This window comes from Desulfovibrio mangrovi (assembly GCF_026230175.1).
In the GTDB taxonomy this organism is placed as follows: domain Bacteria; phylum Desulfobacterota; class Desulfovibrionia; order Desulfovibrionales; family Desulfovibrionaceae; genus Halodesulfovibrio; species Halodesulfovibrio mangrovi.
Genome location: NZ_CP104208.1, coordinates 2239469 through 2354811 on the forward strand (window position 1 = coordinate 2239469; position 115343 = coordinate 2354811).

Annotated in this window: 91 protein-coding genes and 2 tRNA genes (2 of these 93 running past the window's edge); 63 read left to right on the top strand and 30 right to left on the bottom strand. The window is 56.7% G+C overall.

Annotation, left to right across the window (positions count from 1 at the left end; all coding sequences use genetic code 11):
* Nucleotides 1-947: the 3' portion of a menaquinone reductase integral membrane subunit QrcD gene (gene qrcD, locus N1030_RS10310; protein ID WP_265825397.1), read on the top strand. The gene continues 316 nt to the left of window position 1, outside the view; only the last 947 of its 1263 coding nucleotides appear in the window; its start codon lies beyond the left edge, outside the window; it ends in the stop codon at nt 945-947.
* Between the two features lie 317 nt (nt 948-1264).
* Here the strand turns inward: qrcD and N1030_RS10315 are convergent, their stop codons facing one another.
* The 7 genes from N1030_RS10315 to N1030_RS10345 all read right to left on the bottom strand — a co-directional run bounded on the left by N1030_RS10315 (nt 1265) and on the right by N1030_RS10345 (nt 8053).
* Entirely contained in the window at nt 1265-2248 is a 984-nt protein-coding gene (locus tag N1030_RS10315; protein ID WP_265825398.1) for a hypothetical protein, read from the bottom strand.
* 158 nt (nt 2249-2406) lie between these two features.
* On the bottom strand, nt 2407-3066 hold the full coding sequence (locus N1030_RS10320) for a flagellar brake protein (RefSeq protein WP_265825399.1): 660 nt from the start codon (nt 3064-3066) through the stop codon (nt 2407-2409).
* A gap of 223 nt (nt 3067-3289) precedes the next feature.
* A complete protein-coding gene (gene rnhA, locus N1030_RS10325; RefSeq protein WP_265825400.1) occupies nt 3290-3754 on the bottom strand; it encodes a ribonuclease HI in 465 nt (154 codons plus the stop codon).
* A 147-nt stretch (nt 3755-3901) separates the two neighbouring features.
* Complete coding sequence (locus N1030_RS10330) at nt 3902-4396, bottom strand: TPM domain-containing protein (protein ID WP_265825401.1); 495 nt, start codon at nt 4394-4396, stop codon at nt 3902-3904.
* Nucleotides 4396-6174 (bottom strand): aldehyde ferredoxin oxidoreductase N-terminal domain-containing protein, encoded by a 1779-nt coding sequence (locus N1030_RS10335; protein ID WP_265825402.1) that lies wholly within the window; start codon nt 6172-6174, stop codon nt 4396-4398. The genes N1030_RS10330 and N1030_RS10335 overlap by 1 nt, the downstream gene beginning before the upstream one ends.
* Nucleotides 6164-6643, bottom strand: coding sequence for a 4Fe-4S dicluster domain-containing protein (locus N1030_RS10340; RefSeq protein WP_265825403.1), 480 nt, complete (start codon nt 6641-6643; stop codon nt 6164-6166). The genes N1030_RS10335 and N1030_RS10340 overlap by 11 nt, the downstream gene beginning before the upstream one ends.
* 36 nt (nt 6644-6679) lie before the next feature.
* A complete protein-coding gene (locus N1030_RS10345) occupies nt 6680-8053 on the bottom strand; it encodes a phosphomannomutase/phosphoglucomutase (RefSeq protein WP_265825404.1) in 1374 nt (457 codons plus the stop codon).
* A 99-nt stretch (nt 8054-8152) separates the two neighbouring features.
* On the opposite strand from N1030_RS10345, the gene hflK reads away from it, so the two are divergent.
* The 3 genes from hflK to N1030_RS10360 all read left to right on the top strand — a co-directional run bounded on the left by hflK (nt 8153) and on the right by N1030_RS10360 (nt 11357).
* Nucleotides 8153-9238: an FtsH protease activity modulator HflK gene (hflK, locus tag N1030_RS10350; protein ID WP_265825405.1), complete on the top strand. Its 1086-nt coding sequence runs from the start codon at nt 8153-8155 to the stop codon at nt 9236-9238.
* A 2-nt stretch (nt 9239-9240) separates the two neighbouring features.
* Nucleotides 9241-10089 carry a protease modulator HflC gene (gene hflC / locus N1030_RS10355; protein WP_265825406.1) on the top strand — a complete coding sequence of 283 codons (849 nt, stop codon included), beginning with the start codon at nt 9241-9243 and terminating at the stop codon, nt 10087-10089.
* 572 nt (nt 10090-10661) lie between these two features.
* On the top strand, nt 10662-11357 hold the full coding sequence (locus N1030_RS10360; protein WP_265825407.1) for a LexA family transcriptional regulator: 696 nt from the start codon (nt 10662-10664) through the stop codon (nt 11355-11357).
* Nucleotides 11358-11443: 86 nt separating this feature from the next.
* Here the strand turns inward: N1030_RS10360 and N1030_RS10365 are convergent, their stop codons facing one another.
* From N1030_RS10365 to N1030_RS10375, 3 genes are read right to left on the bottom strand one after another with little or no spacing between them, the layout of a single operon-like run.
* The gene (locus tag N1030_RS10365) at nt 11444-14611 is read right to left on the bottom strand and encodes an efflux RND transporter permease subunit (protein WP_265825408.1); all 3168 of its coding nucleotides are present in this window, start codon (nt 14609-14611) and stop codon (nt 11444-11446) included.
* Complete coding sequence (locus N1030_RS10370; RefSeq protein WP_265825409.1) at nt 14608-15744, bottom strand: efflux RND transporter periplasmic adaptor subunit; 1137 nt, start codon at nt 15742-15744, stop codon at nt 14608-14610. Before N1030_RS10370 ends, N1030_RS10365 begins: the two co-directional genes overlap by 4 nt.
* Nucleotides 15735-16493 (bottom strand): TetR/AcrR family transcriptional regulator, encoded by a 759-nt coding sequence (locus tag N1030_RS10375; RefSeq protein ID WP_265825410.1) that lies wholly within the window; start codon nt 16491-16493, stop codon nt 15735-15737. Before N1030_RS10375 ends, N1030_RS10370 begins: the two co-directional genes overlap by 10 nt.
* 262 nt (nt 16494-16755) lie before the next feature.
* Here N1030_RS10375 and N1030_RS10380 point away from each other — a divergent pair, with 262 nt between their 5' ends.
* Nucleotides 16756-18408: a DUF342 domain-containing protein gene (locus N1030_RS10380; protein ID WP_265825411.1), complete on the top strand. Its 1653-nt coding sequence runs from the start codon at nt 16756-16758 to the stop codon at nt 18406-18408.
* 11 nt (nt 18409-18419) lie between these two features.
* Entirely contained in the window at nt 18420-19574 is a 1155-nt protein-coding gene (locus tag N1030_RS10385; protein WP_265825412.1) for an HD domain-containing phosphohydrolase, read from the top strand.
* Between the two features lie 47 nt (nt 19575-19621).
* Here N1030_RS10385 and N1030_RS10390 read toward each other — a convergent pair whose 3' ends face one another.
* The gene (locus N1030_RS10390) at nt 19622-20548 is read right to left on the bottom strand and encodes a DUF362 domain-containing protein (protein ID WP_265825413.1); all 927 of its coding nucleotides are present in this window, start codon (nt 20546-20548) and stop codon (nt 19622-19624) included.
* Entirely contained in the window at nt 20545-21420 is an 876-nt protein-coding gene (locus N1030_RS10395) for a rhodanese-like domain-containing protein (protein ID WP_265825414.1), read from the bottom strand. Before N1030_RS10395 ends, N1030_RS10390 begins: the two co-directional genes overlap by 4 nt.
* Nucleotides 21421-21585: 165 nt before the next feature.
* Between N1030_RS10395 and N1030_RS10400 the strand changes: the two genes are divergently transcribed.
* The 4 genes from N1030_RS10400 (at nt 21586) to N1030_RS10415 (ending at nt 24216) form a co-directional block, all read left to right on the top strand.
* Nucleotides 21586-21662: transfer RNA gene (locus tag N1030_RS10400), tRNA-Pro, on the top strand.
* Between the two features lie 133 nt (nt 21663-21795).
* A tRNA-Thr gene (locus N1030_RS10405) sits at nt 21796-21871 on the top strand.
* Between the two features lie 369 nt (nt 21872-22240).
* The gene (locus N1030_RS10410; RefSeq protein WP_265825415.1) at nt 22241-22648 is read left to right on the top strand and encodes an ATP-binding protein; all 408 of its coding nucleotides are present in this window, start codon (nt 22241-22243) and stop codon (nt 22646-22648) included.
* A gap of 185 nt (nt 22649-22833) precedes the next feature.
* The gene (locus N1030_RS10415; protein WP_265825416.1) at nt 22834-24216 is read left to right on the top strand and encodes a hypothetical protein; all 1383 of its coding nucleotides are present in this window, start codon (nt 22834-22836) and stop codon (nt 24214-24216) included.
* A gap of 254 nt (nt 24217-24470) precedes the next feature.
* On the opposite strand, the gene N1030_RS10420 is transcribed toward N1030_RS10415, so the two are convergent.
* Nucleotides 24471-25262, bottom strand: coding sequence for an RNA methyltransferase (locus N1030_RS10420; RefSeq protein ID WP_265825417.1), 792 nt, complete (start codon nt 25260-25262; stop codon nt 24471-24473).
* 1059 nt (nt 25263-26321) lie between these two features.
* Between N1030_RS10420 and N1030_RS10425 the strand changes: the two genes are divergently transcribed.
* From N1030_RS10425 to N1030_RS10435, 3 genes are all read left to right on the top strand, one after another.
* Nucleotides 26322-27878 carry a class I SAM-dependent methyltransferase gene (locus tag N1030_RS10425; RefSeq protein ID WP_265825418.1) on the top strand — a complete coding sequence of 519 codons (1557 nt, stop codon included), beginning with the start codon at nt 26322-26324 and terminating at the stop codon, nt 27876-27878.
* A 558-nt stretch (nt 27879-28436) separates the two neighbouring features.
* Nucleotides 28437-28808: an FMN-binding protein gene (locus N1030_RS10430; RefSeq protein WP_265825419.1), complete on the top strand. Its 372-nt coding sequence runs from the start codon at nt 28437-28439 to the stop codon at nt 28806-28808.
* A gap of 189 nt (nt 28809-28997) precedes the next feature.
* Entirely contained in the window at nt 28998-29486 is a 489-nt protein-coding gene (locus tag N1030_RS10435; RefSeq protein ID WP_265825420.1) for an RrF2 family transcriptional regulator, read from the top strand.
* 146 nt (nt 29487-29632) lie between these two features.
* Here N1030_RS10435 and N1030_RS10440 read toward each other — a convergent pair whose 3' ends face one another.
* Nucleotides 29633-30034, bottom strand: coding sequence for a DUF1294 domain-containing protein (locus N1030_RS10440; RefSeq protein WP_265825421.1), 402 nt, complete (start codon nt 30032-30034; stop codon nt 29633-29635).
* A gap of 543 nt (nt 30035-30577) precedes the next feature.
* Here N1030_RS10440 and N1030_RS10445 point away from each other — a divergent pair.
* Complete coding sequence (locus tag N1030_RS10445; RefSeq protein WP_265825422.1) at nt 30578-31192, top strand: DedA family protein; 615 nt, start codon at nt 30578-30580, stop codon at nt 31190-31192.
* Nucleotides 31193-31402: 210 nt separating this feature from the next.
* Here the strand turns inward: N1030_RS10445 and N1030_RS10450 are convergent, their stop codons facing one another.
* Nucleotides 31403-32086, bottom strand: coding sequence for a DUF6946 family protein (locus tag N1030_RS10450; RefSeq protein ID WP_265825423.1), 684 nt, complete (start codon nt 32084-32086; stop codon nt 31403-31405).
* 88 nt (nt 32087-32174) lie between these two features.
* Between N1030_RS10450 and N1030_RS10455 the strand changes: the two genes are divergently transcribed.
* A complete protein-coding gene (locus N1030_RS10455; protein ID WP_265825424.1) occupies nt 32175-33569 on the top strand; it encodes a GGDEF domain-containing protein in 1395 nt (464 codons plus the stop codon).
* Nucleotides 33570-33763: 194 nt separating this feature from the next.
* Complete coding sequence (locus tag N1030_RS10460; RefSeq protein WP_265825425.1) at nt 33764-34180, top strand: PaaI family thioesterase; 417 nt, start codon at nt 33764-33766, stop codon at nt 34178-34180.
* A gap of 319 nt (nt 34181-34499) precedes the next feature.
* Here N1030_RS10460 and N1030_RS10465 read toward each other — a convergent pair whose 3' ends face one another.
* The 3 genes from N1030_RS10465 to N1030_RS10475 are packed head-to-tail and all read right to left on the bottom strand — an operon-like array spanning nt 34500 to nt 38625.
* Complete coding sequence (locus N1030_RS10465) at nt 34500-35762, bottom strand: peptidoglycan-binding domain-containing protein (protein WP_265825426.1); 1263 nt, start codon at nt 35760-35762, stop codon at nt 34500-34502.
* A 19-nt stretch (nt 35763-35781) separates the two neighbouring features.
* The gene (locus tag N1030_RS10470) at nt 35782-36870 is read right to left on the bottom strand and encodes a hypothetical protein (RefSeq protein WP_265825427.1); all 1089 of its coding nucleotides are present in this window, start codon (nt 36868-36870) and stop codon (nt 35782-35784) included.
* 48 nt (nt 36871-36918) lie between these two features.
* A complete protein-coding gene (locus N1030_RS10475; protein WP_265825428.1) occupies nt 36919-38625 on the bottom strand; it encodes a TolB family protein in 1707 nt (568 codons plus the stop codon).
* Between the two features lie 648 nt (nt 38626-39273).
* On the opposite strand from N1030_RS10475, the gene N1030_RS10480 reads away from it, so the two are divergent.
* Together N1030_RS10480 and N1030_RS10485 are read left to right on the top strand one after the other, a co-directional pair.
* Entirely contained in the window at nt 39274-40866 is a 1593-nt protein-coding gene (locus tag N1030_RS10480; RefSeq protein WP_265825429.1) for an alkaline phosphatase, read from the top strand.
* Nucleotides 40867-40919: 53 nt separating this feature from the next.
* A complete protein-coding gene (locus tag N1030_RS10485) occupies nt 40920-42095 on the top strand; it encodes a YibE/F family protein (protein WP_265825430.1) in 1176 nt (391 codons plus the stop codon).
* A gap of 98 nt (nt 42096-42193) precedes the next feature.
* Here the strand turns inward: N1030_RS10485 and N1030_RS10490 are convergent, their stop codons facing one another.
* Together N1030_RS10490 and N1030_RS10495 are read right to left on the bottom strand one after the other, a co-directional pair.
* Complete coding sequence (locus N1030_RS10490) at nt 42194-42781, bottom strand: GNAT family N-acetyltransferase (RefSeq protein WP_265825431.1); 588 nt, start codon at nt 42779-42781, stop codon at nt 42194-42196.
* Nucleotides 42782-42979: 198 nt separating this feature from the next.
* A complete protein-coding gene (locus N1030_RS10495) occupies nt 42980-44410 on the bottom strand; it encodes a response regulator (RefSeq protein WP_265825432.1) in 1431 nt (476 codons plus the stop codon).
* 501 nt (nt 44411-44911) lie between these two features.
* On the opposite strand from N1030_RS10495, the gene N1030_RS10500 reads away from it, so the two are divergent.
* Both N1030_RS10500 and N1030_RS10505 read left to right on the top strand, forming a co-directional pair.
* Nucleotides 44912-46027, top strand: coding sequence for an ABC transporter substrate-binding protein (locus N1030_RS10500; RefSeq protein WP_265825433.1), 1116 nt, complete (start codon nt 44912-44914; stop codon nt 46025-46027).
* Nucleotides 46028-46078: 51 nt separating this feature from the next.
* Nucleotides 46079-48415 carry a PAS domain S-box protein gene (locus N1030_RS10505; RefSeq protein WP_265825434.1) on the top strand — a complete coding sequence of 779 codons (2337 nt, stop codon included), beginning with the start codon at nt 46079-46081 and terminating at the stop codon, nt 48413-48415.
* A 78-nt stretch (nt 48416-48493) separates the two neighbouring features.
* On the opposite strand, the gene N1030_RS10510 is transcribed toward N1030_RS10505, so the two are convergent.
* Nucleotides 48494-49081 (bottom strand): NAD(P)H-dependent oxidoreductase, encoded by a 588-nt coding sequence (locus N1030_RS10510; protein WP_265825435.1) that lies wholly within the window; start codon nt 49079-49081, stop codon nt 48494-48496.
* A gap of 311 nt (nt 49082-49392) precedes the next feature.
* Between N1030_RS10510 and N1030_RS10515 the strand changes: the two genes are divergently transcribed.
* The 28 genes from N1030_RS10515 to N1030_RS10650 all read left to right on the top strand — a co-directional run bounded on the left by N1030_RS10515 (nt 49393) and on the right by N1030_RS10650 (nt 81543).
* Nucleotides 49393-49803, top strand: a complete 411-nt coding sequence (locus tag N1030_RS10515; RefSeq protein ID WP_265825436.1) for a DNA-binding transcriptional response regulator — start codon at nt 49393-49395, stop codon at nt 49801-49803.
* A 374-nt stretch (nt 49804-50177) separates the two neighbouring features.
* Nucleotides 50178-50831, top strand: coding sequence for a CBS domain-containing protein (locus N1030_RS10520; RefSeq protein WP_265825437.1), 654 nt, complete (start codon nt 50178-50180; stop codon nt 50829-50831).
* Complete coding sequence (locus N1030_RS10525) at nt 50818-51615, top strand: ABC transporter ATP-binding protein (RefSeq protein ID WP_265825438.1); 798 nt, start codon at nt 50818-50820, stop codon at nt 51613-51615. The genes N1030_RS10520 and N1030_RS10525 overlap by 14 nt, the downstream gene beginning before the upstream one ends.
* 3 nt (nt 51616-51618) lie before the next feature.
* A complete protein-coding gene (locus N1030_RS10530) occupies nt 51619-53529 on the top strand; it encodes an AMP-binding protein (RefSeq protein WP_265825439.1) in 1911 nt (636 codons plus the stop codon).
* Nucleotides 53529-54416 (top strand): branched-chain amino acid ABC transporter permease, encoded by an 888-nt coding sequence (locus tag N1030_RS10535; protein ID WP_265825440.1) that lies wholly within the window; start codon nt 53529-53531, stop codon nt 54414-54416. Before N1030_RS10530 ends, N1030_RS10535 begins: the two co-directional genes overlap by 1 nt.
* A 1-nt stretch (nt 54417) precedes the next feature.
* Nucleotides 54418-55461 (top strand): branched-chain amino acid ABC transporter permease, encoded by a 1044-nt coding sequence (locus N1030_RS10540; RefSeq protein ID WP_265825441.1) that lies wholly within the window; start codon nt 54418-54420, stop codon nt 55459-55461.
* Between the two features lie 86 nt (nt 55462-55547).
* A complete protein-coding gene (locus N1030_RS10545; protein WP_265825442.1) occupies nt 55548-56714 on the top strand; it encodes an ABC transporter substrate-binding protein in 1167 nt (388 codons plus the stop codon).
* 98 nt (nt 56715-56812) lie between these two features.
* Complete coding sequence (locus N1030_RS10550) at nt 56813-57688, top strand: ABC transporter ATP-binding protein (protein WP_265825443.1); 876 nt, start codon at nt 56813-56815, stop codon at nt 57686-57688.
* A gap of 65 nt (nt 57689-57753) precedes the next feature.
* Nucleotides 57754-59022, top strand: a complete 1269-nt coding sequence (locus N1030_RS10555) for a phenylacetate--CoA ligase family protein (RefSeq protein WP_265825444.1) — start codon at nt 57754-57756, stop codon at nt 59020-59022.
* A gap of 225 nt (nt 59023-59247) precedes the next feature.
* Nucleotides 59248-60705 carry a sigma-54-dependent transcriptional regulator gene (locus tag N1030_RS10560; protein ID WP_265825445.1) on the top strand — a complete coding sequence of 486 codons (1458 nt, stop codon included), beginning with the start codon at nt 59248-59250 and terminating at the stop codon, nt 60703-60705.
* A 35-nt stretch (nt 60706-60740) separates the two neighbouring features.
* Nucleotides 60741-62375, top strand: coding sequence for a PAS domain-containing sensor histidine kinase (locus N1030_RS10565; protein ID WP_265825446.1), 1635 nt, complete (start codon nt 60741-60743; stop codon nt 62373-62375).
* A gap of 110 nt (nt 62376-62485) precedes the next feature.
* Nucleotides 62486-63271: a substrate-binding periplasmic protein gene (locus tag N1030_RS10570; protein ID WP_265825447.1), complete on the top strand. Its 786-nt coding sequence runs from the start codon at nt 62486-62488 to the stop codon at nt 63269-63271.
* A 141-nt stretch (nt 63272-63412) separates the two neighbouring features.
* Nucleotides 63413-63877, top strand: coding sequence for an outer membrane lipoprotein (locus N1030_RS10575; RefSeq protein ID WP_265825448.1), 465 nt, complete (start codon nt 63413-63415; stop codon nt 63875-63877).
* Between the two features lie 429 nt (nt 63878-64306).
* On the top strand, nt 64307-65704 hold the full coding sequence (locus N1030_RS10580) for an SLC13 family permease (RefSeq protein WP_265825449.1): 1398 nt from the start codon (nt 64307-64309) through the stop codon (nt 65702-65704).
* A gap of 204 nt (nt 65705-65908) precedes the next feature.
* Nucleotides 65909-67501 (top strand): sigma-54 interaction domain-containing protein, encoded by a 1593-nt coding sequence (locus N1030_RS10585; protein WP_265825450.1) that lies wholly within the window; start codon nt 65909-65911, stop codon nt 67499-67501.
* Nucleotides 67502-67550: 49 nt separating this feature from the next.
* Nucleotides 67551-67922, top strand: a complete 372-nt coding sequence (locus N1030_RS10590; protein ID WP_265825451.1) for a NifB/NifX family molybdenum-iron cluster-binding protein — start codon at nt 67551-67553, stop codon at nt 67920-67922.
* A complete protein-coding gene (locus N1030_RS10595; protein ID WP_265825452.1) occupies nt 67889-69673 on the top strand; it encodes a sensor histidine kinase in 1785 nt (594 codons plus the stop codon). Before N1030_RS10590 ends, N1030_RS10595 begins: the two co-directional genes overlap by 34 nt.
* Nucleotides 69670-70104 (top strand): response regulator, encoded by a 435-nt coding sequence (locus tag N1030_RS10600; protein WP_265825453.1) that lies wholly within the window; start codon nt 69670-69672, stop codon nt 70102-70104. Before N1030_RS10595 ends, N1030_RS10600 begins: the two co-directional genes overlap by 4 nt.
* A gap of 242 nt (nt 70105-70346) precedes the next feature.
* Nucleotides 70347-70979 (top strand): hypothetical protein, encoded by a 633-nt coding sequence (locus tag N1030_RS10605; protein WP_265825454.1) that lies wholly within the window; start codon nt 70347-70349, stop codon nt 70977-70979.
* 30 nt (nt 70980-71009) lie between these two features.
* Nucleotides 71010-71417, top strand: a complete 408-nt coding sequence (locus N1030_RS10610) for a response regulator (RefSeq protein ID WP_265825455.1) — start codon at nt 71010-71012, stop codon at nt 71415-71417.
* An 89-nt stretch (nt 71418-71506) separates the two neighbouring features.
* Complete coding sequence (locus tag N1030_RS10615; protein ID WP_265825456.1) at nt 71507-73003, top strand: ATP-binding protein; 1497 nt, start codon at nt 71507-71509, stop codon at nt 73001-73003.
* Nucleotides 72988-74397: a sigma-54-dependent transcriptional regulator gene (locus N1030_RS10620; RefSeq protein ID WP_265825457.1), complete on the top strand. Its 1410-nt coding sequence runs from the start codon at nt 72988-72990 to the stop codon at nt 74395-74397. The genes N1030_RS10615 and N1030_RS10620 overlap by 16 nt, the downstream gene beginning before the upstream one ends.
* Nucleotides 74398-74609: 212 nt before the next feature.
* Nucleotides 74610-75005 (top strand): DNA-binding transcriptional response regulator, encoded by a 396-nt coding sequence (locus tag N1030_RS10625; RefSeq protein WP_265825458.1) that lies wholly within the window; start codon nt 74610-74612, stop codon nt 75003-75005.
* On the top strand, nt 75002-76429 hold the full coding sequence (locus tag N1030_RS10630) for a sensor histidine kinase (protein WP_265825459.1): 1428 nt from the start codon (nt 75002-75004) through the stop codon (nt 76427-76429). The genes N1030_RS10625 and N1030_RS10630 overlap by 4 nt, the downstream gene beginning before the upstream one ends.
* Nucleotides 76426-76809: a sigma-54-dependent transcriptional regulator gene (locus N1030_RS10635; protein ID WP_265825460.1), complete on the top strand. Its 384-nt coding sequence runs from the start codon at nt 76426-76428 to the stop codon at nt 76807-76809. The genes N1030_RS10630 and N1030_RS10635 overlap by 4 nt, the downstream gene beginning before the upstream one ends.
* A 130-nt stretch (nt 76810-76939) precedes the next feature.
* Nucleotides 76940-78175, top strand: a complete 1236-nt coding sequence (locus N1030_RS10640; protein ID WP_265825461.1) for a sulfite exporter TauE/SafE family protein — start codon at nt 76940-76942, stop codon at nt 78173-78175.
* A 3-nt stretch (nt 78176-78178) separates the two neighbouring features.
* A complete protein-coding gene (locus N1030_RS10645; RefSeq protein ID WP_265825462.1) occupies nt 78179-78883 on the top strand; it encodes a hypothetical protein in 705 nt (234 codons plus the stop codon).
* A gap of 17 nt (nt 78884-78900) precedes the next feature.
* Nucleotides 78901-81543: a PEP/pyruvate-binding domain-containing protein gene (locus tag N1030_RS10650; protein WP_265825463.1), complete on the top strand. Its 2643-nt coding sequence runs from the start codon at nt 78901-78903 to the stop codon at nt 81541-81543.
* Nucleotides 81544-81573: 30 nt separating this feature from the next.
* Here the strand turns inward: N1030_RS10650 and N1030_RS10655 are convergent, their stop codons facing one another.
* Both N1030_RS10655 and N1030_RS10660 read right to left on the bottom strand, forming a co-directional pair.
* A complete protein-coding gene (locus tag N1030_RS10655; RefSeq protein WP_265825464.1) occupies nt 81574-82398 on the bottom strand; it encodes a substrate-binding periplasmic protein in 825 nt (274 codons plus the stop codon).
* 74 nt (nt 82399-82472) lie between these two features.
* On the bottom strand, nt 82473-83180 hold the full coding sequence (locus tag N1030_RS10660; RefSeq protein WP_265825465.1) for a substrate-binding periplasmic protein: 708 nt from the start codon (nt 83178-83180) through the stop codon (nt 82473-82475).
* A gap of 294 nt (nt 83181-83474) precedes the next feature.
* Between N1030_RS10660 and N1030_RS10665 the strand changes: the two genes are divergently transcribed.
* Nucleotides 83475-83951: a phosphatidylglycerophosphatase A family protein gene (locus N1030_RS10665; RefSeq protein WP_265825466.1), complete on the top strand. Its 477-nt coding sequence runs from the start codon at nt 83475-83477 to the stop codon at nt 83949-83951.
* A gap of 378 nt (nt 83952-84329) precedes the next feature.
* Here the strand turns inward: N1030_RS10665 and N1030_RS10670 are convergent, their stop codons facing one another.
* From N1030_RS10670 to N1030_RS10685, 4 genes are read right to left on the bottom strand one after another with little or no spacing between them, the layout of a single operon-like run.
* On the bottom strand, nt 84330-85652 hold the full coding sequence (locus N1030_RS10670; protein WP_265825467.1) for an NAD(P)/FAD-dependent oxidoreductase: 1323 nt from the start codon (nt 85650-85652) through the stop codon (nt 84330-84332).
* A complete protein-coding gene (locus N1030_RS10675; protein WP_265825468.1) occupies nt 85649-87388 on the bottom strand; it encodes a chemotaxis protein CheA in 1740 nt (579 codons plus the stop codon). The genes N1030_RS10670 and N1030_RS10675 overlap by 4 nt, the downstream gene beginning before the upstream one ends.
* Entirely contained in the window at nt 87385-88134 is a 750-nt protein-coding gene (locus N1030_RS10680) for a histidine kinase (protein WP_265825469.1), read from the bottom strand. Before N1030_RS10680 ends, N1030_RS10675 begins: the two co-directional genes overlap by 4 nt.
* 34 nt (nt 88135-88168) lie before the next feature.
* Nucleotides 88169-88561 (bottom strand): response regulator, encoded by a 393-nt coding sequence (locus N1030_RS10685; RefSeq protein ID WP_265825470.1) that lies wholly within the window; start codon nt 88559-88561, stop codon nt 88169-88171.
* Nucleotides 88562-88744: 183 nt separating this feature from the next.
* Here N1030_RS10685 and N1030_RS10690 point away from each other — a divergent pair, with 183 nt between their 5' ends.
* The 3 genes from N1030_RS10690 to N1030_RS10700 all read left to right on the top strand — a co-directional run bounded on the left by N1030_RS10690 (nt 88745) and on the right by N1030_RS10700 (nt 92711).
* Entirely contained in the window at nt 88745-90001 is a 1257-nt protein-coding gene (locus N1030_RS10690) for an HDOD domain-containing protein (protein WP_265825471.1), read from the top strand.
* A 1-nt stretch (nt 90002) separates the two neighbouring features.
* Complete coding sequence (locus N1030_RS10695; protein ID WP_265825472.1) at nt 90003-92114, top strand: sigma-54 interaction domain-containing protein; 2112 nt, start codon at nt 90003-90005, stop codon at nt 92112-92114.
* A gap of 180 nt (nt 92115-92294) precedes the next feature.
* Nucleotides 92295-92711, top strand: coding sequence for a YbbN family protein (locus N1030_RS10700; protein WP_265825473.1), 417 nt, complete (start codon nt 92295-92297; stop codon nt 92709-92711).
* A 409-nt stretch (nt 92712-93120) separates the two neighbouring features.
* On the opposite strand, the gene N1030_RS10705 is transcribed toward N1030_RS10700, so the two are convergent.
* Both N1030_RS10705 and acs read right to left on the bottom strand, forming a co-directional pair.
* A complete protein-coding gene (locus N1030_RS10705) occupies nt 93121-95256 on the bottom strand; it encodes a methyl-accepting chemotaxis protein (protein WP_265825474.1) in 2136 nt (711 codons plus the stop codon).
* Nucleotides 95257-95500: 244 nt separating this feature from the next.
* Entirely contained in the window at nt 95501-97492 is a 1992-nt protein-coding gene (gene acs, locus N1030_RS10710) for an acetate--CoA ligase (RefSeq protein ID WP_265825475.1), read from the bottom strand.
* A 534-nt stretch (nt 97493-98026) separates the two neighbouring features.
* Between acs and N1030_RS10715 the strand changes: the two genes are divergently transcribed.
* The 4 genes from N1030_RS10715 (at nt 98027) to N1030_RS10730 (ending at nt 102902) form a co-directional block, all read left to right on the top strand.
* Complete coding sequence (locus N1030_RS10715) at nt 98027-100720, top strand: bifunctional acetate--CoA ligase family protein/GNAT family N-acetyltransferase (protein WP_265825476.1); 2694 nt, start codon at nt 98027-98029, stop codon at nt 100718-100720.
* Nucleotides 100717-101085, top strand: a complete 369-nt coding sequence (locus N1030_RS10720) for a DsrE family protein (RefSeq protein ID WP_265825477.1) — start codon at nt 100717-100719, stop codon at nt 101083-101085. The genes N1030_RS10715 and N1030_RS10720 overlap by 4 nt, the downstream gene beginning before the upstream one ends.
* A 75-nt stretch (nt 101086-101160) precedes the next feature.
* Nucleotides 101161-101967 carry a ZIP family metal transporter gene (locus N1030_RS10725; RefSeq protein WP_265825478.1) on the top strand — a complete coding sequence of 269 codons (807 nt, stop codon included), beginning with the start codon at nt 101161-101163 and terminating at the stop codon, nt 101965-101967.
* Nucleotides 101968-102113: 146 nt separating this feature from the next.
* Entirely contained in the window at nt 102114-102902 is a 789-nt protein-coding gene (locus tag N1030_RS10730) for a substrate-binding periplasmic protein (protein ID WP_265825479.1), read from the top strand.
* A gap of 112 nt (nt 102903-103014) precedes the next feature.
* Here the strand turns inward: N1030_RS10730 and N1030_RS10735 are convergent, their stop codons facing one another.
* Nucleotides 103015-106377: an ATP-binding protein gene (locus N1030_RS10735; protein ID WP_265825480.1), complete on the bottom strand. Its 3363-nt coding sequence runs from the start codon at nt 106375-106377 to the stop codon at nt 103015-103017.
* A 572-nt stretch (nt 106378-106949) separates the two neighbouring features.
* Between N1030_RS10735 and N1030_RS10740 the strand changes: the two genes are divergently transcribed.
* From N1030_RS10740 to N1030_RS10770, 7 genes are all read left to right on the top strand, one after another.
* Nucleotides 106950-108101, top strand: coding sequence for a sulfite exporter TauE/SafE family protein (locus tag N1030_RS10740; protein WP_265825481.1), 1152 nt, complete (start codon nt 106950-106952; stop codon nt 108099-108101).
* Between the two features lie 196 nt (nt 108102-108297).
* Nucleotides 108298-108972, top strand: a complete 675-nt coding sequence (locus N1030_RS10745) for a hypothetical protein (protein WP_265825482.1) — start codon at nt 108298-108300, stop codon at nt 108970-108972.
* Between the two features lie 39 nt (nt 108973-109011).
* Nucleotides 109012-109983 (top strand): phosphate/phosphite/phosphonate ABC transporter substrate-binding protein, encoded by a 972-nt coding sequence (locus N1030_RS10750; RefSeq protein ID WP_265825483.1) that lies wholly within the window; start codon nt 109012-109014, stop codon nt 109981-109983.
* Nucleotides 109983-112100 carry an ATP-binding protein gene (locus N1030_RS10755; protein WP_265825484.1) on the top strand — a complete coding sequence of 706 codons (2118 nt, stop codon included), beginning with the start codon at nt 109983-109985 and terminating at the stop codon, nt 112098-112100. The genes N1030_RS10750 and N1030_RS10755 overlap by 1 nt, the downstream gene beginning before the upstream one ends.
* Nucleotides 112101-112103: 3 nt before the next feature.
* Nucleotides 112104-112463, top strand: a complete 360-nt coding sequence (locus tag N1030_RS10760) for a response regulator (protein ID WP_265825485.1) — start codon at nt 112104-112106, stop codon at nt 112461-112463.
* 83 nt (nt 112464-112546) lie between these two features.
* A complete protein-coding gene (locus N1030_RS10765; protein WP_265825486.1) occupies nt 112547-115021 on the top strand; it encodes a PEP/pyruvate-binding domain-containing protein in 2475 nt (824 codons plus the stop codon).
* Nucleotides 115022-115023: 2 nt separating this feature from the next.
* A protein-coding gene (locus N1030_RS10770) for a protein-tyrosine phosphatase family protein (RefSeq protein WP_265825487.1) crosses the window boundary here: on the top strand, nt 115024-115343 show its 5' portion. It continues 922 nt past the right edge of the window; only the first 320 of its 1242 coding nucleotides appear in the window; its start codon is at nt 115024-115026; its stop codon lies off the right edge, out of view.

Below are 115343 nucleotides of genomic sequence, written 5' to 3' on the forward strand. Positions count from 1 at the left end.
GCTTTATCTGCTACTCGGGCGCCATGCTCATTCTGGTACTCGACGTAGGTCAGCCGGTCCGCGCATGGTTCGGTTACTGGCACGCAAACGTACACTCCATGCTTACAGAAGTTATTTTCTGTATCACGTGTTACCTTATCGTGCTGATCATCGAATACGTACCGCTCATCCTTGAACAGAAGCAGCTGAACCGCATTCCCCTGCTGCATCATATCGCGCACAACCTGCACGTTATGATGCCCCTGTTCGCCGGTGTGGGCGCGTTCCTCTCCACCTTCCACCAGGGTTCTCTCGGCGGCATGTACGGCGTGCTCTTCGCCCGCCCCTATGTCTTCCGTGACGGCTTCTTCGTATGGCCCTGGACCTTCTTCCTGTTCGTTATTTCCGCTGTTGGCTCCGGCCCGGTATTCACCGTGCTGATTGCCACCCTGATGGAAAAGATGACCGGCAAGAAACTGGTAAGCTGGGATATCAAGTCCCTGATGGGTAAGATTGCCGGTTCCATGCTGTTTGTGTACCTGATCTTCAAGTTCATGGACACCTACGGCTGGATCGCACACATCCTTCCCAATGCAGGTCTGACTTACGACCAGAACTTCTATGGCAATATCTACGGCCAGTGGCTGCTGTGGGCTGAACTGGGTGTATGCGGCGTTCTGCCCTGCATCATCCTGCTCGTACCCAGCCTGCGCAACAACCCTGCGCTGTTCTACTCTGCCGCCATTCTGGACTGCATCGGTGTAACCATCAACCGCTACGTCTTCACGGTTCAGGCTCTGGCTATGCCGGTTATGCCTTTCGACACCTGGGAAACGTATGCACCGAACTGGGCGGAATGGGGCTCCAGTGCTCTGGTTGTCGCTTACGGCGCCATCGTACTCTCGCTCTCCTACCGCTACCTGCCGGTATTCCCGCAGGAGAAAAAGCTGAATGCGACCAAGGCATAACGCCTGAGTCACATATACGGTTAAAGCTCAAAGTAGTTGAACCCCGGCACGGCCCCCACCCGTCCCGGGGTTCTTCTGTTGGTATAGGTAAAAAGAGGCCGGTCGCCTGTGGCGACCGGCCTTTCTCTTCATGACGCTAACAACCAATGGTGCCCTTAATTTATATTGGGGAAACGAAACACACATCACATCATACGGACTGACAATCTATGCGTGGGCGGAATGTCAATGCCTCCCACGATACCAATGCCATCCTCCAAAGATCATGAACAGCATACCTGAACAGCCGACGGCACTGGATCGAGCGCTTCGCGCTCTTACATCGTCCACCAGAAGTAGAGACATGCCATAAGGGCGATGGAGAGCGCTCTGAGCACCTGATTGAACCCGATAAGGAAAAGCGCCAGTCTGGGCTTGAAAATGCCCGCATAAGATGGAAACTGGTGTCTGAATGCCCGCATGGGAGAGGAAAGAATATTGCCTACCAGCAAAGTCAACACGACATCGCGTGGAGTAAGGGTTCCTGCATGTAAAAGCTGGCCTGCTGCAGCGAGAGCCGCCGCAAACTCAGCAGCAAGGTGCAAAAGCACCACGCTGAGCCCTGCCGGATTGAGAAAGCTCAAGGCCCCCACGTTGTCCTCCATTACCCTCTGTACCGTAGTAAAGCCTCCCGTCCTGTTCAGCGCGTAGATCAGCACGTAAACCGGAATGGTGATGTACAGAATACGCGGCAAGCGCTGCAGCAATCGCTGCCAGCTCTTGCGCAGTGCCTCCCTCCAACCGCTGCTGCGCTCTTCTTCAAGTCGGCAGGTTATGCAGCCTTCCGGTAACGGGGGCAACATGATGCGCCCTGCAGCAACCGTCCCCAACGTACGGAGAATTGCCGCAGCAAGTACGAGTCCCACATAAGTGAAGGCTGCATCGCCGATGAAGGGAACCGCCATGAAGAACATGGTGGGCAGATGCAGAAAGAACGCCGGAGTACTGTTGAAAAGATTGGCGAACACCAATTCACGACGCGAAATTTCGCCCTTTTCATAGCTGCCGGCCAGCATTGTATTTGCCGTGATGGTTGAGAAGAAAGCCATGGAAAATGAGGCTCCCGAAATATCGCGCAAATGCCCTATACGCACCAAGGGAGTGGCAATGCGTGCCACCCCGTGCGTCCAGTTAAAAGCTTCGATGATATTTCCGAGCATGAGACCGGTCGCAATGAAGGAGACAAGCCTGAGAAGAGGCTTTAACAGACCTGGCCACACCACAGCCCAATCTGAAAGCCCCAACTGATGCACGAGTGTCATGAATTGTTCCATCCTCACAGAATACGCCCCTGCGGCAGGCATGTAAACAACCGACCGGACGGAACTTTCGCGTCAATTAACAAACTATTATCCCACAAAAAAAGGCCATGCGGCGCACAATACGCGGCATGGCCTATACGAAACAAAATGGAAAAGCCCTACAGGAAGGTGGAAACCGTCTCGATATATTCCTGCAGGCGTTTTGCAACGCCATCTTCAAGGCCCGAGAAAGCTGCTCCCACTGTCATAGTGGACTTGTCTATCTCCACATTGCGGCAGATGCAGGACAAAGTGGAATCCTCTCCGGCAAACAGGTTGGCCTTGATGACCAGCATCTCCTCCGTGGCGAGCTTGCGAATGCTATCAGAGCTCTTCACCTCGAAGCAGAGCTTGCAACCTCCCGCGGAAAGATCGACGATGGCGGCCTTCTGCACTCCGTGAGAGGAATGAATCTCGGCAGGAATAAGACACTTCAAGCGCTTGTATGAACGCAGTTCATACTGCTCAAGCGTATCGGGGTATTCAACGAACACCAGAGCCGACGGCTTGGTAATCTGCGTGATGACGTGGGTCTTGAACCCGATGATGGTGCCCTGCAGCATGTAGCGTATGGTTAGCGCTTCACCGGGCATCATGCGATTCCGGATACCGGGAACCATGGGCATCTTCAGAATCAGGTATTCATAAGGATTCAGCCCGATAAGCTCCGTACCGTGCTTGCCGTCCGAGCCGTTCAGGCTCATCAGCATTCTGGTGCCGAGCTTGATGTCGAGCTTCATCCCGATATTTCTTATACGCGCGGGCAGCGGCTGCTGCATGTTCACATCACTCCTCAGGACTGGCATATCGCCTCGATTCCCATTTCATAGCCACCCCAACCGGATGCATGCAACAAGAATCGCACCATTTATAATTTTACCTCCGGCACCCACGGCTCGTCTGAACGCACCATGCCGGATAGGCAATACTGCCATCCCTGTGCGACCCCACAGAATGCCTTTCTGCCAGCATATCTGATGATCGCCTCACTCACGAAAACAATCAGGCAACGTGTCCGGGATCTTCCGGCTGGCCCTTGCGCTCCGCCTCGGTACGGGCAAGCACATCGCATCGCTCATTCTCGGGATGCCCGCTGTGCCCACGCACCCAATGGAACTGCACGGCATGCAGTTTGAGGAGCGGCACGAGGCGTTCCCACAAATCCTTGTTCTTCACCGGCTGTTTTCCGGCAGTCTTCCAACCATTCTTCTGCCAGTTTACCAGCCATTTCTTCTCAACCGCGTTACGGACGTACTGGGAATCCGTGTACAGATCAACCTTGCAGGATTCTTTCAGAGCGCCAAGTCCTTCAAGGACAGCAAGAATCTCCATGCGGTTGTTGGTCGTGAGCGAAAACCCTCCGGACAACTCCTTCTCCACGCCATTGCAGCGCAAAATGGAGCCCCAGCCACCGGGACCAGGGTTGCCGAGGCAGGAACCATCCGTATAAATCTGAACTTGTTTCATACTGTCATGCACACCTTTATCCTGCCCGCATTCATCCCAAATGAAGACGACAGGCACTATCAGGGGGCAGAACTGACACCGCCCCGCCCCCTGGAAAATACATCAAACGAACGGCCATACCGGCCGGCATTCCACATGCGGCACGGTCTAGCCGCCCATATCCAGCCACAACTGCGTCAGCGCCTCGGCCAGGCCCTGCTGCCATTGATCCTTTTCGAAATACGGGCCGAAGTGCTCATTCTGCAACCGGTACATATACTCATCGCCCAGCGCCTTGCGCAATAAGGTGGGGAATTCGATCAGCACCTGCCGCGTCTCGGGATTGATTCCTATGAACAGCGTCTTGTTGTCCAGATCCGGCAACACCACGGGAGATTTGCGGATCTGAAGACGCAGCTTGATGCCATAGGTTTCCTTGAGCTCAGCGGCAAAGTCACGCAAGGCCTCTCGCTGATCTCTGGAAAGAACATTGGCCTCGTCCCACACGGCACCACGCGAGTTTACCTCGCGGAGGTTGGCCCCAATCTGATACCAGAAGGCCACCCCGACCAACGCCACCACCGAGAGCAGCAGCACGGAACGGAGGAATAGCTCCGATCCACTCTCCGCCTTGATGAGCGGTCCGCCTGAGCGAAACAGCATCAGCCCTCCTCTCCGCCGGAGACAACGGGCGCAGCAGCGGCCATATCCAGAATGGCCTGTGCATATCTGGTGCGGACGTCATCCATATAGCCAACGTCAATGCCACCCTTCCATGTGACCACTTCCGTATAGCGCTTGGGGATGCGGACTGCATGCACATCAAATCCGGTGCGGCACTTCAGGTTCCAGCGCAGGGCCTGCATGGCCTTGCCTGCGCTGCCGAGATTGGCCGCCACGTCCGGCAGCCCCACCGATTCAAGGCACTCCCCGATGCGCTCCGGACCATACGATGCCCGCGCGAACATGCAGGAGACCATGCTGTTGATGAGGATGCGCTTGTACTCGTCATCCACGAGGAAGTCCACCGCCTTGCCCGCGTCCTTCTCCTTGGCGCTCTGATCCCATGAATAGCCGCCCGAATCGAGATGCGAGTGCCGGAATCCGTAGGCCTGCGACACAAAGAAGACTTCACCGGTGGCGTAGCCTGCCATTTCCTGTCCCAGAACGCAGGCGTAATCGGAGCCGCCATAGACGTCCGCCGCCTTGAGCGTACCCGTTCCGAGCACACGATAGAATTCGTTGCTGCCCAATGCAAGATGACGCAGGGCATCCAGAAAGCCCTGCACCTCGCCGAAGCGGACGGGCACGATGGTCTCCGCCTCAGTCAGCACGCCCTTGTCCACGGCCTCTGCCACCCATGCCAGCGCCACACCGGAGCTCATGCAATCCAGCCCCAGCTTTTCGGTCTCGTCAAGCAGGGCCAGCACATCGGAGGCATTGGTCAGCCCCAGCATGGTGCCCTGCGAGAAGATGGACTCGTAATCGTAGGAAACCTGCTTATAGAGGAATTCATGGTCGCTGGCGAACTGCTGCCGTAACAGGCCGATATGAATGCAACCCACGGGACAGCCTGCGCAAGCCGTCTGGCGCAGCAAGAACTTGTCGGCAAAAGTCTCGCCCGAAACACCGTCAATGCGCTCGTCATACGTCTTCTGCAGGTTGTTCCACGGCAGGGCCTTCAGCTCGTTCAGGGCCAGCAGGTTGGCCGGAGTCCCAAGGTCGTGATACTTGCGCATCTTGTCCGTGGCGGTGATGTCCTTGTAGACCTCGCGCATGAGCTTGGCATAGGCGTTTCCATCCGGCAGGGGGAACGCGCCGTCCCCCTGCACCACAATGCCCTTGAGATTCTTGGCACCCATGACGGAGCCTGCTCCGAGCCTGCCGAAATGACGGAAGGAATCCACGTTGATGCAGGCGTAATGCACGCCGCGCTCGCCTGCAGGACCGATGCGGATGCAGGACCGGTGTCCGGAACTGCTTTTGCCGAATCGGCGCAGGTACTTGCCCGCGGAGAATACATCCGCCCCGCGCAGATAGTTCACATCGTGCACATCCACGGTACGCGCGCCCACAACCAGAGCAGAAAGACCACGGGCCGCGCCGGTAACCATCAACGCGTCATAGCCTGCAAACCGCAGGGACAGGGCCAGCCTGCCGCCCGCATGGCTCTCTGCCCACTCGCCCGTGTACGGGGAACGGAAGCCGCAGACCACCTTGCTCATAAGTGGAAAAAAGCCCGTAAGCGGCCCCACGGCAAAGATCAGGGGCTGACGCGGGTCAAGCGCGGGGGCTTCATGAAGGCCGTAGGTGGCATACAGAGCTGCGGCAAGACCGCTGCCCCCCAGATGCTCGGCCCTGCTGCCAAAGCGCAGAACGCGGGAGCGTCCCGTTTCCAGATCCACATGCAGCACGCGGGAATAGGAATGATCAGTACGCATCGTTCACCCCCTTGCCATCAGCCGGGGAATCGGAAGCCTTGCCGGAGCCTGTCGCATGCACCGACTCCGGAGCATCTGCCAGATCAAGACAGCCATGCGGACAGAAGGCCACACACCTGCCGCAATGAATGCACAGGTACGGAGAATTCGTTTCGGGATCCATATAGATGGCGTCCACCGGACAGGCATCGGCACATTTGCCGCAGCGTATGCACAGTTCGCGCTCCTGCTTGACGCCGCCGCCCTTGCGCTGAGTCAGCGAACCGGTCGGGCAGGCCTGCGCACAGGGAGCGGGATCACAGCCCACGCACAAGTGCGCTTCAAAGCCGGTGGAAAGCCCACCCGCTGAAGCAATACGAATACCTGCGGTATTCCAGGATAATTTCTTGTGAACAAGCCGGGCGCACGCCAGTGAACAGGAATGGCATCCTATGCAGCGCTCCATCTTGTTGGCACGCAATAACTTCATGCTAGCCGCCTTTTAACCCGCGCCACGCGCGGCAGGTTATATGTGTTCAGACGCTTCGGCTATCCAAGCCTTGAGCGGCGTTTCAATCATCAAACGTATCTCTTCCAGCCGTTCCGCCGTCTGCGCCTCAAAGCGCAGCACCAGCACAGGCTGTGTATTGGAGGCCCGAACCAATCCCCACCCGTCGGGGAAATTCAGCCGGACACCGTCTATCACTATAACATCATCGCAACGTGCACGGAAATATTCCTGCGCACGATCTATCACGGCAAATTTCACGGCATCGGGACAGGCAACATGCAGTTCCGGCGTGCTGAAGGCCCGGGGCCACCCCGGCAGCTCGGTCAACGGCTTCTGCTGCGCGGAAAGGATGGCCACGATGCGCGCTGCCGCGTACACGGCATCATCAAACCCGAACCAGCCCTCATTGAAAAACATGTGGCCCGACAGTTCGCCAGCCATGGGGGCATCCTCTTCCAGCATCTTGGCCTTCATGACGGAATGCCCTGTTATCCACATCATGGGCCTGCCGCCGCAATCGCGAATATCATCAAACAGGCGGTGCGAGCATTTCACGTCGCCTATGAGCAGGCTACCCGGCAAACGGGACAGCACATCCCGGGCGAACAGGCAGTACAACTCGTCGCCGAGCAGCAACCGCCCCTCCGCATCCACCAGCCCGAGCCTGTCGGCATCGCCGTCAAGTCCGATGCCCGCATCCGCCCCGCTCTCGCGCATGCGCCCGATAAGGTCCTGCATGTAGGCCTCTATGGTCGGATCGGGGTGGTGGTTGGGAAAATCACCGTCCGGCGCACAGTACATCTCCTCCACCTCGCATCCCATGCGACGCAGGATCTCGGCACATACCTCACCACCGGCACCATTGCCGCCGTCAACCACAACCTTGAACGGGCGGGCGAGCCTGTTGCGCTCCAGCACCGCATCCATATAGGCCGGAAGAATGTCGTGTTCACAGCCGATGCCCTGACCAACGGCAAAGTCGCCGGAAGCCATGATCTCGTATATCTCGCGGATGGCCGTGGTATGCACGGTGCCGCGTCCGGACCAGACCTTGAATCCGTTATACTCCGGCGGATTATGGCTTGCCGTGATCATGACTCCGGCCAGCCGGTTCAGATGCACGATACCGAAATAAAGCAGGGGGGTGGCCACCATGCCCAGCACGGTCACGTCCACACCGGTGGCGAGCAGTCCGCGGATCAAGGCCCGCTGGTAGGCAGGCGACGAATGCCGGCAATCGTATCCCACCACGGCATCCCTGTGTCCGCGCCGCAGAAAAAACGTACCGATGGCCATGCCAAGGCATTCCACCCATTCCTCATCAAAATCCATCCCCACGACACCACGAATGTCATAGGCACGGAACACGCTATCACGCACTGGTTTCATATTTCGGGGAGGCATCCTGAATAAAGTTTTGACAGTTGGCGTCTATTTGCTGTGATGCGTCTTGACCTATCACAGCAACTGCCATATTTTTCATGCATTATGAACTGGGATTGGGAAAAACTGCAAGAAAAACGGCAAAGGCAGTCCGGTGGCGGACAGGGCCCCGGCCCCGGTTGGGGTCCCGGAGGTCCTAACATCGACCCCATCGGCGACAGCCTGAAGAAGCTTCGGGGCTTCAAGTTCCCCGCGGGCAAACTTATAGTTGGCCTGGTCTTTCTTCTTTGGCTGGCTTCAGGCGTATTCATCGTGGAGCCGGATGAAGTGGGTATCGTGCTGCGATTCGGTCAATATGACCGCACCGTGGAAGCCGGCCCCCATTACCATCTCCCCTTCCCGATAGAAAACGTCTACAAACCCAAAATCACGGAAATCCGCCGTGTGGAAGTGGGCTTCCGGTCCATTGAACGCGGCTCCTCCTTCCAGCAGGGCTCGTTGCGCTCGGTCAAGGAAGAATCCCTGATGCTCACCGGTGACGAGAACATCGTGGATGTTCAGTTCATCGTGCAATATCAGATCAAGGATCCCGTGGAGTACCTCTTCAACGTCACCCAGCAGGGCTGGACCGTGAAGAGCGCTGCAGAAGCGGCCATGCGTGAAATCATAGGCCACAACGTCATCGACAACGCGCTGACCAAGGGCAAGACGCAGATTCAGAGCGACTGCCGCGATCTGCTGCAGGTCATTCTGGACCGTTACGGCGCGGGGGTCCGCGTTGTGGCCGTGCAGATGCAGGACGTGCATCCGCCCAAGGAAGTCATCGATGCGTTCAAGGACGTTGCCAGCGCCCGTGAAGACCGCAGCCGAATCATCAACGAGGCGGAAGCCTACAGAAACGAGCTGCTCCCCAAGGCCCGCGGTAATGCCGCACAGATCGTGAACCAGGCGCAGGCCTACAAGGAAACCGTGGTCAAGAATGCAGAAGGTGAAGCCAACCGCTTCCTTGCCGTTCTGCAGGAATACAACAAGGCCAAGGACATCACCAAGAAACGCCTGTACCTTGAGGCCATGGAAGAAATCCTCGGCAACTCCGAGGTGGAAAAGCTCATCATGCCTGAAAAGGGACTCTCGCAGGTGGTACCCTACCTGCCCCTCGACAAGCTGAAGACGAAGAAGGGAGGCGAGTAATCATGTCCAACAAATCGCTCACCCTTATCATCAGCCTGTTCATCGGCCTGGTGGTCGTGTTCCAGTCCGCATTTACCGTGCACCAGACCCAAAAGGCTCTGGTTCTGCAACTGGGTAAGCCTGTGGGCGGGGTGCGTGAACCCGGCCTGCATTTCAAGCTGCCCTTCGTGCAGAACGTCATCTACTTCGACGCCCGCGTGCTCGACTATGATGCACAGCCTGCCGAAGCCCTGACCAAGGACAAGAAGGCGTTGGTGCTGGACAACTATGCCCGCTGGCGCATTACCGACCCGCTGCGCTTCTACCAGACGGTGCGCACCATTCCCGGCGCACAGGCCCGACTGGATGACATCGTCTACTCGCAGTTGCGCGTATTCCTGGGCCGGTACACCCTGACCGAAGTTGTCTCATCCGAACGTAGCGCCATCATGGAGATGGTGACCAAGCGCTCGTCCGAGCTCATTGCCGACTACGGCATCGAGATCATCGACGTACGCATCAAGCGCACCGACCTGCCGCCGGAAAACCAGCGCGCCATCTTCGGTCGCATGCGTGCGGAACGTGAACGTCAGGCCAAGCAGTACCGTTCAGAGGGTCAGGAAGAATCCACGACCATCAAGTCCACTGCAGACAAGGAGCAGGCTGTTATCCTCGCCGAGGCCAGACGGCAGGCTTCCATCATCCGCGGTGAAGGTGAAGCGCTCTCTACCAGAATCTTCGCGGAGGCACTAAGCAAGTCTCCCGAGTTCTACGAGTTCCAGCGTTCGCTGGAAGCGTACAAGAAAAGCCTTACAGGCAACACCCGCATCCTCCTTTCACCGGATGATCCGTTCCTGAAGTTCCTTAAGTAAGCATTAGCTTACAAATTCAATAGATACGCGGCAGAGAGCTTATAGCATTCTGCCGCGTTTTTTTATTTCGGAGACGTAGAGAAACGATATGTGTAACATACGCAAAGCACAGTAAATTCTGAAAGAAATAGAGCCATACACATTGGCATTTGATAACATCATAGTTTTTGTATATGGTAATGTGCGTTTGTGTGTGCACTAACAACACACTACAACGGTCGAAAAAAGAATTAGGATTCCGTCAACGGAATCCCTGACCATGAAGTCAGGTTGTTTTTACGAGGATGTTTCGTGCCCTGTTTGCATGCCTTCGAATGCAAGACGATCACAGGGACTGGCGGAGATACCACTTCGAGGAAGGACGAAACGGAGTACAGGGTGCACCAGAATTGTTGGTGCATACGACTCACCGTCATGAGGCGTCCCCGTACTGAATCGAGCCGGTACTGTTGCATTTCGCGGGCGCAAGAACAGCACAACTTCATAGCACATCTTATATAAGAAAAAACATTCTGTCAACAGGTCACTGCCTTTCCTTCCGTGGCATTGCCGTGACAGGCGGGAGAAATCACGTGTCTACCTTTGATGAAGTCTTTGAGCGCATCAAGCTCTCCACCCACACCAGAACTCAGGTTGAGTTGGCAGAGGTACTGGACATCCGTCAGTCCAGCATTTCCGATGCCAAGCGCCGTAATTCCGTACCCTCCGACTGGTACATGAAGCTTTTCGAAAAGTTCGGTCTGAACCCCGACTGGTTGAAGAAGGGCGTCGGCCCCATGTACCTGCGCACAGAACAGGGCTATGAGCCTCTGGAAGGTCCCGCCGCAGGCCGCGTGTTCGAAGATTCCGCCAAATTCGGCGATCCTGACGCCCGCAACGCCGTAGTCACAATCCACTCCATGCAGTGCGATACCGACGAAAACGGTCAGCGTGTACTGAAGGGCATCGGCAAGCTTTGCATTCCCCAGTCCTTTGCAGGCACCAATATTCAGGTGCTGCGTATGGAAACTTCCGGCATGGAGCCCCTTATCCACAAGGGTGCATACGTAGGTCTGGACTCAAGCCAGAAGAACGTACTTTCCGGTGAAATTTACGGCGTATTCGTCCCCTACGAAGGCATTTCCCTGAAGCGCCTCTTCCTGGACGCCGCCAACAACCGCTTCATCATGCGCAGCGAGAATCAGTCCCACCCCGAACAGTACCTGCCCGTGGAAAAGCGCTCCGAAGCCATTCTCGGCCGAGTGGCTTGGGTTTTACAAACTTTGTAAGCAATAAATACTTACAATTACGCAACGCAACGAAAAAGGGACGTTCCATGGAACGTCCCTTTTTCGTATGCATTTCAGCCTGACAATTATGCAGGCTGCTCTTCCGTTTTTGCAGAACCATCCCCCACAGCCGCCTTTCCGGGCTTGCGCTGTTCGCGCCTGCGCTGACGCCGCACCCGCAGGCTGTCCTGCAGCGAGCAGAGAACTGGCACAACCAGCAACGTCAGCAGGGTTGCCACCAGCAGGCCAAAGATAACGGCCACTGCCATGGGCCCCCACCACTGCGCGGATTCAGACTCCGTGATTAGTTCCATCTTGAAGAAGTCAAAGCTCACACCGATGGCCATGGGCAACAGCCCCAGAATGGTGGTTATGGCCGTAAGCATGACAGGACGGAAACGGGTTGTGCCCGCCCGCAGCAGAGCCTCTCTGGTTTCCATACCTGCCTTTTTGAGCTGCTCAAAGTAGTCAATGAGCACGATGGCGTTGTTCACCACCACCCCGGCAAGGGATATGACGCCCACACCGGTCATGATGATGCCGAACGCCGTTCCCGTTATAAGCAGGCCAAGGAACACCCCGATGAAGGACAGCACAACCGACGTCAGGATGATGAAGGGGGTAAGCATGGAATTGAACTGGGCCACAAGCACCATGAAGATGAGGAAGATGGCACCGATGAATGCCTCGGTGAGAAACTCCTCAGCCTTGCGCTGTTCTTCCTGCTCGCCGCCGAAGCTATATGAGTAGCCCCGGGGCCAGCTCAGGGTCTTGAGCTTGCTGTCCAGCTCGCGGATGATATCGTTGGCCAACCTGCCGTTCACGTCGGAGGAAACGGTAATCACCCGCTTCTGGTCCTTGTGGTTGATGGCGCCAAGACCGCTTGCCAGATGGATGTCCGCCAGCGTGGTCAGGGGCACGGGCTCGCCGTTGGGGCCGGAAACCGTGATGCGTCGCAACGCCTCGATGGACTGACGGTCTTTCTCGGGCAGCTTGGCGATGATATCATACTCGTCCTTGCCTTCGCGGTACACGCCGACCTTGGCCCCGTTGATGGCAGCCTTGACGGTATATGCCACATCATAGGTATCAAGTCCGAGCAGGGCGGTCTTTTCCTTGTCCACGCGAATCTGAATCTCCGGCTTGCCGTCCACGAAGTTATCCTTCAGGTCCACAATGCCAGGGATGTCGCGCATGATGGTACGCACCTGCTCGACAATCGATCCCAGCACCTGCATGTCGGCACCATAGATTTCAAGGCTGACCGGGTCACCGGTAGGCGGACCTTCCTTCTCTTTTTCCACGCGCAGCTCAGCACCGGTAATCATGGCGGCAAGACGCTCACGCACCTCCGCCACCACGCTTGAAGAATCCCTGCTGCGTTCGGCAATAGGCTTGAAGTCAAGCGTCACTGAGCCGAGGTGGGTACCGGTTCCGCCGCCGCCAAAATCGCCGCCCGTGCCTGCGCCGCTGCTGCCGATGACAAATCGCACATCGTCATATTCGGACGAAATGCGCTCAATGACCCGCACCTGACGGTCCGTGGCATCAAGGTTGGTCCCCACGGGCAGCTTGATGTTCGCATAGGCGCGCTTGGGCTCCGTATCAGGGAAGAACTCCACCCCTTTGCCGAACATGCCGAAGGCCATGGTGGAACCTATGAACATGGCAAAGGAAAGAGCTATGACCAACCAGCGATGGTCCAGCGACCATTCCAGCAGCTTGAGGTACACCCTGCGGGAACGGGACGTGGCCTCCGAACCGTCATCCGCAAAACGAGGCGGCTTGGCCGTCTGGTACCGGGCAGAAAGCACGGGGTTGACCACCAGTGCCACGAACAGTGAGCCCATAAGCGCCAGAATGACCGTTTTGGGCAGAAAGGACATGAAACCGCCCATGATGCCCGGCCAGAACACCATGGGGAAGAAGGCCCCCACCGTGGTCAGCGTGGAGGTGATGACAGGCCATGCCACTTCACTGGTGCCGTCCATCGCCGCCTGAAAACGGGATTTGCCTTCCTGCATGTGGCGGTAGATGTTTTCGACGATAACGATGCCGTTATCCACCAACATACCCAGCGCAAGGATAAGCGAAAAGAGCACAACCATGTTCAACGTGATGTCCAACACCCTGAGCATGGCAAAAGTGATGAGCATGGACAGGGGAATGGCCACGGAAACAAACAGTGCCGAACGACCGCCGATAAAAATGAGCACCACGCCCAGAACCAGCAGCAGACCGGAAAGGATGTTGTTTTCAAGGTCGGCCACCATGTTGCGGATATCTTCCGCCATGTCGGCGGTAAGACTGATCTTCAACGTGGGCGGCAGAAAGTCGCGCATTTCCTCCACAACGGCAGTGACCTGATCGTTGATGAAGATGATGTTCTCACCGCTACGCTTGACGATCTGCAGCGTCACCGCATTCTCGCCATCCAGACGGCTCAACGTCTCGGGGTCCTTGTAGTGATCCCGAATGGAGGCCACATCGCGCAGATACACGGGCCTTCCGTCACGGACAAAGGCAACGATATTATTGATCTCGGAAGGATTCTGAAAATCCTCCGGCACACGTACCTGATAACGCGCGTCGCCGATATTCATGGAACCGCCGGGCATGTTCACGTTGCCCCGCTCCACGGCCTTCAGCATCGTGGTGAACGGAACATTGTAAGCGCCCACCCGGTCCAGATCGAACTCGACGTGAATCTCACGCTCAAGCCCGCCGATGATGCGGGCATCCAGCACCCCGGGAATGGCCTCGAATCGATCCTCCAGCTCTTCAGCAAAGACCTTGAGCCGCTTGAGGCTGAACGGACCGGAAAGCACAACCTGCAGGATGGGCTGGTCCGAGAAGTTCATTTCACTGATGATCGGATCATCCTCAAGATCCGACGGCAGGTCGCCCTTGGCCTGATCCACCTTGTCGCGCACCTTCTGCAGTGCATCATCAATATCCACGCTGGGCAGAAACTTGATGGCAATGGTGGATCTGCCGTCATCGGACTGGGATGTCAGCTCTTCAACGCCTTCCAGCCCCTTGAGCTTGCGCTCCAGCGGAATGGTGATGAGCTTTTCCATATCCTCCGGCGCCACACCTTCATAATCAGTACTCACGAAGATGTAGGGAATCTGGATATCGGGCGCTGCTTCGCGGGGCAACTTCACATAGCTGTAAAGACCGGCCACCACGATGAGGACAAGCAGCACCATGACCAGAGACTGGTTCTTCAATGCCCCTTCGTTCAGAATCATCGCACGTTCACCTTTGTACCGTCTTCAACCTCGGTATGGCCGACAATGATAAGCCTGTCACCAGGGACAAGGCCCTTCAGCACCTGCACCCTGTCGTCTTCAATGACCCCCAGTTCAACAGTGCGCGCCTGCGCCACGCCATCCTTTTCAACGAACACTATGCGCTCGCCGCCCTTGTCCTGCACGCAAAACAGGGGAGCAGTGACGGCATCGGCAAGCGCGCGGCGGACAAACGAAGCGCGGGCGATCATGCCGGGCCTGATCTTGCCTTCCCTGTTGTCCACGACCAGACGCACCTGAAAGGTTCTGGTGGCGGTATCCGCCTTCCATGCCACAAAGTCTATGGTTCCGATCCACGCTTTGCCAGGATAGGTGTCCACACGCACTTCAGCCTTCTGGCCTTCGGCAAGGAAACGTACGTCCGCTTCAGGCACATTGAAATTGACGCGCAGGGTGCTCACGTTCACGATATCCGCCACGGTAGCGCCTTCGCCCACATATTCGCCGGGATCCACGTAGACCTTGTTCACCACGCCGGAAACAGGCGACGAGGTAATGCCGTAGTTGAGGTTCACTTCAGCCTCGCGAAGGTTCGCCTGAGCCACGGTCTGCTCGTTCTCTGCCTGCTCCAGTTCCTCGCGGGAAAGCACCTTTCGGGCATACAGGTCACGTCTGCGGCGCAATTGCTCTTCAGCTAGCTTGAGATTCGCCCGGGCACGGTCCAGCGCCGCCTGCAGTGCGGAAAGGTTGATCCGCACGACCTGCTGACCTTCCTTCACCATCTGCCCTTCGGTCACCCCTACCCATTCAACAACACCCGCCCGCTCTGCAGCCAGCTTGATGTCATCAAGCGCCTCGGTCTCGCCGGGCAGAATCAGCATATCCTGCATGCGAACCGGCACCACGGTTTCCACCTTCACGTTCACCACATATTCGGGCTTGGGAGGCAGATCCGGCGTATCCGCCATGGCTGAACTATTGCCAACCTGCGGAGCAGCCGTTGCCGTCCGTGCAGAAGTTTCCTCCCCGGATGCCGCAGAACTGTCATCACAGCCGGTCAGCAGGCCCGTCAGTCCCAGAAACGCGGCTAACAGCACCCCAGCCGCAAGAGGTTTAATTCGCATTACTCGCATAACAACTGCTCCGAGATATGTTTGACCCCACCCAGAGAAAACAGGGTGATATGTTGTGCCACAACCGCCAATTCGTCAGGGGTGAAGCCCCTGCCGCCCCGCTCCGCGAGAATCTTGGCCCTGTTGGCGTTGTACATCAGTATCTGCGCTACGATGGAGCGCACCATAAGCACGAGGGTTTCTCTCTCCACCTTCGCACCGGCAGGTGCCGACCGGCTGACAAGCACTTGCAGAATCGGAATCACGAACTCGCCAACGGCCTTGCGATGCGCATCCGCATACTGTTCAAACGGCGGCATGGGATGCATGAAGGCATCGGAAAGCATCTCGCCTAACCCCTTTTCCTCATCCCGGCCAGTCGCCAGCAAGATTCGACACAAAAAAGCGAAGACGAAGCCGAACAACTTGTCCTCTGCATCCGCATCCTCAGGCACACCGCCATCCATCGGATACATCTGCAGCAAATCCTCCAGCACCGAAGAAAGCACCGCAGCCAACAGCCCGTCCTTGCTGCCGAAATGGTAATTCACGGCAGACACGTTGGCCCTTGCGGCATGGCAGATGTCCCTCACCGTAGCCCCTGCGCCCTTTTCGGCAAAAACTCCCCGGGCAACCTGCAGCAGTCTGCGCCGGGTCAAGGCTTCTTCAGCTTCCGCTCTGGAGGAAGGCATGCCGCAACACGCACGGTGGCGTTCAAACACCTCGCGCGCCGTCTTCAGCAACCGATCACACAAACACTGTTTTTCCATGGCACCACCTATTTCAAACAGTGTTTGAAACAAAGAATACACCATGTCAAGCTGCAAGGTTCCGTACACCTGTAAAAGTTTGTAAAACATTATTACAAGATAGCGCGCACCAACATCAATTTCTTGACCGATCTTGCTATGTTGCCTCCCGCCGCAATACGGTTTTTCGTCCTCGCAGGCTGAGAGAAAGGTTGATCAAAAACCCCAAAGTGCCTTAAGATACACTATAATCACGTTCGCAATCCGGAGGCCTCGCGAGAACATGACAGACGAAGTCGAAAACGATCAGCACAGCTGCAGCCCCGAACCCTTCTGCCAGTTCATCGACTTAGCCGGAGACCCGGACTATCCCGCAATGGCCGGAACCCTGCTGGGCGTCGCAACCAATCTTGCCCCCTTTGCGGCCGGCAAGGCCGCCAATGGCGAGGCGCCCGGACCTCCCTTCTACTCTGTGGACATGACAACCCGAGAAGTGCGGGCAACCGCTCCCGGTCTCATGTCCATGCTGGGCGGTCAGCTTCAGATCTCTCCCCTCGTGCATATTTCCAAGGACGCGCTCTCGGTTCAGGCTACGGTCTACGCCACCGGCTTTCAGGGGCACCCCATCCTTCCCATCGTCTATCAGCAGGCCACAAAAGACCTGAAGGTTACCCTGCCCATAGACATGCACCGGCTGGATGAGGCCCTGCACCGGGCGCAGGAGACGGGCGTTCCGCAAAAACTGGTACTGTGCGAAGGCACTGCCCCCAAGCACGGTGTAAACGGACGGCTGGAGCGCCTGCTGACCGAACGGGAGAACGTGGGAAAGGAATCGGAAGACGGCTCCATCAATTTCCGTGACCGCGGCGCACACCCTCATGTTACTGAAGGAACGCCCATTGCCCGCTACCATCCGCCAACCAAGGGAGTGCGCGGACTGGACGTGTTCGGCAACGAACTTCCCGCCCGGGATGGAACAGACAGGCCGGTCCGGACAGGCGACAACATCCGTGAAGTCGAGCAGGAAGACGGCACCATTCTTTACGAAGCCACAACAACGGGTCTGGTGGACGTAAGCACGGGCAGCATCGGAGTCTCCACTGTCCTGCAGATTGCCGGGGACGTGGACATGACCACCGGCAACATCCTCGTGGAGACAGGTTCCGTACATATCAAGGGAACCATCCGCTCAGGTTTTTCCGTCACCGCCGCCAGCCACATCATCGTTGACGGCGTAGTGGAAAGCGCCATGGTCACCTGCGGCGGAGACCTTGAAGTACGGGGCGGCATAACCATGGAAGGTCGCAACCTCATCCGCACCGGCGGCACCATTCAGGCTGCCTATGCACATGACGCCGTACTGGAGGCAGAAGGCGACGTATCCATCAACGGTGGCATCATCAACTCCTTCATCACCACCAAAGGAGCCATTTTCGCCACCAAGGGAAAAGGGATTGTCATGGGCGGCTCCCTCATTGCAGCCCGCGGCATAGATATCCTTGAATCCGGATCGGACATGGGCACGCAGACGGCCCTGACCATAGCACTGGACATTCCTGAACTGGACACCCTTACACGGGAGCAGGATGCCATCCGGCGGCAGCAGCAACGCCTGGACCAGTGGCTCGGCAGCGGCACGCCGCGCGCCATACTCCTCAAAACCCCGGAAGGAGACCGGCGCATTGTGGCCGAAATGCTCAGAGTTCGCGCACGGCTTGAGGAGCGGCTCAAGGAGATCCACACGGAACTGGGCAGGCTCAAGGCGCTGAATAACCACTCCCTTGCCCGCTCCCCGATCACAATCCGCAAGGATGCCCATCAGGGCACGCGTATCAAGATCGGGGACAGGGCCATCAGGCTCGACAAGCCCAACTTTGCCGTCAAATACCAGTGGACTCCGCAGGAACGGCAGGTACAGGAAATATCACTCATCTGACGGAGGCTCCCTTGCTGGCGCACGAAAAGATCCTGTTCGTGGACGACGAACCCAACATTCTGGCAACCTTCCAGCGCAACCTGCACAAGAAGTATGTCATTGAGGTAGCTCCGGGGCCTATGGAAGCTCTGGAGATGGTCCGCACCAAAGGCCCTTTCGCCATGGTGGTTTCCGACCTCAAGATGCCGGTCATGGACGGCATTACCCTGCTGGAACGCGTTCGCGAACTTGCTCCCGAGACGGTACGCATCATACTCAGCGGACAAGGAGACTTTGACGCCGCCATAGACGCCGTGAACCGCGGAGCCATTTTCCGTTTTCTCACCAAGCCATGCCCGCCGGACATCCTTCTCGCCGTATTGCGCGACGCCATTAAACAGTACCGGCTCATCACGGCGGAAAAAGAACTGCTTCGGGGCACCCTGCTCGGCAGCGTAAAGGTTCTGGTGGATGTGCTTGGCCTTGTCAGCCCGGAGGCGTTCGGCCGCTCAGAGCGCATTCGCACCCTTGTGGGCGAACTGGGCAAACGAATGAAAGACCCCAATCTATGGCAGCTTGATGTAGCCGCCATGCTCTGCCAGTTGGGCTGCGTGGGCCTGCCGGAGGAATTGCTGGAAAAAGTGATGCGTGACGAGCAGCTTGGCGCAGAGGAACAGCAGATATTCCGCATGCATCCCGACATCGGTGCAAACCTGCTTTCCAATATACCACGTATGGCTCCGGTGTCAGAGCTTATCGCCCACCAGCTTGACGACTTCTCGGAGACTACGCCGCTCGGTGCACGCATTCTGCGGGTTGCCCTTGCCTTTGACCGGCTGGAACAGCAGGGGATTTCCGCACGCGAAGCCGTGGACCAGCTCATAGCAGGCAACACCGCCGGCAGCTACGACCCCGCAGTGCTTGCCGCACTCAAGGCGCATATCACCGAGCAACTCGGCGGCGAAATCAAACCAACCCGTCTGGAGCATGTAGAGGCCGGCATGGTGCTGGCCGAAGATCTGGTGAATGCCGAAGGAACTGTGCTGCTTCTCAAGGGGCAAAGCATTTCAGACAGCGCGCTCAAGCGCCTCAAGGCCCTGCCGGATCTGCTCAAGATCAGCGGACCGATCCCCATCCTTGTCGCCCTCAAGCCCGACGAAGCACCTGCCGCCAGACCGGGAAGCTGATCGTTCCGCCCCACGCCCGGCCAGACGGGACGGCGGGACGGACGGCTTCAGCGTCGGGCCATCCACCAGCGTTTTACCGCACTGCGCAGCAACCGGAGAGGATGAAAGGTTTCCGGCGTCAATGAACCGGGAAAACGAAACGTCGTGGCATCAATATCCGCAGGAGAGAGTAGCGGAAAGCTCAGGTTCTCCGCAAATGCCCCCACTGTGCCGCGACTCTGCAGCTCTCCCCATAGCGGTATCATCGCAGGCTTTGCCCCCAGCATCGTATATACGGCCGAATCAAGAGCCACGGCTTCACGGGACGCGCCCACCACTCCCAGTGTGCAGGCATCACCGCCGGACGGCCCTATCCTGTCCATGGCCACAATGCCGTCCACCAAAGCAGCTGTCTGCGGAAGCGCCGCCGCCACCTCCACCAGCATGGCCCGGAAGGCATTGCCCTTGTCACCGTGCACAGTGTGCGCCAAAGCCTTGCGCACGCCTGCCACGCAGCCGAACATGTTCTTCACGGCGCACGTGACGCGCATCTGGGTATGCGCCTTAATTCTGGGAACGGAGAGCAACGCATCCGTTTCCAGCGCATGCCGTGAAATGCCCACCGTCATACCGAAGGGCAATTGTACGTTAACAGGAACATCAAGCGTGATAATGGGAACGCCCAGAGGCGCCAACGCCTCTGCAAGACCTATGGCCTGCGCAACTTTGGCCGCGGATCCGAAGGCAGGCGAATCCCCCACCGTTACACGGCAGCCGCAGTCCATCAGATAGGTGCATGCGGCGCGCACCACCTGCGGGTGGGTGCAGCACAATCCGCCGGGCTCAGCCTTGAGCAGGTTGGGCTTGACCAGCACACGGCTTCCGGCCGCAGGACGGTAGCCGCAGGCATCCAGTACCATGTGCACCGCCTGCTCCACAGCTTCCGGCAGGTAGTCGTGACAGCGTGCAAGTGCAACTGAAAGACAGTCACTCACGCCTTGGGCTCCTCAAACGCCGCCATTCTGCTCATGATAAGACGGGCGTGATGCTTTTCCTGCGAGGCGAGATCAAGAAAGATGAGTTCCGCATCAGCACCCAGCCCGAAAGCGCCGTTGGATGCCGCAGCCTGACGGGCAAGCGTGCGGTACAGATCGTAGGCGTTCAGCTCCACCTCAAGGGCCAGATCGGCAAGCTCTACACATTCGCCCTGAATGGCGCCACGAATCCACGGCTCCAGTTCATCCACAGTCAGGCCGCCTTCGAGTACGCGCCCCTGCAACGTGTCGAAAAGCACTTCAAACGGCGGCAGTTCGCCCGAATCATCGGTCCAGTAGCGGCTCAGGTACCTGTAGACCATGCGGGCATGCGCCTCTTCCACACCGATGAGCTTATCCATGAGATTGCAAAGAGCGGTTCGCTGCGAGGAGGCACGAACCATGGTGTACATGGTATGGGCCGCCTTCTCCAGCTCCAGCGCTTTCATCAGCAACTCGCTGGCAGATCGGACACCGGCGAAGACCTCCACCCGCGGCAAGCTGCCAATGGAGCCACCTTCCCACGCCAGAATCCCGCCATGCAGATGCATGATGCTACCGCGAATCACGCCGCTGTCCTGCGCTATGAGCGCAGCAGCGGCAGAGCGTGCCCCGCTCTTGCAGTAGAACACCAGATCCTGCTCTGCCGGAAGCTCACCCAGCCGTGTTTCCAGCTCGGAAACCGGAATCAGCTGGGCTCCGGGCAGGTGCTCCTGCCGATACTCCTGCGGCTGGCGCACATCTACAAGGGTATATGCGCCCTCTTCGTGTTCCGCCATGAACTTGCGCAACTCTTCGGGCGATATTGCCCGCACTGCACGTGGAATTTCCATATTACCTCACAAGCGTCAGGATTTCAGAGAGTTATCTAAAAACACAGTACACAAAGCAGCGAAAAAAGTAACCACCCTCCAGCCCGAATTAAAAAAATAGTGCCTAATTTGAAATTTTTTGTTGACGACACCGGCCACAGCATATAAACACCCTCTTCGCAACGTCGGGATGTAGCGCAGCCTGGTAGCGCACTTGAATGGGGTTCAAGGGGTCGAAGGTTCGAATCCTTTCATCCCGACCATTACCGCGAACCCTCAGCCCCTCGAACGAAAGTTCGAGGGGCTGGTTCTTAGAAGGCCACCCCACACGGGATGGAATTCGCAATGCGAGTCTCCGGCACGATCATAGTGACCGTTGAGACTGATCATATATAGGCTCTTGTAGCTCAGTCGGCAGAGCGCGTCCTTGGTAAGGACGAGGTCAGCAGTTCAATCCTGCTCAAGAGCTCCATAAAATCTAAGCCCCTGCTTATGAAAATAAGCAGGGGCTTTTTCATATGCAGCAACCGCCCTGATTTCGAATGAAGTCAGGGCGGTGTTTTTGTTTCCGGATCACGACATTCAGACTTGTCCCGAACAAATCGGATTTGCAGAGCCACGATTCAAAATCGATCAACCTACTATGCTAATCTTTATGACAACAAGCCTCAGATCACAGCAATCAGAATTTTACATCATCCAAAATACTCCGAGGAATCCAGATTATCTTACTAAACTTTGACACCATAAACACCATGCGCTAAAAACTATCGGAAAGCACTTACCGAGCCCCCCCGCTCCATACCACCTTACAATGACGCCTTCAGAGGATTCGATAGCCATGCCATCAACAGATCACCCTTTTTTTGACTTCAGAAATGCTGTCGAACAAATAGCCACCCCTGAAGTTGAAAGAAAGCCACTCCTCCCAATATTTGAAGCAATACATAATTCTATTCAATCTATACAAGAAGCCAACAGAGACCATGGTAATATCACAATTGATATAGTTAGAAACCAAAACGATCTCGACCCAAAAGCTATTACAACCATATCAATAAGTGACAATGGACTTGGATTTACGACTCAAAACAAGAATTCTTTCGGACGCCTGTTCACAACACATAAAAAAAATAACTTCAACTGCAAAGGAATTGGCCGCTTATCATTTTTTCTGCATTCTATGAAGTCAACATCGACAGTATCTTCGAAGAAAATGATACTTTTTTTGAACTCAAAACAACATTAACTGATAAGAACTTCAGCAACATCACCAAAATTACTCCGAAGCAAACAACTCAGAAAGCCTACAACACGAGGATAACACTCAAAAACCCCACACCAAAGTTCAATGAATTTTATAAAATCACAACCGAAGCAATACATAATGAAGTATTAAATCACTTCCTTCCTTCACTGCTTTCAATAAAAAACGTGAACATTGTTATAAATGACAATGGAACTTTTCACGTTGGAACAAACTCCCAAGATGTCAATTCTGGAACAAGTTTCATCATAGAGAACAATAAATTTGACATATACCACATCAAAAACAGAACCCCTCACAGATCAACCCACAAGATAATTTTATCAGCAGACGGAAGAACTGTAAAAGAAAGAAAGATTGACTTTTTGCCAAGTAGCAAAATTGGAGACAACGACGATAAACACTATATAAACTCAGTTGTTATATCTGAGTATCTCAACAAAAAACTCAATCACCAGAGATCAGATTTTAACATAGCGCAATCAAACTCAATTGAACCTAGCTCTGTAACATTGGATAAAATATATGAAAAAGCTTTCGAGCAAGCAAGGTCATTCGCCAAAAGCAGCATATCTACACTTGAAGACACCCTCGATAAGTTCATAGACAAAACTTTTGAAGATTTACCACACCTTTCTTTTTTAAAGGACGACACATCGATACGAAACAGCTTTAAACTTGGCGAAGACGAAAAAGCTATTAAAGAAAGATATGTTCGAGAATTTGCAGCAAAACAAGTTGAAAGCTTCAATTATGTAAAAACCATCTCAAAGAAGTATGAAGACAAAGACATCCCAAACTTCGACACATTTAAAAAAGAATCATTAGAAAAATTAAACAATGGAATGAAGCTTAACCATGCCCCCCTTGTTTCATACATCAAATACAGAGACTTCGTATTAAATCTATACGAAAAACTTCTTGAAAAGAAAGAAGACGACAAGTTTCAACCAGAAGAAATACTTCACAACCTCCTATTTCCAACAAAGACAGATAGCACAAACTGTGATGCAGATTATTTTAGACACAACCTATGGATAATTGACGACAGATATGCGCTATATGACTTTTTAACATCAGACCTTTACGAAAAATCAACATTGGGAAAACCACACGAACGCGGTGACAAACGTTATGATATTTGTGCTGCATACTCTGACCCTCTCGGAGAAGATCACAACGTTTTTATAATTGAGTTAAAAAAGACAAGCCTCGAGTTAAGCGAGACTAACGATCCCATAGCTCAAATCAAAAACTATGTTCAGCGAATGATTCACCATAAAAAAACAAAGCACAACGGAAAGCGAATAACAATTACCGACTCGACTCAATTTTACGGAATAGTTCTTTGCGATATTTACTGCGAATATTTTACAGATTACATGGAATCAGGACATAGCCTAAAAAAACGCCCTGACGGTAAATCCTATTACGGAGTCTTCCTTAAAGACAAATTCTTCTTAGAAATTACTAATTATGAAAATTTACTATCAATCGCTCATGCAAGAAATAGGGTCTTCATTGACAAACTAAACCACAACGACGCCTGACACAAAGCCAGCCCCGACTCCAAAACGGAAATTTTGGCTGTTCAATTTCAAATCGATATCTGCACAAAAGCTATCTCATTAGGGTAGCAAAAATCTGGTTCAACGCCTGCCCGTTGTCGAAGAGGACGAAATGATCACCTTCGGCAGAGCGCGTCCTTGGTAAGGACGAGGTCAGCAGTTCAATCCTGCTCAAGAGCTCCATAAAATCAAAGCCCCTACTTACAAGCGTAAGCAGGGGCTTTGAGCGCGGCGTGTTAATCTCGTGGGGCAGAATCGGAATCAGTGCCGCCCCTATCCTGACACTTAGGCAGTCCGGCTTTATCCGCCACCCAGCCTATCTGATTACAGATACCCATGAGCATGGAAAATTCGTGGCGGCGCAGGGCAATCTTCTGCAGGAAGCGGCGCACGGGGAGCATGAAGTAGTCTGGATTATTCTTACGCAAAAAGTCGATACGTAAAAGCGTGTCGCGCAGGGTGCGAATGACCATCTCCTGTTCGGCGTGCGTACACAGAGGCGACTGCGCGTCACTGGCGACGGACATAAGCGGGGCACGCGCCCCCACCTTGAAGCATTCATAGAGAACTATAAGCACGGCCTGCGCAAGATTCAAAGAGCTGGCCTGCGGGTTTACAGGGATGGTGAGCAGATGGTTGCAGATTTCCGTCTCTTCATTGGTCAGCCCCTTATCCTCCGGGCCAAAGAGCAGAGCAACCTTACCACCTCCGGCAAGCTGCCCGGAGATCAGAGGGGCAGCCTTTTCCGGTGAAAGAATCTCACTGCGCCAGCCGCCCGTGCGGGCTGTAGTGCCGTACACCTGCGTATATCCTGCAAGCGCTTTGGCAAGATCATCCTCCACACGGATGGAACGAACCAGATCGGCCCCCTTAATCGTGGCAAGAGAATGGATACGATCCATGTCCCAACGCTCTGGCTGCACCACGACAAGCTCATTCACGCCCATGTTGACGCAGGCGCGAGCGGCCATGCCAATATTTTCCGGGAAACGGGGCTTCACGAGGACGACGGCAAGATTGTCGAGCATGACACAACTCTTTTAATACAGCTTTGGGTGACGGGAACTGGGCTCTGCCTGCCCCGTCCTTACAAGCCGCTGGGCTGCGTGTCTAGCAGCAATAAAAGCTCTGCCTGCGAAACACTCCCCCCATGAAAGCCCCCGACACCAGCATAGTGCAAACTCACGAGAATCGCAGTTCATCCCTCCAAATAGCCGCCGGAAACAACAGCCAAGAGATACGTTTCAAACGCGGAATACTCCAGCTGCCCCATCCCTCTCGGAATGGAATTCGCAATGCAGGTCTCCGTACGATTACAGCGACTGTTAAGACCGATCATATATAGGCTCTTGCAGTTTAATCCTGCTCAAGAGCTCCACACAAATAAAACCGCCCTGATTTCGAAAGAAGTCAGGGCGGTTTTTTGTTTTCCATCTTTCACCCACTCCACCACACCTCTTCAAACAACATCTCCCTTGCCTTCAGACGAGACAGAACAAAGATCGCCCCTACATACGCTGCCAATATTAGTCGACACATGTATCCAAAGCAGGGCTACTCCACACATGCCAAAAGCGCTCCCTACTTTTTATTGAATAACAGTCATTTTTTACGCTTCTCGGAGTTCTTGTAGACCCCCCTAGATGAACGCAAGCCCCCACAAATAAAAAATGTAACAAGGGAATGCGATTAGCACAGGAGAAGCTTGAAGCCTGCCCCCTGCTGGTGTGTATGAAAAGGGGGTGAAGGAGGGGGCGAAGCCACGAGAGGCGACCTTGCACTATCCGCATGTCATTCTTTTGAATGATATAGGCCAGAGAATATATTGCGCCACACCACCCCATCTAACATCCTAATTTTATACAGTTTTAAATATTGGGTTCGACTTTTGCTTATGTGCCTACGCACGGACGATAGCATGGCCGATGTGTTCATTATCACACTTAAAAATGGGATGGATGTTTAACCACCCGCTCCTGCTGATTTTATCGTCACGGATTTCTGAAACACCTAATTGGGGAATATAGCACTTACATACGTTTCATCAATAAACACATAACTTCCACAACAAACAATCAGGATATTTGATGGTGAATGCAATGCTTATGAAGACAAACAATCAGTTTATCGACATTGAAGAAGTTAATTGGCTCACACTCACATCTGTTTCAAGTATTGATGTTGTAGGGAAAGTATTTTCATACAGAGGCAAAGTATTTCGAGCCATAAATGAAGAAATGACCGATTATGTTCACGAACTTTTTGATAAAAATATTGTTCGTAAACTTGTGGAACGAGGGCTTCTTATCGACACAAGACGAACAGAATTGCAGTTAAAGGATTATCCTCTGATTCTGTGGCATGAAAAGATCCCACACATAACAAAGCCTGCTTTTTGGCCTTGGGAATTCTATAGAAAGGCAGGAATGAAATTTATTGAGTTGAATGAAGTATTGATGAATTGGGGACTCGCAACTTGCGATGGGCATCAGGAAAACATCATGATGCACAACAACTGTTCACCAGTTTTTATCGATTTCGGATCTATCCTTCCTCTCAACATGTCCAATAATGGCCTAACATCCCTTAAACAATTCAAGGGATGTTTTTTTAACATGATGCTTTTGCGCGCCCAAAAACCAGAGCTAGAGAATATACTAAGATATATCTGCTACCATAAAGGATCTATCTTAGACAATGAATATCAGGCTATTACCGGAGATCTGATTGAAGCACCATATCATGATAGAGAAATGTGCCTGCGCTTTTATAAAGCGCTACTACCAAAGCTTCGGTTCGAAAATACAAAAACTGTTTGGACTGGGTATCATAAAGAAAATGATTTCGACTTTGAAAAACTTCAAGAATCTGAAGACACACGTGCTTATACGGTCCTCAGATTGTTAAAGGCGAAGCAACCCAAAACGCTTGTAGACATAGCCGCTAATGCAGGCAAATTCTCACTCATGGCTGCTTGGCTTGGGGCTAAGGTTTATGCCTTCGATATTCACGGTGCAGCAATTGAGAAATTGTATTCGAGAGTTGCTGGGGAAGAGTCTTCTCTAGATGTCTCTGTGGGAGTTCACGGAATATACCGCGGAGATCGGTATAACTTCTGGCAATTGCCTCTTGCCGCAAAAGGGGAGGTGGCGCTGTCCTTGGCAATCTCTCACCACTTATCAATTACTCAGAAAAAGCCTATGAACTTTATAGCTCAAACACTGGCTGCGTATTGCGATAAAACCTTGATTAGCGAGTTTATGCCGTATGGACTTGGAAATACAAAGTACTATCCAGATCCGTTCCCTGAAGACTATAGCTTGAGCAATTACCTCACCGCCTTTGACAGTTTGTTCGAGAGAGTTAAGGTTATTTTCTATCCAACACGGAAACATTGGTCTTTCAGGATTATGCTTGTCTTCGAAGGAAAGTTGACCTCTGGCGATTCCGCTCGGGAAATCGAAAAGTCATATTTCGTATGTCACACTGACAAACTTGATCATGACGACTATATTTTGCGTGTGCTTTGCCCTGAATGCAATTCCATATTTCACGTTGAAGACAAAAGCCACATCTCTTGCCCCATGTGCAATGGCAACACTGCATACAACCAAGATGAAGAACTGCTATTTTCATCTATGTAAAACTCCTACTGTTTCTTCATCCACTTGGCTAGTAGCACAGTCACTACAGTAGCACTTTCTTGGAATAAACCCGTCATTTGGGACAGGAGCGCCAGTGCAAACTTCCCATAATATTTAACCAGCAAAGGACAGAGCGCATCCTTGGTAAGAACGAAGTCAGCAGTTCAATCCTGCTCAAGAGCTCCATACAAATGAAATCGCCCTGATTTCGAAAGAAGTCAGGGCGGTTCTTCTATTTCCAGACCACGACATTCAGACTTGTCCCGAGCAAATCGGATTTGCAGTGCAGTGTTAAACGAATCAAGCAGGCCTGATTCTGCTTTGCCCCCCCCTTTCCAACTCCATGGAACACTCCGGAACTCCATCGCAGAGCAGTAGATATTTCTCCAGCTAGCGCAACCCCCTGCTTTCATATCACTTCATACACAGATGTTCTCCACCGAAAGACTCCGTGCCAGACTTCGCTCTTGACAATATAGCAAGCCCACCCTAATTCATCTCTATTGCGGATAACGAATATCCAGATTAGACACAATTAGCCTAGTAAGGAGATCTTACATGTTCAATGAAAACTTCATGACCGTGGTCGGCAAAGAAGGAGTCGTTTCCATCGTAACCTGTGACGACGAAGGAGCGCATGTTGTAAATACTTGGAATTCCTACCTTGCCTTCCCCGGTGAAAACCGGATTCTTATACCGGCATTCGGAATGAGAAAGACGCAAAGGAAGATGGAAAAAAACAACAACGTGCTCCTCACCTTGGGCTCCAAAGAGGTCGAAGGTAAAATGGGGCCGGGAACTGGCTATCTTATCAAGGCCACTGGCATCTTCAAAAACAGCGGGCCGGAGTTTGACCTTGTAAAAAGCAACTTCTCGTGGGCCAACCGAGTCCTTGAAATCACTGTCTCTGAAGTGAAGCAAACCATTTAGTCCGAACGCCTGTCATCAGCACGAGAGGCTCCCGAACCGTTCTCTGACCAGCAGCCGCTTTTCATGAAACGGAGGGAGCCATTCTCTCTAAAGGGTTCCCAAGCACTACATGCGCCTTAAATCCTTGCAGACCCTGCAAGCCTAGTGGTAGATGCCTAAAAAACATTCCACTTGATATCGGGGTATCACATGCAGTTCAGCGTCGGGGTGGAGTACGCATTCCACTCATTATTTTATATGACGGACCTCCCGGAAGGGAAAACCATCGGCATAAAGCAGATAGCTGAATTGAATGCGATACCAGAAACATATCTTTCCAAGGTCTTCGCCAAACTGAGGAAAAGCGGGATCGTCAGGTCAGTACCCGGAGTCAATGGCGGTTACGAACTGGCCAGATCTGCAAGCGACATTTCGTTCTGGGATATTATCGAAGCAATTGAAGGCCCTTCCTATTTCTTTCAATGCGCTGAAATACGAAAGAAAAACATCTTTACGGAACCTTCTGCCGAGTTTTCTTCCAAATGCCCCTGCCTGATCAAGGTGGTCATTCAGGAAGCGGAGGAACTGCTTAGAGAACAGTTACGCTCAAAATCTCTGCGCTGGCTCCGCGAAAAGGTATATAGCGACTTCTCAGACAACAAAAAGCTCGCAATCGAGCATTGGATCAAATCCGTATAATCCCGCACAGCCGCCTGCTGGTCACACGTCAGCAGCACATGGCATTGAAAATGGCATCAGCCCATAAAACAGACAGCCCTGATTTCGAAAGAAGTCAGGGCTTTTCAACAGCCAGCTGGCTGGTGCTCCACAAATTGAAGACAGAATCAGTTTGCCATTATTATCACGTTAGCTATCAACGTATGCAGGATTCCCCTCCCCTTTGGGATACATAGATATATAAATGCACAACAATTCATTACAACTGTTATCCAAAACGTTGTGCGGAAAGGTTGTTTTTTTGTTTTATGACGAAGCGTTTGTTGTGCAAAGAGCGCGCCCGGCCACCCACCAACTAAAGACAATAAATGCAATGTACTCTCAGGAACACGCCAATCACCTCTTTGGGCTGTTGATTTATCTACGGCGTAGACAAAGAAACTTACCAAGCTAGTCAAAATATAACCTGCCAGTATTTCTGGCATTAATTTTCCAGCAAACGCAAAGGCACCTATGATACCAAAAAACACAGCAATGACACCCAAATACAACTTATCCTTCGCTAGCATAATATTTCATACCCCTTACACGGACCTAGTACCATCCGAATGCCCCTGTATTTCCGTGAATCGAGACTTCCGCATCGCTTCTGTCTTCTTTGTGGATATACATTAACGACAATTGCTACTTTTAACAGATCCTATCATACGAGGTGATTACCCATAAGGCCATGATTAACCGGCGAATCAAATGCAGAAACAGAACGTTGCTTTGCTTTATGTCAGCTAATTGACTTGACCATTTTTCTGTAATCCGTCTCATACAACCTACATGCATTCAGGTATGGTTAAAAAGCGAAAGTATTTAACTAGAACATGGATAGCAGTTCAATAATGCCCATGAGCTCCATATAATTGAAGCCGCCCTGACTTCTAGAGAAGTCAGGGCGTTTTTCTCTTCGACCTCCAACTCTACCCTCAGACGAAGTCAGCTTATTATTTATCCAATAGCTGGATTTACACATCCCGAGAAAGTATACTTCTATCTCATTCAGCCTGCAGTCGAGCCGGGACACAGGCAGCACGAGCCTCACGCATCCAAGAGGAGCATACATGACGCTGGAAGCAGCCATATCCACTTATGGCTATCTCGCCTTATGGTTAGGAACCTTCCTCGAAGGCGAAACCATCCTCATTTTCGGCGGCCTTGCCGCTCATCAGGGTTACCTCAGTTTCCCCAAAGTGGTGCTGGTGGCCTTTGCGGGTAGCCTGATGGGCGACCAGTTGTACTTCTATCTCGGACGACGCCACAACGACTTCTTTCTGTCACGCTTTCCACGCTTGTTCGCCAGCATTACATACGCACGAAAAAGAACAGAGCACTATGAAACCCTGATGATTCTTTTATTCAGGTTCATCTATGGTATACGGACAGCAACACCGTTCATGTATGGAATGAGCAACGTCAACGCTTCAAAATTTGCCATACTCAACGCAGCAGGCGCGATGCTATGGGCGATAGCCATTACAGCAGGCGGCTATTATTTCGGGCATGCCATTGAATCGTACATTGGCCAAATCAAGAAATACGAATTGGAATTAGGAGCTGCAATCATTGCAGCAAGCGTCTCAATATCCATCTATCGACACATTGTAAGGCGCAAGAAACATACGCACAGCAATGAGACAAACGACGATTCAACGGCCAAAACCAGAAAAGAAAAATAATAAACGACCAATCAGGTATCCATATCCACCTCCGGATAATCACCGCAGAAAGACAAGCTGCACTACCAGAGTTTTTCAATCCAGCCCCCAGAGCGCGTCCTTACCTATAACAAGGTCAGCAGTTCAATCCCGCTCAAGAGCCCCAGCAAATGAAACCGCCCTGATTTCGAAAGAATTCAGGGCGGTTTTTTGTTTTCATACCCAACATCGCTAGCGCCCCCCGGAGACTCCTTTCACCCAACCACAAAACAAATTCGGCACTGACTCGTCCAAAACATTATGAAGAACACCAGTCTTGGCAGTCACACCGTATAACTCCAGAAAAGCTGCATAATCATCAAACCACGCGCTTTCAGCAGAAAAAGAATGCACCAGCATCACAGCGTTCTTTGCACAAAACCGCTCTGCTACAATCAAGGCAGAAGCCGTCCGGTGCAACAATTGATACCGCATCTTTTCTGAAATCTCCCCACGTATACGCAAGACGCTACGCAGGTAGGACAAGCGCTTCACCTTACCGGAAGTCGTCTCGGCAAGCCAATCGCCAAGAGTTGGACCAAATGGCTCCGATACTTTTCCTTCAACCATAATCACAACGAGCCCACCGCTATTCCTTGCCAGCACAAAAATATCATTCTGAGACGGCCTGGCTCCACCCGGCAAGAAAACTTTATATTCAGGAACTGCAAAAAGGATTTCCAGAGAAGCAAACTCAGGCTGCGAACGCAACACCGCTTCAACTTCAGCAGGAAAACCTTCCGCCATCTCCCAACAATACGCCAACTCTTTTGCCGAGCATCCCGTTTTCCATTGCTTATCCGGTTCCGCGAGCAACTGCCGCCAGTCATCCGGGCCAGTTGTCGGAACAAAAATTGACTTGTATTTGCCTACCATTGCGTCCCCTTTCCCTTATGAAAATCCGGCTTCAATTCTGGAATATACCACACCATAAAACAGGCATACAACCTCGCTCCCTCGCACCATGCAAAACAGCCCCGACATCCAAAACGGACATCGGGGCTGTTCAACTTCAACGCGTCGTTTATCCATTCCAATCTTGAAGGTACTCAATTCAATACTTGATGAAAGCCGAGACGATTTATACCTTGTTCACACACACTCACCGGTTACGCTCAGGAGAAATAGATTGCCAGCCTTCGACATGAGGACAGTCCTCGTCATATTTGTGCTCGTCAACTACATATGCGCCTTCCTGATGGTGCTTACCGTCAGGGTCAGCCAAAAGCGTTTTGACGGTGTAAAATACTTTCTGGCCAACTTCATCTTCCAGTCCGCAGGTATGACACTCGCCCTGCTGCGCCCCCACATCTCCCCGCTGTTTTCCGTCGTCCTTGCAAACGCGCTCATGTTCTCCGGCGTCATTGCGTTCTCGCTCGGAGCAGGCAAATTCACACATCGCCATATTTCGCGTGCGCCTCACCTCATATACACGGCAGTCTTTCTAAGCGCGTATTGCTATTTCACCTATGTCATGCCTGACATACGAATACGAACCATGCTGTTCTCCGGCATGCTCATACCGGTATTTGCCTTTATAGCGCATACGCTCCTCGCTCCCTCTGACAAAAAATTCGCCCCGCACTGCATATTCCCGGGCATATCATTCATTCTCTTCACGGCATTATACATATTCAGATTCTATTACGCGTTCAGCGGAAACGATATCAGCAACTATTTCAGCACGCACTCTCCGGATGCCGTTATCAACATACTCACAATGCTTTTGAGCATATTGCTCATGTACTCCATACAGCACATGATAAGCAGCAGACTGTTTGCGGAATTCGAACAACTCGCCGCCGACCAATCGAAATTACTGGTTCAGATGGAGGAGATGGCAACAAAAGACCACTTAACCGGCCTATACAACCGAAGAAAAATTGAAGAAATTATCAAATATGAAATAGGACAATACAACAGATACGAAATACCGCTCTGCCTGATCCTGTGTGACATTGACCACTTCAAGGACATCAACGACTCCTACGGCCATGATGTCGGGGACACGGTGATAACCCACACCACCAGGCTCCTTTGCGATAACAAACGCGACACGGACAACGCAGGACGCTGGGGAGGCGAAGAATTCATCATCGTCACCCCCCACACCTCACTTGAACAGACCATGGTTCTTGCGGAACGGTTCCGCCGGACCATCGAATCAAGCCAGCCAGCCACTGCAGCAGGACACACGGTAACCCTCAGCTTCGGCATTGCCCAGTATAGCCGCGGCATGTCTGTAGAGGCGTTTATCAAACAGGCTGACAAGGCACTGTACCGCGCAAAGCAACATGGCCGGAACAGGGTTGAGGCGACATGTGCTCCCCCTGTTTGTACCGACCCGCTCCCTGCCTGATACCCCCACCTACCCACTGAATGAGCGTACGAGAGGCTGGGGGGCAACAGACAGGTGCCATCACCCTGCCGCATCTTTCACCGCGAACGCCCAGTAACGTTTTCCGCTTGCAATCAGCGCAGACATGGCTAGGCTCAATTACTGTTACAGAACACAGCCATATTACAGCCCCCTCTTCAGCACAGGATTCCGCCATGCATGACGCTTCGCTCCACAATTTTATCGAAAACGAGTTTCCCTTTCATCTTCTTCTCGGAGTACGGGTGGACCATTTGGGAGAAGATGCTGTCCGCCTGTACATTCCCTACAAGGATCAGCTCATCGGCCACGCCAACCGTTCCATGATCCATGGGGGAGTCATCTCCAGCCTTGTGGACATCTGTGGCGGTTTTGCCGTGTGGACGCATTGCAAACCGGAGGATCACATCGCCACTATTACGCTGAGCGTTGACTACCTGCGCCCCGCCAAACCTCTTGATCTGTATGCGGAGGCCAGAATACGGCTGCTGGGGAACAAGGTAGGCAACGCACATGTTGTGGTCTGGTCAGCGGGAAACCGGAACACGCACGTTGCCGAGGGACGCGGCGTATACAACATCAAACGGGGCTAGACGGATCTCTTCCATTGTGCCGATTCCAATACGGCATCCGTCCCGTATTCCGAGGCTCAGTCGGCAAAACGCCCCCGTGCCAAGCACAAAGCCGGAAGCACCACTCCGCTCGCGAGTTTGACACAAACAAAGGGCCTGTTCACACATCGTGAACAGGCCCTTTGTCATATCGCGAATGTCCCGTAGCGGGACAAAGAAAGGATGCACGCCGGACAAGGTCAGCGCAACACCACTACCGGTCAGCCTGCGGCACCGCCACATACTCCCGCATCATACGTAACGCATCATCACAGGAGTAATGGCCCAGCCACCTTCGGGACTATTTGAACAAAGCGGTTTGCACTTCCATATCCCACTGGGAGGAATCCTTTCCCATGGCGGCCTTACGGTAGTTGCGCAGGGCTTTCTGCGATCCCTTGCCGAAAAGACCGTCTATGGCCCCCTTGTAGAACCCCTTGGCAGCCAGAGCCTGCTGAATCAGCTTTGCATCCTCGATATCTCGAGGGTTCAGCAACCGAACAACCTCAGGCTTGCGCTGCTCCAGCTTTTCTGAAACCCACTCGCTGTCCGGGGGTACCGACAGAGGTTGCATGTCCGCTGAAAGCTTCTGGTTGGAGAACATGCCCACCCGGGTCTGAGAGCCGACACCTTCATATTCCTTTGCATACATGGCGTGAATGTAGAAGGGACGCAACGCATCGAAGAGCTTGCCTTTCCCCTGCACGATACCGACAACATGCCCTTCTTCAAAGAACTTGTAATGAGGTTCAATATCCGAGTTGCCCTGACTATTGGTCGAGCGGTTGACGAGCAACGAAAAGAAGGAGTGCGGAGACACTCTGTCCATGGTGAATGCAAGAAACGCGTACTCGTCCTCCATTGACTTGGGCAGCAGTTCGGAGCCGCCCATCTTATCAAAGAAAGACAGGGCGTTATACTTTTCAAGATTTCTGGTCTCTTCCTCGGTCGCCATCATCGATATGCTGTTACCCATGGCAAACAGATAGAAATCCCTGAACGTATTCAACGTCGGGGCAGCTTCGGCAAGCGCCTTCCGCTTCACGAAAAACCCCGTAACGCTGGGATACTCCGTGAACACGGGAGAGGTGACGCAGTCCTGAATCACGATGGGCTTACCCTTTGCAAACACATAGTCCACAAAAAAGCTGTCCGAACGGGTTTGTCCTATATCGTTCACAAACGTGAAGACACCCTGAAGGGCCACACTCACCTTCTTGCCCAGCGGAGGAGCAGAGGCAACCAGATCAATCTCGGTCAGCGCAACGCTGTATCCCTTGAGGTCCGCATAGGCATCGCGAACGTCATGTGTTCCTTCAGGACTAAACACAACGGCTGGCTTGGCGGGGGCCGGTTCTCCCCTCATGGCCCCCAGCAAGGCGGCAAGAACAACCTTCACATGGCCGGGAAGGTTCTCTGCTTTCATCACTTCCACATCTTTCAAGTAGGCTTCATTATCAGCCGACTGAACCGGAACCGGGGCTGCGGGCTGCTTGGAAGAGACGCAGGCAGAAAGCGCGACCGACATAACCAGAACAAGACTAATTGCAGTAATACGAATCATGGCATTGCTCCCTGCTTGCTTACAAATGATACCCTGGCTTCATCGAGGAGGGACTGTAGTTGGGTGCGGAAGAAGGCGGCCCGGAATGAGTAGGAGCTTCCGCATCCGAAATTGCGCTCTGCAGCGCATCCATTCCATAGGCCTTGGAGAACTCCACCAGAGAATCCGCTATCCCTGAGGTCGTGCTGGGAATCTTGCCCAACACCCTGCCGGCAATTGCCTGCAAGGTTGTTGCAGAAAGCGATCTTATAATGACTTCCTTCCAGGACTTGTTCTTGGAGTAGGCATCGGCCCCCGCACCAACCCCGGCGCCTGTCGCATCCAACACACCGCCTATGGCTATGAGCTTTGCGGCTTCCGCAGTGGTGAGTGTCGCAACACCGGCTCCCCCGATGGCAGAAGTTCCCACTATCGAAACCCATTTGACCAGTTCCATGCGCTTTCGATTTTTCTCGTGTTCGTCAGCCTCGTCCATAGCCGCCTGGCCCCGCTCAAGCAGCTTATCAATCATGCGTCGCTGATTTCTTTTTATATTCGCATCAGCCTGCTTTTTCACGGAATCGCGAATCTGCTTTTCACGGGAATCAGACAGAGAACCGTTCCCCGCTTCCGCACGTTCTGCATTTCGATCAGCAATAGCTATCTCACCCTGATTCTTATCAATTTCGTGCTGTTTCTTAATAACTCTCTTCCACATGTTGAAGTAGTCATTTTCCTTCTCGACGGAAGAGTCGCCATCCTGAATCTCCTTTTCAATCTGAGACATATGCTTCCGCATCAAATCCAGCTGCTTGCGCAGTTGCTCCCCACGGCGCCTGGTCGCTTCTGCCCGCCTCTTAGCCTCTTCGATCCGTCTCTCCAGATCTTCCTTCTGCAAAGGCGTGCCATAGGCCCTGACCAGATCAGCTTGTGAAAGCGCACCAAAGCCTTCCGACTTCTTCCCGCCGCTTCCGCCGCCATCGCCTCCACCTCCGGCACCACCACCGGCACCGCCACCTCCACCACCGCCGCCTCCGTCGCCATAGGCAAACGCGTGGCCGCTGTGCGCCAGAACCATCAAGACCACCAACAAGCAACTCAACCCACGTAAAACACCTTGCTTCAGCATACTCCCTCCTCAACTGAAAACGGAATGTTTTGGGGCTCCCCCCCGAATTTACCTTGTATTACCTGACTTGACCTGTCTGCTCCCATCAAGGGGGAAACCGAATCGAACAGTCTGCAAGCCCGAACATGACTCCGGTACGAACTCCGGCACCATGACGGCCTGCCCCCCAGCGCTGTATCTGAACAACCGTATCGCCGGACTTGCGACGCCCTCCTCACTGACATGCGTAAGGAACAGCTCAGTCTCCGGCGAACGGGATTTCCCGGAAAACACCAGCCAGCGCCCGTTTGGCGACCAGCTGTGCCATGAATTCATTCCGTCGACATTACCTGCCAGAGGGCGGGCTTCACCTCCCCCGGCAGGTACAATCATCAGGCGGCTGCGTGGTTGCAACACAAGGCCCGTCGGACTCTGCGTAAAGACGATCCATTTGCCGTCGGGCGAATAGCGGGCGAAATAATTGCTCTTGCCATTGCCCGAAGCCCCCTTCAACGGCTCAGGAACCCCACCCTTCCCTTGATTGAACGGCACCGTCCATATATCGAATTGAATCGGATACTTTTTATTCAAGGCATGTATGCTGGAAGAAGAAGGCTCCCCCTTGACCTGTCCACTCAATACGGCCTGAAGCAGGGCATCATCGACGGGCGCACGCGAAAAGGCGAGGGTCCGGCCATCCGGACTGAATGCCGGAGCTGTCTGCACGACGCGGTCGTCGTTTGCCCCGCTAAGATCGAAGTGCTTCTTTGCGGCAGTATCGTAAACGCCTATGCGACCGGTCACCGGAAAAAACAGCTGAGAAAACGCCTTGTCTTCAAGGCTCACAAAAAGCGAGCTCTCTCCGATGGTCGAAGCGGCGAACCTGCCGTCGTATGATAGTGCGGTGAACAATCCGAAACTATATTGCGCGGGAGGAGGCGTGGGACGGTTGTTCCATGAAATGACGTCCCCCTTGCCCACCACCACATCCTTGGACGTTTTCACAAGGAGATAGCCCCCCTTGTCCCCGTCCACATCCACGTCCATCCCAAGTAACTGTCCCCCCGGTGAAAAGGCATGGCAATTTCCGCAGATAGGAAGACCATCCATCACCTTGGCCGCACTTCCTGCGCTGGCAACATCCGCAAGCAACCATTGCGTATTTTCAGGATGTGCCTGACCTACGGCAAAAGGAACGGGTTTGCGCAAAAAAAAGACACTCGCCCCTACAGGATCTTCGCTGAACGAAAAACGGGCAGAGACCTCTTGTTCAATGGTCCTTCCGTCCCACCCGCCGACAGCTGACAATGCCACACTGAAAGAACCTCCGGAAACTGCCTGCGCCTGTTCCCTGATCATACTCCAATGATGGGACTCCGGTATCCACCGTTCATTCGAAGTCACCAGACTCAGAACAGGGGAGTCCCCCACAGAAACCGTAAGCAGCCATGCGTTGGGCTTATCACTGGCCACACTCCACCAGAACAGAGGCGACGCAAGATCCTTCGGAAATACTGTCCCCTGCAAAGGTTCAAGCAGTCTGATTCGCCCTCCGGCATTGTTTTCAGCACCGGAAGCTTGTTCCGGCACTTCTTCCGGTTCCTCTGAGCGATGAATGGATTCTGCAAAAGACTTTGCTTCTGATGCAGAAAACTCAGAGTAGGCTCCCTGATAGGCCCAAATCCCGCCTGTTTCCGCGCAAACTGGAGAAACTGCAGACAACAAAATTACAACACCCGACAACATAACAAGAATCAAGAACGTTGAAATACGCACCAACCCCTCCCATTCTGTCCAACTAGACGTAAGGAGACCCCCTCCTGAAAGCGCAAGACACACTACGACGTACAAACATCAACCATCTGGATGCATAACCCCATACAGGAGTACAACCACTCAGCATAATAGTAAAGCACTCACCCTGCAGCAACGTAGCTGTTTTCAGCCAACCATATCTTGTTCAAGCAAGGCTTCCTTTCTTTTGCCTGCTCCAGCCCCCCCACGAACAGTATAATCAGCTGATTATACACACAAACAACACCCTCAACATTCCCCTTTAGGGAAATGAGAAAAAGCCTCTTGTGTAATACCCCGAATACACGTTGCTACGACGGACCATCATACAATCACCTCCTCTTGTCTGGGAGTTTTCCTGTAAGCAAGCCCGCTCCAGCCCCTTTCATCCACGCTGTCCACCCGATTGCATCCTGCTGAAAGAACTTCACGATCTCCCCCTTGACCTTGCCCTTAAGGGAAACGCCACACTCAGCCTTGGTGTAAGCAACAACAGACACAAGCGTCATGCGCGCACATTTTAGAGCAACACATCACAAAACACTGCGCCAACCATGCTTGCAGCCCTTGCAACAGGGACCAGCCGAATTCAATGGCATTGTGCCAAACTCATACAACAAAGGACGATACATGAAAGTCACCAAACGCAGTCTCAACAGAATCGGCACCCTGCTGCTGTCAGCATCCTTGTTGCTGATGGCCACCGCAGCCTTTGCGGCAGCTCCCAAGTATGTGTTCTACTTCATCGGCGACGGCATGGGTCCCGTGCAGCGACAGGCTGCGCAGTATTTCCACAAGATCGAAACCGGCAATCCTGAAGCCCGTCTGATCATGAACAGCTTTCCCATCTCGGCACTGGTAACCACCCATTCCGCCAACACCCTGATCACGGACTCTGCAGCAGGCGGCACCGCTCTCGCCACCGGTTTCAAGACCACCAACGACATGGTTTCCAAGCTGCCTGACGGCACCGATGTGAAGACCATTGCCGAAGCCGCCCGCGATGCCGGTTACGCAGTCGGCATTGCCACCACCACCCGCATCACCCACGCCACTCCTGCAGCTTTCTCCGCACACAACGTGCATCGCAGCAATGAAAATGAAATCGCCATCGACCAGTTGAACTCCGGCTTCGACTATCTGGCAGGCGGCGGCTACCGCAACTTTGTGGCCAAGAACAACGCTGAAGGCCTCAAGTCCAAGCGTAAGGACGACCGCGATCTGGTAGCCGAGTTCAAGGCCAAGGGATACACCACCTTCATCGGCGACAAGAACCGCGACGCCTTCCGCGCCTACAAGCCCAAGAAGGGCGACAAGGTACTGGCTCCCGTTTCCTCCAGCGCCATGGACATGGAAATCGACCGCCGCAACAGCGGTGAAGCCGAAAACGCCATGCCCTCCCTCGCCGAACTGACCGCCAAGGGCATTGAAGTGCTTGCCGCACAGGAAAAGCCCTTCTTCATGATGGTGGAAGGCGGCCGCATCGACTACGCCGCTCACTGTAACGACGCAGCAGGCACCATCTGGGACACGCTTGCCTTTGATAACGCCATCGCCAAGGCCTACGAATTCTACAAGAAGCACCCCAAGGAAACCCTGATCGTGGTTGCCGCCGACCACGAAACCGGCGGCATGGCCATGGGTATCAGCCTTGATTCCAAGGGTTACTTCCTCAAGCTTAACGAACTGTTCAAGGTCAAGGTATCTGCCGAAGACGTGCTGATGTACGTCTACCCCCAGATGGTCAAGGACATCCCCGATGTCGCCGCACGCCAGAAGGCCTACTACGATTACATTGCAGAAAACTTCGGTCTGAACGACCTGAATGCCCGCGAGCAGAAGATCATCGAATCCGCCATGGCTGTGGAAGACAAGAACCAGGGGCTGCCTGAAGAACAGCAGACCACCTACGGTTATGCCTACACCCCCACTATGATCGCCGTAGCCCACGTGGTTTCCGAGCGCGCCCGCATCAGCTGGACTTCCTACGTGCACACGGCCTCTGTGATCACCCTGTCCGCAGAGGGCTTTGGCGCCGAGCAGTTTGCAGGTTTCAAGGACAACACCGACGTGCCCAGAATCATGGCCAAGATCATGGGTGCCAAGCTGTCCCCGATGGAACGTACTCCTTCCGCAGCCCTGCTGGGCGAGACCACCGGTCCGGCCAAGAAGTACTCTGAGATCCCCTTCGGAGAAACCCAGAACGTTCTCGGCAAGAACTAGCCACAACCTTGGGGAGGGCGGGTCACCGCTCTCCCCCATTATCCGGAATGCCCATGCCCGACCTGAAGAAACTGCTCGTTGAGCTTACGCTTGCTGTGGCCCTGATTGCCGGCCTTTTTTGGGTCGGACAATCATCCCTGTCCGATTCGGATGGAGAGAACGTGCAGGAGGTGACCGCAACGGTCCTCGCCGCAGACAACAGCGAAGTGCTGCAAGCCGGAGCGGGAGCCGTGGGCCCGCAGCACCTGCGCGTCATCATTGACGGCGGCATGTGGAAGGGAACCGAGACGAAAGCGCTCAACCACCTCAACGGGCAGCTGGACATGGACGAGATCTATGCACCGGGCGACCGCATTCTGCTTGCCGTGCACATTCAGGACGACAGCATTACAGACGCCCGCGCCATAAACTCCTTCCGACAGAACTGGGAACTGGCGCTCTTTGCCGTGTTTGCGCTGGCCCTGATCGTTTACGCCCGTCTGATCGGCCTCAAGGCCCTTGTCTCGTTCGTCGCCTCACTGGGAGTGCTCTGGTATTTCTACATCCCCAACCTGCTCAAGGGCGCAGATCCGCTCCCTCTCAGCCTTGCGGTACTGGTGCTGCTCTCACTGGTAATCATCATTACCGTTGCAGGGGTGACACGGCAGGGAATAGCCGCTTTTCTGGGCACGGTATGCGGCATGGCCGTGACCCTGCTGCTGACGCTCTTCTTCGGCGACAAGTTCAATCTGCTGGGCATGACCACCCCCTTTTCCACCACCCTGCTTGTGCAAGGGGCATACGGGCTCAATTTCCAGCACATCTTTTATGCGGCTGTCCTGCTGGGTGCCTCGGGTGCGGCAATGGATATCGCCATGGACGTCAGCGCCTCCATGCACGAGATAAAAATGAAACGGCCGGATATCGGCATGAAGGAATTGGTGGAGTCCGGCTTCAATATCGGGCGCATGGTCATCGGAACCATGTCCACCACGCTGTTGCTGGCCTATTCCGGCGGCTATCTGACCATGCTGATGGTCTTTGTGGCGCAGGAAACCAGCATAGCCCGCATTCTGAACATGAAGCTGGTTGCGGCTGAAATCTTCAGGGTGCTCATCGGCAGCATCGGACTTCTCATCGTCGCCCCTGCCACCGCAATCATTGCAGGCGCCCTGCTGACGTACGAATTCGGCAAAGCCAGACAGCCTGCCGCCACAGCCGACGCTGTGTACCAGACGGAAAATCGTTAGACGCCGCAAGACGGCAAGAACCGCCCCACGGACAGAAACGGCGGGCAGGAAAAAAGGACGGAAAAGTTCGTCACCGTCCGCCCCCCCTGTCGTTATGGTTAAAGCGCCTTGATCCAGAATTGCATCACATGGTCGACGCTTACTCCGTCCAGCTCCGGCCACGCCAGATTGGCGGTCACTCCTTCCATGCGCAAAAAGGCATTACGGAGCAGAAAGCGATCTATGGGAACATAGCCTTCCGGCTGCAAGGGGTGGTCAGGAGGACGAACAACGGTGGCGCAGGTGAGATACCTGAACTGCGGCATGGTGCGCACATGCTGCTCCGCCAGTTCCAACAGGGCTGTTCCGTGCCCGCCGCTGCGGAATTCAGGATGAAACAGCAGCTCACCGACATAGTACACTTCGTTCAGAGAGTATTCAGTGCCGGCAAAACAGGCCCTGAAATCCTCCATCTCATCCTGCAACGGGATACCGGTCACAGCACCGGCAACATGTTCCCCATGCCAGGCCAATATGGCAAAGGCGTTTGCCGACTCGGCATACACCTTCAGGTATTCAAGCTCGTACCGTTCTTCCCCGCTGTACAGATAGGGATACTCTCTGAATATGCGTATTCTCAGATTAGCGATGGAATCCAGATGAGGCAGTAATTCAGCCCCTTTCAAGAATTGCGTTCTGGTAATCATAACGTTCGACTTTCCTGTAGCATCTCTATGAAATCCTCAGTACTGCGATGCACATGCACCGCCGGATTGAAGCCGATAGACCGCTACAGCGTCACCTGTCAACAGGCCGGACAACATGCTGCGGCATACAAAAGAACGCCTCCGGCCGAGACCGGAGGCGATACATTTTCTCTCTGGCGATGCAGGGAGCAACTTTCCCTACTGCGCATTCTGGACCTGACGCTTGCCGTTGCGCTGGCGCTTCTGGCCATTGGAGCCGCCCACATCGGAATCCTTCATCATAGTCATGAAGGCATCGACACAGTCCGGACAAAGATGCCCGCCCCGCATCTCCTTGATAACAACGGATGCCTCTTCGTAACTCATGGCCCTTCGGTACGGGCGGTTGCTGGTCAGGGCATCATACACATCTGCCACTGCAACAATGCGTGCATCCAGGGGAATGGATGATCCTTTGAGCCCCAACGGATACCCGCTGCCGTCCATACGCTCATGATGGTACATGACGGCGTCCAGAATGGACTGCATGGAAGGAATGGGCTTCAGTATCTGCGCCCCCTTGAGGGGATGCGACCTGATGTTGTCATACTCCTCGTCAGAGAGCTTGCCCTCCTTGAGGAGCACCGAATCTGCTATGCCGATCTTGCCAATATCATGCAGCCGTGCCGCCAGCACGATTCTCTCCACATTGTCGGGAGGAAGCCCCATATGCTCTGCCAGACTTTTAGAGATGGAAGCCACTGATTCGGAATGGCCCCGGGTATAGGCATCCCTCGCTTCAAGAGCCTGAATAAGACTGGCAATGGCGGAGAGAAGCATGGTCCGCTCCCGGGTAAGCCGACTCCGCTCCTGCAACAGCATCATGCCGTGGTCCGAAAGGAGTTTTTCAGCCAGCAGCACCACCTCTTCCACATTGAAGGGCTTGACGAGGTAGGCATCTGCACCTTTTTCCGACATCTGGCGAAGCATTCTGCGGTCCGAACTGCTGCTCATGGCCACAAAAGGGATGCTCTGGTACAGTTCCATGGCCCGCACGGCCTTGCAGAAAGTCTGTCCATCCATGACCGGCATGGCTATGTCCGAGAGAATAAGGTCCGGCTGAAACGAAGAGAGACGGGACAACGCTTCCCGTCCGTTTTCCGCCTCGACCACACGAAAACCGGCCTGCGCCAGACTTCTACACACAACGGAACGAATGCTGTTCGAGTCATCCACGACAAGCACCCCCTTGCCACGAAGCAGCGCCGCCCTCTCAAGGGTGCGTTCAACCCGCTGGAGCAACTCGCTCTTGCATTCCGACTTAGCCAGATAGCAAACGGCCCCTACATCAAACCCCTTTGTAATATCCTGATCAGACTCCAGGTTACTGAGAATGATGATGGGAACCCCCTGGGTGGTCGGGTCATCCTTCAACTTCCGGCAAAGAGATAGTCCGTCCATTCCGGGCATCTGGACATCGGTTATGATCAGGTCAAGATACTTGGAACAGGCGATCTCCAAAGCGTCAACACCATTCTCCGCTTCATATATCCGGGGACGCAATGCAGTCAGCTGGCTTTTCAAAAAATCCCGCGCCGACAAACTATCGTCCGCAATCAGGATACGAGGCTCGGCTTGCTCGGCAGGCATATCCACACCTCACTTTTTTTACAGCTCACATTCCACAGCATAGCCTAATGCATTACGACAGCCATGTAATTATATCTTGCATCCTACGAAGGAGTTCTTTCTTCCCAATACATAACTATCCGAAGTACGGAACAATATTCGGACAACCCGCAATGCGTTCTCAGTTTCACCACAGGGCATGGCTATGGCAATCTGCCATCTCCCACCAGCAAAACGATTTTACATTCCCTGACACCATCCAAAAGCCGCCAACAGAGGCAAAAGGTGCATCAAGAACTACCAAACTATATCAACTTCCCGTCGCCGCAGGCCACTTTACAGGGCTTGCCGTCTTACGTTATGAAAAAATAGGTATAATCTCCATTTTGCCCGCAATTCACTCCGTACATTAACAGACGGCAGGAGAAATCGATGGAACGGCACAGCCATATGAAACGCCCGACCAGGTGCAACCTTAGCGTCAATGGGATTGCCTTGTTACGGCTGTCTGCCCTTCTCCTCATGTCATTACTTCTGTTTACCGCCCTTCCTGCCCGGTCATCAGCACCCGCCCCAATCCTCATAGGCGCCTGCTTTGCAAAAACCGGAACCGGCGCCATGGAGAACTCGCCCAATTTCCGCATTACCCAGCTTGCAGCAAAGGCCATCAACGCCGCTGGCGGAGTATTGGGAAGACCTCTCAAAATAATCGAGTTCGATACCATGAGCACACCTCTCGGAGCCAGACAGGCCGCTCTTGGTGCCATTGATGCCGAGGTCGTGGCAGTTGTAGGCCCGTCGTGGAGTTCTCAGGGCATTCCCATGGCAAAAGAGCTCCAGAAGGCCGGAATCCCCATGATCGGAACGACTACAACCGCAGCCGAGGTAACGCAGGTGGGCGATTTCATCTTCCGGACCTGCTACACGGACAAGCAGCAGGCAAAAGCGCTTGCCACCTTTGCCCGTCAGGACCTGAACGCCACCCGGGCTGCGGTTATGACCATAGCCGGCGACGTATACAGCGAAGGGTTCAGTGCAGCCTTCATCAGCAAATTCACTGAACTGGGCGGCACCCTGACCGTGCAGTCCCGCTATCTGCAGGATGCCATGGACTTCACCCCGCAGGTTAACGCCATTCTTGCAAACAAGCCGGACATCGTTTTCGCGGCAGGCTTCACCAGAGACTCCGGCCTGCTGCTGAAGCAGTCACGCAAATCAGGAATTGCCGTGCCCTTTCTCGGCGGTGACGGCTGGTCGCCGCTGGAGCGTTACCCCTATCTCAATCCCGCAGACGGCGATAACTACTATTCATCCCACTGGCACAGGGACATGGATACGCCGAGCAACCGTCATTTCATCGCGTTGCTGAAACAGGAACTGGGAGAAGAAGCCCCTGCCACCATAGATGCAGGCATACCCAACACTTTTGACGCGGTGGGCCTGATCGCCGAAGCCATCCGCAGGGCGAAAAGCACTGAACCAGCAAAAATCAGGGACGCGCTGGAGACCATTGAAAACTATGAGGGAGTTACCGGAACCATTTCGTTCAGGACCTCCAGAGACCCTTTGAAATCCGTCATAATTCTCCAGATCACCAACAGAGGCGCAGAATTTGTCAAAGCAGTCACCTCCCCCTAGCTGCAGCGGTATCATTCCTTTCCCGAGTTGTCTGACCGCGGAGTATCCAGCGTGAGCAAGAGCATTACCAATCACCTGCATAGAGATGTGCTGACCACATTCATGGTCATCGCTTTGCTTTTCATCGCGCTTGGCGGTTTCATGCAGGTACAATGGAAAGACGACAACATTGATACCGTATGCCGTCATCTGGACACGATAATCGCCCGCGAGCAGAATGCCCTTGCCAATGAGCTGTTCGAGAGAAGGACACCGGCCTTAACCCTGCGCATAGGTGAAATCAGCATGGTGCAGGACGTGCTGGAGGTCACTCTGTATGATGCGCAGGGAACCCCCCTTGTCCACGCGACAAACGGCTCAACGACCATGACGCCGGGCCATCTCGAAAAACTTGATGTTTCCCTGCTCGACACCTCTCTGCCCTATACCTTCACCCACAACTTCAACACGCTGCAATTCCGCCGCCCCATAACAGCCATCGGCGAAACCCTTGGCTGGATCACACTATCCTTCGACCTCAGCCAGTTAAAGCGTCAGGCCATCGGCTTTTTCGCCTTTTTCTTCTGCCTGCTGCTCATCACGCTGGCCTGCATGCAGCTTCTGCTGATCAGAAGATTACGCCATTCCGTAGTCACTCCCCTGAAGCAACTTGATGCCGCCATGCGGGAAATGGATGCCTCAACACTCTCCGTCTCCATTCCCAGCTTGGGGGCAAGCCGCGAAATCGACGTGCTGGCAGCCTCGTTTCAGGATCTCATTGCACGCCTGAACAACTCATATCTGGAACTCGACCGGAGCAAGGAGGCCCTCGCCCGGAGTGAAGAACGACTTTCCAGAGTGTTTTCAGCCACCTCGGATGCCATATGGGAATGGTCCTTCAAAACGGGCGAGACCTATTTCAGTCCCCGCTACTATGAAATGCTGGGATATGAAGACCAGGAACTGCCCATGACCTACGAAACATTCAAGGATCTGTGTCATCCGGATGATTTCCCCATGACAGAACAACGCATGGCGAGCTCCTTGCAGACACATAACGCAAAATCCTACCATGCAGAGTTCCGCATGAGGGCCAAGGACGGAAACTGGCGCTGGATACTTTCCCGCGGCAGCGTCATAGAACGCGATGAAGAGGGCAATGCGGTCATGGTCTGCGGCACCCATACCGACATCACCCGCCGACGATACAACGAAGAAAAACACCGGCTTCTCTTTGAGGCCTCGCCGGAAGCCATTTTCATAATCAAGGATACGCTGATAACAGACTGCAACCCCAAGGCGCTGGAGTTCTTCCGCTGCACTCGGGACATGTTGCTCAACAGGCCCCCCGAGGACATCTCGCCTGCACATCAACCGGATGGGACGCCCACCCCGCAGAAGGTGCTAACCATTCTGGAACAACTACAGCGAAACGGACCACAGACGTTTGAATGGCTGCACCGCCGATTCGACGGCACCCTGTTCTACGCGGAGGTCTCTTTGGCCGCCATGAACCTGCTTAACGAAATACATGCGATTGCCTTCATACGCGACATTTCCGAACGCAAACAGGTGCAGGACATAATGATCCAAAACGAAAAGATGATCTCCGTCGGCGGACTTGCCGCGGGCATGGCGCATGAGATCAACAATCCGCTTGGCGGTATTCTGCAGGGCGTGCAGAATATAAAACGACGCTTCCAGCCCAGCTTGCCCGCCAACCGCAAAGCAGCAGAAGCTACAGGCTGTGACCTTGAGGCCGTACAGAATTACATGCGGGAACGACGAATCGACATGCTCATGGCCGGCATTCAGGAATCCGGCCAGCGTGCAGCGGACATCGTTGCCAGCCTGCTTACCTTCAGCCGCAAGAGCGAGGGGGTGTATGCAACATGCAATATGATAGAACTGGTGGAACGAGCCATCGGCCTTACGGAATCCGATTATGACCTGAGGCGCAACTACGACTTCAGGAATATTGCAATCGTTCGCAACTATCCTCCGGAAGAATTCCCCAAGGTGGAATGTGCGGCAACGGAAGTGGTGCAGGTGCTGTTCAACATTATCCGCAACGCGGCGCAGGCCATTGCCCGCCAGCCGGACAGGCCGGAAAAGGGAATCATCACGGTATCGCTGTGCCATGACGATATTCAGTGCGCCATAGACATCACCGACAACGGTCCGGGGATGGATGCAGAGACCGCACGCCGCGTGTTCGACCCCTTCTTCACCACCAAGCAGCCCGGAGAGGGAACGGGACTCGGCCTTTCCGTCTCCTTCCAGATCGTGACCATCAACCATGGCGGTACGCTGAGTGTGGACTCCACCCCCGGACAGGGCACCACCTTCCATGTCCGCCTACCCCTCAGGCATCAACTCCAGCGCACCCTGAATGACTTGATGGTGTGATGCTGCCGAGCCGGAAACACAATACGCCGCCTGTCAGAAACGACTGGCGGCGTCTGTATTTCGCGGAAGACCACCGTCCTAGCCGAAGAGCCGCTCCAGATGCGCCGTGTAGCGTCTGAAGTCCTCGTCCACTTTCGCATTCTTCAACACGTCATAGCAGACAAAGGTCTCCAACGGCGTCATGCCGAAGAACCGGTAGTTCATGTGCATAGGCCAAAACAGGTCGTCCACGTCCTTGCCCTGAAACAGGTACTGCGTGGCGTCGCCAAAGGCTTCACGCGGTGCGTTGAAGGTGAGGGAGAACATGTACCTCTTCCCCTGCATGGTGCCACCCGTACCATACTGCTGCAATACATCCGAACGGGTTCTGCCATCCCCTGTGCACAGCCTGCCGTCCATGCCCGCGGAGAACACCTGATCCATATACTTCTTGCAGCTCCACGGAAATCCCATCCAGTTGACGGGAGACTGCACGATAACGACATCCGCCCACACATGCTTGTCCACTTCGGCACCCGGATCATAGTCATCCCGCATGGTGGTCACCTTCACCGCGTGCCCCAATGCGGAAAGAGTCTTCTGCGCAATATCCACCAGCGAAGCATTCAGCCTGCCTTCTGAAAAGGGGTAGTATTCATGACCATTGATGATGAACACGTTCGACATATCTCATCCTCCGGTTTTGTATCGTCGGCAAGCGGCAGGTCGAAATTCCGTGCCGCAAGAAACGGTTCCCATGTTCCATCATGCACGGGACGGAAGGAAGGTCAAGACGGCAGCTGGAACTAATCCGCTGTCGATAGGCAAACGGACCTTTACAGCCCGTAAAGCACAGTGACATCAAAGCCGCAAACAGCCCGGCTCAGAAAACAAGTTTTTACTGATATATCAGTAAATTGTAGAACATTCAGATTTGGCACATTCCTTGTTATCCAACGCCTGCGGAATTTGCGGGGCTCAGACGACAGGGAGAGATAATGGCCTTTCTACATGTGTTGCTTGCGGGAGAATGCGGCAACAAACTCGATCAACTGGCAGCGGCACTTGCCGATCTGGGATATGATACGACCATGGTCACAGGCAGGATTGCGACCATGCAGTGCCTGTTTTCGAACATCTATGATGTGGTGGTGCTGGACGAAAGCATAGCGGATGCGCACTGCCCGCACTGGCTACATCAAATCAAGGTGCTCTCCCCGCAAAGCCAGATCATCCGCCTGACGGCTACGGACGGCAAAACGGACGCGGTAACCCTTCAGAGCCCGCAGTCCATGGAAATATTCGAGCAGCTCCCCTGCCCCGTTACCGCGCAGCAGCTTTCCCGCTCCATTCTGAACGCCTGCACCTGCGGGCACCATGCACAGCCGGGCCTGCACCCCACGGGCTAACCCCGGGTATTTCCCTCTCCCCCCGGGCCCAAAGGCTTTACGAAGACTGCAATAAAAGTTGCAATGACAACTTTTATTGCAGACGTAACCGCTGCAACTTATGACGCTCCCTCCCCCTGTGCGCCATGACAATCACGTCAACAAAAGTTGCGACACTCCCCCTCCTCCCCTCTTGCCTCCGCTCATCAAAGGGCCTGCGAGGCATACCCAACCCCGTTTTGAGAATAACCATATTCACCTGATATAACGTATATTTTCACGAAGAGTGCAACTTTCGTTTCCCATTTCCAAGCTCCTGCGCACCATACAGCACATCTTGGCACAGTCCTTCCATTACGACCCGACACACCACTTGCTTCAGGAGGAACCCAAGCATGTATGTCGGGTTGAAGATGCTGAAGAGCTTCATGCCGCAATCGCCGGATACGCTGGCGGAAAAAGCGGCGGAACTCATGGAAACGAACATGCTGTGGATGCTGCTTATCGTTCAGGATGACAAGGTGATAGGCTATGTCCGCAAAGAAGATATAAGCGCCGCCATGCCGTCCAAGATGACCGGCCTGGATAAACACGAAATCAACTACCTGCTCTCAAAGCTGACCCTGCGCAAGATAATGCGCACCGACATAACCACGGTCCGGCCGGAAACGGAGATCGAAACCGCCGCCGTGATCATGCGTGAAAAGAATGTTGCGGGCCTTGCAGTGGTGGATGCCAACGACAAGGTCATCGGCTTCATCAACCGCACGGTGCTCCTCGACGTGCTGGCCGAGGAAATGGGCTACGGCACAACCGGATCACGCATCGTCTTCGAAGTGGAAGACCGCCCCGGCGTTCTGAAGCACGTTTCCACCCTCATCGACGAGATGGGCTACTCCATCATCGCGGCGGGCACCTTCAACCACGGTCCGCGCCGCATGGTGGTCATCCGTATAGACGCGGAAAACCCCTCATCCGTAGCCGCAGCGCTGCAGAAAAACGGCTACGACGTGGTCGGCCCCGAGGACTTCAGGCATGAGTGGGAATAACGGCACCCTGCTTGAGGTGAAGGACGTCACCCTCACCTTCAAGGGACTCGCCGCCCTCTCCGGCGTCTCCTGTTCCGTGCAAAAGGGCAGCATCACCTCGCTCATCGGCCCCAACGGCGCGGGCAAGACCAGCATGCTCAACTGCATTTCCGGCCGGTACAGCCCCGATTGCGGGTCCATTGCCATGGACGGACGCGAAATGCTCGGTACCAACGCCAGCAAGCGGGCAGGCTTCGGCCTTGCCCGAACCTTCCAGAACATCGCGCTCTTCAAGGGACTATCAGTGCTGGACAACCTGATGGTGGGCCGCCATTCGCGCATCGGCTACGGACTCTTGGCCTCGGTCTGCTACTTCGGCAAGGCCCGCAGGGAAGAGGCGCGGCATCGCGCCCGCGTGGAAGAGATCATCGACTTTCTGGGCCTCTCGCCCTACCGCCACCAGACTGCCGGGCACCTGCCGTACGGCATCCAGAAGAAGGTGGAGCTTGGCCGCGCCCTTGCTGCCGAGCCGGAGCTGCTGCTTCTGGACGAGCCCATGGCGGGCATGAACCTTGAGGAAACAGAGGACATGGCCCGCTACATTCTGGACATCAACGAGGAGTGGGGCATCACCGTATTCCTCGTGGAACACGACATGGGCGTGGTCATGGACCTCTCCAACCACGTGGTCGTGCTGGACTTCGGCCGGATTCTGGCCTGCGGCACCCCGCACGAGGTGCAGAACAACCCCAAGGTCATCAGCGCCTACCTCGGCGATGAGGACGCACTCTATCAGGGACGCTGAACCATGGCGAACGCATATCAAACCACCCTGCCCGCCCTGCTGCTGAAGAACGCCCGGGAACGCGGCACGCGCACGGCCATGCGCGAAAAGTATCTGGGCATCTGGCAGGCTTTTTCCTATCAGGAATATCTGCAGGTCACCTCCGAATTCGCCGCAGGCCTGAAGCAGTTCGGGCTCGGCAAGGGTGACGCCATTGTCATCATCGGCGACAACCGGCCCGAATGGCTGTGGGCCCAGTTGGCCATACAGGGCATCGGCGGTTACTCGGTGGGCCTGTATCAGGACTCCCCCGCCGAGGAGATCGGCTACATCTTCAACCTTTCCGAAGCCAAGCTCGTGGTGGCCGAAGATCAGGAGCAGGTGGACAAGGTGCTTTCCATCCGGCACGAGCTGCCGCACCTGCGCCACATCGTCTACCACGACCCCAAGGGACTTGCCGCATACGATGCCGAGGGACTTGTCTCCTTCGATCAGGTGCGCGAAGCCGGACGCGCCGACGCCGCCCGCTACCCGGAATGGGCAGAAGCCATCCGGCCCGACGACCTTGCGCTGGTTGCCACTACTTCCGGTTCCACGGGCAGGCCCAAGCTGGCCATGCTCTCACACGCCAACCTGCTTTCCATGGCCTGGAACCTCGGCCAGTCCGATCCCAAGAAAGAGTCGGACGAGTTTGTCTCCTTCCTGCCGCTGGCATGGATGGGCGAACAGATGATGGCGGTCGCCTCCGCCCTGCTCTTCGGCTTCTGCGTGAATTTTCCCGAAGAGCCGGACACCGTGCAGGAAAACATCCGCGAGATCGGCCCCCACCTCATTTTCTCACCGCCCCGCGTATGGGAGAACATGGCGGCCAAGGTGCGCGTGCGCATCATGGAGACCACTCCCATCAAGCGCCGGCTCTTCAACCTGCTCATGCCGCTGGGCCTGCGCCATGCGGAAGCCGTGCTGAACAAGAGGAAACCGGGCATGCTGCTCTCCCTCGCCAACCGGATTGCGGACCTCTGTCTGTTCAGCGCCCTGCGCGACCGCATGGGCTTTTCGCGCATCCGCTCGGCATCCACAGGGGGCGCACCGCTGGGACCGGATACCTTCACCTTCTTCCACGCGCTGGGCATCAATCTCAAGCAGATCTACGGTCAGACGGAAATCGCGGGCATATCCTGCATCCACAAGGACGGTGACGTCAGCTTCGACACCGTGGGCGAGCCCATTCCCGAAACCGAAATCATGATATCCGGCGCTGGCGAAGTGCTTTCGCGCAGCCCCGCCGTTTTCATGGGCTACCTGAAAAACGAGGAAGCCACGGCGGAAACCCTTGAGGACGGCTGGCTCAAGTCCGGCGATGCCGGGTACTTCAAGGAAAATGGCCAGCTCGTCATCGTGGACCGCCTGAAGGACGTGATGACACTGAAGGACGGCACGCGCTTCTCGCCGCAGTTCATCGAGAACAAGATCAAGTTCTCCACCTACGTGCAGGAAGCCGTGGTCATAGGCCGCGACCGCGACTACATCACGGGCATCATCTGTCTGGACGGCGACATTGCCGGACGCTGGGCCGAACAGCAGCAGATTTCCTACACCACCTATCAGGACCTTGCATCCAATCCGCACCTCTACGACCTGATCGCGGACGAGTTGCAGTCCATCAACGACACCCTGCAGCAGGGCACAGCCATCCGCCGCTTCGCCCTGCTCTTCAAGGAACTGGACGCGGACGACGGCGAACTGACCAGAACACGCAAGATACGCCGCAAGGTCATAGAAGATCGCTACGGCGACCTCATCGCCTCGCTCTACAACGGCGCGGGCACCATGAACCTGACGGCACGCATCCGCTACCAGAACGGCACGGAGCGCACCATGTCCGGCCCCATAGCCATACGCGAACTCGGCACAGCCCGTACGGAGGCACGCTAATGGAATATTATCTTCAGCTTGCCATCAACGGACTGGTGGTCGGCTCCATCTACAGCCTTGTGGCGCTGGGCTTCGTCATCATCTTCAAGGCGACCAAAGTGGTGAACTTTGCGCAGGGCGAAATGGTCATGGCAGGAGCCTACGTCTGCTTCGCACTCACCGTGCAGTATCAGCTGCCCTTCCTGCTCTCCTTTCTGCTCACGCTGGGCTTTTCGCTGGTGCTGGGCATGGCCGTGGAACGCATGGTGCTCAGGCCGCTCATCGGCGAACCCATCATCTCGGTCATCATGGTCACCATCGGCCTTTCCTCCATTCTCAAATCGCTGGTGCAGGTCTTCTGGGGCACACAGATCCGCGTGTTTCCCCCCATCCTGCCGCAGGAGCCGTTCATGGTCTTCGGGCTGCCCGTAGCGCCGGTCTACATAGCCGCCTTCGTCCTGTGCCTGCTGCTCTTTGCAGTGTTCTCGCTGTTCTTCAAATATTCCTCCGTGGGCATCGCCATGCGCGCCACGGCGTATGACCAGCAGGCCGCGCAGTCCATGGGCATCGGCATCAAGAACATCTTTGCGCTGTCGTGGTGCATCGCCGCCGTGGTCTCGTCCATCGGGGGCATCATTCTGGGCAACATCAACGGCATCAACTCCCAGCTCGGGCATCTCGGACTCAAGGTGTTCCCTGCGGTGATCCTCGGCGGGCTGGACAGCCTGCTCGGCGCGGCACTGGGCGGCCTGATCATCGGCGTACTGGAAAACCTGTGCGAAGGGGTTGCCCGCGAGCTGCTGAACCTCGGCGGCGTGAAGGAAGTGGCCTCATTTGTGGTGCTGGTCGTCATCCTCATGATCAAGCCGCACGGCCTGTTCGGAACCGAAGAAATCGAGAGAGTGTAACATGCAGAACTGCGGTCTCTTCTTCACCTCATACAACGGCGAAAAGCAGCTCTTTGCTTCCGGCTTCCAGAAGGTCTGCCTCGGCCTCTTCATGGTTGCCATGCTTGCCGCACCGCAGGTGCTCAACCTGTACCATGTCTCGGTGCTCAACCTGATGATGATCTCCGTCATCGCCGCCGTGTCGCTGAACCTGCTCACCGGCGTGTGCGGACAGATGTCGCTGGGCCACGGCGCGTTCGTGGGCGTGGGAGCCTATGTCTGCGCGGCGCTGGCCGCCAAGGGGCTGCCCTTTGTGTTCTGCCTGCTGGGCGGCGGCTGCGTGGCAGCCGTGGTGGGCATGTTCTTCGGCATCCCCTCGCTGCGGCTCAAGGGCATCTACCTTGCCATTTCCACGCTGGCTGCGCAGCTCATACTGGAATACCTGTTCCTGCACATGGACTTTCTCACCGGCGGGGCCAACGGCATGGCCGTGGATTCGCCCTCGCTGTTCGGCTTCGCCTTCAATTCAGACACGCGCATGTTCTACCTCATCTTCGCCGTCACCACTCTGTGCGTGCTGGCCGTGAGCAACATCGTGCGCACCCGTTCCGGCCGTGCCTTCGTTGCCATACGCGACTTCTACCAGTCTGCGGAGAACGTGGGCGTGGACCTCTTCCGGTTCAAACTGCAGGCCTTTGCCACCAGTTCGTTCCTTGCGGGCGTGGCTGGCGGTCTGTGGGCCTACTACACCATGTACATCACGCCAGAGCAGTTCTCCATCGCCCTGTCCATCAGCTATCTGGCCATGATCATCATCGGCGGCATGGGTTCCGTGCTCGGCTCCATCCTCGGCGCGGTGTTCCTCACCCTGCTGCCCGAGGCCCTGAACATGCTGACCTCGTTCATAGGCAGCTACGCGCCGGATATCAGTTCCATGACAGCCCCGCTGAAGGAAGGCGTATTCGGCTTGACACTCATCCTGTTCCTCATCTTCGAGCCGGAGGGACTGGTGCGCAAATGGCGGCTCATCAAGGCGTATTGGAAGCTGTATCCCTTTGCCTACTAGCAGGACCCGGGAACGGCACAGACTACAAGGAAACAATGTGCACCCGTGCACATCACATTAATCAGCATGGAGAGGAGTAAACGACCATGAAAAGAATCATGATGACGATGGCGCTGGCCACCGCCATGTTTCTGGCAACCACGATGGTGGCAACAGCGGCGCTGAAGGTCGGTGTGCTCTCCGACCTTACCGGTCCCACGTCCAGCGTGGGCGTGCCCTACGCGCAGGGCGTGAAGGACTGCATTGCGCACGTGAACGCCAACGGCGGCGTGAACGGCGAGCAGATCGAGATCATTCAGGTGGACTATGCCTACAACGTGCAGCAGGCCCTTTCCGCCTACAAGCGTTTCATGTCCGAAGGTATCGTGGCCCTGCAGGGCTGGGGTACCGGCGACACCGAAGCGCTGGTAAAGTTCGTCTCCCGCGACAGGATTCCGGTCTTTTCGGCCTCCTACTCGTCGCACCTGATGGACCCCTCCGCAGCCCCGTACAACTTCACCGTTGCGCCCGATTATTCCACGCAGGGCCGCGCCGGACTCAAGTACATCAAGGACTCCTGGAAGGAAGCCCGCCCCCCGCGCATCGCCTTCGTGTATCCCGACAAGCCCTACGGCCACGTGCCGCTGCCCGCCATGAAGGAATACGCCGTCGAACTGGGCTTCGAAGTCACCGGTGACGAAATCCTCGACCTGAAGGCCATGGACGCCACCCCGCAGGTACTGGCCCTGAAGCAGCAGAAGCCCGACTTCGTCTGGGTGGGCGGCACCACCCCCAGCACAGCCGTATTGATGAAAGACGCCAGCAAGCAGAACTTTGGCGGCACGTTCCTCGTGAACATCTGGGGCAACGATGAAAACCTGCACCAGATGGCTGGAGCCGCCTGCGAAGGCAACCTCGGCATGCAGGCCGCTGCAGTCTACGGGCAGGATGTCCCCGGCATGGCACTCATCAGGGAACTGACCAAGGACCAGCCCCAGATGACCCACTACATCCGCGGATTCGTCTCCACGCTGGTCATGGTGGAAGGCATGAAGATGGCCGCAGCCAACGGTGGCGTGAACGGCGAAAGCATCAAGAACGCCCTTGAATCGATGCGCGACTTCGACCCCATGGGTCTTGCCCCCGCCATCAGCTTCTTCTCCGACGACCATCGCCCGAACATGGCGGTGAACGTCTGTACCGTGAAGGAGGGCAAGATGACCTTCCTGCAGACCGTTTCCCTGCCCCGCGAAGCCAAGTGGCTGGGCAAGTAGCACCCACAATTGATCCGGGCCGGAGGAACGGCGTTCCTCCGGCCTGCAAAAAGCATCTGAACTGTACATCCAGACCGATCAGCAAGGCAGCTTGATTCATGAACACGACCGCAACATCCTCAGGCCACACCGCCCCCGCTGCCGCGCCCTTCCCTGCCGCAGATGCAGGACCGGCCGGCAACATCCTTGAAGTGCAGAACCTTGAAGTCGTTTACAACGACGTGGTTCTGGTGCTCAAAGGCCTTTCCCTGAGCGTGGCCAAGGGCAGCATCACCACCCTGCTCGGCGCCAACGGCGCAGGCAAGTCCACCACGCTCAAAGCCATTTCCGGCCTGCTTGCGGGCGAGAACGGCAAGGCCACTTCCGGCACGGTGCGGTACGAAGGTGAAGCCGTGCACCTGCAAAGTCCCGAACGCATGGTGCGGCGCGGCATCTTTCAGGTCATGGAAGGCCGCCGCATCTTTCAGGACCTGACCGTGGAAGAAAACCTGCGCTGCGGGGCCTACACTCAGCCTGCTGCCAGCTACGCGGACAATCTGGAGAAGGTGTATGAGTATTTTCCGCGGCTCAGGGAACGCAGGAGCCAGCTTGCGGGCTACATGTCCGGCGGCGAACAGCAGATGCTGGCCATAGGCCGCGCTGTCATGGCCTGCCCGCGACTTCTCTTGCTTGACGAACCATCGCTCGGCCTTGCCCCGCTGCTGGTGGAAGAAATTTTCGACATCGTGCGCAGAATCAACCGGCAGGAGGGCGTCACCGTACTGCTGGTAGAGCAGAACGCACGCATGGCCCTCTCCATGGCCGATTACGGCTACATTATGGAAAACGGCCGCATCGTCATGGACGGCAAGGGCAGCGACCTGCTGCATAACCCCGATGTGCAGGAGTTCTATCTTGGACTCACCCATGGCGGGGAAAAACGCAGCTACCGCGACGTGAAGCACTACCGGCGCAGGAAACGCTGGCTCGGCTAGTTTCCGGCATCTCGTTACCCGACCCGCATCCGTCATCACAGCCTATTGCCAGACAGGACAGCAACATGGACAGCAGCATGGACAGCAACAACAGCTTTCATTCTCCGGTAGAAAACGCATCCCCGGAAGCGCGGGCTGCGTGGCAATTCGAAAAAATCATGCACGTGGCAGGCAAGGCGGCGGAAGCCTCCGGGGAATTCCGTTCCCGCCTTGCCGCTGCGGCTATTGATCTGCGCGACATACGCACGCTGGACGATTTTGCGCGCATTCCCGTGCTGCGCAAGAAGAATCTGCTCGGTCTGCAGCAGGAAAAAGGGCTGGACTGGCTGCTCACAGCCGCCCCCGGCAACCTGAGCCGCATCTACCAGTCCCCCGGCCCCCTATACGACCCTGAAGGCAGGGAGCAGGATTACTGGGGCTGGACAGAGGGCTTTCGCGCCGCAGGTTTCCGCACCGGCGATCTGGTACAGATGACCTTCAGCTACCATCTCACCCCTGCGGGGCTGATGCTGGAAGAGCCGCTGCGCGAAATCGGCTGCGCGGTCATCCCCGCAGGTCCCGGCAACACGCCCGCGCAGGCGCAGCTCATGACCTCATTGCCGGTAACCGGCTTCGTCGGCATGACCAGCTACCTGAAGGTCATTGCCGAACACGCCCGCAACGCGGGGCTGGACCTCAGAAAGGACTTCAATCTCAGGGTGGCTTTCGTGGCAGCGGAGCGCCTGCCAGAAAGCCTGCGCAGCGAGGTGGAGGAAGCCTTTGGCATGCGCGTCCGTCAGGGCTACGGCACGGCGGACGTGGGCTGCATAGCCTATGAATGCGCCGAACTTGGCGGCATGCATCTTTCCAGCCGCTGCCATGTGGAAATCTGCGACCCGCATACGGGGCAGCCCCTGCCCATGGGCGAAACCGGCGAAGTGGTGGTTACTCCCCACACCCTGTCCTACCCTCTGGTCCGCTTTGCCACGGGCGACCTCTCCCGCATGGTGGACACTCCCTGTACCTGCGGACGCACCGCCCCCAAACTTGCGGGCATTCTGGGCCGCGTGGACGATACGGCCAAGGTAAAGGGCCAGTTCATCTACCCCGCGCAGGTTGCGGAAGTGGTCAGGACCTTCCCGCAGATTGCGCGGCATCAGGTTGTCATCACCAACGACAAGGGCAGCGACTGGCTGCAACTTTTCTTGCAGCTTGACGGCCCGCTTGATCATGCCGAATTCATTGCCGCTTTCACGGGCAAGATCAAACTGCGCCCCGCCCTGCATGTCCTTTCCGGCGGTGAAGCGCTGCCGGAGGACTGCCCCCCGCTTGTGGATAAACGGACTTACGAGTAGACTTCAGAAACTTTTGTTGCACACCGGAGGCAAAACGCCCTCCGGTCAGTGCAGCGCAACGGGCGTCTTCCCCGCCGTACAGGGAGGCGAACACGCCCGCCGTGTTGTTTTCAGGTGCTTTTTCAATCGGGCGCAGAGGATTTCCCTCTGCCCGCTGAAGGCCATACGCCGTTGTCATCAGCCTGCGCAGGCAGTGCCCGCTGCCTGACCGCTGCGAGGACCCCCATGATCAAGAGCACCTTTCCGAGCAACCCCGTCCTGCTCGTTGATGATGAAGAAACGTGGTTGCGCTCGTTTTCGCTGGCGCTCAAGTCCGCCGGCATAGACAACATTCTCTGCTGCAACGACAGCCGCGAGGTGGCGTCCATTCTGGAAACCACGCCCGTGGAGGTCATTGCCGCAGACCTTGCCATGCCCAACGTCACGGGTGAGGATCTCATCCGGCTGGTCACGGCGCAGCACCCCGACATTCCCATTCTGGTCATCACCGGCATGAGTCAGGTGGAAAAGGCCGTGCAATGCGTCAAACTCGGGGCCTTCGACTTCTTCGTCAAAACCTACGACAAGAGCAGCCTCGTTTCCGGCATCCGCCACGCCATCCAGATTCGCGAACTGAAGCGCGAAAACACCTCGCTGCGCACCCGCTTTCTGGACGACAGACTGGAAACGCCGGAAGCCTTTGCCCACATCGTCACGGCCAATGCGGCCATGCGCTCCATTTTCAAATACATCGAGGCCATTGCGGAATCCTCCCAGCCCCTGCTCATCACGGGCGAAAGCGGCGTAGGCAAGGAGCTCATCGCAGGCGCAGTCCACAGCCTGAGCGGCCGCAAGGGCGAATTCGTCACCGTGAACGTTGCCGGTCTGGACGACAACATCTTTGCGGACACCCTGTTCGGGCACAAGAAAGGGGCCTTTACCGGCGCCGATCAGGCCCGCTCCGGCCTTGTGGTGAACGCGCAGGGCGGTACGTTGTTTCTGGACGAGATAGGCGATCTTTCGCAGGCATCGCAGCTCAAGCTGCTGCGGCTCGTGCAGGAACGCGAATACATGCCGCTGGGCTCGGACCTCATCCGCAAGACGGATGCCCGCATCATCGCCGCCACCAACATCGATCCCGCCGCTACGGACTCTCCGCTGCGCCGCGACCTCTATTTCCGCCTGAAGGCCCACCACGTGCACATTCCGCCGCTACGCGAGCGCAAGGACGATATTCCCCTGCTGGTGGAGCACATCATACGCAACGCCTGCCACCCGGAACGCGCACAGGGCAGGCAGCCGTTGCGGGCGATTCCCAAGCTGCCGCCGGAACTGCTGCCCATGCTCATGGCTTACGATTTTCCCGGCAACATCCGTGAACTGCAGTTCCTGATCATCGACGCCATCAGCTGCTCCACGGGCGGCACGCTCAATTTGGACCGCATCCGCCGCCATCTGGGTAATCCGGAAGGCAGAGGCATGATACTGCCGCCTCAAGGAACGTCTGACGGTACAGGCATCACAGGTATTGAAAAGGTCGCGTTCGGCCCCGTGCTGCCAACCCTGAAGGAAGTATGCGCCGAGCTGGTCGGCGAGGCCATGCGACGTAGCGACGGCAATCAGGCGCTGGCGGCATCGGCCCTCGGCGTATCCCGTCAAGCCCTGAACAAGCGGCTGCATAACATGAACGGACAGGACGAGTAGTCCCTTCCCCCCCCCAGCGACACCGGAGTGCAGACATGAAGCGTCAAGCCCGACCTTCCGATTCGCCCGACAGGGGCCACTCTTCATCGGCTGTCTCCGCAGGGGCTGCGGATACGGCGCAGGATAACGCCGCCCTGCGCGAAGAGGTACGCCAACTGCGCCTGCTGCTCGATACGCCGCAGAACGTGATGCACTTCTCCTTTGACCCTTCGTACCGCTACATCCGTTTCAATCAGGCCCATGCCGACTTCGTGCGCCACAACTGGGGGCTGACCATCCGCGAGGGCATGAACATTCTGGATATATTTCCCGATGAAAAGGAACGCATTTCCGCAAGGGGGCACTTCGACAGGGTGCTGCGCGGCGAATCCTACATCCTCAAGCGCACCTATCGCAGACTCAAGGGCGAGATACGCTACTACGAAAACACCTACATGCCCGTGCTGGAAGACGGCCGCGTGGTCGCCGCCACGGTTTCTGCCCACGACATCACCGACTGGAACGAAAAGGACGAGGAGGGTCGCAAGTACCGCTCCTTCTTCGACAAGGCGCTTGAGGGCATCTTCCGCTCCACCGTGCAGGGCCGCTTCATAGAGGCCAACCGCGAAATGGCCCGCATTCTGGGCTATGAATCGCCTGCCGAACTCATGGAATCCATCACGGACATCAGTTCGCAGCTATACTGCGACAAGGATGCCCGCGACAGGGTGCTTGAAATCCTGCGTCAGCAGGAGGTGGTGAAGGACGTTGAAACGCGCATGTTCCGCAAGGACGGCACGCCGATATGGGTAGAGTTCAATGCCCGCTGCGAAAAGGACGAACAGGGCCGCACCCTGTTTGTGGAGGGCAAGCTGACCGACGTTTCCGCCCGCAAGGAGATGGAACAGCGCCGCCAGCAGATGATGCAGGCGGAAAAGATGGCCTCGCTGGGCCTGCTTGTGGCGGGGGTGGCGCACGAGATTAACAACCCCAACAGCTACCTGACGCTGAACCTGCCCCTGCTGCGCGACGTGTGGCAGGACACGCAGGCCATTCTGGACGAATACAGCGACGAGAACGGCGAATTCGTGCTGGGCGGCCTTGAATATTCGGAACTGCGCGATCACCTGCCCTATCTGTTGCGCGAAATGATGGAGGCGGCCAGCCGCATCAAGGACATCGTTTCACGGCTCAAGGACTACTCGCGGCAGGAACCGGAAAACGGACACGAATATGTTGATACCAACGAGGTTGTCCGCAGCGCCCTCACCTTTATCCGCCACAAGATCAAGCAGTCCGCGAGACATTTCGAGATAGTGCTGCCGGAAGAAAGCCCCGCAGTGCTCGGCATTCCGCAGCGACTCACGCAGGTGCTGCTGAACCTTCTGGATAACGCCTGCGACGCCCTGCCCGAAGAAGACGGGCAGCTGTCGGTCGCTTTGCGGACCGTTCAGGAAGAGAACGGCGCATGGGTCTGCATCACCGTGCAGGACAACGGCAGCGGCATTGCCCCTGAAGACATGAAGTTCATTGAAGACCCCTTCTTCACCACCAAACGCGCCAGCGGCGGCACAGGACTCGGGCTCTCCATCTCCGCCAGCATCATGAAGGAACACAACGGCGCGCTGGAGTTCCGCTCGGTACCGGAACGGGGTACCATTGCCACCATGCGCATCCCACTGGCGAAATAGACCTCCACGCTTCAGAAGCGCCTTTCCACCCCTGACCTCACGGCACCCCGTCTTGCTCTATTCATATCAGCATATTGACAGAAAAGCCCCACTGCTCAATCATACCCCCCGTGCGTACACGCTTTTCCACACTGCATTCCGCCGTCATACGGGCGTTTGTCTTCGTCTGTACCATCATTTTGGGCACGGGGTCTGCCGCGCTGGGCGACGACAATGCGCCACTGAAGGTTGCCACGTCCATAAAACCGCCCTACTGCACCGAGCAGCTGAACGGATCATTGGACACCCTGCTGGCAGACCTGATGCATCGGGCAGAACGGCAGTTTACAGTCGTCCGGCTTCCTGCGGAACGCTCCCTGTGGATGCTCAACAACGGCCAGACAGATGCAGACCTGCCCCGCATTGCCGGACTGGAAAAACAATACGAGAACCTGATACGCGTGCCTGAGCCGGTCATGCAGTACCGCTTCACCGCCTTTACCGTCGAGGGAGCCCCGAATATCGCCACCTGGGATGACCTACGCCCCTTCAAAGTAGCCTTCATCACTGGCTGGAAAATATTCGAAAAGAACCTTCCCCCCGGGACACAGCACTACAAGGTGAACAGCAATGAATCTCTGTTTGCCATGCTCCGCGAAGGCCGCGTGGATGTCGCTCTGCACGAGCGCTACCTTGGCGCGGAGGCAAGTCTCTGTGCCATGAAACCGGCTCAAGCGTCCCCGCATGATCTGGCCGTGCAGGACATGTATATCTATCTACACAAGAACGATAGAGATCTGGCCAATACCCTTGCACGGATTCTCAAGAAAATGCGCAAGACCAACAAGCGCGTTTCCAACGCTCCATCCCGCACCACGCGTCAGCAAGCCACACAGCCAGACGAAACACATCTATAACTGCCTCTGCACCTTCCTTCCTGCTATCATCACGCATTCCCTGAGGGCCGTCCGCGTGTCGCCCGTGTGCCTCATGTAGCTCATTAGAGGCCTCGCATGGCAAAGCACACGCGCCTTCCGGCTCCAAGGCAAGGAGGAATCATGAACAGACGACTCGCAATTTCCCTGTTTCTCGCAGCAGCGCTGCTTCTCACGGCCTGTGGCCGTTACGGCGGCGACACCTATTCACCTGATCAGGCCCGCATGGAACACACCGTTACCTACGGCAAGATCACGGGCATCAACCATGTGACCATCCAGAGTGACCAGACAGGGCTCGGCATTCTTGGCGGTATTGCTGCCGGTGGCGCAGTGGGGCAGGCCTTCGGTGCCGGAACCGGCCGCATCATCGCCATTGTGGGCGGCGCCATTGTGGGCGGCATTGCCGGTGGCCTGACCGAACAGGCCATAAACAAGCATGACGGACTGGAAATAACCGTGAAAAAGGACAGCGGCGAAACCGTGGTCATCGTGCAGGAAGCCGGTGACGAGGCCCTCCTCACAGGGGACAGAGTACGGATTCTGACTGCCAAGGACGGCTCTTCCCGCGTACGACCCATGCCATAGTCCGCAACACGCCCGTTTCAGGCACACTTGTTCAACTCTTGCCGGAGCACGGGGCGAACAAACGATGCATGCCCGCCCTTATGCCCTGTGCTGATCGGCGGGCAGCATCCTTTCCGGCCTTCCCTGGGCGGACAATGCGCCCGCAAAGGCGGGAGCATCCGGACAACCATGCGGTTCGCCTGACGTTTCTGAGTCGGCCCGAAGACGGCACGGGGCCGACGTCAAGTCTTGACATTTCAACGCCGGAGGAGGAGGGGAAAAGAATGGAGCGGGTAACCACTCCTGACGACAACACATAACCTTCGCCGCCCACACCGACGCCTGACAACCGGACGCAGGACACCACAGACCCGCGCAACCAGCCCGATCTGCCGATTCCCGCCCCTCTGCCCGCGACCGGTATCGCAGCGGCCAGCCCGCGAGTCATTCATGTCAGAGCGTTTGCATCTCCCCACGGACCGTATCATTGCGATAATCATCACCATTGCTGCAACGGCCATATGGCTGCTCAAGCCCGTTGCCGCCTCCGGCATCGCCACCCCGAACGCCGACAGCATTCTCAGCGTTATGGTCTTCACCATGGGCATGTGGGTCTGCGGCGTATTGCCGGAATACCTGACCACGCTCATCTTCTTCAGCATCATGATGCTCGGCGGCCTTGCACCTGCCGCAGTGGTCTTTGCCGGTTTCAGCTCCTCCGCCTTCTGGTTGGTATTCGCGGGGCTCGTCCTCGGCCTCTCGGTCCGGGAAAGCGGACTCGGCAAACGCCTTGCCGTGCATCTGGGAGCCTTGTGCGGCTCTTCCTATCTGACCATTCTGGCCGCCATGGCCGCCTTCGGACTGGTGCTCTCCTTTCTCATGCCCTCTGCCGTTGGCCGCGTTGTGCTCATGATCCCCATACTCAACGCCTTTGCGGAAAGCAGAGGATACAAAGCAGGCTCCAAAGGCGCAGGGGGTATTCTCATGGCTGGCGCAGCAGGCACCATGCTGCCCGCCTTCACCATCCTGCCCTCCAACGTGGCCAACATGGTTCTGAGTGGCACCATGGAAGCCCTCTACGGCACCGTCCCCACCTACGGCCAGTACATGCTCATCCACTTTCCGGTGCTGGGACTGGTCAAAATGGGACTCATCATCGCCGTGGCCGCATTGCTCTTCCGTGAAAAGCCCTCAGGCCCGCCTGCACAACAGGAAACGCTGCCTCCCGTCTCTCCGGCCGAACGCAGACTCATGCTGCTGCTCATATCGGCCCTGCTGCTCTGGATGACCGACGCAGTACACGGCATTGCCCCCGCGTGGGTGGGCCTTGCCGCTGCCGTCCTCTGCCTTGTGCCCAAAGCGGGCATGCTGAAGGAAGGAGCATTCTCCCGTCTCGGGTTCGCTTCTCTTTTCTATGTAGCCGGGGTTATCGGCCTTGGCGCAGTAGTGCGCGAATACCAGCTCGGCGTCCTCGGGGCGCAGGCCGTGCTGGATGTCTTTCCGCTCACCCCCGGTGCAGATGCCTGGAACTATGCGGTGCTTGCAGGCACCAGCACCCTCACCTGCATGCTGACCACAACGGTCGGGGTGCCTGCCGTCATGACCCCCATGGGGCCGGAACTGGCCGCCGCTTCAGGCCTTACGCTCATGACCGTGCTCATGACCCAGACCATCGGTTTTTCATCCATATTCCTGCCATATCAGGCTCCGGCCATCGTGGTGGCAGCCCAGATGAGCAACCTGCCCACCCGGGCGGTGAACAGCTATTTCGTTACCCTGTTCCTGCTGACCATCCTCCTGATTGTTCCGGCCAACTATTTCTGGTGGAAGCTGCTGGGCATGCTGTAGGCAAGGGCACTCGCCTTTACGCCCTGTAAAAGCGGCTGACACCATACCGCCTGAAACAGCGTGCAACACTGTCGACAGCACACTAAAAATCAAATTATTACACACTGATAAAAAACACCTCCATCTGGCCTGCTCCTTGCTAACACCTCTCCGTGTGCGGAAATCATACCGCACATGTCGCAATTCGTCGCGCCGGAGAGAAGCATGAAACACCACATTACAGGCCCCCCCGTCAGCAAGAAGGCTGACGATTCCCCCATCATCCCCGTTCTCACCGGGCTGCTGCAGGACTCCGTAGCGGCCTCTTCCCTGTTGGACGGCCTGCCAGTCGGCGTGGCCCTGCTTGATGCAGAGCGCCGCATCGTCAGGCTGAACAGCCGTGGCGAAGCCTTGCTGGGCATTGGCCCAGACGAGGCATGCGGGCTGCCGTGCCACAGTGTTATCCGTTCATCCCGCTGCTTCAAGGATTGCCCCCTTGCGCCTAACGGAAATAACAGCGGAAACGGCGGCATGATTGAACCCGTGGTCAGCGCCTGTCCCGTCACGCACGATGCAGACATCATAGACAGGCAGCGCCGCAAGGTTCCCGTACGGGCCTGCGTAGTGCCGTTGCATGACGGCCACGGCAAGCATGTAGGCTTCATGGAGGTGCTTGAAGAAGCACACCCCTGCCCTGTACCCGCTCCTTCCGCCAGCGGCGAATCCGGTCTGGAGGGCTTCATTTCCCACAGTCCGGCCATGCAGCCCCTGTTCTCAGCCCTGCGCATTATCGCAGAAACCGACTCCACCGTGCTTATCACCGGCGAGACAGGGACTGGCAAAGACCTTCTTGCGGAAGCCATACATAAGGCATCCGATCGCTCCAACGGGCCCTTTGTGAAGGTCAACTGCGGCGCATTGCCCGAGCACCTTCTCGAATCAGAACTTTTCGGCCATGTGCGCGGAGCCTTCACCGGCGCAGTATCGGACAAACCCGGCCGGTTCAGGCTGGCAGCGGGCGGTACGCTGTTCCTCACGGAAATCGGCGATCTGCCGCTCTCCCTGCAGGTAAAGCTGCTCACCGTGCTTGACGACCAGTGCATTCATCCCCTTGGCGCCACCCGCCCCGTCAGCGTGGATGTACGCATCATTGCCGCCACCCACCGCAACCTTGAGCAGATGGTACGCGAAGGCAAGTTCCGCGAAGACCTGCTGTTCCGGCTCAACGTGGTGCGTCTGCATGTGCCGCCCCTGCGCGAACGCGAAGGCGATGTACGCATCCTTCTGGACCACTTCCTGCGGCGCATGGGCAATTCCGGCAAACGCGGTGTGCAGGTTTTCAGCCCTGAGGCGCTGAAACTGCTCTGCGAATACGACTGGCCCGGCAATGTCCGCGAGCTGCGTAACGTTGTGGAATATGCCGTTCATTTTTCTTCCGGAGAAACCATCGGCGTTTCGAGCATTCCCAGATCCGTGCTCGAGCGCATTCAGCAGGGGCCGACCGGACGGCATAACTCTCCTCATGCCGCTCCGGTCCCGAGCCCCATTTTCAGCCCCGCTGCAGCCGAGCCTGCAACATCGTCGTTCCATGAACCAAGAAGGCTCCATGTGCAGGATGACATGCCCCGCCAGCCCGACAGACAGGTACCGGCATCCCCACGCAATGAGCCGGTCTTCCAGTCGTGGCAGGAAAAGGAGCGGCACATGATTCTGGACGCGCTGGAACGTACGGGCGGACGCAGACAGCAGGCAGCGGAACTGCTCGGCTGGAGCCGCAGCACCCTGTGGCGCAAACTCAACAGTCACGGCCTGGTGTAGGCCTTACTGTGGCCCCTCCCATGAACGACAGACATTCCAAAGGGACCATATGAAAAAGATACTCATCGCCCTGCATGGAGACGAGGTCTCCCCCCGCTTCGATCTGACCCGCGAAGCGTGGATAGGCAGCATTCATGACGGTGAGATCGTACGCCGCAGAAATGTTGTGCTCCCGCAGGCTTCATCGGAAGGCCTCTGTCATCTTGCGGTTACGGAAGATGTGGACGCGCTGGTGTGCGGCGGAATTGAGGACGAATTCTATCAATACCTGCACTGGAAACGGATTACCGTATACGACAACGTCATAGGCCCGTTGGAACATGTGGTACAGGCATACATTGACGGCACCCTGAAAGCGGGAGCCGTGCTCATCGAAGGAGGCCCGTCATGTCACGGTGGCAACACTGGCGTAAACGCATAACGGATATCTTCACCTTTCCGGAAGGGATGGACGAAGCCCGCTACCGGCACCTGAAGCGGAACATCGGGGTGCTCATGGCCATGGTTTCCATCGTGCCCCTGTGCCTGATGGCGCTCATCAACTTCCATATCTACCGCGCCTCGCTGGACAGGGAGCTTGAAGTGCCCATGCGCGGTCTGGTGAACAAGACCAAGCATTCCTTCGAGCTCTATCTGCGCGAGCGGCTTTCCGCCGTCAGCTTCATCGCCTCTGCCTATTCTTGGGATGAGCTTTCCAAGGAACAGACCCTGAGCCGCATCTTCCATATCGCCAAACAGGAGTTTGAAGGGCTTGTGGATTTCGGACTCATTGACGCGGAAGGACGTCAGGTGGCCTATGTCGGCCCCTACAAGCTCAAGGACAAGAATTACGCAGAGCAACCGTGGTTCCATGAAACCCGTATCCGCGGCTCGTTCATCAGCGACGTGTTTCTCGGCTACCGCAACGTACCGCACATCGTCATCGCCGTGGAAGGACACACGGTCTCAGGCAAAATTTGGGTGCTGCGCGCCACCATCAACACGGACAGATTTGACGAACTCATAGCCTCCATGGACCTTGATGCGGATTCGGACGCATTCCTCGCCAATACCAAGGGACTGCTGCAGACCCGCTCGCGCCTCTTCGGCGAACCCATGACCGAGTTGCCCTTCCCGCTGCCGGGCTCCAGCTATCAGGCCAGCGCCTTCCATGTGGACGCCCCTGACGGCAAACACTATTTTGCCACGGCCACCTCGTTTGTGAATCCGGACTACGTGCTGGTAGCCATGCGGCCCGTTACGGACCTCGCCAGCTCATGGTACTCCCTGCGGAGCGATCTGCTCATGGTGCTTGTGGGCGGCGCGATACTCATATGGCTCGTGGCCTTCAAGCTGACGGACATTCTGGTGCAGCGCATCATGGATGCCGACCGCAGCCGTGAAACGGCCTTCCGGGAAATAGAGCATACCCACAAGCTCTCTTCCATCGGCCGCCTTGCCGCAGGCGTAGCCCATGAGGTGAACAACCCGCTCGCCATCATCAACGAAAAGGCCGGACTGATGAAAGACCTGCTGGCGCGCGAGGCTGCCTCTCCCCTGAACGAACGCCTGCTCAAGCAGATTGAAGGCGTGCTCGGTTCAGTGGCCCGCTGCCGCACCATCACGCACCGTCTGCTCGGATTTGCCCGCCGCATGGACGTTTCCATCGAACAGCTCGACGTGAACGACGTGCTCAAGGACGTGCTCGGTTTCCTTGAAAAGGAAGTAGTGAAGCGTTCCGTCGACCTTCGCCTTGAACTTTCGGAAGCCTCGCCCGTCATCGCCTCGGACAGAGGACAGCTGCAGCAGGTGTTCCTGAACATCATCGGCAACGCCTTTGAAGCCATTCCGGACGGCGGTTCCATCACCATCAGTTCACGCACGGTTGAAGACGGCGTTACCGTCGCCGTGCGCGACAACGGCTGCGGCATGTCGCAGGAGACTCTCTCCCACATATTCGAACCCTTCTTCACCACCAAGAAGGGAACCGGCACCGGACTGGGACTTTCCATCACCTACGGTATCGTCCGCAGACTCGGCGGCAATATCGAAGTCTGGAGCGCCGTAGGCGAAGGTTCCATCTTTACCGTACACCTGCCGTGGGGCAAGCCGGAACCTCAACTCCCCCATGCAGAACAGGCCCACATCAGCTACACATCGCTTCCGTGGTCAGATCAGGAGAAGAAATCGTGAAAACCGTACGCATACTGTTCATAGATGACGAAACGGCCTTCACCGCCACCCTGCTGGAACGCATGGAACTGCGGAACATAGACGCCAAGGCAGCCCCGGACGGGCACAGCGGCATCGCCATGATGGATGAATCGGTTCGCAGCGGCACCCCGTTCGAGGTCATCGTACTGGACGTGCTCATGCCCGGCATGGACGGACTGGAAACCCTGCGCCACCTGCGTCAGAGACACCCGGGCGTTCCGGTCGTGGTGCTGACGGGCCACGGATCCACCCGCGACGGCATGAAAGCCATGCAACTTGGAGCCGTGGACTATCTCGTAAAGCCCGTGGACATAGATGAACTGGTCCGCGTGGTGCACAACGCAGCGGAATGCGCCGACGCAATGTCACCCAAAGCCTGCATGGAACAAGGCCCTGCAGAGCAAATATAATCAAACGCCGTGCAACGGGACCACACCCACCGTTGCACGGCGTTTCACCAAAGAGTTTCAGAACGTTTCACATTGTCTTCATGCAACATCCAGCAATGTGACTGAAACGGCACAACAAGCAATAACATATTAAAATAAAACACTCTTCCAGTTTGGCACGTGCTTTGCCTTAACACTGTCAAAGCGCAACACCAACTCCGGAACACCTTTCACCGGGAAAGGGCCGGGACAAGGAGGACACCATGACCGCCATCACCACCATACTTACCGACACCTTCGCTGCCACTGCCTTTGCGGAAGCCAACCTGCACGACCTCGCACGCGAGGTAGCCGGCCTCCCCGCCCCTTCCGGCAGCTTTGCGACAGACACCTTTGCCGCCGTGGCCTTTGCCGAAGCCAACATCCATGCCGCAGCCTATGAACTGACCGGCATGAGGGAGCCCGCCGAAGGCTACGTGAGCGACATCTTCGCCGCCACCGCCTTCACGGATGCCAACCTGCACGATGACGCCCGCCTGCTGCTGGATATGGAAGCCCCTGACGGCGAATGGCTCAACGATATTTTTGCCGCCACGGCCTACGCCGAAGAAGGCTTCCCCGATGCGGCCATGGAACTGCTGGGCATGCAGGCCGGACCGGAAATCGCACTGAACTGGAACACGGAAGCCCTTTCCGACACCTTTGCAGCCGCCGCCTTTGCCGAAGCCAACGAGCACACGCAGGCCGCCTCGCTGGCAGGGGTAACGGTTCCCCCCGCCACTCAGCGCGCCATCCGCATGCAGCGCAACCCGAACACCCCGCGCACGCTGGAAGGCTTCATGAACACCGTCGGCCTGCAGCGCGTCCCCGTCCGCTACGGCGTGGCCTGCCTGTAACCCGCATCTGCAAGATCAAGGAGAACTCACATGAAGAACATCAAGCTGCTCCTCGTCGATGACGAACAGGATTTTGTGGAAACTCTGGCGGAACGTCTGCGTCTGCGCGACCTCGGTCCCGACGTGGCCCTGAACGGAGAAGCCGCCCTGACCATAGTGAACGACAGCGTGCCCGACGTGATGTTGCTGGATCTGATGATGCCCGGCATTGACGGATGGGAAGTGCTGGAACGGGTGAAGATACAGTACCCCGATGTGCAGGTCGTCGTGGTGACCGGCCACGGGTCCGACGCGGACCGGGACCGAGCCATTGCAAACGGCGCCTTCGCCTACATGCGCAAGCCCGTGGACTTTGACCAGCTGGTTATCACCATCATGGCCGCATACGACCGCAAGCGCGCCATGGAAAGCAGCATGCCGCAGGCTGCAACTGCCTAACCATTCGTATTTACTCCCGCCACACAGAACGTTAAGGTGGACAGACCCGAAACAGGTCTGTCCGCCTTATTTTTACAACCGAGGTGCCCATGTCCTTATCACTCCGCAAGCGAATACTTCTGCTGCTGACCGCCATCGTACTCGTCAACATCGTCGGTGCGGGAGTAACCCTGTGGTATACCCAGCGAAGCAAGGCGCTTCAGTCCGGCATTATCGATATGGAAGTGGGGGCAATGCATGCCGCCTTCGGGCTTACCTCCGAGCTTCTTTCCCAGCGCGGGTACACCACCTACTTCTTCCTGAACAGCGACCCCGCATGGCTCACGCAGATGGAAATCCACCACAAGGCCTTTCAGGAACAGCTTGAACGGGCCCGCGAATTTTCCACCATTCAGGGCGGGCGGGAAATCCTGAACGAAATCGAATCGCAGTACATACGCTATGTCTATGCCCGCGAGCAGGTCATCGAACACTACAAGAACAACCGTCGTGAGGATGGAGCACGCCTGCACTGGACCATCCGCGAACGCTTCCACAATATTCTCTCCCTGTGCGACGAGTTCCGTGCCCTGCATGAGGAAAGCATAGAAAGACAACGTGCTGCCTATCTGGATGAATCCGCCATGCTCGTGGCCCTTGCGGTCACGGGCATTCTGCTTTCCGCCTTCAGCGGTGCATGGCTGGCCTCCGTGCTGGTACAGCGAGTGCTGAACCCTATCCGCGACATGGCCAACAATACGCTGGAGGCACTTGATCCCCACCATAAAAGCCATGCTGCCACCGTCAACAACGAGGTGGAAGCCCTTGGCGACAAGCTGCGCAGCCTTATCACCGACGTGGGTGATGTGCAGAAACAGCTTGATGCCAGCCGCGAATCCCTCATTCAGTCGGAAAAGCTGGCACTGGTGGGCAAGCTTGCCGCAGGCGTGGCTCACTCCATCCGCAATCCGCTCACCTCGGTGAAGATGCGTCTGTTCTCGCTGGAACGCTCGCTGGAGCTTGATGAACACCAGCGTGAAGACTTCGAGGTGGTCAGCGAAGAGATTTCCCACGTGGAAAGCATCGTGAAGAATTTTCTGGAATTCGCCCGCCGTCCCAAGCTGCGTCCCCGCAACCAGAGCCCCTCGGACGTGGTGGACATGGCCCTGCGCCTGCTGCGGCACCGGCTGGAATCCAACGGCACGGAGATCGTGCTCAACCGTCAGGCACGCCTGCCGGAAATTCCCCTTGATGCAGACCAGCTCAAGGAGGTGTTCGTCAACCTGATGATCAACGCCTGCGATGCACTGGTTACCGGCGGCACCATCACCGTGACGGAAGAAACCGGCCTCATTGAACCCATGGGCGAAGTGGCTGTCATCCGCATTGCAGATAACGGTCCGGGCATTCCGGCCGACATCATGGACAAGATATTCGACCCCTTCTTCAGCACCAAGGAAGAAGGTTCCGGTCTCGGGCTTGCCATCGCCCGCCGCGTTGTGGAAGAACATGGCGGTTGGCTGCACGTACGTTCCGGCGATGACGGCGGCGCAGTATTTGTCATTGCCCTGCCGGGCAACAGGAGGTCTACATGGCTACGATCCTAGTGGTGGATGACGATCCGCAGCTCCGCCAGAGCTTCGAAAAGCTTCTGAAAGCCGAAGGGCACAACGTGCTCACGGCGCCGAGCGGAGAAAAAGGCGTGGAAATCGCCGCGGAATCGGAACCGGACATGGCCGTACTGGACGTGCGCCTGCCCGGCATGAACGGACTTGAAACCTTCAAGGTGCTGCGCGGCATGTATCCCGCGCTTCCCGTTCTGGTCATGACGGCTTACGGCACCACGGAGACGGCCATTGAGGCCACCAAGATGGGGGCTTTCGACTACGTCATGAAGCCCTTCAACGTGCCGGATGTGCTCGCCCTCATCGGCCGTGCGGTGGAAGTGCGGGCCCCCAGACCCATGAGCAGCGATTCCGTCGCCACCTCCCACGCCCTGCTCGGCCGCAGCGTGGCCATGCAGGAAGTCTGCAAACAGATAGGCCGCGCCGCTCCCACGCAGGCTACCATTCTCATCCGCGGCGAATCCGGCACCGGCAAGGAGCTTGTGGCCAACGCCGTACACAAGCACAGCACCCGCTCCGAACACCCTTTCTGCGTCATCAACTGTGTGGCCATTCCTGAAACCCTGCTGGAGAGCGAACTCTTCGGCTACGAAAAGGGCGCATTCACCGGTGCCAGCAACCGCAAGGCAGGCAAGATTGAACAGGCCAACCGCGGCACGGTGTTTCTCGATGAAATCGGCGACATGCCCCCTTCCATTCAGGCCAAGATTCTGCGCCTGCTGCAGGAACGCCAGATCGAGCGACTTGGCGGCAAACTGCCCATTCCGGTTGATGTCCGCATCATCGCCGCCACCAACCGCGACCTGGAAAAAGCCGTAGCCTCCGGCGACTTCCGTGAAGATCTTTATTACCGCCTGAACGTGGTATCCCTGACGCTCCCCCCGCTGCGCGAGCGCCGCGAGGACATTCCCCTGCTGGCGGTTCACTTCCTTGAAAAGTACGCCAATGAACTGAACATGCCCAACCCCGGCCTCACGGAACGGGCCAAGGCCGCCCTGCAGGATTTCCCATGGCCGGGCAACGTCCGTGAGCTTGGCAACATGATACAGAAGGCCCTCATCTTCAGCCGCGGCCTTCCCATAGACGCCGAAGATATCGCCGCCCTGCTCGGAGAAGCCGTTTCTGCTTCCGGCGGACTGGACGAGAACACCGAAGAGTCGGTCGTCCGCTGGGTTCGCCATGCCCTGCTGGCCGAGCCGGGTGACGGTCTGTTTGAAGCACTGGGCGACAGGTTCTGCGCCATCGTCATCCGCGAAGCGCTCACCCTCACCGGCGGCAACCGCACGAGGGCTTCCAAGCTGCTGGGCATGTCCCGGCCCACGCTCATCGCCCGCATCGAAAAATACGGTCTCAAGGTGGAGGCATCCGTCAGTTAACCTTCCGCCCCTGTCTGTAAACAGACATGACACCCTGCCCTTTGCTGTCCATATCCGGACAGACAGATCGTAAAAAAGCCTGACACCGAAGGCGGCCCCTGCTTGGGGCCGCCTTTTTCATTGTCGTCACAATATGCTGTTATACAAGGATAATATTTTGCAAAAAGAGCGCACACTTTTGGCACGCCGGTTGCCTTTAGTGGGGCATGAACATGTATCAGGTCATAGACAAGGGTGCCTGCACCATACTCATAGCGGAGCGTAACAGCCGAATCGGCGCGCTGCTGGAGAAGGCCTTTCAGAACAGGGGCTATCCGGTACTGCTCGCCGCCAACGGTTATGAAGCCGCTGAGATTCTGATCAGGGAGAACCCCGCCCTGCTCGTGCTGGACCCTGACCTGCCTTACCTGTTCGCGCTTCTGGAAGCCGGCAAGGGCATTCTGACAGAAAGAGTGCCTGTCATCCTTCACCCGCTCTCCGCCGGGGAGGATATCGGAATTGCCGTGCCGACTTCCGGAACAGTGTACAAGGAAGCAGACCCCGAGAGGCTGCTTCTGGCGGTTGAATCAACACTGACAGGTCAGGCCATGCGGGAGGTTCAGAGATGACCCTAACCCAAAACCCACATGACTCCTTCCGCTGGCTGGCCGCCAGAGTGATTCTACTTTCCGCAACGCCGGTGGCTCTGCTTGCCCTTGTGGTCAGCAGCCTGCTGTTCACGGCGTACGGTAGCGATGCGCAGCGTCCCTTCGGTGCACTGGTTCATGCAGTGACCAAGCAGGCCCAGTCCGTGCCGGAGGCGCTCCGCAACGCCCGTGATGCCTTTCCGTCAGCAACCGTCATCTACATAGAGAACGGTGCGGTTGTGCAGTCGGAAGGCGAGGTGGTTCACCACCCCGTATCGGAAGAAGCAGCCCAGCTTGCCGCAACGCTGCAGGCAGATGAAGGACTGGGATGGACGATCAAGACCGTCACGCCGCCCTTCCCCGGCAGCATTGCCATGGCCGCAGTGGCTCTGCAGTTCGCCGCACCGGAGGCCCTGAGCCGCGCCGTTGTCGTGGCCACGCCGCTGGGTTCGCTGTTTCCGCAGATGGAATTCGCATGGGGCATGACGCTGATCGTTTCCGGCGTGCTTGCAATGCTGCTCATATACAACTCGCTGGTTTTCTCCGGCTACGTGCAGCAGAAGCTCTCTTCCGAGGAACTGCGCCGCCGCGCCCTTGAACGCCGCATGGTGGAGGCCAACCGGCTCTCTTCTCTCGGCACGTTGGCTGCGGGCATAGCCCATGAAATCAACAATCCGGTTTCCATCATGACGCAGGAAGCCGGCTGGATAGAAGATCTGACTGAAGACAATCTGCCCCGAGAAGAGCTGGCCGAGAAGGTACGCACATCCGCCCAGACCATCCGCACGCAGGGCGCCCGCTGCCGCGACATCACCCACAACCTGCTGCGCCTGTCCAGGCAGGGGGCAGTAGAGGCGGCTCCGGTGGACCTGAACCAGACAGCCGAAGAGGTGGCTGCCCTGAGCAAACACCGCTGCACCCGACAGGGGGTGACGCTGACTGTTCGCACCCAGCCCGGCATTTCAACGGCATACGCGGCACAGGCACATGTTCAACAGATACTGATGAACCTTGTAGGGAACGCGCTCGACGCCATGCAGAATCAGGAACACGGCACCCTTTCCCTGTTCACCTGGGAAGAAAGCGACAGGGTGTGCATTGCGGTAGCCGACAGCGGCCCCGGCATGAGCGAGGCGATACGTTCCAGAATTTTCGAGCCCTTCTTCACCACCAAACCGTCTGGCAAGGGCACCGGACTTGGGCTGGCCATCTGCTACGGACTGGCCAGGCGCAACAAGGGCACACTGAGCGTCCGCAGCGCGGAAGGAGAAGGCACCATATTTGTTCTGGCCCTGCCCCGCATGGAAACCGATGAGGACATGCTGGCAGAACAGGACAACGAGGACGAGAACAGAGCTCCCGCAGAACCGGAGCAGAACCACCGACCCGAAGGAGACTTGGCATGACCACCGAACCCATGACCGTATTGCTGGTAGACGACGAACCCGACTTTCTCTCCGTCGTGGCCCGCAGGCTGGAAAGGCGCGAAATGCAGGTCCATGCCGTAGGGTCCGGCGAAGAGGCACTGGCACTGCTGGAAAACCATCCGGTCGATGCTGTTGTACTGGATGTGAAAATGCCCGGAATGGACGGAATCGAAACCCTCAAGCGCATCAAGGCGGCCCACCCTGAGGTGGAAGTCATCATGCTCACGGGCCACGCCGACCTCGAAGTCGCCATCAGCGGCATGGCGCTTGGCGCTTTCGATTACCTGCTCAAACCGGCAGACATTGACGAGTTGATGTTCAAGTTGCGGGACGCGTCCCGCACAAGGCTGCGGGTCTGATCCTCAAATACGGAAGCGTGCAGTTCGGCAAATGTGTGGCACGTCGGCACGCTTCAATCTGAAGAAACAGACCCCCTTGAAACGAACGCTCTTACGGAGGAAGGTTAACGCGATGAGGAAGTTTTACTCAATGATGATGGCAGCATCTGCCGCCCACGCGCGGTGGGATTATGAACAGTCCATGAGCATTCTGAAGAGCCGCAAGAAAATGCTGTTCCTTATGCTTCTGGCGCTCCCCGCGCTGCTGGTTTCACTGGCAGTGGCCGGCGACGTGATGCCCTCGATGCTTGGCGGCAAGTCTGCATACAGCCCGGCGCACTACACGCCCTCGGTATTTCTTGTTTCCATCCTGATCGGCCTGTGTGCCGGTCTGATCACCGGCTGCATCGGCGCCGGCGGCGGCTTCATTATCACCCCCGCGCTCATGAGCGCCGGCATCAAGGGTATTCTGGCGGTTGGTACCGACCTGTTCCACATCTTCGCCAAGGCGATCATGGGTACTGCGGTGCACAAGAAGCTGGGCAACGTTAACACCAAGCTCGCCGTCGCCTTCCTTGTCGGCTCCGGCGTGGGTGTTACCGGCGGCGGTCTTATCAACCGCGCCCTGTACGAACTGAACCCCGTGCTCAGCGACACCTTCATCAGCGCCATTTACGTGGTTCTGCTCGGCTTCCTCGGCTTCTACTCCATGGCCGACTTCCTGAAGCTGCGCAAGGCTGACGACGGCGGCTGCGCTCACGGCGGTCCCGCTCCGACCGAAGGTACCGGCCTGCCCGCAAAGCTGCAGTCCATCAACATTCCGCCCATGATCACCTTTGACGAAGACCTCGTGCCCGGCGGCAAGAAGATCTCCGGCGTCATGGTTGCCATCAGCGGCGTGTTCGTAGGTTTCCTCGCAGCCATCATGGGTGTGGGCGGCGGTTTCGTAACCTTCCCCATCTTCGTATACGTGCTGGGCGTTTCCAGCTTCACCACCGTGGGTACGGACATCCTGCAGATCATCTTTACCGCAGGCTACGCCTCCATTACCCAGTACGCCATCTACGGCTTCATCTTCTACACGCTGGCCATGGGCATGCTGCTCGGCTCCCTGCTGGGCATCCAGCTGGGCGCACTGACCACCCGCGTGGTCAAGGGCATCTACATCCGCGGTTTCTACGCCATCGCGATTCTCGCCGGCTTCATCAACCGCCTGTTCGACCTGCCCTCCAAGCTCGTATCCATGGAAATCATCGACCTGCCTGCCTCGTTGGTAGCCAACCTCTCAACCGTGGGCAGCTATCTGTTCTTCGCAGTCGTAGCGGCATTCGGCTTCTGGGTTATCTCCACCTTCATCACCAAGATTCCTGCACTCAGGGAGGGCTAAACCATGTTGGTAAGAAACAAGAAGTCATTCTCTCTGGGCGGCATCATGCTTGTGGGCTTCTCTGTGGTGTTCATCTCCATGTTCACCCCGAACTTCGGTGACGGCAACAACGCCTTCACTGCTGCCGACAAGCTGTTCAACTCCATCTCCAAGGGTTCCACCTACTACATCCCCGCCATCCGCGAAGCGGCCAAGGGCGGCGACAAGCAGGTAACCCTGAACCTGCACATGGCAAGCGAAGCGGAAGCCGCCAAGGTATCCACCATCTTCGGTTCCGTGGCTGAAGCTTCCGCAAGCGGCAGCGACGTCACCGTCACCGGCAACCTTGCCGCCATCCTCGGCCGTGCCGTTGATGACAGCGACGCCATGTTCGCCAACAATGAAGAGCCCCTGAAGGCCGCGTACAATCTGGGCGGTCAGGAAGGCATGTACATGTGGTGGAAGGGCCTGAAGGCCGCTGAAAAGAACCTGAAGAAGCAGGAACTGTTCAAGGAAGCCGCCCTGGTGAACACCGTCATCAACCGCGGCGTGGAAGTGGGCTACAACTACTACGGCATTCAGCCTGAAAGCGCTTCTTCCCGTACCGGCATCCTTGCGTTCTCCCTGATCTTCTATGTAGTATACACCCTGTGGTTCGGTTATTCGATCTTCTTCCTCTGCGAAGGCATGGGCCTCGCCATGAAGGGTGGAAAGAAGAAGGAAGTATAGGACATAGGTAGATCCCGATGACGTCCCCTGACAGCGTTCTGGCTCGAGCATGGGCCGTCATAGCAGATACAGCCCGGCGGCTTTCCGGATCCGCACCCTTGTCGGGTGCGGACGAGGAGAGCCTCCGGGCTTCCTTTCGTGAGGCCTGCGGCCGTTTCAAACGCCTCATAAGCGCCAACAACAAAGCGCTTGAGGCCATGTCGCACATGGAACAGACATTGGAAGGCGCCACGCCCTACGATCTTGTCTATGTGCGCACCCAGAGCACCCGCATAGCCTCTGCCGTCTACCAGATGATCGAGGCCATGGAGACGTTGGCCCCCGGACGCTACCCTGCGCTCCGCGAACGGTTTGAGGCCATTCGCTCGCTGATCACCCCGCACCTCGAAACCACCCCGGAAACCACAGACGGCCCCTTGGTGCTCCACTTTTCCGCACTCGGCTCCGGGCACGCGGCACAGGTCGGGGGCAAGGCCGCCAACCTCGGCGAGTTGCGCAACAAGGCGAACCTGCCGGTACCTGACGGATTTGCAGTAACCGCACACGGATTCTGGCTGTTCATGCGCCACAATGGGCTGGATGAAGAGGTGGACAGACAACTCAGGCTTGCCGACCCCGACCGGTTGGACAACCTCTACGCCATGTGTTCCCGCATCCAGCAACTCATCATCAAGGCCCCCCTGCCCGAAGAGCTTGCCAAGGCCATTGCCGATGCGGAAGCCGAACTGCGGACCCGCACCGGCTACACCGGCAACCTTGCCGTGCGCAGCAGCGCGCTGGGCGAGGACATGCCCGGGCACGCTTTCGCCGGGCAGTACCGCTCGCTGCTGAACGTACCTTCGGATCATCTTGCGGAGGCATGGCGCGAGGTAGCCGCATCCAAATACGGAGCGGAAGCCGTCGCCTACCGCATGCGCTGCGGCCTGACGGACCGTGACACCGCCGTGAGCGTTGCCATCATGCCCATGCTGGGGTCCGTTGCCGGAGGCGTACTCTATACCCGCGATCCCGTGGATGTCCGTAACGGTGCCATCATCATCCACGCGGTGCAGGGCCTGCCCAGAGGCGTTGTGGACGGCAGGCTGCCCACGGACCGCTTTGCGGTGCAACGGGCTGAACCCTTTGACATTGTTCAGCGTCATGTAGCCTTCAAGAAGGAACGGTACGTCATCGCTTCCGGCGAAGGCGTGACCAAGACGGAAACGCCAGCGGAAGAAGCTTCGCAGCCCAGCCTGACAGACAGCCAACTGCAGCGCCTTGCTGCGCTGGCCGCACGGGTGGAAGTCCACTATGGCGCACCGCAGGATGTTGAATGGGCGCTGCTAGCCGACGATACTTTCATGCTCCTGCAATCGCGCCCGCTGAGCATGCCTTCTCCCGAAGACATTGCCCGCCGTCTTGATCCGCCCACCCTGCCGGAGGGTACCGTCATTCTCGTACAGGGCGGCGAGACCGCATCTCCGGGTACCGCGGCAGGACCCGTGGTGCAGGTGCGCAAGCAGGCAGAGGCACTGGCCTTTCCCGACGGAGGCGTTCTGGTCGTTCCCCACGCGGCACCGCGCTGGGCTCCGCTGCTTTCCCGCGCATCAGCAGTCATCGCAGGCACGGGCTCGTCAGCCGGACATCTTGCCAATGTGGCGAGAGAGTTTGGGGTACCCGCCCTGTTCGGCACCGGCTGGAAATCGGATGCGCTGGAAACCGGAACCGTTGTCACCGTGGACGCCGATGCAGGATTGGTGCTTGAAGGTCGTGTGGAATCACTGCTTTCCGCGCCCAAACCCAGAAATGTCATGCAGGGCACCTCTGTGCACGCGACCTTGCAGAAAGTTCTGTCCCACATCGCACCGCTTACGCTCACCGATCCGGACTGCCCCGATTTTCGCGCGATCAACTGCAAGACACTGCATGACATCACTCGCTTCTGCCATCAGAAGGCCGTGGAAGAGATGTTCCGCGACGGTAAGGATGCCAGATTCCCCAAACACCTTGCCCGCCAGCTCTACCACGGCAGGCCGCTGCAGTTCTGGGTGGTTGATCTGGACGACGCATTCCGCTCTCCCCCCGCAGGCAAACTCATACCGCTGGAAAACATTGCCTCGCCGCCCATGCATGCCCTCTGGCACGGCATGATGCACATCCCGTGGGGAGGACCGCCCCCCGTGCACGCGCGCGGCTTCCTCTCCGTGCTGGCGGAATCAGCGCTGGACCCCGGATTTGAGCCGTCCAGTGCCTCCATCTACAGCATGAAGAATTACTTTCTGGTCAGCAGCCGCTTCTGTACGCTGCAATCGCGCTTCGGATACCACTTCTGTACGGTGGAAACTCTGGCTGGTGACGTGGATGCGGAGAATTTCGCCGCGTTCCGCTTCAAGGGCGGTGCAGCGGATGCGGACAGAAGACTCATGCGGGTGAAACTCATTGCGGAGATTCTGGAAGAGAACGACTTCCGCGTGCAGGTAATCCGCGACAGCCTTGCAGCCCGCATGGAAGGCCTGCCGCTGGAACACATGCTGCGCGCCTTGCAGGTGCTGGGGTACCTTGTCATGCACACGCGGCAGTTGGACATGGTCATGTCCAGTCCTGAAGCCGTGCAGCATTACAGGGAAAAGATTGCGAAAGAACTGAAGGAAGTGCTGAGCAGCCCGCACACTGCGCCCTGATGCGTTTACCCTGATGTGTTAACTGATGTGTTAACGAGGACATTTCCGCTCTTCAGGATAGGTTTCCGGCGGCAACACATCGCCATATGCCCCGATCAGGCTGTGCATGGCGCTTGCGCCCCCCACCCCGCCGTTGCAGAGCATGGAGTCGTATGCAGACTGCAACGCCTTGTACTGCTCTTCAGACACATTCGGGTTCAGGGCCAGATAAAGCGGATAGCGGTGAAGTATCAGTCTCGCATCAACACTCTCAACCGGTTTGCCCATCACTTTCAAGACATGCAGGGTATTCTGCACACTGGCTACCAACACCTCGCAACGGCCGGCGAGCAGCATCTTCACAGATGCCTCAGGTGCCGGAACCAGTGAAAGAGCCTCCTGCTCAAAACCATTTCGCAGAAGCCATTCATGCCCCGCGCTCTTGTTGACCACACAAATCTTTCTGCCCCGTAACGCAGCTGGCGAAGACAGGGCGAGCGGACTCCACCTCGGTACCATCCCGCCACTCACCACGTACAGAATGGGGCCGACCCATTTGAAATGGGGCTCACGCTCAGGAAGGCGGGCCGTGCAGAACAACGCAGTATCAGCCTCATTCAGAACGATATGATACCCTCTTGCCCACGGCACCACATTGATGTCGGACTGTTGCAACGGGATGCCCGCCTTGTTGAACAAGGCAAGAACAATATCCACTGCAGGCCCTTTGATGCTGCCACCCTCCAGATGGTTGAAAGGGGGCAGGTCTTCCGTAAAGACATCTATGCCGCTTTCCGCCGCCCGCGCTCCGGCAAACGGAAACATCAGACACAGCAATGCGACACAGACCCCATACAGAACAGTCTGAAAGAACACTGGTGCTCTCACAAGCACACTCGCTGCATCGACTGTTCTCCGGTCAGCATTGGGTGAACTGCCACCTACTGCCATTATTTGAAACAGGAATCCCATATGGCATCAAACTCGCCGGTTTCCCTGAGTTTGGCAAGTCCCTGATTGAAAACAGCCGTATATCTGGCGGCATCGGGATAGGTACGGGAAACAGCCATGCCTGCGTTAAGGGTAACTACCGAGTTACGGCTCATGGCAAAGCTGCTTTCCTGCCCTGAAAAAAGACTGCGGATCATGTACCACCCTACATGCTTTTCAGTCAGAAGCACATCCGCCCGGCCCGAATGCAGCTTCCTGAACGAGCACTGCTCATCGGGAGCCAAATCCACTTTCACCTCCGCGTTCGCCAGCCGTTCCAGCAGAAAATGTCCCAAAGAACCGGCAACCACATATCCCCGCAAGGAATTGACGCCGTGATACTCGAAGGTCGGATATCGCTCCTTCATGAAAAAGACGTGTGTTTCACCACGATACAAAGGAAGGGAAAAATCCCACCTTCTCTTCCGCTTAACGGACATGGCATAGGGAAATGATCCGTAGGCGCTGCCTTCATCCAACATGGCCTCGCACCGCTTCCATGGAAAGAAACGGAACTCCACGTCCACGCCTTCCAGTTCAAATGCCCGGCGGACAATTCTGGCTGCCGGCCCGAAATCCTGCAATTCCTGAGAGACGTAGGGGGGCCATTCCCCGGTAACAATGAGTAACGGCTGCGCGCAAGACAAGGGAACGCGCAAAATAAGCACGCATAAAAGCAGCACTGCCTGCGCAATGAACCGAATGCAGACCCTACGCAACCCCATCCTCCAACCATCACTTTTTCTTATACAAGTACCGCACAAATTAATTGGTGCACAACAAAAAAATATAAAACAAACACCATCTACACAAGTAGCCACAACAACAACCAAAAGTGCAACATGCAGCCTCGTACCGATCTGCCAAAGGAGGATTGACTTTCACGCGACCCACGATAGCATGTGCAAAACTATTGCACGCTCTCTGACGATACCAACCTACACAGAATAGCAGACGCACATATGAACGAACGCACTTTTATGGATGAACTCTGCCTGCAGGCAAGCAGGCTCGGCCCCTGTGGCATTTCCCCCAAAGCCCCCGGCACGGTGGGCTCCGCCGCAGCCGTTCTTTTCGCTCCCCTGTTCTTTCTTCCCCTGTCCTTCGGCTGGCGCGCCGTCGTGCTCGCCCTGCTGTTCATACTCGGCAGCATGGCCGTAACCCGCGCGGAAACCCTGCTCGGCAAAAAGGATCCCGGCGAAATCGTCATCGACGAACTGCTCGGCATGTGGCTGACCATGCTCCCCTTTGCCGACCTCGGCTGGGGCTGGATGCTCGCCGCCTTCGCCCTGTTCCGCTTCTTCGACATCCTCAAGCCCTATCCCATCAGAAACGCGGAACACTGGCTGCCCGCGGGCTGGGGCGTCATGATCGACGATGCCATTGCCGGAGTATATGCCATGCTGAGCCTGTGGGCACTGCGCCTGTTCATGATGTAATGTGCATAACGCCAACAACAAACTGAATTCAAAGAAAAAGCCCTGAAACATTCAGGGCTTTTTCTTTTTCTCGCATGCAGGTGTCGCACGCTTCATGCATATCTGCGCCACTGTTCACGGGCAATGTTACCTACACCCTGTGGAAAATGTGTATAACAATTCCATCATGCTAAAATTACTATATTACATAGAAACAAGCCGTGTTCTCAATGTCCTTGCACGGCCACGCTCCTCCCTGCAGCAAGGCACGGTAATCCACAATTGGAACGCCCCTGTTCGCAAAACTGTTCATATCGCACATAAACAACTGTAATACATAAAAAAGGCAGAACTTGCATTCTGCCTTTCAACGATCCGGTCTGTGCCTTTTGCCCAGCGTTACAGATGCCTGTTCTCATCATCCCCCACGCAGGAGGCAGCGTCGCCATGCTGGCGTTCAATCCACGGAATCCGAGGCAGGATAAGCCGCACCGAACGTTCGAAGAAGAGATAATCCCACGCCCAGTTGATCATGACGAACAAACGGTTGCGGAAGCCGATGAGATAGGCAAGATGCACAAACAGCCAGAGCACCCATGCGATGAATCCGGTGGCTGTGCGTGTGCCGATGCGGACCACCGCACTGGACCTGCCGATGGTCGCCATGGCTCCCTTGTCCCGATAGGCGAAAGGACGAAGCTCCTCACCACGCATGTGCCGCAGAATGTTCTCGGCAGCCAGCGCGCCTTGCTGGGTGGCATTGGGCGCGATCATGGGAGATTCTCCCGTAGCGGGCAATGCAAGGTCACCGGCTGCAAACACATGGGGATGCTCGGCAATCTGCAATGACGGCAACACGGCTACGCGCCTACCCCTGCCAAGCTGCAGGCCCATGACGTCAGCGGTTCTGTTGCCGCGAATACCTGCAGACCACACCACAGTGTCCGTGGCCACGGGGGCAGCCCCCTTCAGTACCACCTGATGGGCCTCGACCTTGGCGACCGTACTGTTCAGACGGACATCCACCCCCATGCGGGCGAGACGCCGGAACGTGTACTGCCGCAGTTTTTCAGGATACCCCGCAAGCAAGCCGTTAGAGGCTTCCAGAAGAACCACACGGGCCTGCCCGGTATTGAACCCTCTGAAGTCCTTGGCAATGGGGTTGCGGATCAACTCCGCCAGCGCACCGGCATATTCCACGCCGGTGGGCCCGCCTCCGACCACGGCAAAGGTAAGCATGCGCCGCTGCGCGTCTGGATCGGGTTCGTGTGCCGCAAGCTCGAAGCGGGTAAGAATATGGTTACGCAGGGCAATGGCCTGCTCCAGCGACTTGAGGCGGAAGGCATGCTGCTCAGCCCCGGGCACCCCGAAAAATTCCGTATTGCTGCCCATGGCGAGCAGCAGATAATCGTAGGACACGTCGCCGCTGTCCGTGTGCACAACATGAGCGCTGAAGTCAGCCCCGGTCACGCAGCACAGCCGGAAGTCCACGTTATCCAGAGAACGGAACACGCCGCGCAAGGGATAGGAAATCTGCTCCGGCTCAAGCTCGGCTGCCGCCACCTGGTACAGGAGCGGCAAAAAGGTGTGATAGTTGTTTCTGTCCAGCACCAGCACGTCCACGGCTTCCGAGCGGGAAAGGGCACGGGCCGCCCACAGTCCGGCAAATCCTCCCCCGACTATGACAACGCGCTTGCGGTCCGGCGAGTGATACGCACTCATGAGCTCTTCCGTACCTTGGAGGAAAGACCGCCGTCAGACGCCTTGAGACGGTCTATGAGATTCTCCACGTCCACGACGAGGGCATCTGTCTCGCCAAGCATGCCGAACCCGAGAATGGGGATCTGGTAAATATTCTGAACGGGTATGGTGAACCCCGTCACCACGGCCTGCTGCTGCGTGATGACCTCGTCAATAAGCAGGGCCGCGCTGGCATCGCCCACGCGAACCACAATGGTATGCAGGTACCCGTCCGCGTTGGGGTTGGCCGTCAGACCGAAATAGTCTGCCAGCGGAATGATGGGGAAGGTCTCGCCGCGCACGCTCACGGCTCTGGAACCGTCCGGCAGTTCCACGGTATCCGACTTTCTCGCTGCAAAGACTTCCAGCACGTCGCGGCTTGGGATAATGAAGGTTTCCGTCCCCACGCGGGTTATGAGGGCATCCACAATACCTTCGTTCACGGAACGGTCCAGCGGGATGGAAATGAGGAAGGTCGTGCCCTTGCCCAACTCGCTGTTCACGCGCACGTCGCCGCCCAGCTGTTCCTTCACCGCGGTAACCACGGCATCCATGCCCACACCGCGCCCCGAGATATCCGTCACCTTCTCGGCGGTGGAGAAACCGGAGGCCATGATGAACTGATACAGTTCCTCGTCCGTGTAGTCCCTGCTCTCTTCGAGCAGCCCCTTTTCCCGCGCCTTGTTGCGGATACGCTCAGGGTTGAGCCCGCGTCCGTCGTCACGGATGGAAATGTATGCATGGTCGCCCTTGCGATACGCATGCAGCCTGATCACGCCTGTAGCAGGCTTGCCTACCTGCTCGCGTTCTTCCGGCGTCTCAACACCATGGTCCACAGCGTTACGCAACATGTGCACGAGCGGCTCGTTCAGGTTCTCCACAATCATCTTGTCCAGTTCAAGGTCGTCGCCTTCCACCACCATTTCGATCTTCTTGTTCACCTTCTGGGCCGTGCTGGTCACAAGACGGTGCAGGGGAATGAAAATCTGTTTCAGCGGCACAAGCCGGATGTGATCCACCTCGCTCTTGATGCGGTCAATAACCACATCCATTTCACGCAGGCCGGAAATGGTGGCGGAATCAAGATTCTTGTTCTGGGAAATGACGGCGTAGCTCACCATGAGCTTGCCGACCCAGTCGATGAGGTTATCCAGCTTTTCCGTATTCACGCGAACCGAGAAAATGCCATCGCGCTTGGCGCGAGCAGGAGCATTGCCGTTGCCCCCTTCCTGCGCCCCCTTTGCGGAAGCATCACCATCGGCCGCCTGTTTTTCCGCCTGCGTTGAAGCCTGCTCCGGGGAGGGACCGGCAGCACTCTGCCCGCCTTCACCGGCAGCCTCTACAACAGCATGCTCATCGGAGCCGTCCCCGGCGGCATCCTCTGCAGCAATGACCGCAGGCCCGGCCGCAGCCAGCGCCGCAGCCTTGGCCTCAATCTCTTCCGCCCGCTTGGAAACAAAACCGCCAAGGGCATAGAGCAGCCGCTTATGCGCTTCGCAGATTCCGAGCAGGGAGGTGACCAGCTCAGGTGTCACCGGCTGTATGCCGTCCTTGAGCATGTCGAACAGGGTAATAAGCTGGGCGGACGGCAACTTGAGGTGCGAAAGGCCAAGCGTGCTCAGCACGTTCGACACGTCTTCCGGTTTGGACGCTGATCCCTCGAGAGCTATCACCGCAGCTTCCATCTGCTCGATGCTGGCCTGAATCACATCCTTCATGCGTCACCTCCGCCGGCCTTATCCTGTCCGAAAAAGGCCTCGACACTCGGGTGGACAGTAAAAATGGCACCATAGCCCCAGCTATGGAACAGCCCCCCCACGAAAGGCTGCATGCCCGCCACATGCACCGGAAACTTCTCAGCAAAGGGCTCAAGCGCGTCCCACACGGATGAACTGACGGAAAGAACGCCGGAAAAATCAAGCACCAGAGGAACCCCCGCCCCCTGTTTCTGCAATACATCCAGCAACATCTGCTTCTGTGCAGGCAGGTGCACGCGGGACATGACCACCGAAGCCACGATCACGCCATCCACCACGGAAAGGCGCACGCCTTCTTCCACGACGACCTTGCTCTGCCCCTTGGGCTCGCTCAATTCACTGATCCGGGCGAGCACTTCGTCCATCTCACCCTGCGGTCCGCTGCCGGTATCGCGGATCTGCTCGATAACCTGAAAAATCATGTTCACGGAGGTGATGGCCGCGCTGGTTACCGCATCATCCAGCGCCACATCGCCCGCCTGTATCTTTTTGAGGAAGCTTTCCACCTTGTGCGTAAAGCCAGACGCAACTTCAAATCCCCCCATGAAGCCGGTAACGCCTTTGATGGTGTGCAACGGACGTGAAAGATTCTCTATGCCGGAGTGCACATCCCCTTCTTTCATGCGCTCCAGTCCATCCATTACCTGCGGGTAAAACTTGTCGTAGAGTTCCCCCATGAACTCTTCAATCTGGTCGTCATCATGCATGATGTACGCTTCCTCTGGGCTTGTCCGGGAACGATCAATCGTCGATAAGCGCCAACGCCTTCAACTCCCTGAACAGCTTTTCTTTATCTATGGGCTTTACGATGTAGGCAGAGGCCTGCCCCGAATCAAAGGCCCGTACCACGGTCTTGATATCGGCAAGCGCCGTAGTCATGATGACCTTTGCCCGCGGCAGTCCACGGCCGTCCTCACGCTCCCGGATGATCTCGAGCGCCTCAAGGCCGTTTTTCACCGGCATCATGATGTCCATGAGAATAAGTCTGTAGGGGCGCTCCTGGCTATGAGCCAGTTCAAAGGCTTCAAGCGCCTCACTGCCGTTGACCACAACATCCACCTCGAAAATGGGAGCCAGCATCTTCTCGAGCACAATTCTGCTTATGAACTCATCTTCCACAACTAGAGCGCGCATATCATCTCCAAGAGGTTATCCGGTAACACCATGGCCCGGCTTCAAAAGGGACTACTTCTGGCGTATCATGTAGTTACTACACGGCCTCATTTGCAGGAAGTATTTTTTATCCCGCGGCAGTACTTTGAAAAGCAGCCTCCTTCCTGTATCATCAATGAACCTGATTTTTACAAGGAGTCTTCTGTGGGCACACTGCATATCGACGAACTGCTCCCCGGCATGAAACTGGAAGCCGAAGTGCGAGGCGTGCACAACCGCAAACTCTTTCCTGCAGGCATTGTGCTTGGTGAACAGCAGATTGCCATAATGAAGGCATGGGGCGTAACGGAGGCCTCTGTTGCCGGAGTGAGCCGCAAGGATATATCGGATCAGACGCCCAAGATGATCTCACCGGAAATAATGATAAAAGCGACCCAGATTGTGGACGACTCCTTTCAGGGCAAACATGTGGGCAACGCCTTTCTCGAAGAATTTCACCGCCTGTGTGTCTTGAGGACAGCAAAACGGATTCAGGACAACACGCTGGCTCCCATGTCGGAAGCACGTCTCAAGGCCCTGCGCGCCCGATGCGAGATGCCCACTCCAGATGAGGAACAGCATACAGCCGCCTCGCTGGTGAAAAGCGAAGTGACGCTGCTCTCTTTTCCTTCCGTCTACACCCAGATTCTCAAGGAGTTGCAGTCTCCCGCCTGTTCCGCCCGCCGCATGGGCGAAGTCGTCAGCCGCGACCCCGGCCTCACGGCCAAGATCCTGCGTCTGGTGAACAGTCCCTTCTACGGGTTTCCTTCGCGGATCGACACCATTGAACGCGCCATCACCATTCTGGGCGTCAATGAGCTCACCACGCTGGCCATAGGCATTTCCGCCACCAGCACTTTTTCGAACATTCCCTCTTCCGTGCTCAACATGCAGCACTTCTGGGAACACTCCGTTTCCTGCGGCACGCTGGCACGCCTTATTGCCGGAACCAAACCCGGCCTCTCAGAAGAGCGTTTCTTTGTGGCCGGGCTGCTGCACGACATTGGCATGCTGCTCATGCTGCGCGCCATGCCGCAGTCATTCTGCAGGGCTTTGCTGCTCTCAAGGGACAGAAAAATTCCACTGGAACAGGCCGAGCAGGAAGTCTGCGGCTTCGATCACAGCGAGGTCGGAGGCCTGCTGCTGGAGGCATGGGGCATTCCCGACAGCCTCACCCACATGGTCCGCCACCATCATGCCCCGCTCAAGAGCCAGCCACTGCTGGACGCCGCCATCATCCAGCTTGGCGACATGATCGCACTGGGACTGCGCAGCGATGACTACGGCGCGTTCTATGCTCCGGACATCTCTCCGCAGGTGCTTGAGGCCATCGGCCTGCCACCCAGCTCCCTTGAACCCATCATCCTACAGCACGGCAGGCAACTGTCCGAAATGATCAGCCTGTTCATCAAAGAATCCTGAGATGCCCGATACCCTCGACGCCACGAACCCCCTGCCGGCGGATCGCCGTGCCGCCCTGCGCGCTCTTGAGCTGGCCGCCACCCTTGGTCATTTCGGCACCAGCCTTGATGCAGTGGAAAACGAACGGGCCATTCTGACTGACACCGCAAAGAAGCTGGAAAGCCTGATGAGTTTTTCCAGCCAGTCCTTCTTCATGGTGGATGAGGAAACCTTCGCCTTCCAACTGGCATGGGCCTCGGAACCGGAGGCTGGTGACAGAATCGCTGATGAAGTAGCCATTCTCATAGAAGACCGCACGTTCGCATGGGCGCTCGGGCGGAACAAACCCACCGTGGTTTCCACCTCGCAGGGCGGACAACTGCTGTTGCACCCCCTTACCACCGCAGCAGGCCCCGTGGGCATGTTTGCAGGTCTTGTCGAGGATAATCCGGCCGACCTTTACGCGGACATCGGCTACTATCTCATCACGGTCATTCTGTTCGCATCTGCCACGCTGCTGGAAAACTTCCGGCTGTTCCAGCACCTTGAGCAATCCAACGCCACTCTGGAACAGCAGGTTGCCGAACGCACCAAGGCCCTTACCACCTCAAATGCACAACTCACAGAAGCGCTGGAAGAAAACCAGCGTTACCGGCAATATCTTGAAACCGTCTTCTCCTCCATGCTCGACCCTCTGATCACCGTGGACAGGGAACGGAACATCATCAGCCTGAACACCGCTGCCGAGCGATTTTTCGGCCAGCAGAGAGAGAACCTGATAGGCATGCCTTTCGGCAAGGCCTTTCCCCATGCTGCCGAGGCCTTCACACAGGTCTTTGCAAGCGCCATACATAAGGGCCAGGCAGTGCGTGAATTCCGCACCCAATACCGCACAGAGGGTATGGACAAGGTACTCATCCTGAGCTGTGCCCCGCTTATTCCCCAACCAACCGGCCAGACGCAGCAAGGAACCGAGACCACGGAAGGCGGCGTCCTGCTCATCCGGGATATCACGCGCATCGTTTCGCTGGAAAAGCAGCTACAGGCACGCCACTCATTCAGGAGCATCGTGGGCAAGAGCGAGCGCATGCAAAAGCTCTACACCCTGCTGGAAAGTCTTGCCGAGGTAGACACCACCGTGCTTGTCACAGGCGAATCCGGCACCGGCAAGGAGCTTATCGCAGAAGCTCTGCATCATAACGGAGCCCGGGCACACGGACCACTTATCAAGGTGAACTGCACGGCCCTTTCGGAAAGCCTGCTGGAAAGCGAACTCTTCGGCCATGTACGCGGCGCGTTCACAGGTGCAGTAGCTGACAAGGCTGGCCGATTTGAAGCCGCCGAGGGCGGAACCATATTTCTTGATGAAATCGGCGATGTTTCCCTGCGCATCCAGATTCTGCTGCTGCGTTTTCTGGAATCAAAGGAATTCGAGCGAGTGGGTGACACCGTCACCCGCAAGGCGGATGTGCGCATTGTCGCCGCCACAAACGCCAACCTCGTCCAGAAGATTCACGATGGCACGTTCCGGGCCGATCTATACTACCGCCTGAACGTGATGCACGTGAAACTGCCAGCCCTGCGGGAGAGGCGTGATGACATTCCCCTGCTGGCGAGCCACTTCATCACCCTGTGCAACAAAGAGCTGGGCACCCGGATTTCCGGCATATCCGAAGACGCCATGCACTTCTTCATGCGCCACCAATGGCCCGGCAACGTTCGTGAATTCAAACATGTCATCGAGCATGGCTGCATTCTCGCGCGGCAGGGCCTCATCGGCACGGAACATCTGACCCCCGAGATGCTTGAGCAGCCGCCGCTGCCGGGCATGCCCCATACACCACACCTTCCCGTGGACGGATTCCCCCACGCGGCCCATCCCGTCATTCCGGCCCATCCCAGAAACCACATGGAGCGCCCCGTACCTGCGGCACAGCCCCCAGTTCCGCAGTACGACCGTGCCGGGATGATGGCGCCCCCGGCTCCCCGTCCGGCCTTTCACGACCTCACTCCCGAGGACATCCTTGATGCCATCCGCATCGCCGGAGGCAACAAGGCACAGGCCGCCCGTCTGCTGGGCATTGGCCGGGCCACCCTGTATCGCAAGATGCACGAGCTGGGCATGCCGGTTTAACCACATGTCTCATGAGACATGCTTTGAGACACTCAAACCTGTCTCACGAGACATCAACGAGACACACCAAGACACCCTCTCATAACACAGAATTCTCTCAACTGTTCGTTTTCAATAAGAAAACAAAATATGGCACCACCTTTGCCTTAGTCAGGACAGACGACAGCAAAGGACGCAGCCATGATACGGACAGTTACCCCCTCAGAATTCGCCACCCTGCTCAATGAAGAGCAGCGTCCCGTATTGGCAGGCTGCCTGGAAAACGACCCTTTGCATGCCGATCAGCTGACTACGATTCTGCATATTGAAAAGACATTCAGGGAACAATTTTCGGTCTGTCTGCTGGATCCGGAGTACTTCTCCGAATTCGCCAGAACCTACGCCATAGCAGGCACCCCGTCGTACCTTCTCTTCTATTTGGGGGAAGAGAAGACCAGATTCATCGGCTTTGCAGATGCTCTCAACCTTCTGAACATCCTGCTTATCGATGACTACAGCGAACTGGATACGCTGGAACCGGCCTTCGGCCACAGCAGCGACACGGTCCATCCCGTACCGTGCATGTCCGGACTCTTCCGCAGCTGGAAACGACAGTAACCTGCGAAACAGCGTTCCCATGGAACGCTGCGGGGGAAAGAGCGGCAATGCGAGCGCGGGGGCGCTCCATCCGCAAACAAGGTCGACGCACGCCACAGACGTTTCGGGACGTTTAGGCGGCAAGGGATGAAGAGATGAAAGACAATTCCACAGCATCTTGCTGTGGCGCCGGACACGAGGCTGCACACTCTCGCATACGGCCGCTTTTGGGGAAAAGTGGAAAACCCGCCTTCCGATAATCGGAAGGCGGGTTTGTCTTTTTCCGGAATAATGGGGAGTTGCAACCAGCTCCACCCAAAGGGCTATTTCCTCTTGGTCAACCGCCCCTCATCAAATTCCGCAGTGACCGGAAAAAAAATCGGCGCGGAATGCTCCGCGCCGATTCTCTTCGTTTTCGTTTCCAGCAGAACTAATAACGTTCAAACTCACCATCGTCATCGTTCAACGCGAGCTGCACTCCGGCAACCGGCTTTCTGGCCGGAACGGACTGGGCAGCCGCGACACTTCGGGCAGGGGCTGCAACAAGTTTCTTCTGCCTTCTGCGCGCGCCGTTCCCGTTTCCATTTCCGTTCACCTTGAAAAAGGCAATGGCCTGCTGCAACTGTTCGGCCTGCGCGGAAAACTCCTCAGCAGTGGAAGCAAGCTCTTCAGAAGCGGAGGCGTTCTGCTGGATCACTGAATCAAGCTGGTTTATCGCCGAATTGATCTGGCCTGCCCCCACTTCCTGTTCCGAACAGGCGGCGGCAATCTCGCGCACCATGTCCGCGGTCTTCCGGATATCCGGCACAACGGAATTCAGCATGCTTCCTGCCTCTTCAGCCACACCGACGCTGGACAACGCCAGCTCGGTTATTTCACCGGCGGCCTCGCGCGAACGTTCCGCAAGCTTGCGCACCTCTGCAGCCACCACGGCAAAGCCCTTGCCGTGCTCGCCTGCACGGGCAGCCTCAATGGCTGCGTTCAGGGCAAGCAAGTTGGTCTGGCGGGCAATCTCCTCAATGAAGGAGATCTTGTCGGAAATCTGATGCATGACCTGCACGGTTCGCTGCAACGCCTCGCTGGAACGCTGGGTTTCATCGGAAGCCTTGGTCGCAAGGACCTCTGTCTGCCGGGCGTTTTCCGCATTCTGGCGCACGCCGGCCAGCATTTCGGTCATGGAGGCTGAAACCTGCTCCACGGACGACGCCTGCATGGTGGCACCTTCTGACATGCTCTCAGAAGACGCGGCCAATTCTTCCGAACCGGCGGCCACCTGCTCCGTGGTGTACTGGATATCCTGCACCACATTAATCAGGCGTTCCACCATGGCCTTCATGGAGGCATAAACGCCCCGGGCGTCCTGATGCTCAAAGGCAATGGTCAAATCACCCTGCGATACCGTACCGGCAATGGAGGCCATCTCGTCCGGCTCACCGCCCAGCGTATTGGTTATGTTACGGGTAAACAGCATGCTGACGGCAACGATAACGACAAGAATGGCCAGCGACAGGATGATAACAAGCCGCACCACCCCGGAAATGGCGTCATCCATATCCTGCTGGCGGGCAGCTATGGACTTTTCCACGCCGTCCACATAGATGCCCATACCCACAATCCAGTTCCAGTCCTTGACGAGCCGCACATAGGAAAGCTTGGGTTCGGGCTTGTCGGAACCGGCCTTGGGCCAAACGTAATCAACCATGCCCTCGCCCTTGGCCTTGGCCACGTCCACCATTGCGCCGAAGAAGGCCTTGCCGTTCTTGTCGCGCATATCAAGCATGCCCTTGCCTACAAGGGATTCGGTGGGATGGCTGATCATCACGCCGTCAATATCGTTAATCCAGAAATAGTTGCCATCACCCAGCCGCATCTTGGCCAGCTGTTTCATAGCTTCGTTTTTCATACCCTCGGTAATGTCTTCAAGCCATGCCCCAGTACCGATGATCCAATCCACCCCCGGAATCAGGCGGACGTACGAAATTTTCAGTGTCGGCACCTGCTCGCCCGGCTTGGCCCAGTAATAGGAAACCATGCCTTCTCCGTTGGCCCGACAAACCTGCACCATATCCTGAAACATCAGGTTACCCTTGGCGTCCTTGTACCCCCCAAGGTCGGCACCGTTCAGGGCGGCGTTCACGGGATGCATGATCATCCGCGGACTCATGTCGTTTATCCACAGGTAGTTCCCGCCATCAAAACGAATGGACCGGACAAGAGCCGTTATTTCCTGCTTCAACTGCTCTGCAGGCAGATGCCCCTTGCTTTTCTGCAGTTCAACGATCTGACTATATGCCGCATCGACGACACGCTTGAGGTCTTCCTTGCGCTCCTTCTTGAGGCCTTCGATATCCTTGGAGCGCTGCACATAGGAGTCCACAGCCCCCACTGCCATGGAAACATAATCCTTAAGGCGCGACTCTTCCTTTTCCAGAGCCTCGGTACGGTACGCCGCGGATTCCTTCTCGCTATATGACAGCATCTGCATGACGCACACCACGCTCAACAACGACACGGTGAGTATCGTCGCGACAATCTGAAACCCTGTCATTTTAGTACGCAATTTCATGACTTTCTCCATATGACACTGAGTGTGATCTATTACTGATAGTTACACCATCCCCGCCCCATCACAAGGGAACAATCATTATCATCGTCGCCTACCAAACCAGCAGGCAACCGCACCGCACACCATCAAGGCATTACATCAAAGAACAGGCGTATTCCACAACTTTTGAGCAACAAATACAAAAAGCGGCCTGATTATCATCAGGCCGCCCTTTCTTGTAACACTTGTCTTATACGGGATTAAACTATCTTCCGGTAAGGTCCATCTTTCCTTCGATAAGATCTGCAATAACCCCCGGATCCGCCAGGGTGGAAGTATCCCCGAAATCGCTGGTGCTGGTGCTGCCGCCGGCAATCTTGCGCAGAATACGCCGCATGATTTTGCCGCTTCGGGTCTTGGGCAGACCGTCTGCGAATTGCAGTACTTCCGGCGATGCAATGGGACCGATCTCCTTGCGCACCCAAGTTCTGAGCTCAGCGCGCAGTTCCTCGGACTCCTCGGCATCCGCGGTCAGCGTCACGTACGCGTAAATGGCCTCGCCCTTGATGGCGTGCGGCATACCTACAACGGCAGCCTCGGCAACAGCGGGGTGGGAAACCAGCGCGGATTCGATTTCCGCAGTCCCCATGCGGTGACCGGATACGTTGATAACGTCGTCCAGTCGTCCCATGATCCAGAAGTAGCCGTCGTTGTCCACACGGGCACCGTCGCCGGCCTCGTAGCAGCCGGGGAAGCGCTCGAAGTAGGTACTCTTGTAACGGGCAGGGTCGCCGAACACGCCGCGCAGCATGCCGGGCCAAGGCTTGCGGATCACAAGGTGGCCACCTTCGTTAGGCTCGGCATCCGTGCCGTCGGGACGAACGATGCGGGCATCGACGCCGGGCAGCGGACGAGTCGCGGATCCGGGCTTCAGGGTCGTGGCGTAAGGCAGTGCGGAAATCATGATGCCGCCGGTTTCCGTCTGCCACCAGGTATCAACGATGGGCAGATTTCCGCCGCCCACATTTTCATGGTACCACATCCATGCTTCGGGGTTGATGGGTTCACCCACCGAACCGAGCACGCGCAGGCTGCTCATGTCGTGCTTTTGGGTCCATTCAACACCTTCGCGCATCAGAGCACGGATAACGGTGGGAGCGGTATAGAAGATATTCACGCGAAACTTTTCCACCACCTGCCAGAAACGGTCAGGACCGGGATAGCTGGGCACACCCTCGAACATCAGGGTGGTAGCGCCCAGAGCAAGGGGACCGTAAACAATATAAGAATGACCGGTGATCCAGCCCACGTCTGCGGTGCACCAGTAAACGTCACTGTCCTTCACGTCGAACACCCACTGGGTGGTGTGTGCGGCATAGGTCAGATAACCGCCGGTGGTGTGAACTACGCCCTTGGGCTTGCCGGTGGAACCGCTGGTATACAGAATGAAGAGTGAATCTTCAGAGTCCATGGGCTCACAGGGGCAGCTGGCCTTGATATCGGGGTCCTTCATCAGGTCATGCCACCACAGGTCGCGACCTTCCTGCCACTCTACGGACGAGTTGGCGCGGTTCACCACAATAACCTTCTGCACACAGGAGCACTGACGCAGCGCTTCGTCTGCGTTCTTTTTCAGCGGAATGCTGCGACCGGCGCGAATAACGGCATCTGCAGTCACAACAACCTTGGCCTCGCAGTCCTGAATGCGGTTCTGCAGGCTGACGGCGGAGAAACCGGCAAACACGATGGAATGCACAGCGCCGATGCGCACACAGGCAAGCATGGCAATGGCCAGCTCAGGAATCATGGGCATGTACAGGGCAACGCGGTCTCCCTTGCGAACGCCTTGCGCCTTCAGCACGTTGGCGAACTTGCATACCTCGTCATACAGCATCTGGTAGGTGTATACCTTGACGTCCTCATCAGGCTCGCCCTGCCAGATGATGGCAGCCTTGTTGCGACGGCCGTTGGCAATGTGCCTGTCGAGACAGTTGTAGGAAACGTTCAGCGTGCCGCCCACAAACCACTTGATGGATGGAGTATGCATGTCTGCATCCAACACCTTGGTGAAGGGCGTGAACCAGTCCAGAAGCTCATTGGCCCGCTCGGCCCAGAAACCTTCGTTGTCTTCCATGGAACGCTTGTACAGCGCCTCGTATTCTTCCATGGTTTTGACCTGCGCCGTATTCCGTCCTTCCATCGGCGGCTCGAACAACCGCTTTTCATCCATCATGCTCTCAATGCGTGCCTGACTCATGCTACACTCCTTATCGATTTGGACGGGTCGGTGCCTGAATCCACTCTTGGCCCGTGCGTATTAAGCCTGCTTCGTGTACCGCCCCGGCCTGTGCCTTCTTGCTAAAAAGAAACACACTGCGGCCGGATGCCTAGCTTTATGTATACATAGCCATACGGTTTCTTTGAAGCCCAATACCATCTCTTTTCGGTGAATGGTCGAATATTCCCGATAAAGGAGCGGAATTCCGGTGAACGGCGTTTCACTCCCCCCCTGTGCAGACATAGAAAAACAAGTTATTTAAGAATGATATACAACAAAACCATATTCCTCGCTTCTCAAACGCCATTTTACCGTTCACCGGCAGGTGGCAGGAGATGACTACCGTTCACCGCTCCGGTGAACAAAAAACGAACAGAGCAAAAATATTGCAACCAAGCGGCATTTCTCTGTCATTTGTAAATTGACTTTAACGCACATGACGTGAAAATATGAAAACTCCAAAACAGAGCATACCCGCAAACCCGCGCCCGTGGCATCGACAAGGGAGACACCGTGAGTCCGGCAAAACTAGAGCACATGTTCAAGCCCACCTCCGTTGCGGTCATCGGCGCAACCGACGAACCGGGAGAACCCGGCAACACCATTCTCAAGAACCTGCTGGGCGGGAAATTTCTCGGCCCTGTGCTGCCGGTGAACCCCGACGTGGACAGCGTGATGGGCATGCCCTCCTATGCTGCCATCGACACGCTTCCCCTCACGCCGGATCTGGCCATTCTCTGTTCACCACCGGAAACAATTCCCTTTTATATTGAAGAACTTGGCAAACGCGGCACCCAGCATGCGGTGATCATGTCCCGCGGCTACTTCCGTTTCAACCGCGACAAGCTGGAAGTGCAGAAAAAGGCCCTGCTCACCGTTGCCAGAAAATACAACGTGCGGGTGCTCGGCCCCAACTGCCTCGGCTACATCAACCCTTCCGTGGGGATCAACGCCAGCCTCGCCGCGCGCGACGCCCTGCCCGGCAAGGTGGCCTTTGTCACGCAGTCCGACTCCCTGTTCACCACAGTGCTGGACTGGGCCGCATCAAAAAACATCGGCTTCTCACACTTCATTTCTCTGGGTGACCGCTACGACATCCATTTCGAAGATGTGCTCAACTACCTGAACAACGATTTTTCCACCCGTGCCATTCTGCTCTACATAGAGACCATAGAGAATGCACGGCAGTTCCTTTCCGCCGTGCGCGCACTGGCGCGCAACAAGCCCGTGCTGGTCATCAAGGCAGGCCGGTCCGAAGCCGGTGCTGCGGCTGCGGCTGCCCATTCCGGCATGCTGTTGGGGTCGGACGACGTATATGACACGGCCTTCCGACGCGCGGGCATGCTGCGAGTATTTGACATCGACACGCTCTTCGACACCGTGGAGACCATTGCGCTTGCCCGCCCCCTCAAGGGGGAACGGCTCGCCATCATCACCAACGGCGGCGGCCCCGGCTTCCTTGCCACGGACATGCTGCTGGAAGGCGGCGGCAAGCTGGCTGAACTTTCCGACGAGACCTGCCAACAGTTGGACAATGAACTCGGCAGTGGTTGGTCTTACTGGAATCCGCTGGTCATGAAGAGTGATGCGGACGGCGATATGTACGCCAAGGCGATCCGCCAGCTTTTGCAGGAGTCTGAAGTGGACGCCCTGCTCGTCATGCACGTGCCCACGGCGGGTGTAGACAGTGCCGCCATTGCCGAACAGGTGATCAAGGCCTGCAAAAAAACCAAGAAGCTCGTGCTGACAAGCTGGCTGGGCATCGATGATGCGGAAGCGGCACGAAAGCGTTTCACGGAGACGGGCTTTCCTTCGTTCTTCACGCCGGACAAGGCTGTACGGGCATTCCTGAACCTCGTACAGTACCGCCGCAACCAGGAAATGCTCGTGGAAGCTCCGGCATCCCTGCCGGATGACTTTCAGCCGGACGCCTTCATGGTCCGCAACATCATCGTCGAAGCGCTGGAAGAAAAACGGCAGATGCTCACGGGGAAGGAAGCAGGGGCCATCCTCAGTGCCTACGGCATTCCCATCGTGGAAACCCGCACCGCAGCAACCTCCATGGAAGCGGCACAGGCGGCAGCGGCCATCGGCTTCCCCGTAGCGCTCAAAGTCAATTCACCGGACATTTACCGCAAATCTCTGGCGGGCGGCGTTGCACTCGACCTCGAAAATGAAGAAGACGTGCTGGTGGCGGCCAACACCATTGTGGACCGCGTCAGACAGAACCAGCCCAACGCCCGAATTAACGGTTTCAGCGTTCAGCGCATGAGCCGCAGGGCCCGCGCCCGCGAACTGGCCATAGAAACGGCAACGGACCCCATATTCGGTCCCATCATCCGCTTCGGGCAAGGGGGATCGCTGGCCTCCATCACCCACGACCGGCAAACCGCTCTGCCGCCGCTGAACATGAGCCTCGCCAACGAACTCATCCAGCGAACCAAGATAGTCACCCTGCTCCGCGGCAACCGCGACATTCCCGCGGCGAATCTGGATGCCGTACGCTCGACGCTGGTCAAGATATCCCAACTCGTCATTGATATTCCGGAAATTTTCGAACTGGAGATAGACCCCCTGTATGCCGACGACGCGGGGGTTGTGGCGCTGGATGCAAACATCCGTGTGGCATGGAGTCCCTCGTCGGGCACGGATCAGCTGGCCATTCGCCCCTACCCCAAGGAGCTGGAAGAATGCATCCAGCTGCGCAACGGCTCCAAGGTGGACCTGCGCCCCATACGCCCCGAAGACGAGCCCGACCATTGGGACTTCCTCGAACACATGTCGCCGGAAGACAAGCGCTTCCGTTTCTTCGGCAATGTTGCCACGCTGCCGCGCTCCGAAATGATCAAGCTTACGCAGATCGACTATGACCGCGAGATGGCCTTCATTGCCAAGGGAGAAGCTCCTGACGGTTCTATCAAGACACTCGGCGTGGCGCGGGCCATGATCCAGCCCGACAATACCAGCGCGGAGTTCGCCGTGGCTGTCCGCTCAGACCTCAAGCGGCTGGGTCTCGGCAGACTGCTTATGGAAAAAATCATCCGCTATCTGCAGTCGCGCAAAACCAGACGCATCGTCGGTGCCGCGCTCAGTGACAACAAGAACATGATAGAGCTGGCCCGCAACCTCGGTTTTGAGGTAACAAAAGATCTAGACGACGATGTACACCATTTTGAAATGATCATGGAAGAGAAGGAGGAGGCATGACCATGAACAGCGCCCCTGCCGGACAACCAGACAAATTATGCATCATATGGAGCCACCGGGATCCGGAAGTGGCCCGCAATCTCGTTTTCATGTACGGCGGCAACGCCCTACCTAAAGGATGGTGGAGCGAAGTAACCCTCCTCATCTGGGGCCCGTCGCAACAGCTGCTGGCCTTTGACAAGGGCATGCAGCGGGAGATTGAACTGCTCCGGGAACGCGGCGTACACGTCATCGCCTGCCGCGCCTGTGCCGAGCGATACAACCTGACCGCCGTGCTTGAGGATATGGAACTCGAAGTGACCTATGTCGGCGAGTTTTTCACTTCCGTCCTCAAATCACAGGAGTGGCGAACCGCCACCTTCTGATCCTCTCACGGACTGAAACGCGTACCCGCGTAAGACCATCGTCCACACTATGCGGGTTTGCTAGGAGATTAGCCGATGACCTTTGCAGAACTGCATCCGGCATGGCAGGCACTTGCCGCCACCACCTTCACCTGGGGCATGACCGCTCTTGGAGCTTCGGTCGTCTTTTTCACCAAGAATGTCAGCAAGAAGACGCTTGATGTCATGCTCGGTTTTGCCGCCGGCGTCATGATCGCTGCAAGCTACTGGTCGCTTCTCGCACCGGCCATCGAAATGAGCGAACATCTCGGCTCCCTGAAGTGGATGCCGGCTCTCGTAGGTTTTGTGGGTGGAGCCGCCTTTCTGCGCCTTGTGGACATGTTCCTCCCCCACCTGCACGTCCACGCGAAGATGGATGAAGCCGAGGGCGTTTCCACCTCGTGGCAGCGCTCCACACTGCTGGTGCTGGCAATCACCCTGCACAATATTCCGGAAGGACTCGCTGTCGGCGTTGCCTTCGGCGCAGTGGCCGCAGGCTATCCTTCCGCCACGCTCGCGGGAGCCATAGCCCTTGCCATCGGCATCGGCATACAGAACTTCCCTGAAGGCACAGCAGTCTCCGTGCCGTTACGCCGGGAAGGAATGTCCCGCGGCAAAAGCTTCTGGTACGGCCAGCTTTCCGGCATCGTGGAGCCGGTTGCCGGTGTGCTGGGAGCTCTCGCCGTTGTAGTGGCACAACCCATTCTCCCTTACGCGCTGGCCTTTGCGGCGGGAGCCATGATCTTTGTGGTGGTGGAAGAGGTTATTCCCGAATCACAGGCATCCGGCTACGGCGACCTTGCCACCATGGGCTGCATACTGGGCTTCGGCGTCATGATGACGCTTGATGTAGCGCTGGGCTAGCCAGCACTCCTGCCACTCACTCAACCGGCGCCCCACTGAAGCGCCCCCAGTTCTCCTAACTTGCCGGCACCGCAGAACATTAATCCGATACACCTTGCAGCCTTACGGAATACTCCGTAAGGTGTCGCGCAAGGACACCCCACTTCATGACGGCACCCCGCAATCTGTTCCCCATTCTGCTTGTTGCGATCGTTATCGCTTCTCTCTGCACGCCTTTCGCAGGTCGCGCGGATACACGCCCGCAGCTTCTGGTTCTGACAGAGAATCTTGCTCCCTATAACTACGTGCAGGGGCGGGAACTCAAAGGGGGATGCGCAGACATCGTCAAAGAGATTCTACGCAGAACGAACACCGGCATACCGCAAGGCATACGGATACTGCCATGGTCCCGTGCATATTCCATGGCCCAGCAGCATCCCGACGTCGCCCTGTTTTCCACGGTGCGTTCTCCCGAGCGGGAAAACAAATTCCGCTGGGTAGGCCCCATCTACTCGGATACGCTGGTCATGATGAAACGCAGAGGCAGCAATGCTCGTGCCTCCAATCTGGAAGAAGCCAAGAAGTTTACCGTGGGAGTCATGCAGGATTATGCTGCGGAAGAGGTGTTGCGGACCAATAAATTCCCCCGGATATACAGCATTCCGGGCGCACCGGAGCAAATGATTTACATGCTGGCCCACGACAGGGTGGACATGTGGCTTGAATCATGGCCGAGCGGCGTGTTTTACGCAGCCCGCGCCGGAAAACCCGTCAACTGGCTTGAACCCTTGTTTCCGGTGTCGCACGAAGAACTGTATATCGCCTTTTCACCCCAGACAAATCCCGAAACCATACAACGCTGGTCGGATGCCCTTGAGGAAATGCGCAAAGACGGGACGTATGCCGCTATCCTCAACCGTTTTGAAGAACGGCTGGCAACCCACAAACTCCAATAGCTCCGGGACAGCGGACAATTCATGCCCTGGACGCACTGCCACCACCGGTAGCCGGAAATAAAAGAACGTCTGAAACGAGCTTGCAGCGCAGGCACAATCAAGACGGCAGGCATCAGGAATCGGCAGTTTCCATGACCATACGAAGCGTATTGATCAGATCAGCCTTGCGCACGGGTTTGGCCAGATATTCCGTACAGCCGGATTCAAGACAGCGCCGCCGGTCCTCCGACATGGCGTTGGCGGTCAGCGCAATGACGGGAACTTCCGCTCCCTTCTCATACTGACGCAGCGACCGGGCAACGGAATAGCCGTCCATGCCCGGCAGTTCCATATCCAGCAATATGGCGTCGTAGTCGCCGTCCTTGATCATCTCCAGCCCGCTGATGCCGTCATCGGCAATATCCAACGTGATGCCGGTGTTCTTCAGATACAGACTTACCAGCAGACGGTTGCTTTCGGAATCATCCACATAGAGCACCTTCCTGCCCTCACTCCAGCCATCGCCGTCGCCTGATGATACCGCCCCGAGCTCCACTACCGGACCATTCTGGCGAGGCTCATCCGTCTCTTCAAACAGCAGGGTAAAGGTGAACTTGCTCCCTTCGCCAACCATGCTTTCAGCCGAAATATACCCCCCCATGAGCGCCACAAGACGCTTACTAATGGCAAGGCCAAGCCCGGAGCCGCCGAACTTGCGGGTGGTGGAACCGTCTCCCTGCACAAAAGCCTCGAAAAGGTCTGAAGCCTTTTCCCCAGCGAAGCCGGGACCGGTATCCTGCACAGAGCAATTGAGCACAACCTGACGCCCGGCCCTCTCCTCAACGCCAGCCGTGATGGTAACGCTGCCTTTCTCCGTAAACTTGACCGCGTTGCCCACAAGATTGAGAAGCACTTGCCTGAAGCGTGCAGCATCTCCCATCACATACTGGGGCAACCCGTTTTCCATGTAATAGTTCAGAGAAATGCCTTTTTCCTTGGCTTTCACGGACATGAGCCCCGCAACACTGCGTATCTGGGCCTGAATGCTGAAGGGTTCACGGGCGAGGCGCACCTTGCCTGCCTCGATCTGAGAAATATCCAGAATATCGTTGATAAGCACCAGCAGATGCTCGCCCGAAGTACGCAGCAGGGAAACAAGGGCCCTGCTGTTCTCGTCCAGCTGTCCCTCCTGCAGCAGTTCGGAAACGCCGAGAATAGCATTCATGGGCGTTCTGATCTCATGGCTCATGTTGGCCAGAAAAACGCTCTTGGCCTGATCCCGAGCCTCCGCAGCCTCCCTGTTGCGTTCAGCCTCTTCCATATTCTTGCGGCTGGTGATGTCACCCACCATGCCTTCAATATACGCTATCTCGCCATCTTCGCCCTGTACGGCGCGGACGTTCGTGGAAAGCCAGATGGGAGTGCCGTCTTTCCTGCGGGCCTTGAATTCGAAGTTGCTGATATAGCCTCGGGTCCGCAGCACATCCAGAAGCCGCTCGCGATCCGCAGGGTCGTCATAGTGCTGGTTTGCGATGTTCTGCACGGCGCAGAGCATTTCCTCTCTGCTCTCATACCCGAGCATGCGGACAAGAGCCGGATTCACATTCAAATAGCGGCCTTGGGGCGTGCTCTGGTAGATGCCTTCCACGGCATTCTGAATCACGGCCCTGTTCTGTTCTTCCGCCAGCTTGAGATTTGAAACGAGCGTACTGATAGTTTCCGCTGTTTCGTTGAAGGCATGGCATATCTCGCCGATTTCATCCTTGTCCTTCTCTTCCAGCCGGTAATCAAGCTCCCCTTTCTGAAACCGCCGGATGCCAGCGATAATTCTGGTAATCTTGCCCGTCAGGATCGTTGCCATCCAGACAGCGATGATCACGACCGCCAGCACCATGGCCCCGGTGGACAGGGAAATCTCGAAGGACGTCTTTTTCAGGGAATTGCGCAGCATCTCCTGCGTCTTGGCATCTTGTTCACCGAGGTTTTCGGTGAACGTGGTCACCATGGCCTCCAGCCGCTCCGCAGTCTTGGTAGCGGCAAGGTGAAACTCATCCACATTCGCGCCGATGGTCACATAGCCAAAACCACGTGGCGAAGCGCCATACTGCCCCGTATGATAGGGAATTGCCGCAGCCGTGGTCAGCTTCCACAGGCCGCTCCAGAAAATGACAAAGGAACCGGAACCGCCATGCTGCGTCAGGTTATGCCAGCCGGTGCACTGAGGGGCAAAATTGAGGTAGCGACCGTCAAGGCCCACATAGCCTTCCCGAATCAGTTCCTTGGACGGTTTCTTGCTCAGGGACTGATAATCGAAGAGCGGTGCCTTTGCCAAAAACTCCGACGCACTCAGCCCGCTGGCCTGCCAATCCTGATACATGTTCTCTTCAAGCCATGGTACAGCCGGCTCTCCGGTCTCGGAATCATACCCCACTATGAAGTAATCGCGGGGGTGCGAAATGTTCCTCCCCTTGTAGTCCCACATGAAGGCATAGTTGCCGCTGGCGGCATCCGAAATGTCCGAATAGCGTTCTTCTGTCGGCAGGATATGATCGGTGAACTCCATCACATGGGTATGGTCAAGTGCCAGCGTCACCCACCCCAGTTGCCTTCCTCCGCGGAAAACCGGCGTTGCCCAGCGGATAATACCTTCAAAACGCCTGCCTACTGGATTTTCCTTGCCCGCATAACCGGCTTTTTCCGGCTCGAAGGGAACCCCGAGCGCCTTGGCGCGCTCACGTGTATACGGTCCGATAATCGGACTCGGAAGATACTCGCCTATGACATCTGAAACATATATTTCGCCGGGCTTGAGTTTCTTGAGATGCCCGAAGTACCGTTCCGCCCTGCAATAGGTGTTGGCCGGCTTGCTGACATCGCGCAGTTCCGGTGACATACGGTCAGAAGTCACAACCTTCACGCGCTCACGCCCGGTCATGTCCACAAAGGTCATTTCAAGGTACAGGGGGCGATCCTCACGGATGAAGACATCCGGAGGTCTTGAGTGAAAATCCTTGGCATTGTTGATATTAACCGGAGAGACAGTCGGCCCCTTATCGACACTGTCAGCAGGCCCCCACGCCGTCCCGTCTTCGTTCAGTTTCCAGGGCGCATGCAGAGTGACAGGCCTTTTTCTCGGAGCAAGGAACTGCCGGTAAAGCTGCGCATCCGGCTGCAGGGAGGCGGCCTGAACCAGATCGTCGTCACGCTCGTACAAAAAAGCTGCGACCTGCCGCGCGGTGTCCGTTGTAAGGCGCTCAATGGCCTCACGGGCCTTCAAATCGAGTGCGCGTATGGAACTGTCCGTGGCAATAGCTCCTACCTCGCCCACGTTTTTTTTGGTTTCGAACACGAGTTGCTCTACCCGCTCGCGCACCGTCCAGCCAAGACTGGCTATCTCGCTCCAGGCAAACCATGCCAGCAGAACAAGAGGCAGCACCTTGATCAGGACAAAGATACCGACAAGCTTTTCCCGTATTCCCCAAAAAGGCTTCATCATGCACTCACCAGCTTCGATGGCTCCAGTTTCAACAGTATTTTCCTTACCCGGCCAAGGGTATCACTTCCTGAAAAGACCGCAACACCTTACGGGCCTGTTTTCAGACCTTATCATAATCGCCCAATCAGGTTACGCCACAAATGGCCTTGCTGAATTCTTGCGACAAATCAAGAAAAATACACATATCTATTTGATATACATTTTATTTAATAATTTCATGTGAAATTTTTTACAAAGTTAGCGCAGTTATCATCTCGAAAGAGGCTGTTACTTGTGAAAAAAAGTGATACTTTTCCCATAAACAATTATCCTTGCGGATGCTGTGCCCTAAAGCTAAAGGGCGTTTACTGGAAAATGCCGTCCGGAAAACAGGATACTCCGACGGCATACGCCCCGACATTCTGGCCATAACGGCACGGGAACCGGCCGCAACGACACGCCACACGTTCGCAAGGCCGCCCCGACTGACGCAACCTTAGTGGGTTTCGGGCGAAAGGACTACGTTTCCGGCGCGTAGGGAAACAAGGTCACCTGTATCACAACCGATTTGCTGCAATTGCAAGGAGTACAACGTGTTCAAATCCAAAAAGACCATCTTGATGCTGGCTTTGACAGTTCTGGCAGTTTTCCTCTGCATGGAACCCGCATGGGCCGACCGTCTGCAGGATGCCATCAACGCCGCCCCCAAGGGTGCCGAAGCAGGCCAGATCAACCCTGAATCCCCGCTGGGCTTCCTTGGCATTCCCGGCGCACCCGACATCAGCCTGATCCTCGGCTTTGGCTGGGCAGTGTGGGTAGGCTGGATCTTCTCCACCGTAGGTGCCTTCGGCGGCATCATGGCCGGTGTAGGCCACATCACCATTTTCGGTCTGGGCAACTACGCTTCCGGCTTCAAGAAGACCGCTCCCGACCTGAACAAGCTGATCACCGACTCCATCCGAGTATCCAACCAGTGGCTGGTTGGCACCTCCGCCGGCATCTCCTCCTATAACTACTACCGCATGGGCCGTCTGGTGCTGCCCCTGGCACTGGCGCTCGGCCTCGGCTCCATCGCCGGTTCCACGCTGATTCCCTGGCTCACCGCGGGCAAGATTTCCCTGAAGTCCTACATCGGCTACTTCGGCCTGTTCGTTCTCTTCCTCGGCTGCTACCTGCTCTATGAAACCACTCCCAGAGGTCAGGCTTCCAAGAAGAAGGCCAAGGAAGCCGCCAAGGCTTTCGAAGCTTCCATCAAGGGCGAATCCAAGGTCGACACCTCCGCCATGGGCGTTAAGGTTGTTTCCTTCTCCCCCACCAACTGCACCTTCACCTTCTACGGCGTCGAATTTTCCTTCAACCCCCTCATTCCTCTCGTAGGCGGCTTCTTCATCGCTGCCATGGCTTCCTTCCTCGGCGTGGGCGGCGGCTTCCTGCTCGTACCCTTCCTGACCAGCGTTGCCGGTCTGCCCATGTACCTCGTGGCAGGCACCTCCGCACTGGCAGTTCTGATCGGTATGATCACCTCCATCTTCACCTACATGTTCGTGTCCGGCACGCCCATCTTCTGGCCTCTCATCGGCGCGGAACTGGTCGGCATCTTCGTGGGCTCCATCATCGGCCCCCGTACCTCCAAGTACATCCCCGAAGTGTGGCTGAAGCGCATCTTCATCGTGCTGGCCTTCTACGTAGGTATCCGCTACGCCTCCAAGGGCCTGCTCGGCCTGAGCCTGCTGCCCCCCTTCTAAGAAACCAAGGGCAAGCAACTGACAACCATCCGGCGGTCCGCTGTTCCCACAGACGGGCCGCCGGTCACAACTTTCCGATCCGCATCGGGCGGAACCACGAACCGTCCGATACGAACAACGCTTCCGGCAACACCCGTGGCGGGATAGCCTGCAACAGACTACCGCCCTCCGGTGGAATCCGCACAAGGAGCACCGAATGGACCTTACCTCACTGTACCTCGCGGCTGACGCCATTCTCATAGCCCCCTACCGCTGGTTTGCCTCCGCCACGGCCGGAATGTGGGCGGGAACGTCCATTCTCTCCATATGGGCCATCATTGCCGGCGAACTGGCGCTGACCCTGATCTATCTGACCAACCGCAGCTATTATGCCTCCCTGAACACCAAGATGGTCAAGATGCACAACCTGTCCATCGAGGCCATACAGTGCAAGGACAAGGAAAGCTTCAAGGCCACGAACAAATGGGCAAACGAGTATTTCGGCAAGATGTTCTTCTCTCACGCCGCGCTCTTCGCCGTATCCATCTGGCCGCTTCCTTTTGCACTGGGGTGGATGCAAACCCGCTTCGAGGGCATCACCATCCACACGGTGCCGTATTTTGAGACCCCGCTGGGCTATCAATTTGTTATGCTTACGTGTTATATTCTGCTCCGCCTCGCGTTCAGCAAGGTGCGTGCGCACGTACCACTGCTCAGACGTGTGGACCGTATGCGCAAAGAGGATTCGAATTCCGCCGGCAAGATGCGTTCATGGGCTGAACTCGGCGCTTCCGCCCAACGTGTCGGCACGGAACGAACTCTGGTGCTTTCGCCCGTCGGCAATACCGTCATCGAAACCTCCAGCCCCGCCATTGCCCCCGAAGCATCGTGAAAAGAGCGGGAGGAACCGCATAGTTCAACGGAGTACCGCATGAACACACGCCACTTCACGGCCCTGCTTGTTTTTCTGCTGCTTGCGCTGTTCGGGCTGCAGGGGTGTGGCGAAGATGAACCCGTAGTCTATGTGGACATGACCAAACGGCAGGAAGTGCGGGTGCCCGAAGCACTGCCCGCCATCACGTATGCCTATCTGCCCCAGTACTCGCACACGGTTTCCTACCGCAGACACAACCCGCTCATCGAATACATAGCGGCCGAGACGGGGCTTTCCCTCCGGCAGGTGTTTCCGGACACCTTCGAGGAACACCGCAGGATGGTCGAACGCGGAGACATAGACATTTCCTTTTCCAACCCCTTCACCTACGTGAGCATTGCCAAGACAGGCGCACGCGCCTTTGCCCGCATTGTGGAACCTTCCGGCAGCACCAACTTCCGTGGGCAGATCATTGCCCGTACCGACAACTTACTTATCCAGAACCTGCAGGACTGCCGCGGCAAACGCTGGATTGCCGTGGACCCGCTCTCCGCCGGCGGCTACCTTTTTGCGCTGGGCCACTTTCTTGATCACGGCATACATCCCGAAGATTTTGCGGAAATCGCCTTTGCTCCGGGGCCGGGCGGCAAGCAGGAAAAGGCCGTTCTCGCCGTGTATGCCGGAAAGTACGACATCGCCTCCATCCGTGAAGGCACGCTGGACGTGGTGAAGGACAAGATCGATCCCGAACGGCTGCGCATTGTCGCCACCACCCGCGACTATCCCGGCTGGGTCTACGCTGCCCGCAAAGGCCTGCCGCAAGAGGTTGTGAAGGCCATCGCCGACGCGCTGTTCAAGCTTTCCATGCAGAAGCCCGAACATGCCGCCATTCTTGCCGGTGCAGGCATGAGCCGCATCATTCCCGCCACGGACAGGGATTATGAACCCATCCGCGAACTCGTTGCCAAGACCCGCTTCAACGAAGCAGCCTATGACGGCAGACAGGACAACGCTGAGGGAGCTCAGTAATGTCTCCCATCCACTTTTCCCTTTCGCGGATGCGGTTCCGCAACAAGCTGAATCTGGGCATCACGCTCATTGTCGTGTTCACATCCATTCTGCTGGCCACATTCGTCACACGCATCTCTGCAGACGCGCTGTTGCAGGAATCCAAGCGGCGCGGGCAGGTGCTCGCCGGCAACCTTGCCCTGCGGGCCGCAGACCCCATGCTGTCGCTGGACCTGCTGGTCATGAAGAACATGGTGGATGAACTGCTCACCGTGGATGAGGACATTGCCTACGCCTTCATTCTGGATGCCCAGAACCGCATTCTCGTGCACAGCTTCAATTACGGTTTTCCTGTTGATCTGCGTCTGGCCAACCTCGTTCCCTTCGGCGAATCGCGCAGCGTGCGCCTGATAGATACCGGCAAGGACCGCATCTACGACTTCGCCGTCCCCGTAATTGTTGCCGACCACACGGTAGGCACCGTCCGCATCGGCCTCTCGCGCACCAAAGCGCAGGCCGTGGTGCAGGGCCTTATCTTCACCATCTCCGGCCTGACAGGCATCGCCCTGCTGGTGGGCATTTTCATCTCCACCCAATTTGCACGACGCATCTCCATGCGGCTCGGACAACTGCGCGAGCATGCGGAAGACATGGTACGGGGCAACCTTGACCTCAAGACCGGCATACGGCTCTCGCGCAACTGCTGGGAAATCCAGAACTGCACCGGGCAGGGCTGCCCTGCATACGGTGACACTGAGCGCCGCTGCTGGTACCTTGCCGGAACCATGTGCGCCAACTGCAACCCGGAAGACTATCCCGGCAAGATGGACAATTGCCGCGAGTGCCCCGTGTTCATAGAAAACGCCGGAGACGAGATTCAGGAACTCTCGGAAACCTTCGACGTGATGGCGCTTTCATTGCGCAAGCACATAAGCGACCTGCAGGACGCGCAGAAGGATCTGACCCGCCAGCAGGAGCTGATGCGCACCATTCTTTCCGTCAGCCCCGACCATGTCTCGCTGGTAGACCGCGATCTCAGGTACCTTGCCGTAAACACCGCCTTTGCCAGATTTGCAGGCATTGCGGAGCAGGACATCATCGGCATGCCTGAAACCATGGTCTTTACGGAAACGACAGACCCCAAACGCCGCGATGAGACGCTGACCATTCTCGCCACCGGCAAGCCGGTCAACCGCGAAGCCCTGATCACCTCGTCCAGCGGAACGCGACACTGGTTCCACATCCTGCGCGTTCCCGTGCATGACGAACAGCAGCGCATCATCGGTGTGCTGACCACAGCCCGCGACATCACGGACCTGAAAAGCTTTCAGGATCAGCTCATCCATTCCCAGAAAATGGAATCCGTGGGCAAGCTGGCAGGCGGCGTGGCACATGAAATCAACACCCCGCTGGGTATCATTCTCGGCTACGCCCAGCTGTTGCAGGAAGATGTTCCGGCGGACAGCCAGATTCATTCCGACCTTGCCATTATCGAAAAGCAGGCCAAGTTCTGCCGCAAGATCGTGGCCGACCTGCTCGGTTTCTCCCGCCAGACCGGCAGCGAGAAGAAGGAGATGTGCTTCAACAACTCCATCATGGAAGTGGTGCAGCTCATCCGCCACGCCTTCAAACTGGACAACGTGGACATCATCACCGACCTTGACGACAGGTTCCCCATCATCTTCGGCGATCCGGAAAAGCTGAAACAGGTATGGATCAACCTGCTCTCCAATGCGGCAGAGGCCATGGAGAACGGCGGCGGCATAATCAAGGTCGTCACGCGGCTGGACGTGCAAAGCTTCACCATCAGCGCCACCTTCATGGACAGCGGCAGCGGCATCCGTCCCGAGGACCGCTCCGCCATCTTCGATCCCTTCTTCAGCACCAAACCGGTGGGCAAGGGAACGGGATTGGGCCTGTCGGTCTCCTTCGGCATCATTGAAGACCATCAGGGAACCATCGAAGTAATGAGCCCGCTGCCCGTGGGCATGATAGACAGGGACATGCTGGAAAAGGTGCCGCACGGCCCCGGAACCGCGTTCATCGTGACCCTGCCGCTGGAATCGTCCGACGGTGAGGCCCCCAAGACCTGTCATGATAAAAACCGGCCCGCACAGGCCGAAAACGATACGGAGTAACCCATGGCCTCCATAATGGTACTCGACGACGTCATTGACGCCGGTGTGCTGATCAAGCGCATTCTCGAACGCAAGGGGCATGCTGTTTCCGTCTTCACAGACGAGGACGAAGCCATTAACCATGCTGCTTCCGCCAAGCCCGACCTTGCCATTCTGGATATCAAGCTGCGCAAGATGACCGGCGTGCAGGTGCTGGACGAACTCAAAAAACGCTGCCCCGACATCCGCGTCATCATGCTGACCGGCTACCCCACTCTGGAAACGGCACGGGAATCCCTGCGCCTTGGAGCCAACGAATACTGCGTGAAGCCCATTGACAAAGACGAGCTGGAAGGCAAGGTGGACGAGGTGCTGGGGCTCTGATCGGGCGGACAACGCAAGGCCCGGGCTCTTTTCATCGTATTCCACGCCACAGTTGCAAAACCGATATTCCTCAAGGGAACGGCATGTCTTTCCGTGAACTCTTTCTGCATTGGACCTATCAGGCATTTGCCCCGGGTACCCTGCTGCGCAACAAGTACAACGCCTTCAAGGAGCTGCTGCACCTTGATGACCAGTGCCTTGAGCGCATAGCCGATCTCGAGGAGATCCATTACGGTCGCGAACAGGCAGACTGGGCCCGCGTCACATGGCTATGCGAGGAACTGGGCACCACGCTGCGCAACCTTATCGAGCAGCTGCAGTCCATGGGCCCGACCCGCTACATGGATCTGCTGGACTATTTTTCCAAGATCAATTTCTACGTCCGCATGGCTGTCTCCGTTCCGGATGCCGAAATCGTTCCCCCCTTCGTCTTTCCTCTGTCAGAAGCCATGCAGCACGCAAGTCAGGCGGGCGGCAAGGCGCTGCATCTAGCACAGATCGCACATGCCACTGACCTGCCGCTGCCTCCGGCCATGGTGGTTTCCGCCAGCGCCTTTCACTATTTCATAGAGGCAAACGAACTACGCCCGCTGCTGGATGAACGACTGCGTAAGGTACGCCTCACCGACCCTGCGGAACTCGCCGCCCTTGCGGATGAAATGCAGCAGCTCATCCACGAAGCGGATATGCCCGACCCCATCGCCAACGAGATTGAAATCGCCGCGTTGGAACTGGGCTCCGGCGGCAAACCGCTGGCCGTGCGTTCCAGTGCGGTTGCCGAAGACGGCGAAGCGTCCTTTGCGGGCCAGTATGCCTCCATGCTCAACGTGCAGGCCACCAGCATCATGGAAGCATGGAAAGAGGTCGTTGCCTCCAAATACACGCCGCGCGCCATTGCCTACCGCATCATGCACGGGCTGGCTGATTCCGAAACTCCCATGGCGGTGCTGATCATGCCCATGATCGAACCTGCCTGCGCAGGCGTGGTCTACACCCGCGATCCCGAGATGCATGCCAACCTGCCGGTACCGGACAGGGAGCACGGAGCCCTTGCCGTGTTCGCTGTGGAAGGACTCGGTCAGGCGTTGGTGGACGGCAGCGCCACGCCGCACACGGCCCTGCTTTCCAGACGCCCCAGCCACAGACTTATCGATAAGCCTGCGAATTTTCCCGTCCCCACGCCCACCCTCAAGCGGCTTGCGGAACATGCCATGCAGCTTGAAGACCTGTTCGGCTCCCCGCAGGACGTGGAGTGGGCCATGGACAACCGCAACCGCCTGCACATTCTGCAAAGCCGCCCCATTCAGGCGGACACCACGGCGGAAGCCATGCTGCACCATGCGCCGCCGGACCTGCCCGTGCTGCTGACCGCTACGCCAGCGGGTGCTTCGTCTGTCGCCGCAGGCAGAACCACCATCATCCCACAATGCAGCGACATACAAGATATGCCGCGCGGCTCGGTGCTGGTGACCCGCAATCTCGGCCCAGCCCTGTCCCGCGTCATCGACAGGGTTGCCGCCGTCATCGCCCTCAAGGGCAGCAGGGCCAGCCACTTCGCCTCGGTAGCCCGCGAATTCGGCGTGCCCGTTCTGGTGGATGCTGAAGGCTGCTTCGAAACGCTTGAAGACAACGCCATTGTCACCGTGGACGGCATTGCAGGCAGCGTTCATGCCGGACGTCCGGATTTCCTGCCGGAAAAACCGCCGGTCATGCATCGCCAGCTGGGCGCCATGCGCCGTCTGGGCATGGCCATGCCCCGCATTGCCAAGCTCAACCTGACCGATCCCATGGCGGACAACTTTGCACCGGAATTCTGCCGCTCCATGCACGACCTTGTCCGTTTTGCACATGAACGCGGCGTGGAAGAAATGTTCACCCTTGTCGGCCGTTCCGGCCGGGGCCTTTCCGGCGCGCGCAAGCTGAAGACGGACATTCCCATCTCCCTGTACCTGCTGAATCTTGAAGACGGCCTGTTCCATTCCGCCGCAGGCAAACCGGACGTCACACCGGACGACATCCGCTCCGTGCCCATGTGGGCACTATGGTTCGGTCTCTCCTGCGACCGGGTGCAGTGGCCCACCAACCTCAAACATGTGGACTGGAACGAGCTGGACCGCGTGAGCGCGGGCATCATCAGTCCGGATTCGCCCCAACTGGCCAGCTATGCCGTGCTCTCGCAGACCTATCTGCACATGATGGTGCGCTTCGGCTATCACTTCTCGGTCATCGACACCCTGTGCGGACCGGAAGGCAGGCAGAACTACATCAAATTCCGCTTCAAGGGAGGCGGCGGCAGACCGGAACAGCGCATTCTGCGGCTGCAGTTCATCGAGCGCATCCTTACCCGCTTCGGCTTCTTCGTCACCACGCGCGGCGACCTGCTGGACGCGCGCCATCCGCATGAGGTCGATTCCGAGATTCAGAAACGGCTCGCCATGCTGGGCCTGCTGCTTGCCCGCACCCGCATGATGGACATGGGCCTCACCCGCTATGAACAGATTGACGAAGCGGAACAGGCGTTCCTGCAGGATCTGGACGCACTGGAGGGACGAGACTAGCCATGGCGGATGCACCGGAACGGCCAAACGGCACAGCAACGAGCCTGCTCCAACGGCTGGGCTGCACCGTCAGGCGCTGCCTTACGGACTTCATGCGCGCCGAGCCGCCTTCCGCCGCACCGCCGCCGCACCCGCTGTTTCCGGTACACTGGGTCACGGCCCACCTCGGCGCAGGTCCCGCACCCCACCAGCGAGCCCACCTGAAGGCCCTGCGGGAACAGGGCATCCAGTGCATCCTCAATCTCTGCGATGAACTGGCCGAACTGGCTCACATAGAGCGGGAATTCGGGTTCGAGGTCTACCATATGCCGGTCATCGACGA

Bases quoted from the DNA above. Each gene is read 5' to 3' on its own strand.
- N1030_RS10315 (WP_265825398.1), bottom strand. From the start codon at position 2,248: ATGACACTCGTGCATCAGTTGGGGCTTTCAGATTGGGCTGTGGTGTGG.
- N1030_RS10320 (WP_265825399.1), bottom strand. From the start codon at position 3,066: ATGCAGCAGCCGCTGCCCGCGCGTATAAGAAATATCGGGATGAAGCTC.
- rnhA (WP_265825400.1), bottom strand. From the start codon at position 3,754: ATGAAACAAGTTCAGATTTATACGGATGGTTCCTGCCTCGGCAACCCT.
- N1030_RS10330 (WP_265825401.1), bottom strand. From the start codon at position 4,396: ATGCTGTTTCGCTCAGGCGGACCGCTCATCAAGGCGGAGAGTGGATCG.
- N1030_RS10335 (WP_265825402.1), bottom strand. From the start codon at position 6,174: ATGCGTACTGATCATTCCTATTCCCGCGTGCTGCATGTGGATCTGGAA.
- N1030_RS10340 (WP_265825403.1), bottom strand. From the start codon at position 6,643: ATGAAGTTATTGCGTGCCAACAAGATGGAGCGCTGCATAGGATGCCAT.
- N1030_RS10345 (WP_265825404.1), bottom strand. From the start codon at position 8,053: ATGAAACCAGTGCGTGATAGCGTGTTCCGTGCCTATGACATTCGTGGT.
- hflK (WP_265825405.1), top strand. From the start codon at position 8,153: ATGAACTGGGATTGGGAAAAACTGCAAGAAAAACGGCAAAGGCAGTCC.
- hflC (WP_265825406.1), top strand. From the start codon at position 9,241: ATGTCCAACAAATCGCTCACCCTTATCATCAGCCTGTTCATCGGCCTG.
- N1030_RS10365 (WP_265825408.1), bottom strand. From the start codon at position 14,611: ATGATTCTGAACGAAGGGGCATTGAAGAACCAGTCTCTGGTCATGGTG.
- N1030_RS10370 (WP_265825409.1), bottom strand. From the start codon at position 15,744: ATGCGAGTAATGCGAATTAAACCTCTTGCGGCTGGGGTGCTGTTAGCC.
- N1030_RS10375 (WP_265825410.1), bottom strand. From the start codon at position 16,493: ATGGAAAAACAGTGTTTGTGTGATCGGTTGCTGAAGACGGCGCGCGAG.
- N1030_RS10380 (WP_265825411.1), top strand. From the start codon at position 16,756: ATGACAGACGAAGTCGAAAACGATCAGCACAGCTGCAGCCCCGAACCC.
- N1030_RS10395 (WP_265825414.1), bottom strand. From the start codon at position 21,420: ATGGAAATTCCACGTGCAGTGCGGGCAATATCGCCCGAAGAGTTGCGC.
- N1030_RS10410 (WP_265825415.1), top strand. From the start codon at position 22,241: ATGCCATCAACAGATCACCCTTTTTTTGACTTCAGAAATGCTGTCGAA.
- N1030_RS10420 (WP_265825417.1), bottom strand. From the start codon at position 25,262: ATGCTCGACAATCTTGCCGTCGTCCTCGTGAAGCCCCGTTTCCCGGAA.
- N1030_RS10425 (WP_265825418.1), top strand. From the start codon at position 26,322: ATGGTGAATGCAATGCTTATGAAGACAAACAATCAGTTTATCGACATT.
- N1030_RS10430 (WP_265825419.1), top strand. From the start codon at position 28,437: ATGTTCAATGAAAACTTCATGACCGTGGTCGGCAAAGAAGGAGTCGTT.
- N1030_RS10435 (WP_265825420.1), top strand. From the start codon at position 28,998: ATGCAGTTCAGCGTCGGGGTGGAGTACGCATTCCACTCATTATTTTAT.
- N1030_RS10440 (WP_265825421.1), bottom strand. From the start codon at position 30,034: ATGCTAGCGAAGGATAAGTTGTATTTGGGTGTCATTGCTGTGTTTTTT.
- N1030_RS10445 (WP_265825422.1), top strand. From the start codon at position 30,578: ATGACGCTGGAAGCAGCCATATCCACTTATGGCTATCTCGCCTTATGG.
- N1030_RS10450 (WP_265825423.1), bottom strand. From the start codon at position 32,086: ATGGTAGGCAAATACAAGTCAATTTTTGTTCCGACAACTGGCCCGGAT.
- N1030_RS10455 (WP_265825424.1), top strand. From the start codon at position 32,175: ATGCAAAACAGCCCCGACATCCAAAACGGACATCGGGGCTGTTCAACT.
- N1030_RS10460 (WP_265825425.1), top strand. From the start codon at position 33,764: ATGCATGACGCTTCGCTCCACAATTTTATCGAAAACGAGTTTCCCTTT.
- N1030_RS10465 (WP_265825426.1), bottom strand. From the start codon at position 35,762: ATGATTCGTATTACTGCAATTAGTCTTGTTCTGGTTATGTCGGTCGCG.
- N1030_RS10470 (WP_265825427.1), bottom strand. From the start codon at position 36,870: ATGCTGAAGCAAGGTGTTTTACGTGGGTTGAGTTGCTTGTTGGTGGTC.
- N1030_RS10480 (WP_265825429.1), top strand. From the start codon at position 39,274: ATGAAAGTCACCAAACGCAGTCTCAACAGAATCGGCACCCTGCTGCTG.
- N1030_RS10485 (WP_265825430.1), top strand. From the start codon at position 40,920: ATGCCCGACCTGAAGAAACTGCTCGTTGAGCTTACGCTTGCTGTGGCC.
- N1030_RS10490 (WP_265825431.1), bottom strand. From the start codon at position 42,781: ATGATTACCAGAACGCAATTCTTGAAAGGGGCTGAATTACTGCCTCAT.
- N1030_RS10495 (WP_265825432.1), bottom strand. From the start codon at position 44,410: ATGCCTGCCGAGCAAGCCGAGCCTCGTATCCTGATTGCGGACGATAGT.
- N1030_RS10500 (WP_265825433.1), top strand. From the start codon at position 44,912: ATGTCATTACTTCTGTTTACCGCCCTTCCTGCCCGGTCATCAGCACCC.
- N1030_RS10510 (WP_265825435.1), bottom strand. From the start codon at position 49,081: ATGTCGAACGTGTTCATCATCAATGGTCATGAATACTACCCCTTTTCA.
- N1030_RS10515 (WP_265825436.1), top strand. From the start codon at position 49,393: ATGGCCTTTCTACATGTGTTGCTTGCGGGAGAATGCGGCAACAAACTC.
- N1030_RS10520 (WP_265825437.1), top strand. From the start codon at position 50,178: ATGTATGTCGGGTTGAAGATGCTGAAGAGCTTCATGCCGCAATCGCCG.
- N1030_RS10525 (WP_265825438.1), top strand. From the start codon at position 50,818: ATGAGTGGGAATAACGGCACCCTGCTTGAGGTGAAGGACGTCACCCTC.
- N1030_RS10530 (WP_265825439.1), top strand. From the start codon at position 51,619: ATGGCGAACGCATATCAAACCACCCTGCCCGCCCTGCTGCTGAAGAAC.
- N1030_RS10535 (WP_265825440.1), top strand. From the start codon at position 53,529: ATGGAATATTATCTTCAGCTTGCCATCAACGGACTGGTGGTCGGCTCC.
- N1030_RS10540 (WP_265825441.1), top strand. From the start codon at position 54,418: ATGCAGAACTGCGGTCTCTTCTTCACCTCATACAACGGCGAAAAGCAG.
- N1030_RS10545 (WP_265825442.1), top strand. From the start codon at position 55,548: ATGAAAAGAATCATGATGACGATGGCGCTGGCCACCGCCATGTTTCTG.
- N1030_RS10550 (WP_265825443.1), top strand. From the start codon at position 56,813: ATGAACACGACCGCAACATCCTCAGGCCACACCGCCCCCGCTGCCGCG.
- N1030_RS10555 (WP_265825444.1), top strand. From the start codon at position 57,754: ATGGACAGCAGCATGGACAGCAACAACAGCTTTCATTCTCCGGTAGAA.
- N1030_RS10560 (WP_265825445.1), top strand. From the start codon at position 59,248: ATGATCAAGAGCACCTTTCCGAGCAACCCCGTCCTGCTCGTTGATGAT.
- N1030_RS10565 (WP_265825446.1), top strand. From the start codon at position 60,741: ATGAAGCGTCAAGCCCGACCTTCCGATTCGCCCGACAGGGGCCACTCT.
- N1030_RS10575 (WP_265825448.1), top strand. From the start codon at position 63,413: ATGAACAGACGACTCGCAATTTCCCTGTTTCTCGCAGCAGCGCTGCTT.
- N1030_RS10580 (WP_265825449.1), top strand. From the start codon at position 64,307: ATGTCAGAGCGTTTGCATCTCCCCACGGACCGTATCATTGCGATAATC.
- N1030_RS10585 (WP_265825450.1), top strand. From the start codon at position 65,909: ATGAAACACCACATTACAGGCCCCCCCGTCAGCAAGAAGGCTGACGAT.
- N1030_RS10590 (WP_265825451.1), top strand. From the start codon at position 67,551: ATGAAAAAGATACTCATCGCCCTGCATGGAGACGAGGTCTCCCCCCGC.
- N1030_RS10595 (WP_265825452.1), top strand. From the start codon at position 67,889: ATGTCACGGTGGCAACACTGGCGTAAACGCATAACGGATATCTTCACC.
- N1030_RS10605 (WP_265825454.1), top strand. From the start codon at position 70,347: ATGACCGCCATCACCACCATACTTACCGACACCTTCGCTGCCACTGCC.
- N1030_RS10610 (WP_265825455.1), top strand. From the start codon at position 71,010: ATGAAGAACATCAAGCTGCTCCTCGTCGATGACGAACAGGATTTTGTG.
- N1030_RS10615 (WP_265825456.1), top strand. From the start codon at position 71,507: ATGTCCTTATCACTCCGCAAGCGAATACTTCTGCTGCTGACCGCCATC.
- N1030_RS10620 (WP_265825457.1), top strand. From the start codon at position 72,988: ATGGCTACGATCCTAGTGGTGGATGACGATCCGCAGCTCCGCCAGAGC.
- N1030_RS10625 (WP_265825458.1), top strand. From the start codon at position 74,610: ATGTATCAGGTCATAGACAAGGGTGCCTGCACCATACTCATAGCGGAG.
- N1030_RS10630 (WP_265825459.1), top strand. From the start codon at position 75,002: ATGACCCTAACCCAAAACCCACATGACTCCTTCCGCTGGCTGGCCGCC.
- N1030_RS10635 (WP_265825460.1), top strand. From the start codon at position 76,426: ATGACCACCGAACCCATGACCGTATTGCTGGTAGACGACGAACCCGAC.
- N1030_RS10640 (WP_265825461.1), top strand. From the start codon at position 76,940: ATGATGATGGCAGCATCTGCCGCCCACGCGCGGTGGGATTATGAACAG.
- N1030_RS10645 (WP_265825462.1), top strand. From the start codon at position 78,179: ATGTTGGTAAGAAACAAGAAGTCATTCTCTCTGGGCGGCATCATGCTT.
- N1030_RS10650 (WP_265825463.1), top strand. From the start codon at position 78,901: ATGACGTCCCCTGACAGCGTTCTGGCTCGAGCATGGGCCGTCATAGCA.
- N1030_RS10665 (WP_265825466.1), top strand. From the start codon at position 83,475: ATGAACGAACGCACTTTTATGGATGAACTCTGCCTGCAGGCAAGCAGG.
- N1030_RS10670 (WP_265825467.1), bottom strand. From the start codon at position 85,652: ATGAGTGCGTATCACTCGCCGGACCGCAAGCGCGTTGTCATAGTCGGG.
- N1030_RS10675 (WP_265825468.1), bottom strand. From the start codon at position 87,388: ATGAAGGATGTGATTCAGGCCAGCATCGAGCAGATGGAAGCTGCGGTG.
- N1030_RS10680 (WP_265825469.1), bottom strand. From the start codon at position 88,134: ATGCATGATGACGACCAGATTGAAGAGTTCATGGGGGAACTCTACGAC.
- N1030_RS10685 (WP_265825470.1), bottom strand. From the start codon at position 88,561: ATGCGCGCTCTAGTTGTGGAAGATGAGTTCATAAGCAGAATTGTGCTC.
- N1030_RS10695 (WP_265825472.1), top strand. From the start codon at position 90,003: ATGCCCGATACCCTCGACGCCACGAACCCCCTGCCGGCGGATCGCCGT.
- N1030_RS10700 (WP_265825473.1), top strand. From the start codon at position 92,295: ATGATACGGACAGTTACCCCCTCAGAATTCGCCACCCTGCTCAATGAA.
- N1030_RS10705 (WP_265825474.1), bottom strand. From the start codon at position 95,256: ATGAAATTGCGTACTAAAATGACAGGGTTTCAGATTGTCGCGACGATA.
- acs (WP_265825475.1), bottom strand. From the start codon at position 97,492: ATGAGTCAGGCACGCATTGAGAGCATGATGGATGAAAAGCGGTTGTTC.
- N1030_RS10720 (WP_265825477.1), top strand. From the start codon at position 100,717: ATGACCATGAACAGCGCCCCTGCCGGACAACCAGACAAATTATGCATC.
- N1030_RS10725 (WP_265825478.1), top strand. From the start codon at position 101,161: ATGACCTTTGCAGAACTGCATCCGGCATGGCAGGCACTTGCCGCCACC.
- N1030_RS10730 (WP_265825479.1), top strand. From the start codon at position 102,114: ATGACGGCACCCCGCAATCTGTTCCCCATTCTGCTTGTTGCGATCGTT.
- N1030_RS10735 (WP_265825480.1), bottom strand. From the start codon at position 106,377: ATGATGAAGCCTTTTTGGGGAATACGGGAAAAGCTTGTCGGTATCTTT.
- N1030_RS10745 (WP_265825482.1), top strand. From the start codon at position 108,298: ATGGACCTTACCTCACTGTACCTCGCGGCTGACGCCATTCTCATAGCC.
- N1030_RS10750 (WP_265825483.1), top strand. From the start codon at position 109,012: ATGAACACACGCCACTTCACGGCCCTGCTTGTTTTTCTGCTGCTTGCG.
- N1030_RS10755 (WP_265825484.1), top strand. From the start codon at position 109,983: ATGTCTCCCATCCACTTTTCCCTTTCGCGGATGCGGTTCCGCAACAAG.
- N1030_RS10760 (WP_265825485.1), top strand. From the start codon at position 112,104: ATGGCCTCCATAATGGTACTCGACGACGTCATTGACGCCGGTGTGCTG.
- N1030_RS10765 (WP_265825486.1), top strand. From the start codon at position 112,547: ATGTCTTTCCGTGAACTCTTTCTGCATTGGACCTATCAGGCATTTGCC.